This window comes from Luteimonas granuli, assembly GCF_007795095.1.
Taxonomy (GTDB): Bacteria; Pseudomonadota; Gammaproteobacteria; order Xanthomonadales; family Xanthomonadaceae; genus Luteimonas; species Luteimonas granuli.
On the sequence record NZ_CP042218.1, the window covers coordinates 2,137,724 to 2,253,066 of the forward strand.

93 protein-coding genes, 1 tRNA gene and 6 pseudogenes (2 of these 100 running past the window's edge) are annotated in these 115,343 nt (G+C 69.8%); 76 read left to right on the forward strand and 24 right to left on the reverse strand.

What is annotated here, in order from left to right; all coding sequences use genetic code 11:
* The 3 genes and pseudogenes from FPZ22_RS09840 to FPZ22_RS14445 all read left to right on the forward strand — a co-directional run.
* A protein-coding gene (locus FPZ22_RS09840; RefSeq protein WP_144892567.1) for a M23 family metallopeptidase crosses the window boundary here: on the forward strand, window positions 1-210 show its 3' portion. 705 nt of this gene lie to the left of the window's left edge; only the last 210 of its 915 coding nucleotides appear in the window; its start codon lies off the left edge, out of view; the stop codon is at window positions 208-210.
* A gap of 120 nt (window positions 211-330) precedes the next feature.
* A complete protein-coding gene (gene secA, locus FPZ22_RS09845; RefSeq protein WP_144892569.1) occupies window positions 331-3,051 on the forward strand; it encodes a preprotein translocase subunit SecA in 2,721 nt (906 codons plus the stop codon).
* Window positions 3,035-4,155 (forward strand): annotated as a pseudogene (locus FPZ22_RS14445) (thiamine phosphate synthase). Before secA ends, FPZ22_RS14445 begins: the two are co-directional and overlap by 17 nt.
* Window positions 4,156-4,243: 88 nt before the next feature.
* Here the strand turns inward: FPZ22_RS14445 and coaE are convergent.
* The gene (gene coaE, locus FPZ22_RS09860) at window positions 4,244-4,870 is read right to left on the reverse strand and encodes a dephospho-CoA kinase (RefSeq protein WP_144892570.1); all 627 of its coding nucleotides are present in this window, start codon (window positions 4,868-4,870) and stop codon (window positions 4,244-4,246) included.
* 100 nt (window positions 4,871-4,970) lie between these two features.
* Here coaE and FPZ22_RS09865 point away from each other — a divergent pair, with 100 nt between their 5' ends.
* The gene (locus FPZ22_RS09865; RefSeq protein WP_144892572.1) at window positions 4,971-6,437 is read left to right on the forward strand and encodes a Fic family protein; all 1,467 of its coding nucleotides are present in this window, start codon (window positions 4,971-4,973) and stop codon (window positions 6,435-6,437) included.
* 134 nt (window positions 6,438-6,571) lie between these two features.
* Here FPZ22_RS09865 and FPZ22_RS09870 read toward each other — a convergent pair whose 3' ends face one another.
* From FPZ22_RS09870 to FPZ22_RS09900, 7 genes are all read right to left on the reverse strand, one after another.
* Window positions 6,572-7,432 (reverse strand): prepilin peptidase, encoded by an 861-nt coding sequence (locus FPZ22_RS09870; RefSeq protein WP_144892574.1) that lies wholly within the window; start codon window positions 7,430-7,432, stop codon window positions 6,572-6,574.
* A 3-nt stretch (window positions 7,433-7,435) separates the two neighbouring features.
* Window positions 7,436-8,707 carry a type II secretion system F family protein gene (locus FPZ22_RS09875; protein WP_144892576.1) on the reverse strand — a complete coding sequence of 424 codons (1,272 nt, stop codon included), beginning with the start codon at window positions 8,705-8,707 and terminating at the stop codon, window positions 7,436-7,438.
* 155 nt (window positions 8,708-8,862) lie between these two features.
* Window positions 8,863-10,572, reverse strand: a complete 1,710-nt coding sequence (gene pilB, locus FPZ22_RS09880) for a type IV-A pilus assembly ATPase PilB (RefSeq protein WP_246120687.1) — start codon at window positions 10,570-10,572, stop codon at window positions 8,863-8,865.
* Window positions 10,573-10,626: 54 nt separating this feature from the next.
* The gene (locus FPZ22_RS09885; RefSeq protein ID WP_144892580.1) at window positions 10,627-12,129 is read right to left on the reverse strand and encodes a spermidine synthase; all 1,503 of its coding nucleotides are present in this window, start codon (window positions 12,127-12,129) and stop codon (window positions 10,627-10,629) included.
* Window positions 12,126-12,740, reverse strand: coding sequence for a spermidine synthase family protein (locus FPZ22_RS09890; protein ID WP_144892583.1), 615 nt, complete (start codon window positions 12,738-12,740; stop codon window positions 12,126-12,128). The genes FPZ22_RS09885 and FPZ22_RS09890 overlap by 4 nt, the downstream gene beginning before the upstream one ends.
* Before the next feature lie 15 nt (window positions 12,741-12,755).
* On the reverse strand, window positions 12,756-14,516 hold the full coding sequence (locus FPZ22_RS09895) for a phosphoethanolamine transferase family protein (protein ID WP_144892585.1): 1,761 nt from the start codon (window positions 14,514-14,516) through the stop codon (window positions 12,756-12,758).
* 87 nt (window positions 14,517-14,603) lie between these two features.
* Window positions 14,604-15,047 (reverse strand): pilin, encoded by a 444-nt coding sequence (locus FPZ22_RS09900; protein ID WP_144892587.1) that lies wholly within the window; start codon window positions 15,045-15,047, stop codon window positions 14,604-14,606.
* A 455-nt stretch (window positions 15,048-15,502) separates the two neighbouring features.
* On the opposite strand from FPZ22_RS09900, the gene FPZ22_RS09905 reads away from it, so the two are divergent.
* From FPZ22_RS09905 to FPZ22_RS09920, 4 genes are all read left to right on the forward strand, one after another.
* Window positions 15,503-16,165, forward strand: a complete 663-nt coding sequence (locus FPZ22_RS09905) for a class I SAM-dependent methyltransferase (protein WP_168198981.1) — start codon at window positions 15,503-15,505, stop codon at window positions 16,163-16,165.
* Complete coding sequence (locus tag FPZ22_RS09910) at window positions 16,162-16,893, forward strand: class I SAM-dependent methyltransferase (RefSeq protein WP_144892591.1); 732 nt, start codon at window positions 16,162-16,164, stop codon at window positions 16,891-16,893. Before FPZ22_RS09905 ends, FPZ22_RS09910 begins: the two co-directional genes overlap by 4 nt.
* Window positions 16,894-17,054: 161 nt before the next feature.
* Window positions 17,055-18,110, forward strand: a complete 1,056-nt coding sequence (locus tag FPZ22_RS09915) for an ImmA/IrrE family metallo-endopeptidase (RefSeq protein ID WP_246120688.1) — start codon at window positions 17,055-17,057, stop codon at window positions 18,108-18,110.
* Window positions 18,111-18,119: 9 nt separating this feature from the next.
* On the forward strand, window positions 18,120-18,626 hold the full coding sequence (locus tag FPZ22_RS09920; RefSeq protein WP_144892594.1) for a hypothetical protein: 507 nt from the start codon (window positions 18,120-18,122) through the stop codon (window positions 18,624-18,626).
* Here FPZ22_RS09920 and FPZ22_RS09925 read toward each other — a convergent pair whose 3' ends face one another.
* Together FPZ22_RS09925 and FPZ22_RS09930 are read right to left on the reverse strand one after the other, a co-directional pair.
* On the reverse strand, window positions 18,627-20,033 hold the full coding sequence (locus tag FPZ22_RS09925; RefSeq protein ID WP_144892596.1) for a sigma-54-dependent transcriptional regulator: 1,407 nt from the start codon (window positions 20,031-20,033) through the stop codon (window positions 18,627-18,629).
* Between the two features lie 85 nt (window positions 20,034-20,118).
* Window positions 20,119-21,698: pseudogene (locus tag FPZ22_RS09930) on the reverse strand (sensor histidine kinase).
* A gap of 101 nt (window positions 21,699-21,799) precedes the next feature.
* On the opposite strand from FPZ22_RS09930, the gene sucC reads away from it, so the two are divergent.
* From sucC to FPZ22_RS09955, 5 genes are all read left to right on the forward strand, one after another.
* Window positions 21,800-22,966, forward strand: coding sequence for an ADP-forming succinate--CoA ligase subunit beta (sucC, locus tag FPZ22_RS09935; RefSeq protein WP_144892598.1), 1,167 nt, complete (start codon window positions 21,800-21,802; stop codon window positions 22,964-22,966).
* 24 nt (window positions 22,967-22,990) lie between these two features.
* Window positions 22,991-23,869, forward strand: a complete 879-nt coding sequence (gene sucD, locus FPZ22_RS09940; RefSeq protein ID WP_144892600.1) for a succinate--CoA ligase subunit alpha — start codon at window positions 22,991-22,993, stop codon at window positions 23,867-23,869.
* A 123-nt stretch (window positions 23,870-23,992) separates the two neighbouring features.
* The gene (locus FPZ22_RS09945; protein WP_144892602.1) at window positions 23,993-24,259 is read left to right on the forward strand and encodes a type II toxin-antitoxin system CcdA family antitoxin; all 267 of its coding nucleotides are present in this window, start codon (window positions 23,993-23,995) and stop codon (window positions 24,257-24,259) included.
* Window positions 24,256-24,570, forward strand: coding sequence for a CcdB family protein (locus FPZ22_RS09950; protein ID WP_144892603.1), 315 nt, complete (start codon window positions 24,256-24,258; stop codon window positions 24,568-24,570). Before FPZ22_RS09945 ends, FPZ22_RS09950 begins: the two co-directional genes overlap by 4 nt.
* Window position 24,571: 1 nt before the next feature.
* A complete protein-coding gene (locus tag FPZ22_RS09955; RefSeq protein ID WP_144892605.1) occupies window positions 24,572-26,209 on the forward strand; it encodes an NAD+ synthase in 1,638 nt (545 codons plus the stop codon).
* 33 nt (window positions 26,210-26,242) lie between these two features.
* Here FPZ22_RS09955 and FPZ22_RS09960 read toward each other — a convergent pair whose 3' ends face one another.
* Complete coding sequence (locus FPZ22_RS09960) at window positions 26,243-27,097, reverse strand: outer membrane protein assembly factor BamD (RefSeq protein ID WP_144892607.1); 855 nt, start codon at window positions 27,095-27,097, stop codon at window positions 26,243-26,245.
* A 169-nt stretch (window positions 27,098-27,266) separates the two neighbouring features.
* Here FPZ22_RS09960 and rluD point away from each other — a divergent pair, with 169 nt between their 5' ends.
* The 3 genes from rluD (at window position 27,267) to gloA (ending at window position 29,744) form a co-directional block, all read left to right on the forward strand.
* A complete protein-coding gene (gene rluD, locus FPZ22_RS09965) occupies window positions 27,267-28,220 on the forward strand; it encodes a 23S rRNA pseudouridine(1911/1915/1917) synthase RluD (protein ID WP_144892609.1) in 954 nt (317 codons plus the stop codon).
* Window positions 28,217-29,053, forward strand: coding sequence for a peptidoglycan editing factor PgeF (pgeF, locus tag FPZ22_RS09970; protein WP_144892611.1), 837 nt, complete (start codon window positions 28,217-28,219; stop codon window positions 29,051-29,053). Before rluD ends, pgeF begins: the two co-directional genes overlap by 4 nt.
* A gap of 163 nt (window positions 29,054-29,216) precedes the next feature.
* A complete protein-coding gene (gene gloA, locus FPZ22_RS09975) occupies window positions 29,217-29,744 on the forward strand; it encodes a lactoylglutathione lyase (RefSeq protein WP_144892613.1) in 528 nt (175 codons plus the stop codon).
* Here gloA and otsA read toward each other — a convergent pair.
* Genes otsA through otsB form a run of 3 tightly spaced genes read right to left on the reverse strand, consistent with a single transcriptional unit; the run spans window position 29,719 to window position 33,652 of the window.
* Window positions 29,719-31,119 carry an alpha,alpha-trehalose-phosphate synthase (UDP-forming) gene (gene otsA / locus FPZ22_RS09980; RefSeq protein ID WP_144894112.1) on the reverse strand — a complete coding sequence of 467 codons (1,401 nt, stop codon included), beginning with the start codon at window positions 31,117-31,119 and terminating at the stop codon, window positions 29,719-29,721. The two genes, gloA and otsA, sit on opposite strands and share 26 nt — an antisense overlap.
* On the reverse strand, window positions 31,119-32,900 hold the full coding sequence (locus FPZ22_RS09985; RefSeq protein WP_144892615.1) for a glycoside hydrolase family 15 protein: 1,782 nt from the start codon (window positions 32,898-32,900) through the stop codon (window positions 31,119-31,121). The genes otsA and FPZ22_RS09985 overlap by 1 nt, the downstream gene beginning before the upstream one ends.
* Entirely contained in the window at window positions 32,897-33,652 is a 756-nt protein-coding gene (gene otsB / locus FPZ22_RS09990) for a trehalose-phosphatase (RefSeq protein WP_144892617.1), read from the reverse strand. Before otsB ends, FPZ22_RS09985 begins: the two co-directional genes overlap by 4 nt.
* 683 nt (window positions 33,653-34,335) lie before the next feature.
* Here otsB and clpB point away from each other — a divergent pair.
* A pseudogene (gene clpB, locus FPZ22_RS09995) lies at window positions 34,336-36,922 on the forward strand (ATP-dependent chaperone ClpB).
* A gap of 4 nt (window positions 36,923-36,926) precedes the next feature.
* On the opposite strand, the pseudogene ybaL reads toward clpB, so the two are convergent.
* Window positions 36,927-38,633, reverse strand: a pseudogene (ybaL, locus tag FPZ22_RS10000) (YbaL family putative K(+) efflux transporter); the annotation flags it as partial.
* 138 nt (window positions 38,634-38,771) lie between these two features.
* On the opposite strand from ybaL, the gene FPZ22_RS10005 reads away from it, so the two are divergent.
* The 27 genes from FPZ22_RS10005 (at window position 38,772) to queC (ending at window position 62,453) form a co-directional block, all read left to right on the forward strand.
* Window positions 38,772-40,757: an ABC-F family ATP-binding cassette domain-containing protein gene (locus FPZ22_RS10005; protein ID WP_144894114.1), complete on the forward strand. Its 1,986-nt coding sequence runs from the start codon at window positions 38,772-38,774 to the stop codon at window positions 40,755-40,757.
* Window positions 40,758-40,844: 87 nt separating this feature from the next.
* Entirely contained in the window at window positions 40,845-41,297 is a 453-nt protein-coding gene (locus FPZ22_RS10010; RefSeq protein WP_144892619.1) for a universal stress protein, read from the forward strand.
* Window positions 41,298-41,338: 41 nt separating this feature from the next.
* Window positions 41,339-42,025 (forward strand): hypothetical protein, encoded by a 687-nt coding sequence (locus tag FPZ22_RS10015; RefSeq protein WP_144892621.1) that lies wholly within the window; start codon window positions 41,339-41,341, stop codon window positions 42,023-42,025.
* A gap of 79 nt (window positions 42,026-42,104) precedes the next feature.
* Window positions 42,105-42,461 (forward strand): FmdB family zinc ribbon protein, encoded by a 357-nt coding sequence (locus FPZ22_RS10020; RefSeq protein WP_144892623.1) that lies wholly within the window; start codon window positions 42,105-42,107, stop codon window positions 42,459-42,461.
* Window positions 42,462-42,545: 84 nt separating this feature from the next.
* Complete coding sequence (gene aspS, locus FPZ22_RS10025; protein ID WP_144892625.1) at window positions 42,546-44,309, forward strand: aspartate--tRNA ligase; 1,764 nt, start codon at window positions 42,546-42,548, stop codon at window positions 44,307-44,309.
* A gap of 24 nt (window positions 44,310-44,333) precedes the next feature.
* The gene (locus FPZ22_RS10030) at window positions 44,334-44,870 is read left to right on the forward strand and encodes a GNAT family N-acetyltransferase (protein ID WP_168198983.1); all 537 of its coding nucleotides are present in this window, start codon (window positions 44,334-44,336) and stop codon (window positions 44,868-44,870) included.
* Window positions 44,867-45,499: an esterase/lipase family protein gene (locus tag FPZ22_RS10035; RefSeq protein ID WP_144892629.1), complete on the forward strand. Its 633-nt coding sequence runs from the start codon at window positions 44,867-44,869 to the stop codon at window positions 45,497-45,499. Before FPZ22_RS10030 ends, FPZ22_RS10035 begins: the two co-directional genes overlap by 4 nt.
* A 67-nt stretch (window positions 45,500-45,566) precedes the next feature.
* Window positions 45,567-46,307 carry a YebC/PmpR family DNA-binding transcriptional regulator gene (locus tag FPZ22_RS10040; RefSeq protein ID WP_144892630.1) on the forward strand — a complete coding sequence of 247 codons (741 nt, stop codon included), beginning with the start codon at window positions 45,567-45,569 and terminating at the stop codon, window positions 46,305-46,307.
* Between the two features lie 20 nt (window positions 46,308-46,327).
* A complete protein-coding gene (ruvC, locus tag FPZ22_RS10045) occupies window positions 46,328-46,864 on the forward strand; it encodes a crossover junction endodeoxyribonuclease RuvC (RefSeq protein WP_144892632.1) in 537 nt (178 codons plus the stop codon).
* Window positions 46,861-47,451, forward strand: coding sequence for a Holliday junction branch migration protein RuvA (gene ruvA / locus FPZ22_RS10050; RefSeq protein ID WP_144892634.1), 591 nt, complete (start codon window positions 46,861-46,863; stop codon window positions 47,449-47,451). Before ruvC ends, ruvA begins: the two co-directional genes overlap by 4 nt.
* Window positions 47,452-47,473: 22 nt before the next feature.
* A complete protein-coding gene (locus FPZ22_RS10055; RefSeq protein WP_144892636.1) occupies window positions 47,474-49,453 on the forward strand; it encodes a potassium transporter Kup in 1,980 nt (659 codons plus the stop codon).
* Between the two features lie 66 nt (window positions 49,454-49,519).
* Window positions 49,520-49,681: a periplasmic nitrate reductase, NapE protein gene (locus FPZ22_RS10060; RefSeq protein WP_342779176.1), complete on the forward strand. Its 162-nt coding sequence runs from the start codon at window positions 49,520-49,522 to the stop codon at window positions 49,679-49,681.
* A gap of 2 nt (window positions 49,682-49,683) precedes the next feature.
* On the forward strand, window positions 49,684-50,220 hold the full coding sequence (gene napF / locus FPZ22_RS10065; RefSeq protein ID WP_144892638.1) for a ferredoxin-type protein NapF: 537 nt from the start codon (window positions 49,684-49,686) through the stop codon (window positions 50,218-50,220).
* Window positions 50,210-50,479 (forward strand): chaperone NapD, encoded by a 270-nt coding sequence (locus tag FPZ22_RS10070; protein WP_144892639.1) that lies wholly within the window; start codon window positions 50,210-50,212, stop codon window positions 50,477-50,479. Before napF ends, FPZ22_RS10070 begins: the two co-directional genes overlap by 11 nt.
* On the forward strand, window positions 50,476-52,974 hold the full coding sequence (gene napA, locus FPZ22_RS10075) for a periplasmic nitrate reductase subunit alpha (protein ID WP_144892641.1): 2,499 nt from the start codon (window positions 50,476-50,478) through the stop codon (window positions 52,972-52,974). Before FPZ22_RS10070 ends, napA begins: the two co-directional genes overlap by 4 nt.
* A 1-nt stretch (window position 52,975) precedes the next feature.
* Window positions 52,976-53,512: a nitrate reductase cytochrome c-type subunit gene (locus FPZ22_RS10080; protein ID WP_144892643.1), complete on the forward strand. Its 537-nt coding sequence runs from the start codon at window positions 52,976-52,978 to the stop codon at window positions 53,510-53,512.
* Window positions 53,509-54,162, forward strand: coding sequence for a cytochrome c3 family protein (locus tag FPZ22_RS10085; protein ID WP_144892645.1), 654 nt, complete (start codon window positions 53,509-53,511; stop codon window positions 54,160-54,162). Before FPZ22_RS10080 ends, FPZ22_RS10085 begins: the two co-directional genes overlap by 4 nt.
* Window positions 54,163-54,325: 163 nt before the next feature.
* A complete protein-coding gene (gene ruvB, locus FPZ22_RS10090) occupies window positions 54,326-55,348 on the forward strand; it encodes a Holliday junction branch migration DNA helicase RuvB (protein ID WP_144892647.1) in 1,023 nt (340 codons plus the stop codon).
* Window positions 55,339-55,785: a tol-pal system-associated acyl-CoA thioesterase gene (gene ybgC / locus FPZ22_RS10095; RefSeq protein WP_144892649.1), complete on the forward strand. Its 447-nt coding sequence runs from the start codon at window positions 55,339-55,341 to the stop codon at window positions 55,783-55,785. Before ruvB ends, ybgC begins: the two co-directional genes overlap by 10 nt.
* Window positions 55,782-56,585: a protein TolQ gene (gene tolQ / locus FPZ22_RS10100; protein WP_144892651.1), complete on the forward strand. Its 804-nt coding sequence runs from the start codon at window positions 55,782-55,784 to the stop codon at window positions 56,583-56,585. The genes ybgC and tolQ overlap by 4 nt, the downstream gene beginning before the upstream one ends.
* Before the next feature lie 4 nt (window positions 56,586-56,589).
* Window positions 56,590-57,030: a protein TolR gene (tolR, locus tag FPZ22_RS10105; protein ID WP_144892653.1), complete on the forward strand. Its 441-nt coding sequence runs from the start codon at window positions 56,590-56,592 to the stop codon at window positions 57,028-57,030.
* Window positions 57,030-57,980, forward strand: a complete 951-nt coding sequence (locus FPZ22_RS10110) for a TonB C-terminal domain-containing protein (protein WP_144892655.1) — start codon at window positions 57,030-57,032, stop codon at window positions 57,978-57,980. The genes tolR and FPZ22_RS10110 overlap by 1 nt, the downstream gene beginning before the upstream one ends.
* Before the next feature lie 109 nt (window positions 57,981-58,089).
* The gene (gene tolB / locus FPZ22_RS10115) at window positions 58,090-59,433 is read left to right on the forward strand and encodes a Tol-Pal system beta propeller repeat protein TolB (RefSeq protein WP_144892657.1); all 1,344 of its coding nucleotides are present in this window, start codon (window positions 58,090-58,092) and stop codon (window positions 59,431-59,433) included.
* A 65-nt stretch (window positions 59,434-59,498) separates the two neighbouring features.
* Window positions 59,499-60,008 (forward strand): peptidoglycan-associated lipoprotein Pal, encoded by a 510-nt coding sequence (gene pal / locus FPZ22_RS10120; protein ID WP_144892659.1) that lies wholly within the window; start codon window positions 59,499-59,501, stop codon window positions 60,006-60,008.
* A gap of 95 nt (window positions 60,009-60,103) precedes the next feature.
* Complete coding sequence (ybgF, locus tag FPZ22_RS10125) at window positions 60,104-60,964, forward strand: tol-pal system protein YbgF (protein WP_144892661.1); 861 nt, start codon at window positions 60,104-60,106, stop codon at window positions 60,962-60,964.
* 102 nt (window positions 60,965-61,066) lie between these two features.
* Window positions 61,067-61,753, forward strand: a complete 687-nt coding sequence (queE, locus tag FPZ22_RS10130) for a 7-carboxy-7-deazaguanine synthase QueE (protein WP_144892663.1) — start codon at window positions 61,067-61,069, stop codon at window positions 61,751-61,753.
* Between the two features lie 31 nt (window positions 61,754-61,784).
* Complete coding sequence (gene queC / locus FPZ22_RS10135) at window positions 61,785-62,453, forward strand: 7-cyano-7-deazaguanine synthase QueC (RefSeq protein WP_144892664.1); 669 nt, start codon at window positions 61,785-61,787, stop codon at window positions 62,451-62,453.
* 61 nt (window positions 62,454-62,514) lie between these two features.
* Here the strand turns inward: queC and FPZ22_RS10140 are convergent, their stop codons facing one another.
* On the reverse strand, window positions 62,515-63,018 hold the full coding sequence (locus FPZ22_RS10140; protein WP_246120689.1) for a group III truncated hemoglobin: 504 nt from the start codon (window positions 63,016-63,018) through the stop codon (window positions 62,515-62,517).
* Window positions 63,019-63,064: 46 nt separating this feature from the next.
* Between FPZ22_RS10140 and FPZ22_RS10145 the strand changes: the two genes are divergently transcribed.
* The 9 genes from FPZ22_RS10145 (at window position 63,065) to darG (ending at window position 72,901) form a co-directional block, all read left to right on the forward strand.
* Window positions 63,065-63,140: transfer RNA gene (locus FPZ22_RS10145), tRNA-Lys, on the forward strand.
* Between the two features lie 68 nt (window positions 63,141-63,208).
* Window positions 63,209-63,457 (forward strand): type II toxin -antitoxin system TacA 1-like antitoxin, encoded by a 249-nt coding sequence (locus tag FPZ22_RS10150; RefSeq protein ID WP_144892666.1) that lies wholly within the window; start codon window positions 63,209-63,211, stop codon window positions 63,455-63,457.
* Window positions 63,447-63,887, forward strand: coding sequence for a type II toxin-antitoxin system VapC family toxin (locus FPZ22_RS10155; protein ID WP_144892668.1), 441 nt, complete (start codon window positions 63,447-63,449; stop codon window positions 63,885-63,887). Before FPZ22_RS10150 ends, FPZ22_RS10155 begins: the two co-directional genes overlap by 11 nt.
* 28 nt (window positions 63,888-63,915) lie before the next feature.
* Complete coding sequence (locus FPZ22_RS10160; protein WP_144892670.1) at window positions 63,916-65,955, forward strand: type I restriction-modification system subunit M; 2,040 nt, start codon at window positions 63,916-63,918, stop codon at window positions 65,953-65,955.
* On the forward strand, window positions 65,945-67,231 hold the full coding sequence (locus FPZ22_RS10165; protein WP_144892673.1) for a restriction endonuclease subunit S: 1,287 nt from the start codon (window positions 65,945-65,947) through the stop codon (window positions 67,229-67,231). The genes FPZ22_RS10160 and FPZ22_RS10165 overlap by 11 nt, the downstream gene beginning before the upstream one ends.
* On the forward strand, window positions 67,228-70,380 hold the full coding sequence (locus tag FPZ22_RS10170) for a type I restriction endonuclease subunit R (RefSeq protein WP_144892675.1): 3,153 nt from the start codon (window positions 67,228-67,230) through the stop codon (window positions 70,378-70,380). The genes FPZ22_RS10165 and FPZ22_RS10170 overlap by 4 nt, the downstream gene beginning before the upstream one ends.
* Window positions 70,367-71,134, forward strand: a complete 768-nt coding sequence (locus FPZ22_RS10175) for a M48 family metallopeptidase (protein WP_144892677.1) — start codon at window positions 70,367-70,369, stop codon at window positions 71,132-71,134. The genes FPZ22_RS10170 and FPZ22_RS10175 overlap by 14 nt, the downstream gene beginning before the upstream one ends.
* Entirely contained in the window at window positions 71,127-71,780 is a 654-nt protein-coding gene (gene darT, locus FPZ22_RS10180) for a type II toxin-antitoxin system toxin DNA ADP-ribosyl transferase DarT (protein WP_144892679.1), read from the forward strand. The genes FPZ22_RS10175 and darT overlap by 8 nt, the downstream gene beginning before the upstream one ends.
* The gene (gene darG, locus FPZ22_RS10185; RefSeq protein ID WP_144892681.1) at window positions 71,777-72,901 is read left to right on the forward strand and encodes a type II toxin-antitoxin system antitoxin DNA ADP-ribosyl glycohydrolase DarG; all 1,125 of its coding nucleotides are present in this window, start codon (window positions 71,777-71,779) and stop codon (window positions 72,899-72,901) included. The genes darT and darG overlap by 4 nt, the downstream gene beginning before the upstream one ends.
* Here darG and recQ read toward each other — a convergent pair.
* Window positions 72,847-74,688 (reverse strand): DNA helicase RecQ, encoded by a 1,842-nt coding sequence (recQ, locus tag FPZ22_RS10190; protein ID WP_144892683.1) that lies wholly within the window; start codon window positions 74,686-74,688, stop codon window positions 72,847-72,849. The genes darG and recQ overlap by 55 nt on opposite strands.
* 177 nt (window positions 74,689-74,865) lie before the next feature.
* The gene (locus FPZ22_RS10195; RefSeq protein WP_144892685.1) at window positions 74,866-75,477 is read right to left on the reverse strand and encodes a Dps family protein; all 612 of its coding nucleotides are present in this window, start codon (window positions 75,475-75,477) and stop codon (window positions 74,866-74,868) included.
* A 79-nt stretch (window positions 75,478-75,556) separates the two neighbouring features.
* Between FPZ22_RS10195 and hrpA the strand changes: the two genes are divergently transcribed.
* A complete protein-coding gene (gene hrpA, locus FPZ22_RS10200) occupies window positions 75,557-79,654 on the forward strand; it encodes an ATP-dependent RNA helicase HrpA (RefSeq protein WP_144892687.1) in 4,098 nt (1,365 codons plus the stop codon).
* On the opposite strand, the gene FPZ22_RS10205 is transcribed toward hrpA, so the two are convergent.
* A complete protein-coding gene (locus FPZ22_RS10205) occupies window positions 79,647-80,126 on the reverse strand; it encodes a hypothetical protein (RefSeq protein ID WP_144892689.1) in 480 nt (159 codons plus the stop codon). The two genes, hrpA and FPZ22_RS10205, sit on opposite strands and share 8 nt — an antisense overlap.
* A 68-nt stretch (window positions 80,127-80,194) precedes the next feature.
* Between FPZ22_RS10205 and FPZ22_RS10210 the strand changes: the two genes are divergently transcribed.
* Together FPZ22_RS10210 and FPZ22_RS10215 are read left to right on the forward strand one after the other, a co-directional pair.
* Window positions 80,195-82,354, forward strand: a complete 2,160-nt coding sequence (locus tag FPZ22_RS10210) for a RelA/SpoT family protein (RefSeq protein WP_144892691.1) — start codon at window positions 80,195-80,197, stop codon at window positions 82,352-82,354.
* A gap of 39 nt (window positions 82,355-82,393) precedes the next feature.
* Window positions 82,394-83,614, forward strand: a complete 1,221-nt coding sequence (locus tag FPZ22_RS10215) for a hypothetical protein (protein WP_246120690.1) — start codon at window positions 82,394-82,396, stop codon at window positions 83,612-83,614.
* On the opposite strand, the gene FPZ22_RS10220 is transcribed toward FPZ22_RS10215, so the two are convergent.
* Window positions 83,601-85,715 (reverse strand): glycosyltransferase, encoded by a 2,115-nt coding sequence (locus FPZ22_RS10220; protein ID WP_144892693.1) that lies wholly within the window; start codon window positions 85,713-85,715, stop codon window positions 83,601-83,603. The two genes, FPZ22_RS10215 and FPZ22_RS10220, sit on opposite strands and share 14 nt — an antisense overlap.
* A gap of 186 nt (window positions 85,716-85,901) precedes the next feature.
* Between FPZ22_RS10220 and mrcB the strand changes: the two are divergent.
* From mrcB to tsaB, 4 genes and pseudogenes are all read left to right on the forward strand, one after another.
* A pseudogene (gene mrcB, locus FPZ22_RS10225) lies at window positions 85,902-88,287 on the forward strand (penicillin-binding protein 1B).
* A 54-nt stretch (window positions 88,288-88,341) separates the two neighbouring features.
* Window positions 88,342-88,830 carry a tetratricopeptide repeat protein gene (locus FPZ22_RS10230; RefSeq protein ID WP_144892695.1) on the forward strand — a complete coding sequence of 163 codons (489 nt, stop codon included), beginning with the start codon at window positions 88,342-88,344 and terminating at the stop codon, window positions 88,828-88,830.
* Window positions 88,831-88,859: 29 nt separating this feature from the next.
* Window positions 88,860-90,855: pseudogene (gene yoaA, locus FPZ22_RS10235) on the forward strand (DNA repair helicase YoaA).
* A gap of 51 nt (window positions 90,856-90,906) precedes the next feature.
* Window positions 90,907-91,617 carry a tRNA (adenosine(37)-N6)-threonylcarbamoyltransferase complex dimerization subunit type 1 TsaB gene (gene tsaB / locus FPZ22_RS10240; protein WP_144894120.1) on the forward strand — a complete coding sequence of 237 codons (711 nt, stop codon included), beginning with the start codon at window positions 90,907-90,909 and terminating at the stop codon, window positions 91,615-91,617.
* Window positions 91,618-91,620: 3 nt separating this feature from the next.
* Here tsaB and FPZ22_RS10245 read toward each other — a convergent pair whose 3' ends face one another.
* Entirely contained in the window at window positions 91,621-92,493 is an 873-nt protein-coding gene (locus tag FPZ22_RS10245) for an energy transducer TonB (protein WP_425463001.1), read from the reverse strand.
* Between the two features lie 25 nt (window positions 92,494-92,518).
* Window positions 92,519-93,478, reverse strand: coding sequence for a glutathione synthase (gshB, locus tag FPZ22_RS10250; protein ID WP_144892699.1), 960 nt, complete (start codon window positions 93,476-93,478; stop codon window positions 92,519-92,521).
* Between the two features lie 179 nt (window positions 93,479-93,657).
* Here gshB and pilG point away from each other — a divergent pair, with 179 nt between their 5' ends.
* Genes pilG through FPZ22_RS10295 form a run of 7 tightly spaced genes read left to right on the forward strand, consistent with a single transcriptional unit; the run spans window position 93,658 to window position 105,442 of the window.
* A complete protein-coding gene (pilG, locus tag FPZ22_RS10255) occupies window positions 93,658-94,059 on the forward strand; it encodes a twitching motility response regulator PilG (RefSeq protein ID WP_144892701.1) in 402 nt (133 codons plus the stop codon).
* Window positions 94,060-94,077: 18 nt separating this feature from the next.
* A complete protein-coding gene (locus FPZ22_RS10260) occupies window positions 94,078-94,443 on the forward strand; it encodes a response regulator (RefSeq protein ID WP_144892703.1) in 366 nt (121 codons plus the stop codon).
* 1 nt (window position 94,444) lies between these two features.
* Entirely contained in the window at window positions 94,445-95,002 is a 558-nt protein-coding gene (locus FPZ22_RS10265; RefSeq protein WP_246121074.1) for a chemotaxis protein CheW, read from the forward strand.
* 30 nt (window positions 95,003-95,032) lie between these two features.
* Complete coding sequence (locus tag FPZ22_RS10270; protein WP_144892705.1) at window positions 95,033-97,054, forward strand: methyl-accepting chemotaxis protein; 2,022 nt, start codon at window positions 95,033-95,035, stop codon at window positions 97,052-97,054.
* Between the two features lie 10 nt (window positions 97,055-97,064).
* A complete protein-coding gene (locus tag FPZ22_RS14105) occupies window positions 97,065-103,487 on the forward strand; it encodes an Hpt domain-containing protein (RefSeq protein ID WP_246120691.1) in 6,423 nt (2,140 codons plus the stop codon).
* Entirely contained in the window at window positions 103,477-104,943 is a 1,467-nt protein-coding gene (locus FPZ22_RS10290; protein WP_144892707.1) for a chemotaxis protein CheB, read from the forward strand. Before FPZ22_RS14105 ends, FPZ22_RS10290 begins: the two co-directional genes overlap by 11 nt.
* A 10-nt stretch (window positions 104,944-104,953) precedes the next feature.
* Window positions 104,954-105,442: a chemotaxis protein CheW gene (locus FPZ22_RS10295; RefSeq protein ID WP_144892709.1), complete on the forward strand. Its 489-nt coding sequence runs from the start codon at window positions 104,954-104,956 to the stop codon at window positions 105,440-105,442.
* Window positions 105,443-105,457: 15 nt separating this feature from the next.
* On the opposite strand, the gene FPZ22_RS10300 is transcribed toward FPZ22_RS10295, so the two are convergent.
* Window positions 105,458-106,195, reverse strand: a complete 738-nt coding sequence (locus FPZ22_RS10300) for a 16S rRNA (uracil(1498)-N(3))-methyltransferase (protein ID WP_144892711.1) — start codon at window positions 106,193-106,195, stop codon at window positions 105,458-105,460.
* A gap of 37 nt (window positions 106,196-106,232) precedes the next feature.
* Entirely contained in the window at window positions 106,233-107,639 is a 1,407-nt protein-coding gene (gene bioA, locus FPZ22_RS10305; RefSeq protein WP_144892712.1) for an adenosylmethionine--8-amino-7-oxononanoate transaminase, read from the reverse strand.
* A 38-nt stretch (window positions 107,640-107,677) separates the two neighbouring features.
* Between bioA and nudE the strand changes: the two genes are divergently transcribed.
* From nudE to FPZ22_RS10350, 9 genes are all read left to right on the forward strand, one after another.
* Window positions 107,678-108,232: an ADP compounds hydrolase NudE gene (gene nudE, locus FPZ22_RS10310; protein WP_144892714.1), complete on the forward strand. Its 555-nt coding sequence runs from the start codon at window positions 107,678-107,680 to the stop codon at window positions 108,230-108,232.
* Window positions 108,219-109,025, forward strand: a complete 807-nt coding sequence (gene cysQ / locus FPZ22_RS10315) for a 3'(2'),5'-bisphosphate nucleotidase CysQ (RefSeq protein WP_144892716.1) — start codon at window positions 108,219-108,221, stop codon at window positions 109,023-109,025. Before nudE ends, cysQ begins: the two co-directional genes overlap by 14 nt.
* A 47-nt stretch (window positions 109,026-109,072) precedes the next feature.
* Window positions 109,073-109,864, forward strand: coding sequence for a nucleoside triphosphate pyrophosphohydrolase (gene mazG / locus FPZ22_RS10320; protein ID WP_144894126.1), 792 nt, complete (start codon window positions 109,073-109,075; stop codon window positions 109,862-109,864).
* Between the two features lie 37 nt (window positions 109,865-109,901).
* Window positions 109,902-110,204, forward strand: a complete 303-nt coding sequence (locus FPZ22_RS10325) for an Mpo1-like protein (RefSeq protein ID WP_144892718.1) — start codon at window positions 109,902-109,904, stop codon at window positions 110,202-110,204.
* 72 nt (window positions 110,205-110,276) lie between these two features.
* Entirely contained in the window at window positions 110,277-110,990 is a 714-nt protein-coding gene (locus FPZ22_RS10330; RefSeq protein ID WP_144892720.1) for a response regulator transcription factor, read from the forward strand.
* Between the two features lie 57 nt (window positions 110,991-111,047).
* Window positions 111,048-112,331 (forward strand): sensor histidine kinase, encoded by a 1,284-nt coding sequence (locus FPZ22_RS10335; RefSeq protein WP_210412663.1) that lies wholly within the window; start codon window positions 111,048-111,050, stop codon window positions 112,329-112,331.
* Between the two features lie 45 nt (window positions 112,332-112,376).
* Entirely contained in the window at window positions 112,377-113,873 is a 1,497-nt protein-coding gene (locus FPZ22_RS10340) for an efflux RND transporter periplasmic adaptor subunit (protein WP_144892725.1), read from the forward strand.
* Window positions 113,870-114,574 (forward strand): ABC transporter ATP-binding protein, encoded by a 705-nt coding sequence (locus tag FPZ22_RS10345; protein ID WP_144892727.1) that lies wholly within the window; start codon window positions 113,870-113,872, stop codon window positions 114,572-114,574. Before FPZ22_RS10340 ends, FPZ22_RS10345 begins: the two co-directional genes overlap by 4 nt.
* Window positions 114,571-115,343 carry the 5' portion of an ABC transporter permease gene (locus tag FPZ22_RS10350; RefSeq protein ID WP_144892729.1) on the forward strand. Its footprint extends 463 nt past the window's final position, so only the first 773 of its 1,236 coding nucleotides appear in the window; the start codon lies at window positions 114,571-114,573; its stop codon lies off the right edge, out of view. Before FPZ22_RS10345 ends, FPZ22_RS10350 begins: the two co-directional genes overlap by 4 nt.

Consider the following 115,343-nt stretch of genomic DNA (forward strand, 5'->3'; position numbering starts at 1 on the left):
GTCGAGGTCGACCATGGCAACGGCTACGTGACGCGCTATGCGCACAACTCGCGCAACGTGGTCCAGGTCGGAGACCTGGTGCGCGTCGGCCAGGAGGTCGCCAAGGCCGGCTCCACCGGCCGCAGCACCGGTGCCCATGTGCATCTCGAGGTGTGGCAGAACGGCCGCGTCGTGAACCCGCGCAAGCTCCTCGCCGAGCAGAAGGGCTGAGCCGCCCGGCTTGATAGGCGGCGTCCGAGGCCCCACGGTACAATGCCGCGGCCAACGAAAAAGGGCGCCTCGCGCCCTTTTCCCGTTTCAGGGCCATCCACTCATCCAACCGGTCACCCAATGCTCAATCGCCTGCTCACCAGCGTCTTCGGCAGCCGCAACGAACGCATCGTCGGTCAGTTCAACAAGGTCGTCGCCAGGGTCAACGCGCTCGAGCCGCAGATGCAGGCGCTCTCCGATGCCGAGCTCCAGGGCAAGACATCCGAGTTCCGCGAGCGCGTCGCCAACGGCGAGTCGCTCGACAAGCTGCTGCCCGAGGCCTTCGCCGTCTGCCGCGAAGCCTCGGTGCGCGTGCTGGGCATGCGCCACTACGACGTGCAGCTGGTCGGCGGCATGGTGCTGCATACCGGCAAGATCGCCGAGATGCGGACCGGCGAGGGCAAGACCCTGGTCGCCACGCTCGCGGTCTACCTCAACGCGCTCGAGGGCAAGGGCGTGCACGTGGTCACCGTCAACGACTACCTGGCCCGCCGCGACGCCGCGCAGATGGGCAAGCTGTACAACTGGCTCGGCCTGTCGGTGGGCGTGGTCTACCCGGGCATGCCGCACGGCGAGAAGAACGCCGCCTACAACGCCGACATCACCTACGGCACCAACAACGAGTTCGGCTTCGACTACCTGCGCGACAACATGGCGCTGTCGAAGGAGCAGCGCTACCAGCGCGGCCTGCACTACGCGATCATCGACGAGGTCGACTCGATCCTGATCGACGAGGCGCGCACGCCGCTGATCATCTCCGGCCCCGCCGACGAGACCCCCGACCTCTACATCAAGGTCAACCGCATCGTCCCCGAGTTCACGCGCCAGGCCGACGAGCAGTCCGAAGGCGACTTCTGGGTCGACGAGAAGGGCAAGCAGGTGCACCTGTCCGAGGCCGGCCAGGAACTGGCCGAGAACCTGCTGCGCCGCGCCGGCATCCTCGGCGAGGACGACGGCCTGTACGACCCGCACAACATCCACGTCGTGCACCATCTCAACGCGGCGATGCGCGCGCACGCGATCTACCAGCGCGACGTCGACTACATCGTGCGCGACGGCGAGGTGATCATCGTCGACGAGTTCACCGGCCGCACCCTGCCGGGGCGCCGCTGGTCCGACGGCCTGCACCAGGCGGTCGAGGCCAAGGAAGGCGTGCCGGTCCAGCGCGAGAACCAGACGCTGGCCAGCATCACCTTCCAGAACCTGTTCCGCATGTACGGCAAGCTCTCGGGCATGACCGGCACCGCGGACACGGAAGCCTTCGAGTTCAACAGCATCTACAACCTCGAGGTGGTGGTGATCCCGACCCACCGCCCGATGATCCGCGTCGACCACTCCGACGCCGTGTTCCTCAACCGCAACGGCAAGTACCGCGCGGTGTGCAACGAGATCAAGGACTGCCACGAGCGGGGCCAGCCGGTGCTGGTCGGCACCACCTCGATCGAGGTGTCCGAACTGCTGTCCGACTTCCTGCGCGGCGAGAACATCCCGCACGAGGTGCTCAACGCCAAGCAGCACGAGCGCGAGGCCCAGATCATCGCCAACGCCGGCCGCCCGAAGGCCGTGACCATCGCCACCAACATGGCCGGCCGCGGCACCGACATCGTGCTCGGCGGGTCGCTCGAGTCCGAACTGCTGGCGCTCGGCGAAGAGGCCACCGACGCCGACCGCGCCCGTGTGCGCGCCGAGTGGCAGCAGCGCCACGACGAGGTGGTCGCCCTGGGCGGCCTGCACATCCTCGGCACCGAGCGCCACGAGAGCCGCCGCATCGACAACCAGCTCCGCGGCCGCTCCGGTCGCCAGGGCGACCCGGGTTCCAGCCGCTTCTACCTGTCGCTGGAAGACAACCTGATGCGCATCTTCGCCGCCGACTGGGTGCAGAAGGTCATGGCGCGCATGGGCCTGAAGGAAGACGACATCATCGAGAGCCCGCTGGTGTCGAAGCAGATCGCCAACGCCCAGCGCAAGGTCGAATCCCACAACTTCGACATCCGCAAGAACCTGCTCGACTTCGACGACGTCAACAACGACCAGCGCAAGGTGATCTACGGCCAGCGCAACGAACTGCTCGACGCCGAGGACATCGCCGGGAACATCGCCGGCATCCGCGACGACGTGGTGATCGGCGTGGTCGAGGGCTTCGTGCCCCCGGGCTCCATCGACGACCAGTGGGACCTGCCCGGGCTGCAGGCCACGCTCGAGGCCGACTTCGGCCTGGGCACCGACCTGGTGGACTGGGCGGCGGGGCAGCAGGAGCTCGACGCCGAACGCATCCTCGAACACGTGCGGAGCCTGGTCGACCGCGCGGTGGCCGAGAAGGAGGCCGGGATCGGCGCCGAGACCATGCGCATGCTCGAGCGCCACATCATGCTCAGCGTGCTCGACGACAACTGGAAGCAGCACCTCGCGCGCATGGACTACCTGCGCCAGGGCATCCACCTGCGCGGCTACGCGCAGAAGCAGCCCAAGCAGGAATACAAGAAGGAAGCCTTCGAGCTGTTCTCCGAGATGCTGGAGAAGGTCAAGCGCGAGGTGGTGATGCTGCTGGCCCGCGTGCGCGTGCGCACCGAGGAGGAAGTGGCGGCGCTGGAGGCGCAGGAGCGCGCCGCGGCCGCGGCCAAGGCCGGGCAGCTGCAGTTCCAGCACGCCGACAGCGGCGGCTACGGCGCCGACGAGGAGGCCGCGCAGCCCGACTACCAGCACGGCGACCCCGCGGACCGGATGCCCAAGGTCGGCCGCAACGATCCGTGCCCCTGCGGCAGCGGCCGGAAGTACAAGCACTGCCATGGGCAGCTCGCCTGACCTGGAAGTCGTCGCCGCCGTCCTCACCGACTCCCTGGGCCGCGTCCTCCTGGCGCGGCGCACGGCCGACCGGGACCTCGCGGGGCTGTGGGAATTCCCGGGCGGCAAGCGCGAGCCGGGCGAGACGCCCGAAGCCGCGCTCGCCCGCGAGCTGCACGAAGAACTCGGCATCGATGCCCGCATCGGCGGGCACCTGATCACAGTCCCGTACGCCGGCGCGGGCAGGCGCCTGCGCCTGGACGTGCGCCGCGTGCCGCGCTGGAGCGGCGTTCCCCGCGGTCGCGAGGGCCAGGCCGTGGCCTGGGTGCCACCGCACAGGCTGCGGAGCTACGCCATGCCGCCGGCTGACCTCCCCGTGGTCGCCGCCCTGCTGCAGCCGGACCGCTATGCCATCAGCCCGGGGCTGGACACCGCCGCCGCCCGATCATCCCCCCCTTCCTGCCGTAGGAGCAGCTACAGCTGCGACCCGGACTCTCGGCAAGCACAGGTCGCAGCTGTAGCTGCTCCTCGGCAAGGACAGGTCGCAGCTGTAGCTGCTCCTACAGGTGCGGGGGGGTGGGGGGCGATGAAGGCGCGTGGCTTGCGGGGCTGGATGCTGCGCTGGCCTCGGGAGTGCGGCGCGTGCAGATCCGGCTGCCGGGCGCGGATGCGGCACGACGCCGGGAACTCATCGCCGCGGCCGCAGCGCGCTGTCGCGCCGTCGGCGCCGACGTGCTGGTCAACGGCGATCCGGAGCTGGCGCGGGAACTCGGCGTCGGCCTGCACCTGCGCGCCGCGCAGCTGGCGGCGCTGGCCGCGCCCGGCGCCCCCGCGGATCGTCCCGCGCTGGCGGACGGCGCCCTGCTGGCGGCCTCTTGCCACGACTCGCGCGAACTCGCGCTCGCCGAGCGGCTGGGCTGCGATTTCGCCGTGTTCGGGCCGGTCAAGCCGACCGCCAGCCATCCCGGCCAGCCCGGCATCGGCTGGGAAGCGTTCGCCGCGGCGCGCGAGTGCGTCAGCCTTCCGGTCTACGGGCTGGGTGGCCTCATGCCGGCCGACCTGGAGGAGGCGCGGCGCCACGGCGCCCAGGGCATCGCCGCCATCCGGGGCCTCTGGCCAGCCTGACCTTCGATCCCCCCTTTCGTAGGAGCAGCTACAGCTGCGACCCAGCCCGGCCTTCTCCGCGAAGCGTGGGTCGCAGCTGTAGCTGCTCCTACAGGGCGGCGGCGGGGGGGGCGGCGAGGAGGAGGTAGCGGGCGTGCAGGGCGGCGACGGCTGCGTCGAGGGCCTCCAGCGGGCCGTCGTTGCGGATGACGTCGTCGGCGATCGCCAGGCGCTGCTCGCGGCGGGCCTGGGCGCGGATCATGCGCCAGGCCAGGGCCTCGTCGATGCCGTCGCGGCGCAGCAGGCGCGCCAGCTGCACCTCGACCGGCACGTCCACCACCAGCACGCGGTCCACCCAGGCGGCGTAGGCGTCGCGGCCGGCTTCGGCGAAGAGGGGAATGGCGGCGATGGCGTAGGGGCCAGGCGCGGCGGCGCAGTCGGCGCGGAGGGCGGCGCGCACGCGGGGGTGGATGATGGCTTCGAGGCGGCGGCGCGCGCCGTCGTCGGCGAATACCCGCCGGCGCATGGCGGCACGGTCCATGGCGCTGTCCGCACCCAGCACGCCTGGGCCAAAGGCCGCCACGACCTCGGCCAGCCCCGGCGTGCCGGGCTCCACCACCTCGCGCGCCGCCACGTCGGCATCGGCCACGTGGACGCCGAGGGCGCGGAAGCGGCGTTCGACCTCGGATTTTCCCGACGCGATGCCGCCGGTGAGGGCGATGACGTAATGGGCCATGCGCGAAGTCTCGCAGAGGGGCGGGGGGGAGGGGTGGAAGTAAAGAAAAATGAGGAAATCGGCTAGTCTGTAAAAAAAACATGGACGGCGTAAAAAAATCATGGCCGCGATCGGATATGAACATCTTCGCCGAACCCTGGGGCTGCATGCCTTCGCCCCGGCGCGCCCGGCCCGCGTCGGCCCGGTCACCCGCCTGGAGCGCAGGGACGGCGAACTCATGGTCCCGGCGGGCGTCGCCCCGGCCGCGGATACACCGCTCGACCACATCCTGTTCGCGCTCAAGCATGAAGGCACCAACCTCCAGATCCTGGCGGAAGCCATGCCCCATGTGGCGGCCGATGCACTTCTGGACGCCCTGCGGGCCACTCCCAACGGCCGCTACCTCCGCCTTGCGGGCTACCTGCGCGAGCTGTTCACGGGCGAGGTTCTGGACGGCATGCCCGCAATCGGCGGGGCAAGCGTCGATCTCTTCGACTCCGCGCGCTACGTCACCGGTCCCGCGAGAAGGGACGGTAAATGGCGGGTCAATTTCAACGGATTGGGCACGCCGGGATGGTGCGCCACCGTGGAGCGCACAGCGGCCGTCCAGGCGGCGCTGGACTCGCGCCTTCCGGAGCGGATCCGCAGCTTCACCGGAGCATTGGACGACAGGCTGCTCGAACGTACGCTGGCCTGGGCATATCTGCACGAAACCCGGGACTCCTTCGCCATCGAGCGCGAATCCCCCAGCGCCGACAAGGCCCGCGCGTTCGTGGAACTGCTGCGTCAGGCGCACGAACGACATCCATTGACCGAGGACTATCTCGCGGGCTTGCAGTCGGCCACGGTCTCGAACCCGGTCGACCGCGCCGTTGCTTTCCGCCACGAACAGAACTGGCTCGAGGGACCCGGGCGTGGCGCCCTGGCGGTGTCGTACATCCCGCCACCACCCGAACTCGCCCGGGACCTCATGGACGAGCTGATGACCTTCGCCAACACCGGCGGCGAAGGCGTGGACCCCATCGTCATGGCTTCGGTGGTGTCGTTCGGCTTCGTTTACGTGCATCCATTCATGGACGGCAACGGCCGTCTGTCACGCTTTCTTTACCATCACGCGCTCTGCCGGGCCGGGGCGCTCGACCACGGCCTGATCCTGCCGGTGTCGGTGGCCATGAAGAAGAACGAGGCCGACTACCTGCGCGTGCTGCAGGCATATTCGGTGCCTGTCCGCGAGCGGTGGCAGGTCGAATGGTTCGATGCCGGGCAATACGCATTCCGCTTCACCGGTCACCCCGCCATGTACCGGTACTGGGATGCCACCGAGCAGGTCGCTTTCGGTTCGTCCATGGCCGAAGAGGCGCTGGAAGTCGAGCTGCGGCAGGAAGCGGATTTCCTCGAGGCCTACGACGCCATCGTCGCCCGGGTCAACGCGGATTTCGACGTCCGCGGGAGCGACCTGTCTACCCTGGTGGTGTCCTGCCTGGACAACAAGGGCGTGGTTTCCCAGCGTCGCCGCGACCAGTTCCGGCACCGCGTCCCCGACGCAGTGTTCGATCTCGTGGAGCGCCTCGCGAAATCCCATCTGTAATCCGTAGGAGCAGCTACAGCTGCGACCTGGAGCTGGTCCAGACCGACCCTGCCCGGCCCGGTGAATCAGCAAAGTCGGGTCGCAGCTGTAGCTGCTCCTACAGGGGGGCGACGCGGGTGCGGGGGCTGCGGGGGTCAGAAGCCGGCGTAGGCGCGGTAGGCGCCGACCATCTGCTCGCCCCACATGAAGACGATCCAGCCGGCGGCGGCGAGGAAGGGGCCGAAGGGGATCGGGGTGGCGCGGTCGCGGCCCTTGATGCCCAGCCAGGCGCCGCCCACCAGTGCGCCGACCAGCGACGACACCAGGATGATCGGCAGGATGCCCGCCAGGCCGCACCAGGCGCCCAGCGCGGCCAGCAGCTTGAAGTCGCCGTGGCCCATGCCTTCCTTGCCGGTGATCTGCTTGAACAGCCACCAGACGCTCCACAGGCTCACGTAGCCGGCGATGGCGCCCAGCAGCGCCTCCTTCGGGCCGATGTAGAGGTTCTCGACGGCCGCGATCAGCCCCAGCCACATCAGGGGAAGGGTCAGCGAATCCGGCAGCAGCTGGGTGCGCAGGTCGATGCCCGACAGCGCGATCAGGAAGCAGGTCAGCAGGCCGGCGCCGAAGCCCTGCCAGCCGAAGCCGAAGCGCCAGACGCAGGCCAGCACCAGCAGCATGGTCAGCAGTTCTATCGCCGGATACTGGATCGAGATCGGCGCCTTGCAGCTGCGGCACTTCCCGCGCAGCGCCAGCCAGCTCAGCACCGGGATGTTCTCGTACCAGCTCAGCTGGTGGCCGCAGTGCGGACAGTGCGAGCGCTCGACCACGATGCCGGGCGGCGGCGGGTCGTACAGCTCGGGCTCGCCCAGCATCTCGCGGCTGTCACGTTTCCACTGCCACTCCATGCGCCGGGGCAGGCGCAGGATGACCACGTTCAGGAAGCTGCCGACGAGCAGGCCGAGGCCTGCGACCAGCGGATAGCCGATCTCGGGGTTCTGGTCGAGGAAGGCCATCCGTCAGACGACAGCCGCGAGCTTGAAGATCGGCAGGTACATGCCCACCACCATGCTGCCGACCACGATGCCGATGAAGATCATGATCAGGGGCTCGAGCAGGCTGGAGAGCGCGTCCACCGCGTTGTTGACCTCTTCCTCGTAGAACTCGGCCACCTTGAACAGCATGGTGTCGAGCGCGCCGGCCTCCTCGCCGATGGCGGTCATCTGCGTGACCATGTGCGGGAAGAGGTTGACCTGCCTCATGGCCATGTTCAGCTGGAAGCCGACGGCCACGTCGTCCTTGATCTCGTGCGTCGCCTTTTCATACACCGAGTTGCCGGTGGCGCCGGCGACGATGGCGAGTGCTTCCACCAGCGGGACGCCCGCCTTGAAGGTGGTCGCCAGGGTGCGCGCGAAGCGGGCGATGGACGAGTTGTGCATGACCTGGCCGATCACCGGGACTTTCAGGATGGCCCGGTCGCAGAAATGCTGGAACGCCGGCGAGCGCTTGAACATGAAGATCGCCGCGAAGATCGATCCGCCCACGATCAGCAGGATCAGCCACCACCAGGCCACCATGAAGTCCGACGCCGCCACGATCAGCTTGGTGAACGCGGGCAGGTCCGCGCCGAAGTTCGCGAAGACCGACTCGAACTGGGGCACCACGAACACCAGCAGGATGGAGCTCACGATGAGCGCTACGGCAACGACGGTCGCCGGGTAGAACAGCGCCTTCTTGATCTTGCCCTTCAGGCTTTCGATGTTTTCCTTGTAGGTCGCGATGGTCTCGAGCACCGTCTCCAGCACGCCCGCGCCCTCGCCGGCCTTCACGAGGTTGCGGTACAGCTCGTCGAACTGCACCGGATGCTTGCTCATGGCCTCGAAGATCGAGGAGCCGCCCTCGATGTCCAGCCGCAGGCTGTCCACCAGCGTCTTCATCCGCGGATTCTTGTTGCCCCCCGCGATGATCTCCAGCGACTGCACGATCGGCACGCCGGACTTGATCATGGTCGCCAGCTGGCGACTGAAGACCGCGATTTCCTTGGCCGAGATCTTGCGTCCGGCGCCGCCGAACAGGGGCTTGGGCTTGGGCTTGACCACGGTGGGCGTGATGCCCTGGCGGCGCAGCTCGGCGCGCAGCAGGTTGGCGTTCTTGGCCGACTGCTCGCCCTTCATCTTCTTGCCGCGCTTGTCGGTGCCTTCCCAGAGGAAGGGCGCCAGTTCCACGCCCGTCCTGACGGGCGCGGCAGGCTTCTTCGCGGCGGAGCGTGCGGCGCTACGGGTCACAGCCATGGTCAACTCCCCCAGAAGGCCCGGAACCCCGGCCGGGCCGCAAGCCTGCATCCTAAACCCTCGACGGCGCAAATGTGTCGCGGTGCGCCCGCATCCGCCCCTTCGGGGCAGCCCCACCCGCTTTGCAGGTGAAGGCCGTCCCACTTCCGGGCCCGTCAATCCACGGTGATGCGGTTGATCTCGGCCAGGCTGGTCAGCCCGTTCTTCACCTTCAGCAGGGCGGACATGCGCAGATCCCGGACCCCCGATGCCCGCGCCGCCTCGGCGATGTCCAGGGCGTTGCCGCCCTTGAGCACGATCTCCTGGATGGCCTCGCTCATCGGCATCACCTGGTACACGCCCAGTCGGCCCTTGTAGCCGCCGGTGCACTCGTCGCAGCCCACGGCCTCGTAGATGGTCAGCCCGGCATGGACCTCGTCGCTGGTGAAGCCCTCGGCGAGCAGGGCGTTGTCCGGGAGTTCCTGCGGCTGCTTGCAGCGGCTGCACAGGCGCCGCGCCAGGCGCTGGGCGATCACCAGGGTCACCGAGCTGGTGATGTTGTAGGGCGCGATGCCCATGTTCATCAGGCGGGCGATGGTCTGCGGGGCGTCGTTGGTATGCAGGGTCGAGAGGACCATGTGACCGGTCTGGGCCGCCTTGATGGCGATCTCGGCGGTCTCCAGGTCGCGGATCTCGCCGACCATGATGATGTCCGGGTCCTGGCGCAGGAAGCTGCGCAGCGCGGCCGCGAAGGTCATGCCGCGCTTCACGTTCTGCTGCACCTGGTTCACGCCCGGCAGGCGGATTTCCACCGGGTCCTCGGCGGTCGAGATGTTGCGGGTCTCGTCGTTGAGGATGCCCAGCGCCGTGTACAGGCTCACCGTCTTGCCCGAGCCGGTCGGGCCGGTCACCAGCACCATGCCGTAGGGCTTGTGGATGGCGTCCAGGAACAGGTCCTGCTGGTCCGGCTCGTAGCCCAGCTTGTCGATGCCCAGCTTGGCCGCGCTGCCGTCCAGGATGCGCAGCACCACCTTCTCGCCGAACAGCGTGGGCAGGGTGCTGACGCGGAAGTCGATCTGCCTGGTCCGGCTGAGGTTGAGCTTGATGCGGCCGTCCTGGGGCACGCGCTTCTCGGCGATGTCCAGCTGGGCCATGACCTTGAGGCGGGCGGTGATGCGCTGGTTGAGCTTGACCGGCATCTTCGCCGACTGCTTCAGGATGCCGTCGATGCGCAGGCGGACCCGGTAGTCGTTCTCGTAGGGTTCGAAGTGGATGTCGGACGCGCCCCGCTTGATGGCGTCGATCAGCACCTTGTTGACGAACTTGACCACCGGGGTGTCGTCGCCCTTGGCGTCGACCCCCGAGTCGGCGCCGTCCTCGTCGCCGCCGGAGATGTCGAGGGTGTCCAGGCCCTCGCTGTCGCCCAGCTCCTCGCCGAAGGAGTCGCCTGCGTCCTGCCAGAGCTCCATGCAGCGGCGGATCCTGTCCTCGTCCACCAGGATCGGCTCGACCGCGAGGTTGGTGTGGAACTTGATCTCGTCCAGGGCATGGGTGTTGGTCGGATCGGCGATGCCGACGAACAGCCGGCCGCCGCGCTTGAACAGCGGCAGGACGGCGTGCTTGCCCAGCAGCTCGTCGCTGACCAGCTTGATGGCGCTCTGCGAGGCGTCCATCGTCTGCGGGTCGAACACCGGCATGCCGAACTCGATCGAGTTGGCGGCCGTCAGCTGGGCCGAGGTGATCAGCTTGTATTCGCGCAGATACGACGCGACGGGCTTGCGTTCGGCCGTAGCTTTATCAAGTGCTTCGCGGGCAGTGGCCTCGTCGAGGACCCCGTCCATGACCAAGCGGCGCGCGATACCGGTGATGCCGGCAAGACTGCTCATGGGTGCTGCACTCATAGGATTAGTCGCTCGTGGTTACGTTACGCGCTTCGGGCATCAGAAGAAGCCAGCGCCAAACTTGTACTCTGTAATCATATTATCGTCACGTACGATTTCGAAATCGCGCGATGACTCGCGTCGTACGTCGTGGACCGTAAGGAATGGAATGCTGTAAATTTTTTCCAATAGACGGCCTTGTTCACCAGCGTTGACCCCGGGCGAGCCGGGTCCGAAAATCTCGGAAGTTCGGCTTTTGTTTAGACTCATTCTCTCCAGAAAATCGACGCCGCTCGCGGCAACAAAATTGTCATAGCGATACGCATGCTTGAACACCTCCGAGGCTGTAAAGAGCACATCAGGAGAGCTCGTCGAGTTCACGTAGAAAATTCCTTGCCATTCCAGGTGATCGCGAACAAGCTCCATGAACTCTGCCGAAAGCAAATTGGTGGCGTTTGCCCGCCAATGGTGGATGCTATTCAAGACTATGAGGTCATAGCGTTTGTCTGGATTCAAGCGAAGCCAACGCCGTCCATCATCTATATGGAAACGAATTCTTGGGTCCTCAAGGATCGAGGAGACCTCTGGGTACTTCGCAATCAATTCAAGATAAGCGGGATTTATCTCTACAACGTCTATCCGCTCCACTGTGGGGAAATTTGAGACTACCTTCGTCCATGCGCCCCCGCTCAGTCCTATGATCAATACGTCACGAGCCTGGTCATGCATTTCCGCGAGGGCATAGGCCCGGTGAATTCCATTCTTGTTCTTCAGGATGTCGGTGCTGATTCTTCCGTCGTAGACATTGTTTCCAAACACGATGTCGCCATCAGAGCCTCCATCTACGGTATGAACTATCCCGTTCCTGTTCTCGATCAAGGTTACTATTTCACGGCCACCTTCCTTCCCTGCGGCCAACGCGGGGACGAGCATGTTTGGGGCAGCTAGGCCGATCGCTATCAGTGCGCATAGCGCACCACCGATTGCAGCGTCTCTGTTCTTCGATGCTTGCCAAAGCGCGAAGCAGCCAAGCGCGGTCGTCAACGCTGAGATGGCTATGAACGATTCTTGTAACGTCGCCAATTGCAGCAAGACTAGGCCGCCGGCCAGCGGTCCTAGTGATGATCCGAAAACGTTGGAGACGTACACGCGCGAAAACGAGACGCCTTTCCCGGAAACCACATCATCAGATCCTAGGTGATGGACGAGAGGAAATAGGGCGCTCTTCAGCGCTGCTGTCGTTATGATGGCAATCGAGAGAGTTGGAAGAGAAAAAGCTCCGTTGGCCGCGGAGCCGTAAAGAACCAGTGCAGCGATATCCACTACGCCAGCAATGATAAGAATCACCCCCCCGGTAGCGAGCACGTCACGTGAGTGTCGGCATGCAACGCGTCCCAAGGCTGCTCCCATCGCGATTCCAAGAAGATAAAGTGCAAGAACAAGTGCGAAAGCTTGGGGCTTCGTGAGGTAGGAAAACGATACAACTCGCGTCCAAAGGATCTCCTGACTCAGGCTGAGGAAACCAACCCAGAATGCGATAATCCGCGGAGTGAAGAGCTTCACTGCGAGCGTCCTCTGAGTAGCATGCGCGCGGCAAACGCAATGAAGAAGTTAATGCCGGCAGCAGCGTATGTGACCTGCGTAAGTGTCAGCGAGTCGAGGAGTACAAAGCCGGTTGCGATCGCACCGAGCGCGCCTCCCATTGTATTTGAGAAGTACAGGGACCCCGTTGATTCCCCGATGCTGCCGACCGTGCGATCGACATGAATCACAAGAATCGGAAGAGTCGCGCCCATCAGGGTCGTGGGGACGAGTAATACTGCTAAAGAGAACGCAGAGACCGACAGGAGACTGGCCGTGGGAAGCCAGGTCGAAAGCCACCCGATCAAGAACGTGCTCGTCAGGCCGAAAGCTCCGATTCCAAGTTCAATGCCCGAGAACCAGTTAATCAGACTCGCCTTCCGGTCAGCTATCACTCCCCCTGCAATCCCGCCCACACCTAGGCCCAGCATGAAGGTTGAGACGATGATCGAGACAGATAGGACGTCCACTCCTATCACTGCGAAAAGTTTTCGTTGCCACGCAACCTGGTACGCGAGCGCGGCCACTCCCGAAAGGAAAAAGAGCAAGGAAAGCTGTCTGTTCACTCTCCTGCCGTCGACGATGTTTAGCATTTGGTCTTCCGCACTTTAGGGAATGAATGGTTCGCTTTCTTCTAAAGCCAGGCAGGCCTGCGCGTCCAGCCGCTCGACGTCGGCGATCTCTGTTGGTACACGAAGGGTCGCATTAGTCAGGTCGTTGTCCGCGCGCGGGTTCGGTATTTTGAGCCCACCCAGGCTGGCGAGGGTTTCAAAAATCATCGATGTGGAAGCCAGTCGGCCGCGATTGAGGGTCAAGTTGGCAACAAGGTGCGGATTCTCCAGCGCGAAGCTTCGGGATGGCCAGAAAAGCGCCGCTACCGACTGCGTCGCCTTTGATGCCTGCCCATGCCCACTGTTCTGTCGGCAATCATCAAACAAAGCTTCCCCGTGGTCGGACACATAGAAAATCCAACTTTCGATCTCGGGGAGTTTATGAAGTAGATCAATAGTCTCGCTCAGTACGTGATCCGTGAACAGGATGCTGTTGTCATAGGAGTTGACCAGGTATTCCTTGTCCGCAGCTTCGAATAGGCGAAGGGGGCGGGTAGTGCGATCGGGAATGAATTTTGCGAAATCCCGGGGGTATCGATCGCTATAACGGAAATGGCTTCCGAGTGTATGGACAACGATGAACAAATCGGAGTTCGAATCCTGATTGATCAGGTCTTCCAGTACGGGCAGGGCTGCGTCGTCATGGCTGCCTTGACTGCGGTAATCGACCGGGTTGAGAAAAAAGGTTCTGTCGGCCTCCTTCGCATGAACTGAAGTTGGCGATTCGTGATAGCCGACTGGTGCTTGCAGAGAGATCCAGTAAGTGCGGAATCCAGCCTCCTTGAAAGCTGTGACGATGGACGCCTCATGGAATGTGGCCTGCGTGCTTTCGGGTGGCTTTCTGCTCACGATCACTGGCACCGAGAGTCGCGTGAAAGTCCAGCGGGAATACAGGCGGGTGAATGATATGACATCGTTCTTGAGGGCCAGTTTGGGCGTCGTTTCACGGGGATATCCGTTGATCCCAAAGTGGTCGGCACGGGCAGTCTCGCCGATGACGACGACATAGATTCGGCGCTTGTTGCGCGCTCGGGAGGGAGTGGCGCCGAACCTGTAGTCACTAGCCAGTTGGGCCGCATGGTGAAGGGCGCGTCTCTCCGCGGCGTAGTCCCAAGCGAGTATGGGAAGGCTGGCGGGATACGCGGCCCGCAATGCCAGTGCCTGTCCTGTTGGCGGTGGTGGGAAGGTTGGATCAGGAACGGGTGGGCTTCCGAGCGTTCCGGACCATGTTGCGCTGGCCGCGGTACTGATGAGGCCGATCGCACTCAGCGCGACGATTCGGCGAGTCGGCTTGCTGGGGGGCGGTTTCGTCCCTGGCCTAGGAGGCCAAGCAAGGACTGCGAGAAGTATCGGAACCAGCAGAATGAGGAAGGTCGAACTCGATATCGATCCCACGAGATCCGATGCTTCCGCAATATTGGTCTCGGCTATCAGAGACAGGGCGTTGGGGTCCAAGGGCCATCCATAACGGCTGGTGAACCATACTTGAGGGATTGCCAGTACGGTGATGGCCAGGAGTGTCAGTAGGGCAATCCGGGGAAAATGGACGAATAACGCTGCATGAAATGCGAGCGCAAAGCTACTGGCGGCAACGACCACCAGGATCTGGTCGCTCGAGAGGTCACGCTGGTTGAGGATAGCAACTAGTAGTGCGGGGGAGGCAGCGATTGCGAACAGAAGGAGGATGCAGCTGCGTCGAACCTGAAGACGTAAACCTGGACTGGCTGCTGCTTGCTCGATGCGCTGCAGAAACGTCATTGTGTTCCGACCTCTTTAGTGTCTCTGCTGCAAGAAAAAAGCCCCGGCCTTAAGCCGGGGCTTGTTCACAGCAATATTTCGAGAACGTTAGGGGCTACCGCTACCAGCGGCGGCTTGGCAGGTGGCGGGGCGATACTTCGCATCAATTGAGCCGCTGCAGGTCCAGTCGACCTGGCCATTGGCAGCCTTGGTGCCAGTAAGGACGATGTTGCCGGCCGCAGTTCCGCCCAGATTTTGGGCAGTGGCGGTGATGGTGCCGGTGGTGCCGGAACCAGCATAGACCACGCCAGAAACATACTTCGAGGACTGATTCTCGATCGGGACGGTGGTGGGCATGTTGTTGGTAGTATCAGCGGCGGCCGCTTCGGAGACGCTGGTGCGTGCCGAAGAAGCCGCGATCATTACTTCCGACACGCGGCTCTTGATCAGGTAGTCCTGGTACGCCGGCAGCGCGATCGCCGCCAGGATGGCGATGATCGCGACCACGATCATCAGTTCGATCAGGGTGAAGCCCTGCTGCATCTTCTTCATGGTGTACCCCTAGGAGTGGATTGAGACTTCACGTGCCGCGGGCCGGCATGGGTTCCGGAACCGTTGGCTGCCGTGCGCTTCGCTGCACGTGCGATGAATGATACGCACAAGCCGTGCCAACGGAGGTTTCAGGGTCGCGAAGTTCCCGATGTGCAATCGGAATCACGGTTGCACCGCGCATGCAGGGTCAAGAAGTGACAGAAACAGTCTCTTTTGGCGCTTGTGGTGACATTTTAGGTCGCTTTAAATAGGCAATCCGTCACAGGTTGAATCCGGGCTGTCGGTGGATCCCTGTCGGGGAGGCGGGAGAATCCCGGTGTCTCGACCTGCCCGTCGGGGGCATTCGGGCGTCACCCCTGCGCCGGGCAAGGGCACCTATGCTTTTCCGGGCATGCCCGTCATGCTGCGGAGGCGATGCACCCGCTGGCGGCCGCCAGCGCCCTGAGGGAAGGACGATGAAGATCGGACCTGCAGTGCGCCGACTGATGCCCCCGGGTTTCGAGCGCCGGGCCGCGGCCGTCTACCGTCGGGTGTTCGTGGACCTGCGCAAGATCGCCGCGGTCCTTGCCAGGGCGTTGCCTACCGATGCGCACCTGCTCGACGTCGGCGGGGGTGACGGCGAGCTGCTCAACCACCTGCTGGCCGCGCGACCGGACCTGCGGGTGACGATGGTCGACGTGGCGGGCAGCGTGGGCAAGTTCGTCGAGCCGGCCCCCGGCGCCCGCGTGCGCCGGCTGCCGTGCACGACCATCGAAACGCATCTGGAGCGCCTGGAGGCGCCCTATGACGCGGCGCTGGTCAGCGACGTGATGCACCACCTGCCGGGCGGGTACCGGCCGCAGTTCCTGCGCTCGATCCGCGGCGCGCTGGCGCCGGGCGGCTCGATCTTCGTCAAGGACATCGAGCCCGGGCATCCGATCGCCTGGCTGAGCCTGGTCTGCGACAGGTATGTGAGCGGCGATCGGGGCGTGGCGCTGGTCTCGCTGGCGGAGCTGGTCGCGCTGGCCGAGGCCGAACTGGCGCCGCTGGCCGCGGCCGCGGAGATCGGCCTGCACCGGGTGGATGCGCCCAACTATCTGGTGCGCCTGGACCTGGCGGCGCCGGGCAGCGCCGCGTGAGCGGGGCCGGCCTGCTGCAGCCCCTGCGCTACACGGCGCTGGAGCGTGTGCGGGTGCCACGACCCGTCGACCGGCTGGACGCGCTGGCGGCGATGGTCCGCGGCAAGGGCGTGTTCGATCTCGGTGCGCTGGACGAGACCGCCATCGACGCCAAGCGCGGCGACGACAACTGGCTGCATGCCCGGCTGTGCCGCGAGGCGGCCTGGGTGGTGGGGATCGACAATTCGAAGCGGCTCCCGGCCGAAGGCATGGAGACGGCCGCCAACGGGCGGATCATCCACGCCGACATCTTCGACCTGGGGCCGGTGGTGGAGCGGCATGGGCGGCCCGACGTGATCGTGGCCGGAGAGCTGATCGAGCACCTGCCCGACACCGAGGGCTTCCTGCGCAGCCTGCGCGCGAACGCGGCGCTGCGCGGCTGCACCTTCGTGTTCTCCACGCCCAACGCCTGCTGCTGGCACAACGGCCTGGTGGGCCTGGCCGGGTGCGAGTCGATGCACGAGGACCATCTGCAGATCTATTCGTACAAGACGCTGCGGACGCTGTTCGCGCGCGCCGGCATCGAGCTGGAGTCGCTGACCCCCTGCCACGCGCGGTTCCAGGAAATGATCGGGGGCAGCCGGGGGCTGGCGAGGCTGGGGGTTCGCGGCTTCCAGGGCCTGGTGAACGGGCTGGAATACGCGTGCCCGATGCTGGCCGGCGGCTGGGTCGGCGTCGCGCGGCTATAGGGGGCTGTCGCCGTTGCGGCCGGCATCACGCGATGCAGGGTTGAGCCATTTCAATCTTGCATTTCAAGTCTTTGCAAGCTAGGATTGCCTCTCTTGGAGGTGCCGCAATGGATCAGGCAACCATCCGCCACCGACTGCATGCGCTCCGCGAGCGTCGGGGCATGACCCAGACCGATCTTTCCAGTGCTCTCGGCTTCAACGATCGGCAGACCCTGTCCGATATCGAGCTCGGCAAGCGAAGCGTGTCACCTGCCGAACTGGTCAAGGCGGCCGGCCTGCTGGGCGTGGACGTGGGATATTTCACCGACCCTCTGGAACTTGCCGGAGAAGCCCGGTTTTCCTGGAGGCAGTCGGCAGATAGCGCCGACTGCCTGGAGGCATTCGAGGCGACGGCGGGGAGGTGGATCGCGACGTACCGCCATCTGGGCAGGATGCGCGGGACCCCGGTCAATTCTTCGCTCACACGCGTCGGCCTCACGATCAAGAGCTCGTTCGAGGATGCCGGCGCGGAAGGCGACGCAATCGCGCGAGCGCTGGGGCTGGGCGACGTTCCCGCGCTGACGCTTGCTTCCGTTCTGGAGGAGAAGCACGACACGCTGGTGCTGTTCGCGGATACGGTCGCTGGCGTGTCAGGCGCGGCCTGTCAGTTCGGGCCGCTCAACGCGATCATCATCAACCGTGGGGAAGCGGAAGGGCGCCGATCGTTCGACATGGCGCACGAGGTGTTCCATCTGGCGACGTGGCACGAGATGCCGCCGCGGCATATCGAAGGCGACACCCGCGTATCCGGAAACTACCGTCGCGTCGAACAGCTCGCCGACAACTTCGCATCGGGCCTGCTGATGCCCCGGCAGGCGGTCCTCGACTGGATTGCCGGGCATCCTGTCCCGAACGACCAGGCCGAACTTCCGGTCTGGATAAAGCATGCCGCTTCGCACTTCCATGTGAGCGGACAGGCCTTCAAGTGGCGCCTGGTCGGCCTGGGTGTGCTGGGCAAGGCGGCGGCCGGGCGCGTGGATGATGGCCTTATCCGGATGGAGTGCGGAAACGCGCCACTGCCACCGCTATTCAGTCGCCGGTTCATGGAAACACTGGGCTGGGGCATCCAGGAGGGGCAACTTTCCGTCAGGAGAGCCGCAGAGGTCGTGGGAACTACGCTGGATGAGCTGGGGGATATTTTCGCCGCACACGGTTTGAAGACGCCGTTCGATCTGTAGGGCCGCGGCGTGACCTTCAGGCCCGGGCAGATCGTGCTGGTCGACACCAACGTGGTGCTGGAAGCCCACCGGACAGGCTGCTGGAGCACGCTCGCGCAGTACTTCGCCCTGCATACCGTCGGCAAGGTCGTCGAGGAAACGCAGACGGGTTACCAGAACAGGAAACCCGAGGAGTGGATCGACGAAGGTGCGCTGCGCGCGTCCTTTGCGCACATCGCTCACGTGGATGACGAGGCCCGTGCGGAGTTCAACATGCGTCATGGGCATCCCGCGCTGGATGCAGGCGAGCGGGATTTGCTGATCTACGGGGGTGCGCTCGGCGCTCCGGCATGGTGGCTCAACAGCCCCGACATGGCCGCGGTGCGATTCGCGCATGCGATCGGGTGGACCGATCGGCTGGTTTCGCTCGAGGCCATGGTGTCGCATCTCCGGGCACGGCTGCGCGAGGACCTGCGAGGCAATTACACGGAACGCTGGCTTTCGGTGAAAAAGACGGATCTGCTGCTCAATCGTTGATCAGTCGATGCCGAGCTTCTTCAGCTTGTACCGCAGCGCCCGGAACGTGATGCCCAGCGCCGCCGCGGCGCGGGTCTTGTTGTACTTGTTCTCCTGCAGCGCCTGCTGGATGGCCGCGCGTTCGATCTCCTCGATGTAGGAGGGCAGGGCGCTGGAGGCGGTGTCGCGGGGGCCGATGGCGGCGGGCGAGGCCGGCAGCGCGACGGCGCCCGGCAGCGCCGGGACGCGGCCCGGGGCGGCACCGTGGCCGCCGATCGTGCTGCCGCCGGGCAGGCGCAGGTCGGCGGCGGTGATGGTGTCGTCGTCCGCCAGCGCCATGGCGCGCTCGAGGATGTTCTCCAGTTCGCGCACGTTGCCGGGGAAGGAGTAGGCCGCCAGCGCGGTCAGGGCGCCGGGCCCGAACTGCGGCGCCTGGCGGTGCATGGCCTGCGCCAGGCGGGCGAAGATCGCTTCGGCCAGCAGGGGCAGGTCGCCCTCGCGCTCGCGCAGGGCGGGCACGTGCAGCTCGATCACGTTGATGCGGTAGTACAGGTCGTGGCGGAAGCTGCCCAGGTTGACCAGCGCGCCGAGGTCCTTGTGCGTGGCCGAGAGGATGCGCACGTCCACGTCCACCTCCGCCGGCGCGCCCACCGGCCGCACCTTCTTCTCCTGGATCGCGCGCAGCAGCTTGACCTGCATCGCCAGCGGCAGCTCGGCCACCTCGTCCAGGAACAGGGTGCCGCCGTCGGCGCTCTGGAACAGGCCGGGCTTGTCGGCGTGGGCGCCGGTGAAGCTGCCCTTCCTGTGGCCGAAGAACTCGCTCTCCATCAGCTCCGTGGGGATGGCGCCGCAGTTCACCGGCACGAAGGGGCCGTCGGCGCGCACGCCCTGGGCGTGGATGGTCCGCGCGACCAGTTCCTTGCCGGTGCCGGACTCGCCGCTGATGTGCACCGGGGCCTGGCTGCGCGACACCTTGGCGATGGTCTCCCGCAGCGCGACCATGGCCGGCGAACCGCCGAGCAGGCGTCCGGTTCCGTCGGGCTGGGCCTGTCGGCGGGAGTGCAGCTCCAGCGCCTGGCGCACCAGGCCGCGCAGCACGTTGATGTCCACCGGCTTGCTGACGAAATCGAAGGCGCCGGCCTTCAAGGCTTCCACCGCGGCCTCGACGTTGCCGTAGGCGGTGATCATCGCCACCGGCGTTTCCGGGAAGCGGGTGGAGATGTCGCTCACCAGTTCCAGGCCGGAGCCGTCTGGCAGGCGCATGTCGGTGAGGCAGAGGTCGAAGCTGCTGCGTCCGAGCATTTCCCGCGCCGCGGCCAGGCTGGCGGCGGTGGCCGTGCGCAGACCCATGCGTCCGAGGGTCAGCACGAGCAGCTCGCGGATGTCGTGCTCGTCGTCGACGATGAGGGCGCTGCGGGCTTCGGTCATGGGAAAGGCTGGAGGTGAAGGTCAGGTGACCAATTTTGGCACTGTCACCCGGAATGTGATGCCTGTCAAAAGGCGCGGCGGCGCTTCAGCCCAGCAGGGCCCTGCCGCCACGCAGCGTGATGCGGAAGCAGGCCCCCCCGCCGGGAAGGGAGACGTGCTCGAGGCGGGCATCGTTGGCGCGGCAGAGTTCGTGGGCGATATAGAGGCCCAGCCCGGTGCCGTGCTCGGAGGTGGTGAAGAAGGGCCGGAACAGCTGGGCCTGGACCGCGTCGGGAATGCCGGGGCCCCGATCGCCGATCTCGATCACCGGGCTGCCGTCGTGCACGGCGACGTGGATCGTGATGCGCGAGGCCTCGCCGGGCTGGTGGCCGTGGCGCACGGCGTTGTTGGCCAGGGCGGTCAGGACCTGCTGCAGGTGCCGCGGGTCGACCATCGCCGGCACGTCGGGCAGCCGGCCCGCCTGGCGCAGGCTGGCGTTCTCCTCCGGGCAGGTCTGGCGGTAGTCCTCGATGAAGGCGCGCACCAGACCGACCAGGTCGACGCTCTCCGGCTGCGCGCGCTCGCGGCGGGCGAGGCTGAGCACGCTTTCGACGATGGCGTTGGTGCGCAGGCACTGCTGGTGGACGATCTGCAGCAGGCGGCGGTCGCTGTCGCCGATGGCATGCGATTCCTCCAGCAGCTGGGTGGCGTAGCTGATGGCGGCCAGCGGGTTGCGGATCTCGTGCGCCAGGCTGGCGGAGAAGCGGCCCATGGCGGCGAGCGTCAGCGATTCCGCGCGGCGCGAGACCAGGGCGGTGTCGTCCAGGAAGATCAGGGTGGTGTCGTCGGTGGCGAGCAGGCGGGTGAAGCGCGGCAGCACCTCGTTGCCGTCGTCGCCGATGGTCAGGGGGTGTCGTCGCTCTTGCCGCTGCGGCGCCATTCGGCCACGCGCATGGCCAGGGCCGGCGAGATCATCGGCAGGGTGCGCGGCGGGACGTCCGGCGATTCGGGATCGGCCTCGCCGAGCAGGATACGCGCCGCCTCGTTGGCCATGCGGATGCGTCCGCTGCCGTCCACCATCAGCACGCCCACGCGCATGCGGCGGATGATCAGCTCGTTGATCTCGGCCAGGTTGGCGGCCTCGGCGCCGCGCCGGTCGGCCAGGCTGCGGGTCTCGCGCATGTCGCGGCCGAGGAGGTTGGTGAGCGTGGCCATGGCCAGGTAGCTCACCGAGAACATCAGCACTTCGGCCAGCGGGCGCTCGCGGATGGCGCTGCCCTCCATCGCCACGAGCAGGTACTGCGCCACCAGGGCGGCCGAGGCCAGGGCCGCGGTCGCCAGGCCCAGGTGCAAGGGCAGGAGCAGCGCCGCGGCGCCGACGTTGAACAGCAGCATCAGGGCGATGCCGGGCCCGGCAAAGGGCAGGGCGTGGGTGGCCAGCGCGGACACGGCGATGTCGATGGAGACGCCGAACAGCACCTGTGCCGGCAGCGGGATCGAAGGGCGCCCCGAGAAGCCCAGCAGCAGCGCGGCCGCCAGCAGGTAGGTCGAGGCCACGGCCGTCGCCAGCGCCGGGTCGCGGGCCACGCCGCCGAAAGTGCCCTGCAGCGGCCCGAACACGGCCAGTGCCAGCAGTGCCGCCTCCAGCGTGCGGTACAGGGCGAGCAGGTAGAGCTCCCGCCTCATGGCGCTGTCGGATGACGCATTCGGCACGGGGGCGGGCTCCGGTGGCGTTGGCGCACTATAATGGCTGGCGCTGTGTCCCACTTTCCCACGACGGACTCCACATGAACTTCCACGAGTACCAGGCGAAGCAGCTGTTCGCCGACTACGGCATTGCCGTTCCCGCCGGGCGCGTCGCCCGCACCCCCGAGGAGGCGGTCGATGCCGCCAAGGCCATCGGCGGCGACTTCTGGGTGGTCAAGGCCCAGATCCATGCCGGCGGCCGCGGCAAGGCCGGCGGCGTGAAGCTGGCCAAGACGCTCGATTCGGTGCGCGAGTACGCCCAGGGCATGCTCGGCCAGAAGATGGCCACCTACCAGACCGCCGGCGTCGAGCTGCCGATCGACTCGGTGCTGGTGACCCAGGCCACCGACATCGCCAAGGAACTCTATCTTTCGGTGCTGGTGGACCGTTCGACGCAGTCGATCACCTTCATCGCCTCCAGCGAAGGCGGCATGGACATCGAGCAGGTGGCCGCCGAGACCCCCGAGAAGATCCAGACGCTCAACGTCAACTACATCCAGGGCCTGCAGGCCTACCAGTGCCGCGACCTGGGCTTCGCCCTGGGCCTGACCGCGAAGCAGGTCAACCAGCTCACGAAGATCATGCTGGGCCTGTTCAAGCTGTTCAACGAGAAGGACCTGGCGCTGGTCGAGCTCAACCCGCTGGCCATCCTCACCGACGGCAACCTGGCGGTGCTCGACGGCAAGGTCGACTCCGACGACAACGCCGCCTTCCGCCACCCGGACCTGGTCGCCATGCGCGACATCCGCCAGGAGGACGAGACCGAGGTCAAGGCCAGCCAGCACGACCTGAACTACGTGACCATGGACGGCAACATCGGCTGCATGGTCAACGGCGCCGGCCTGGCGATGGCGACGATGGACGTGATCCAGCTGGAAGGCGGCTCGCCGGCCAACTTCCTCGACGTCGGCGGCGGCGCCACCAGGGAGCGCGTGACCGAGGCGTTCAAGCTGATCCTCTCGTCCGACGACGTGAAGGCGATCTTCGTCAACATCTTCGGCGGCATCGTCCGCTGCGACATGATCGCGGAAGGCATCATCGCCGCGGTGAAGGAAGTCGACGTCAAGGTCCCGGTGGTGGTGCGCCTCGAGGGCACGAACGTGGACGCGGGCAAGGAGCTGCTGAAGAACTCCGGCCTGGCGATCACTCCCGCCGACGACATCAACGACGGCGCCCGCAAGGCCGTCGCCGCGGCCAAGGCCGCCTGACCGACACCAAGGAATCGGAAACACATGAGCGTTCTCGTCAACAAAGACACCAAGGTGATCGTGCAGGGCTTCACCGGCCAGCAGGGCACCTTCCACGCCGAGCAGATGCTGGAATACGGCACGAAGGTCGTCGGCGGCGTGACCCCCGGCAAGGGCGGCACCGAGCACCTGGGCCTGCCGGTGTTCAACACCGTGGCCGATGCCGTCGCCGACACCGGCGCCAACGCGTCGGTGATCTACGTGCCGCCGCCGTTCGCGGCCGACGCGATCCTCGAAGCCGCCGACGCCGGCATCAAGGTCATCGTGTGCATCACCGAGGGCATCCCTGTGCTGGACATGCTGCGGGTCAAGAAGACCCTGGTCAGCACCTATCCGGACACCGTGCTGGTGGGCCCGAACTGCCCCGGCATCATCACCCCGGGCGAGTGCAAGATCGGCATCATGCCGGGCCACATCCACAAGCCGGGCAAGATCGCGATCGTGTCGCGCTCGGGCACCCTGACCTATGAAGCGGTCAAGCAGACCACCGACGCGGGCCTGGGCCAGTCGACGGTGATCGGCATCGGCGGCGACCCGATCAACGGCCTGAACTTCATCGACTGCCTGAAGCTGTTCCAGGACGATGCCCAGACCGAGGGCATCATCATGGTCGGCGAGATCGGTGGTTCGGCCGAGGAAGAGGCGGCCGAGTTCATCGCCCAGTACGTGACCAAGCCGGTGGTGGGCTTCATCGCCGGCGCGTCGGCCCCGAAGGGCAAGCGCATGGGCCACGCCGGCGCGATCGCGTCGGGCGGCTCGGGCACGGCCGAGGGCAAGTTCGCCGCGATGGAGAAGGCCGGCGTCACCACCGTGCGCTCCCCGGGCGACCTGGGTGCCGCGATCGCCAGGCGCCTGAACGGCTGAGCCGGGCCGGTCCCCGCGAGACCCACGCAAAAGGCCGCCGCGAGGCGGCCTTTGCATGCCCGCGCGGATTTGACATTGCGCCCGCGATGCGCAGAATGGATGCGCATCCAATGGAGGCATGCCATGCGCATCCGCGATGATTACGCCGGCTACGGCAAGCGCGCCACCAACGTCAGCATCAACCAGGGCCTGCTGGAAGACGCTCGGGCGCTGGACATCAACCTGTCGGCCACGCTCGAGCGAGCGCTGGAAGCCGAAATCCGCGCGCGCAGGCGCGAGAAGTGGCTGGAGGAAAACCGCGAGGCGATCGAGGCGTACAACCGGCGCATCGAGCGCGATGGCATGTTGAGCGACCACGTGCGTGCGTACCTGGCCGGGACCGGCGGATGAGCCAGTTCGTCGCCTACGCCAACGCCGACGCCGTGTCCAGGAAGCGGATTCCGTGCTTTCTGGATGTGCAGAGCGACCTGATCGAGACCCTGGGTTCGCGCGTGGTCGTGCCGCTGGTGGCGTTGGAGCGCCATGGCGGGGTGATCGAAGGCCTGATGCCGCGCCTGCTGGTGGACGAAACGCCGCTGGTGATGGATACGGCGCAGGTCATGGGCGTCCCGTTGCGCATGCTGGGCAGGCAGGTTGCCGACCTGTCCCATGAACGGCATGCCATTCTGGCGGCCATCGACATGCTGACGCATGGAATCTGACATGGCCGACCCACTCCGCATCGCGCTCGCCCAGTTCGACTTTCCGGTCGGCGACGTCGCCGGGAATGCCACGCGCATCGCCGCCATGATCGGCGAGGCCCGCGACGAGTACGGCGCCGACATCGTGGTGTTCCCCGAGCTCGCGGTCAGCGGCTACCCGCCGGAGGACCTGTTGATGCGGCCCCGGTTCCTGGCCGACTGCGAGCAGGCGCTGCGCACCATCGCCGAAGCGGCCACCGGCATCGTCGCCATCGTCGGCTGGCCCGAGTCCGCCGGCAGCGTGCTCTACAACTCCGCCAGCGTCCTGGGCGACGGCCGCATCGAGCGCACATGCCGCAAGCGCGAGCTGCCCAACTACAACGTCTTCGACGAGCGCCGCTATTTCCACGTCGATCCCGACGGCGGCAGCTGCGTGTTCGAGGTCAAGGACGTGCCGGTGGGGCTGCTGGTCTGCGAGGATCTGTGGTTCCCCAAGCCGATCGCCGACACCGTGGCGCAGGGCGCGCAGCTGGTACTGGTGCCGAACGCCTCGCCGTTCGAGCGCGGCAAGCATGCGCAGCGCGATGCGATGATCGCCGCGCACACGCGCGCCACCGGCGCGGCGCTGGCCTACCTCAACCTGGTCGGCGGTCAGGACGCGCTGGTGTTCGACGGGTCGTCGGTCGTGGCCGACGGCGACGGCACGGTGCATCCGGCCGCGGCCGCCTTCACCGACCAGTGGCTGGTGGTCGAGTACGAGCCGGAAAGCCGCGCGTTCACGCCGATGGTGTGGATGGACGACGGCGACGAGAGCATGGATGCGCTGGCCTGGCGCGCGGTGGTGCGCGGCATCCGCGACTACTTCGGCAAGAACGGGTTCCGCCGTGCCTGGCTGGGTCTGTCGGGCGGCATCGATTCGTCGATCGTGCTGGCGATGGCGGTCGAGGCGCTGGGCGCGGAGAACGTGACCGCGGTGCGCATGCCCTCGCGCTACACCGCCAGCCTCAGCAACGACCTGGCCGCCGAACAGTGCCGCGAGCTGGGGGTGGAGATGATGACGGTGCCGGTCGAGCCGGCGTTCGAGGGCCTGCTGGCGAGCCTGGGCGAGGCCTTCGCGGGCCGCGAGGCCGACGTCACCGAGGAGAACCTGCAGTCGCGCGCGCGCGGCATGATCCTGATGGCGCTGTCGAACAAGTTCGGCGGCCTGGTGCTGACCACCGGCAACAAGAGCGAGTACGCGGTCGGTTACGCCACGATCTACGGCGACATGGCGGGGGCCTACGCGCCGATCAAGGACCTGTACAAGACCGAGGTCTACGGCCTGGCGAAGTGGCGCAACACCGTGGGCGGGGCGCCGGTCATCCCGCCGGCGGTGATCGCGCGGCCGCCGACGGCGGAGCTGCGCGCCAACCAGCTCGACCAGGACTCGCTTCCGCCCTATGACGTGCTGGACGCGATCCTGCTGCGCTTCGTGGACCAGGAGCAGTCGCGCGACGAAGTCTGCGCGGCGGGCTTCGACGCCGCCGTGGTGGACAGGGTGGTGCAGCTGGTGCGCCGCAGCGAATGGAAGCGCCAGCAGGCGGCCCCCGGCCCCAAGGTCTCGCGGCGCGCCTTCGGCCGCGAGCGCCGCTACCCCATCACCAACGGCTATCCCCGGTGACCCCCGTGCCGGAGCGCCCTTCCGGCCGTGCCGCTAGTGGACCGCGGAGCGTTCTTTCGCGAAGGGGTTGAGCTTGCGGATGGTCCGGGGATACCTGGGCCATTCGCCGGCCAGATAGGGGTGGTCGGGCTCGTTGAGTTCGAGCACGCGACGGGCATCCGCGGCCAGGGTGTCGTTCCCGAGCCTGGTGTAGGCGGCGGCCAGCACGGCCACGGCGTCGTTCTGGTATTCGCTCTGCGGATAGGTCTCGATCAGGAAGCTGGCGCGCTCGGTGGCGCCCACCCAGGCCCCGCGGCGCAGGTAGTACAGCGCGGTTTCGAGCTCGTGGCGCGCGAAGACGTTGCGCAGCAGGGCCATCCGGTTGGCGGCGTCGGCGGCGTAGCGGCTGTTCGGGTAGCGCTCGGTGACCGTGCGCAGGTCGTTGTAGCCCTGGAGGGGCGTGGACAGGTCGCGCCGGCTGGTGTCCAGGTTCCAGGCGCGCTGCAGGAACACCGTGTCGCGGGTGGAGTTCACCAGGCCGCGCAGGTAGTACATGTAGGGCACGTGGCGGTGCGTGGGATAGGTGCGGAGGAAGCGGTCGATGGACGAGACCGCGTCGTCGTGGCGACCCATCTTGAACTGGGCGTATGCGGTCTCGATCAACGCCTGTTCGGTGTGGGGCCCGTACGGGTACTGCGCCACCAGCCGGCGGAAGGTGGTGGTGGCCACGTTCCAGTTGCCGCTGCGCATCTGGCGGTGGCCCTTGTCGTAGAGCGTCTCGACGGCCACGCCCTCGTTGGCGTCCTCGTCCTTGAACATGCCCTTCATCCGCGCGCAGCCGGAGGTGACGAGCGCCGCCAGCAGCGCAAGCAGCAGGGCGCGGCGGAACAGGGTGGTGCGTCGGGTCATGGGACGTCCGGGACGGAGGAGGCGTGGACCGGGGATAATAGCAGCCACGATCCGCACGCCAGCGGCCGCGACTGAATCCGGCCCGACCCCATGACCGACCACGACCCAGACCCCGACCACGACTCCGACGAAGCCCCCGCCGCCGCGGCCCCCCCCGCGCTCCGCCCGCGTGCCCGACGCCCTGTCCGGGCGGCGCTTCGACGCGGTGCTGGCCGAGCTGTTCCCCGAGTTCTCGCGTTCGCGCCTGGCGGCCTGGGTGAAATCGGGCGACGTGCTGCTCGACGGCGCCAGCGTGCGTCCGCGCGAACCCGTGCGCGGCGGGCAGGAGGTGCTGCTCACCGCGACCCTGGAGGCGCAGGTCAGCGCCGGGCCGGAGGACATCCCGCTGTCGGTGCTGTACGAGGACGCCGAGGTCCTGGTGATCGACAAGCCCGCCGGCCTGGTGGTGCACCCCGGTGCGGGCAACCACAGCGGCACCCTGGTCAATGCCCTGCTGTTCCGGGACCCGGCGCTGGCCATGGTGCCGCGGGCCGGCATCGTCCACCGCCTGGACAAGGACACCTCCGGCGTGATGGTGGTGGCCCGCACCCTGCAGGCCCAGGCCGCGCTGGTGGCCCAGCTGTCCGCGCGCGAGGTGCACCGGCAGTACCTGGCGGTGGTGGTCGGCGCCCTGGTGTCGGGCGGCACCGTGTCCGCACCGATCGACCGCCACCCGCGCGACCGCCTGCGCATGGCGGTGCGCGAGGACGGCCGCGAGGCCACCACGCATTACCGCCTGCACGAGCGCTTCCGCGCCCACACCGCGCTGGAGTGCAGGCTGGAAACCGGTCGCACGCACCAGATCCGCGTGCACATGGCGCACCTGAAGCATCCGATCGTGGGCGACCCGCTGTACGGCGGGCCGCTGAAGCTGCCGCGGGGCGCCTCCGAGGGGCTGGTGGAGGCGCTGCGCGGGTTCCGTCGCCAGGCCCTGCATGCGCAGGCGCTCGAGTTCGTGCATCCCGCCACCGGCGAGACGGTGCGCTGCGAGGCGCCGCTGCCCGAGGACATGCAGGCGCTGCTGCGCGAGCTGCGAGCGGATGCCGCCGCGCATGCGGTGACCGGCGCGGGGGTGCGGCGATGAGCGCGGGCGGCCTCGGACGCGGCCCCGGAGGGATCGGCCCGGCATCGCGGCGCACGGCCTGGCTCGAGGCCGACTGGCCCGCGCCGCCCGGCGTGAAGGCGCTGGTGACGCTGCGCCACGGCGCGGGCGCCTCGATGGTGCCCTTCGATCGCTTCAACCTGGGCAATGCGCGCGGCGAGGCCGGCGACGACCCCATCGTCGTGGCGGCCAACCGTGCGGAACTGGTCGATCGCGCCGAGCTGCCGTCGGCGCCGCACTGGCTGCGCCAGGTGCACGGCACCGGCGTGCTGCGCGTGGATGCGCCCCTTCCGCCGGGCAATGCGACCGCGGAGCGCACGCGCATGGCGGCGGAGCCGGAGGCCGATGCCGCGGTCACCGGGGTGCCCGGCGTCGTGCTGGCCGTGCTTGTCGCCGACTGCCTGCCCGTGGTGCTGGCCGCCCGCGACGGCAGCGAGGTCGCCGTCGCCCACGCCGGCTGGCGCGGGCTGGCGGCGGGCGTGCTGGAGCGCACGCTGGAGGCGCTGCGTGCCGCGCCCGCCGACGTCGTGGCCTGGCTTGGCCCCGCAGCGGGTCCCGCGGCCTACGAAGTCGGGGCCGAGGTGCGCGATGCCTTCGTCGCCGCCGATCCCGATGCGGACGCGGCCTTCCGGGGCACGCGTCCCGGACACTGGCACATGGACCTGTACGCGCTGGCCCGGCGCCGACTCGGCGCGGCGGGCATGGCCGCCGCCGACATCCATGGCGGCGGCGAGTGCACGATCTCCGACCGCCGCTTCTTCTCGCATCGCCGCGATGCCCGCACCGGGCGCATGGCGATCCTGGCCTGGCTGTAGGAGCCGCTACCCCGCCCCCTGCAGGAACAGCCGCGATCGCCCCTCCCTTCAGGAGCGGCTATAGCCGCTCCCACAGGGGGGCCGGGTCGCTGTAGCCGCTTCTGCAAAAGCGGCCGCTGGCCAGGGGAGATAATGGAGCCCCTCCCCCCCAAGGATGCAGACCATGACCGACACCGCCGCCACCCTCGCCAGCGTCCCGGGCGTCGCCGCGCGCGACGCCGCCACCCAGGGCTTCGTCTTCAACCACACCATGCTGCGGATCAAGGATCCGCGCGCCTCCCTCGACTTCTACACCCGCGTGCTGGGCTTCAGCCTGGTGCGCCGCAACGACTTCCCCGAGGCGGCGTTCTCGCTCTACTTCCTCGCCCTGGTCGATCCGGCGCGGATCCCGGACGACGAGGCGGAGCGCAAGGCCTGGGTCGCCCGCCTGCAGGGCGTGCTGGAGCTGACCCACAACCACGGCACGGAAGCGCAGGACGGCCCCGTGTACCACGACGGCAACAGCGAGCCGCGCGGCTTCGGCCACATCTGCGTCAGCGTGCCGGACGTGCGCGCGGCCTGTGCGCGCTTCGAGCAGCTGGGCGTGCCGTTCCAGAAGCGCCTGACCGACGGACGCATGAAGGAGATCGCCTTCATCAAGGACCCCGACGGCTACTGGGTGGAGATCATCCAGCCGACGCCGCTGGACTGACCGTGGCGGGAGTCGCCTGCAGGGTCCGGAGGAAGTCGCGCCGCCAGGCGTGGATGTCGTAGGCCTCGATGCGGTCCATCATCCCGCGCCAGCGCGCGTAGCGTTCGGCCAGCGGCATGGCGTGCGCCCGAGCGATGGCGTCGGCCACGCCGTCGAGGTCGTAGGGATTGACCTGCAGCGCGCCGTGCAGCTCCTGCGCGGCGCCGGCGAAGCGCGACAGCACCAGCACGCCCGGGTTCTCCGGGTCCTGCGCGGCAACGTACTCCTTCGCCACCAGGTTCATGCCGTCGCGCATGGGCGTGACCAGGGCGATGCGCGCGATCCGGTAGAAACCGGTGAGGACGTCGTGCGGAAAGTCGCGGTTGACGTAGCGCACCGGCGTCCAGTCAGGGACGGCATGGCCGCTGTTGATGTGGCCGCTGAGCGTCTCGAGTTCGCGGCGCAGCTTGCGGTATTCGGGCACGTCGCTGCGCGAGGGAGGCGCGATCTGCAGGAAGGTGATGCGGCCGCCCTGGTTGGGGTGGCGTTCGAGGTGCCGCTCGAACGCGCGGAAGCGTTCGGGCAGGCCCTTGGAGTAGTCCAGGCGGTCGACGCCGATGGCGAGCGCGCGGCCGCCCAGGCTTTCCTGCAGCCGACGCACCGGAAGCCGGTTCATGGCCTTGACCGCCTGGTCGGCGATGGTCGGCACGTCGATGCCGATCGGAAACGCGCCGCCGCGGAAGCGCCGGCCGTCGGCGGTTTCCATCAGGCCGTCGCCGATCACCCGCCCGCCCCCGAACAGGCGCACGTAGTCCTGGAAGCGCTCCAGGTCGCGCGGCGTCTGGAAGCCGACCAGGTCGTACGAGGACAGCGCCGCGAACAGTTCGCGGTGGTGCGGCAGCGCCGCCAGCAGGTCCGACGACGGCATCGGCACGTGCAGGAAGAAGCCGATGCGGTTGCCCACGCCGCGCTCGCGCAGGCGCTGGGCCAGCGGGATCAGGTGGTAGTCGTGGACCCACACCAGGTCGTCGGGACGCAGCTCCGACGCCAGGCGGTCGGCGAACAGCGCGTTGACGCGCAGGTAGCCGGCGTAGGTCTTGCGCGTGTAGTCCACCAGGTCCATGCGGAAATGCAGCAGCGGCCACAGCGTGCGGTTGGCGAAACCGTTGTAGTAGTCGTCGAAGTCCTGGCGCGACAGGTCCATCACCGCATAGCGGATGTCGCCGTCCACGTACTCGTGCATCGCGCCGGAGGCCTGGCGCACGCACGTCCCGCTCCAGCCGAACCAGAGCCCTCCGCGCTCGGCCAGGGCGGCGCGCAGCGCGATCGCCAACCCGCCGGCCCGGCTCTCGTCGGGCAGGGTCACCCGGTTGGAGACGACGACCAGCCGGCCCATCAGGTCGCCGCCGACCACGGCCGCGACAGGCGCATCGCCGCCATCACCACGCCCACGTGCGAATACGTCTGCGGGAAGTTGCCCCAGGCTTCGCCGTCGTCGAAGGCCATGTCCTCCGACAGCAGGCCCAGCGGATTGCGCCGCGCCAGCAGGCTCTCGAACTGCTGCCGCGCCTCGTCCACGCGGCCGATCGAGGCCAGCGCGTCGATGTACCAGAAGCTGCAGATCGTGAAGCTGGTCTCGGGATGCCCGAAGTCGTCCGGTGCGATGTAGCGGAACAGGGACGTCCCGCGCCGCAGCTGCGTTCCGATCGCTTCGACGGTGGCGACGAAGCGCGGGTCCTGGGCATCGATGAAGCCGAGGTCGGCGAGCAGCAGCAGGCTGGCGTCCAGGCGCCGGCCTTCGGTCGACTCGACGAAATGGCCGAGATCCGCGTCCCAGGCGCGCTCGAGGATGTCCGCGCGCATGGCGTCCGCGCGCTGCCGCCAGTGCACCGCGCGCGGCGCCAGGCCCAGGTGCGCGGCGATGCGCGCCAGGCGGTCGCAGGCGGCCCAGCACATCACGCTGGAATAGGTGTGCACTTCCTCGCGGCCGCGAAACTCCCAGATGCCGGCGTCGGGCTGGTCGTGCAGCACCCAGGCCCGTTCGCCCAGCGGCTCCAGCCGATGGAAGGCGTCGATGTCGCCGGGGCGCTCCAGACGCTGGTCGAAGAACAGCTGGGTGGCGGCCAGCACGACGCTGCCGTAGACGTCGTGCTGCTTCTGCACCCAGGCCAGGTTGCCGCGGCGCACCGGCCCCATGCCGCGGTAGCCGGCGAGTGCGGGCACCGCGTGTTCCTCCAGCCGCGAGGCGAAGTCGATGCCGTACAGCGGCTGCAGGCCGCCGTCCTCGCCGGTGGCGAGGTTGAGCACGTAGCGCAGGTAGCCCTCCATGGTGCGGGTCGCGCCCAGCCGGTTGAGTGCGCGCACCACGAAGGCGGAGTCGCGCAGCCAGCAGTAGCGGTAGTCCCAGTTGCGCTCGCTGTGCGGAGCCTCGGGAATGGAGGTGGTGATGGCGGCGACGATCGCCCCGGTTTCCTCGTACTGGCAGAGCTTGAGGGTGATGGCGCTGCGGATGACCGCGTCCTGCCATTCCAGCGGGACGGAGAGGTAGCGCACCCATTCCCGCCAGTATTCCAGGGTCAGGCGTTCGGCCTTCTGCACGAAGCCTTCCAGCGACTCGGTCAGGGTCTCGTCGGGGCCCAGCACCAGGTGTCGCGAGCCGTCGAGCTCGAACGGCAGCGACTCGCGCACCAGGCGCACGGGCACGTCGCTGGTCAGGCGCAGCGTGAAACCCGGCACCAGGTAGCGGATGTGGTTGCTGCCCCAGGTCCGGGCCGGCATCTCGGCGCCGTAGTCGCACAGCGGGCGCAGCACGATGCGGATGCGCGGGCGCCCGGCCAGTGGCCGCAGGCGGCGCACCAGCATCACCGGGCGGTAGAAGCGGCCGTGCTGGCGCCAGCGCGGCATGAAGTCGGTGACCTCGACCTCGCCGCCATGGCGGTCGCGCAGCACGGTCCGCAGCAGGGCGCTGTTCTTGACGTACTCCTGGCGGGCGGACTCGAAGTCCTCCAGTTCGATGGCCCACTCGCCGCCGTCGGCGTGGGGCGACAGCAGGCTGCAGAAGGTCGGGTCGCCGTCGAATGCGGGGACGCAGCACCAGCACACCCGTGCCCGCGCATCGATCAGGGCGGCGACGCTGCCGTTGCCGATCAGGCCCAGGTCCAGGCTGGCAGGCATCATCGGCCGACTCCGATCCAGGCATGCACCTGGCCGGTTCCCGCGAGCCCGAAGTGCGCGGCGCTGGTGCGCGGCGGCCCCACCAGCACGCTCACGCCGTCGCGGGCATTGACGGCGGCGAAACCGGCCTCGTCGGTGATGTCGTCGCCGGCGAACACCGGGCGCCGGCCGGCGAAGGGCGGTTCGTCCATGAAGGCCAGGATCGCGGCGCCCTTGTCGGCGCGCCGGCCCTGGTAGGCCGCGGGGCGCAGTTCGACCACGTCGTTTCCGGGCTGCAGCCGGTAGCCGGGCAGCCGCGGCAGCGCGGCGTGGGCGAAGGCCCGCAGCTCGTCGCTGGCGTTGGGCGCCGCGCGCCAGTGCAGGGCGATCGCCGAACCCTTGTCCTCGACCACCGCGCCGGGATGGCGGGCGGCGACGTTCATGGCCTCGGCCAGCACCAGGGACAGCGACCGCGGCGGCTGCGGCGCACGGTGGCCGAAGCGGCCATGCCTGCGCTCGAGCCCGTGCAGGCCGGAGGCCGGCAGGACCGGCATCGCCAGCAGGGTGTCCAGGGTCCGCAGCGATCGGCCGCTGATCAGGGCGAGCGCGCCGCCGAGGCGCTGGTGCAGGGCTTCGAGCGCGGGCCCCAGGGGCTCGGGAACGTCGACTGCGTCGGGGCGGAGCGCGAAGTCGAGCAGGGTCCCGTCGACGTCGAGGAACAGGGCGCAGCTGTCGTCGATGGGCGGCGGAGGCGGCAGCACTGGGGTCTCGGCCATGGTCCGAGTGTGGGCGAGACGGTGTGAGGATTTCGCTATCGGCGTGTCCCGACCGCGCCCGTGTCGCGTCCCTGGGTCGCTCCGCTGTGACTCCGCGCTGCCCGTCCCGCGCACAGGGGGTGTGCTCCCCGGCAGTCTCCGCGTCCTGCTGCCACTGCCGGCCGCCGGCCATCCATGGCCGGCTGTCCGCACACCCCCTGCACGCGGGACGGGCTCCAGCGCTCTCGGGCTTCGGAACGGAGATCAAGAGCAAGAGCAAGAGCGGTCACGCGCTCGCCGAGCGGCTCCTGCCATGGCGACCGAACCGCCTTCGGCATCGACCTCGACATCGGCCTTGTCTCGACGTCGCGTCGCCGTCGCCGTTGCTGTTGCCCTTGCTCTCCTCCAGACCGCGACCAGAGATCGGGCCCGCCGCGGAGGCAGGGGGGATGCCCAGAGCCGGCCATGGATGGCCGGCGGCCGGATTCGGTAGCAGGACGCGCACGCTTCCGGCTGGGCATCCCCCCTGCCTCCGCGGCGGGCTGCGGCCAACTCACCGGAGCGGCGGCCCCGGCCTCCGCGGCGGGCGGCGCGAACCTCGACGGAGCGTCCCTCACTTGGGAGATGAACCTTGAACTGGCCGGCTTGGGACCGCATCTGCGGAGTATTGCCGGCCGTCGCCGGCCCACATCCGAGGCAACCCGATGCGAATGGACAGACTCACCTCGCGCTTCCAGCAGGCGCTGGCCGACGCGCAGTCGTTGGCCGTGGGCCGCGACCACAACCTGATCGAACCGGCCCACGTGCTCACGGCCCTGCTGGACGAACAGGGCGGCGGCAGCGGGCCGCTGCTGGCGCAGGCCGGCGTCAACGTGCCCCTGCTGCGCGAGCGCCTGGGCGAGATCCTGGAGAAGCTGCCGAAGGTCTCCGGCCAGGCTGGACAAGTGTCGCTGGGCAACGACCTCGGGAGGCTGCTCAACGTCACCGACAGGCTGGCGCAGCAGCGCGGCGACTCGTTCATCGCCTCCGAGCTGTTCCTGCTCGCGGCGCTGGACGACGGCGGCGACGCCGGGCGCGCGCTGAAGGCCGCGGGCGGCGACAGGGCGCGCCTGGAGGTCGCGATCGAGGCCATGCGCGGCGGCGAGAAGGTCCAGGACGCCAGCGCCGAGGAGGCCCGCCAGGCGCTGGAGAAGTACACCATCGACCTGACCGCGCGCAGCGAGAAGGGCAAGCTCGACCCGGTGATCGGCCGCGACGAGGAGATCCGACGCACCATCCAGGTGCTGCAGCGGCGGACCAAGAACAACCCGGTGCTGATCGGCGAGCCGGGCGTGGGCAAGACCGCGATCGTCGAAGGCCTGGCGCAGCGCATCGTCAACAACGAGGTGCCCGAGGGCCTGCGCGGCAAGCGCGTGCTGTCGCTCGACATGGGCGCGCTGATCGCCGGCGCCAAGTACCGCGGCGAATTCGAGGAGCGGCTGAAGGCGGTGCTCAACGACCTGGCCAAGAACGAGGGCCAGATCATCCTCTTCATCGACGAGCTGCACACCATGGTCGGCGCCGGCAAGGCCGAGGGCGCGATGGACGCCGGCAACATGCTGAAGCCGGCGCTGGCCCGCGGCGAGCTGCACTGCATCGGCGCGACCACGCTCGACGAGTACCGCAAGTACATCGAGAAGGACGCGGCGCTGGAGCGGCGCTTCCCAGAAGGTGTTCGTGGGCGAGCCCTCGGTCGAGGACACGATCGCGATCCTGCGCGGGCTGAAGGAGAAGTACGCGGTCCACCACGGCGTCGAGATCACCGACCCGGCGATCGTGGCCGCGGCGACGCTGTCGCACCGCTACATCGCCGACCGCCAGCTGCCGGACAAGGCCATCGATCTGATGGACGAGGCCGCCAGCCGCATCCGCATGGAGATCGACTCCAAGCCCGAGGAGCTCGACCGGCGCGAGCGCCGCCTGATCCAGCTCAAGATCCAGCGCGAGGCCCTGAAGAAGGAGAAGGACGAGGCCTCGAAGCAGCGCCTGGCCGATCTCGAGAGCGAGATCGAGGTGATGGAGCGCGAGTACAACGACCTCGAGGAAGTCTGGAAGGCCGAGAAGGCCACGCTGCAGGGTGCGACGAAGATCAAGGAGCAGATCGAGGCCGCCAAGCTCGAACTCGAGGCCGCGCAGCGCCGGCAGGACTTCGCGAAGATGAGCGAGATCCAGTACGGCCGGCTGCCCGAGCTGGAAAAACAGGCGCACGCCGCGCAGGAGGCCGAAACCCGCGGCTTCACCCTGCTGCAGGACAAGGTGACCGAAGACGAGATCGCCGAGGTGGTCAGCCGCTGGACCGGCATCCCGGTAGCGAAGATGCTGGAAGGCGAGCGCGACAAGCTGCTGCGCATGGAGCAGGTGCTGCACGCGCGCGTGGTCGGCCAGGACGAGGCGGTCAAGGTGGTGTCCGACGCGGTGCGCCGCGCGCGCGCCGGCCTGGCCGATCCCGCCCGGCCGGATGGTTCGTTCCTGTTCCTGGGCCCCACCGGCGTCGGCAAGACCGAGCTGTGCAAGGCGCTGGCCGAGTTCCTGTTCGATTCCAGCGACGCCATGGTGCGCATCGACATGAGCGAGTTCATGGAGAAGCACTCGGTGTCGCGGCTCGTCGGTGCCCCCCCGGGCTACGTGGGCTATGAGGAAGGCGGCTATCTCACCGAGGCGGTCCGCCGCCGTCCCTACAGCGTGATCCTGCTCGACGAGGTCGAGAAGGCGCACCCGGACGTGTTCAACATCCTGCTCCAGGTGCTCGACGACGGTCGCCTGACCGACGGCCAGGGGCGCACGGTGGACTTCCGCAACACCGTGATCGTGATGACGTCGAACCTGGGCAGCCAGATGATCCAGGAGCTCGGCGGCGACGATTCGCCCGAGGCCTACACGCAGATGAAGGCCTCGGTGATGGCCGTGGTCCAGGCACACTTCCGGCCGGAGTTCATCAACCGCCTCGACGACATCGTCGTCTTCCACGCGCTGGACAAGGCGCAGATCCGGGAGATCGCTCGGATCCAGATGCGCGGGCTGGAGAAGCGGCTGGGCGAGCGCGGGATCCGCATCGAGGTGTCCGAGGCGGCGTTCGAGCTGCTGGGCAACGTGGGCTTCGACCCGGTGTACGGCGCGCGGCCGCTGAAGCGCGCGATCCAGCAGCAGCTGGAGAACCCGCTGGCGCAGAAGATCCTGGCCGGGGAGTTCGGCAGCGGCGACACCGTCCGCGTCGACGCCGAGGCCGGCAGGCTCGCCTTTGCGAGGGGCTAGGAGGCGGCAGCGCGGGGGAGCGGTAGGGCGGGGTGGCCATCACCATCTCCGCCAGGGAGTAGGCGAGCTCGCGTTCGGCGAGGACCGCGCCGTCGGCGCCGTGCGCCAGCAGGTGCTTCACCTCGGCGTCGCTGTGGGCGCGGGCGAGGACGGTGATCGCGGGGTTCAGGGCCTTCAGGCGGGCGATCGTCTCGCCGGCCTCGAGCGCGTTGGGGATCGCGAACACCGCCATCGCCGCGCGGTCCGGCGCGGTCTCCAGCATCACCGGCTCCGACGCCACGTTGCCGCGCACGGCATGCAGGCCGGCCTCGCGCGCGACGGCCACCAGTTCGGCATCGTCCTCGACCACCACCAGCGGTACGCCGCGGCCGTGGAGCAGGCTGGCCAGCTGCCGGCCGACGCGCCCGTAGCCGACTACGATGGCATGTCCCGAGATCGAGTCCGGCAGGTGGTGGCTGGCGGCGTCCTCCGCCACTTCGCGCGCGGCGGCGCGGGCGGCCTCGGCGTCCGCCCTGGACTGCTGCCGCGCCAGCCAGCGGTCGACCACGCCGAAGGCCAGGGGGTTGAGCATGATCGAGACCAGGGCACCGGCCAGCACCAGGTCCTGGCCCTCGGGCGGCAGGATGCCCAGGCCCACGCCCAGCGCCGCGATGATGAAGGCGAACTCGCCGATCTGCGCCAGGCTGGCCGAGATCGTCAGTGCGGTCGACTTCGGATGCCCGAAGGCGCGGACGATGAGGTATGCCGCCGCCGACTTGCCGAACATGACGATGAGGGTGGTGGCCAGCACCAGCAGCGGCGCCTCGACCAGGATCGCGGGATCGAACAGCATCCCCACCGAGACGAAGAACAGCACCGCGAAGGCGTCGCGCATCGGCAGCGAATCCTGGGCCGCCTTGTGGCTGAGCTCGGACTCGTTGAGCAGCATGCCGGCGAAGAAGGCGCCGAGCGCGAACGAGACCCCGAACAGCTCGGCCGAGCCCAGTGCGATGCCGAGCGCGATCGACAGCACCGCCAGCGTGAACAGCTCGCGCGAGCCGGTGCCCGCGGTGCGCTCGAGCATCCACGGGATCACCCGCCGCCCGACGACCAGCATCACCGCCACGAACAGCCCCACCTGAACCAGGGTCTTGCCGATGGCGAGCAGCACTTCGCCCATCCGCACCGGTGCCTCGCCGGCGCCGCCGTAGACGCTGGCCACCGCGGGCATCAGCACCAGCGCGACCACGCAGGCCAGGTCCTCGACGATCAGCCAGCCGACCGCGATCCGCCCGCGGGTGGTGTCCAGCAGCCGCCGCTGCTCCATCGCCCGCAGCAGCACCACGGTGCTGGCCGTGGCCAGAGAGAAGCCGAAGACGATGCCCTGCAGCGTCGGCCAGCCGAGCATCGACGCCAGGCCCCAGCCCAGCAGCGTGGCCACGGTGATCTGCACCACCGCGCCGGGAATGGCGATGTGCCGCACCGCCATCAGGTCGCGGATGGAGAAGTGCAGGCCGACGCCGAACATCAGCAGGATGACGCCGAGCTCGGCCAGCTGCGGCGCCAGCGCCTGGTCGCCCACGAAGCCCGGGGTGAAGGGTCCGGCGATGATGCCCGCGACCAGGTAGCCCACCAGCGGCGACAGCTTCAGCCGGTGCGCGGCCAGGCCCAGGACGTAGGCCAGCACGAATCCGACCGTCAGGATCGCGAGGAGCTCGGTGTGGTGCGGCATCCGGGGGTCCGGTCGGGAATCCCGGAAGCATAATCGACGCCGGGTGACGCCGAGCGTCCATGGGCCGCCCCGCCGATACACTAGTGCGCCCCCGCACCGCCCCGGATCCCCCGCGTGATCTCCTTCCGCAACTTCGCCCTGCGCCGCGGCGAGCGCCTGCTGCTCTCCGACGTCGACCTGTCCCTGCACGCCGGCTGGCGGGTGGGCGTGGTCGGCCGCAACGGCACCGGCAAGTCCTCGCTGTTCGCCGCGGTGCGCGGCGAGGTCGAGCCCGACCGCGGCGACCTCGACCTGCCCTCGCGGTTGCGCATCGCTTCGATCGCGCAGGAGATGCCTTCGCTGCCGGATGCGGCGATCGACTTCGTGCTGGCCGGCGACGCCGCCGTGCACGCCGCGCTGCAGTCCGAGGCCAACGCCTTCGCCGCCGAGGACTGGGAGGCGGTGGCCGAGGCGCACCAGAGGCTGGAGGAGGTCGGCGGCTACGACGGCGCCGCGCGCGCCGGCAAGCTGCTGCACGGCCTGGGCTTCCCCGGCGAGGCGCAGCAGCGGCCGGTGTCGAGCTTCTCCGGCGGCTGGCGCGTGCGCCTGAACCTGGCGCGCGCGCTGATGACGCCCTCGGACGTGCTGCTGCTCGACGAGCCCACCAACCACCTCGACCTCGACGCCGTGCTCTGGCTCGAACAGTGGCTGATGAAGTACCAGGGCACGCTGCTGCTGATCTCGCACGACCGCGAGTTCCTCGACAACGTCAACACCCACACCATGCACCTGCACGGCGGCCGGGCGAAGCTCTACATCGGCAACTACACCAGCTTCGAGCGCCAGCGCGCCGAACAGCTGCGCCAGCAGCAGATCCAGCACGACAAGGTGCAGGCCGAGCGCGCCCACCTGCAGAGCTTCATCGACCGCTTCAAGGCCAGCGCCGCCAAGGCCGCGCAGGCGCAGTCGCGGGTCAAGCGCCTGGCCAAGCTGGCCGACACCGAGGCCGTGCGCGCCGAGCGCGAGGTGCGGATCGACTTCCCCGCGCCGGCGAAGCTGCCGCACGCGCTGCTGCGCCTGAACCATGCCGACTGCGGCTACGCCCCCGCTGAGCCGCCCCCCGTAGGAGCAGCTGCAGCTGCGACGGGAATCCCTGTGCCTGGCGTAGCAGCGGTCGCAGCTATAGCTGCTCCTGCAGGGGACGCGGGTACAGGGGGTGCGGGCGGTGCAGCGACGGTGATCCTGCGCGACGCCAACTTCGGCCTCGAGGCCGGCGACCGCATCGGCCTGCTCGGCCCCAACGGCGCCGGCAAGTCGACCCTGGTGAAGTCGCTGGTGGGCGATCTGCCGCTGCTCGCCGGCGAGCGCTACGCCCATCCGGACCTGCGCATCGGCTACTTCGCGCAGCACACCGTGGAGGCGCTGGTGGCCGGCACCTCGCCCATCGATCACCTGCGCGGGATCACGCCCGAGGCGTCGACCCAGGACTTCCGCAATTTCCTCGGCAAGTGGAGCTTCCCCGGCGACCGCGCGTTCGAGTCCATCGACGGCTTCAGCGGCGGCGAGCGCGCGCGGCTGGCGCTGGCGATGATCGCCTGGCGCCAGCCCAACGTGCTGCTGCTCGACGAGCCCACCAACCACCTCGACCTGGAAATGCGCGAGGCGCTGGCCGAGGCGCTCTCGGATTTCCCCGGCGCGATCGTGCTGGTCTCGCACGACCGGCACCTGATCGGCCTGGTCAGCGACACCTACTGGCGGGTGGCCGACGGCATGGTCCAGCCCTTCGACGGCGACCTCGACGACTACGCGGCGTGGCTCCGCTCGCGGCCGCAGGACGCGAAGGCGGCGGGGGCGGCAGGCGGGGCGAAGGCCGCGGCGGCGCCGCCGCCTCCACCAGCGCCTCCGCCCGCGCCCGGACCGACGAAGTCGAAGGTCAACCCGCACCGGCTGGCGCAGGCGGAAGCGCGCGTGGCGGCCCTGGAAGCAGCGATCGCCGGCATCGATGCCGATCTCGCCGCCCCCGCCTTCCACGAGGGCCCGGACGCGTCCGCGCGCGCCGCCGGGGCCGCCCGGCGACGCGCGGCCCTGGCCGCCGAGCTCGCCGAGGCCGAAACCGAACTGCTGGCCCTGTACGAGGCGGCCTGACCCTCGCGCCGACCCCGTTGACCTGGATCAACGCCCGGCCCGCGCGGCCTGGTGCATCCTGAGGGCGATCACAGGAGGAGTGCAGTCATGTACAAGCAGATCCTGATCCCCACCGACGGCTCCGAGCTTTCCCTCGGGGCGATCGAACAGGGGCTCGCCTTCGCCAGGGAAGTCGGCGCATCGGTGGTCTTTTTCACCGCCACCATGCCCATCCGCGTCTACGGCGTCACCGGCGAGCAGCTCGCCGGCGGCTACGAGGCCTATACGAAGATCGCGCGCGAGGAAGGCGCGCGTCGCCTGGCGCAGGCGGAGGAGCGCGCGAAAGCGGTGGGCGTGCCCTGCCAGTCGCGGATGGTCGAGAGCGAGCATCCCTGGGAGGCGATCATCGCGACCGCCGACGAGGCCGGCTGCGACCTGATCGCGATGGCCTCGCACGGCCGTCGCGGCCTCAGCGGCCTGGTGCTGGGCAGCGAAACGCTGAAGGTGCTGACGCACTCCACCATCCCGGTGCTGGTCTACAGGCAGGCGAAGACGGGCTGACGCGCGTTGCCCGCGGCGGGCGCGGAGGTTAGGGTGTCCGGATGGACATCTTCCGACTCTCCGCGCTTTCCGCCGCGCTGGTGGCCCTTGCCGCCTGCGCCCCGTCCAACGATCCGGCCGCGCCCGCCGCGGGCGACCCGCGCGCGGAAGCGCTCGACGCGGCGGTGCCCGACGCCGCGCCCGCCGATGCCTTCATGGCCGCGCTCGCCTCGCACTGCGGCCAGGCCTTCGCCGGCCGCATCGTCGCCAACGAGCCCGCCTCGCCCACGCCCGACGCCTTCGAGGGCAAGGAGCTGGTGATGCATGTGCGCGGCTGCGACGACCCGACGCGCGAACTGCGCGTGCCCTTCCACGTCGGCGACGACCATTCGCGCACGTGGGTGCTGACCCGCACCGACGCCGGCCTGCGCCTTAAGCACGACCACCGCCACCAGGACGGCAGTCCGGACGTGCAGACCATGTATGGCGGCGAGACCACCACGGGGGGCACGGCCGCGCGCCAGGAGTTCCCGGTGGACCAGGAGTCGATCGAGCTGTTCGGCCGCACCGGCGCGGACGTGTCCACCACCAACACCTGGGCGATGGAGATCGAGCCCGGCAGCCGCTTCCTGTACGAACTCTCGCGCCCGGAAGGCGGGCTGAACCCCACGGGGCGCCTGTTCCAGGTCGAGTTCGACCTGACGACGCCGGTGGCCGAGCCGCCCGCGCCCTGGGGCAGCACGGACTGACCCGGGCCGCCGCGGCTTGATTTGCGCGGGCGGGACCCCAGAATGCGGGCAGTTTCCGCTGTCTTCATTCTTCCCGCCCATGCCTATCTACGCCTACCGCTGCGCCGCCTGCGACCATGACTTCGACCGTCTGCAGAAGCTTTCCGACCCGGATCCGGACAGCTGCCCGGCCTGCGGCGTGAGCGGCGGCGTGGCGCGCCAGCTGACGGCGCCTTCGTTCCGGCTGGCCGGCAGCGGCTGGTACGAGACCGACTTCAAGAAGGACGGCGACCGCAAGCGCAACCTGGCCGAAGGCGGCGAGGGCGCCGGCAGGGCCGACGCCGGCGCGAAGCCGTCGGGCGATGCAGCGCCCAAGGGCGACGGGAGCCCCGGCACCGTCACGCCGAAGGCCGGCGCCGCTGCGGCAAAGGCCGACCCCGCGCCCGCCGCACCCTGACGCGGGAGCCGCCAGCGCGGTCCCCACCGTTAAACTATGCGGCTCCGCCTGACCGGCGGCCCGTTTTCCGCGTCCGGAGCCCCCATGCGTACCCACTTCTGCGGCCTGATCGACGAGTCGCTGATCGGCCAGACCGTCACCCTCTGCGGCTGGGCCGACGTCGCCCGCGACCTCGGCGGCCTGTGCTTCATCGACCTGCGCGACCATGAGGGCATCGTCCAGGTGGTGGCCGAGCCGTCGGACGCCGAGGGCAATGCGGCCGTGGTCGCCACGGCCGCGAAGGTGGGCTACGAGGACTGCCTGCGCGTGACCGGCAGCGTGCGCCGCCGCGAGTCTGTGAATCCGAAGATCCCGACCGGGCAGGTGGAGGTGGTCGCGACCGCGATCGAGGTGCTGAACAAGGCCGAGCCGCTGCCCTTCCACCACCATGAGAACCCGGGCGAGGACATCCGCCTGAAGTACCGCTACCTCGACCTGCGCAGCCCGGAAATGCAGCGCCGCATGCGCACGCGCACGAAGCTGGTCGCGGCGCTGCGTCGCTGGCTGGACGCGCGCGGCTTCCAGGACATCGAGACCCCGATCCTGACCAAGGCCACGCCCGAGGGCGCGCGCGACTTCCTGGTGCCCGCTCGCATGCACTCCGGCGAGTTCTACGCCCTGCCGCAGAGCCCGCAGCTGTTCAAGCAGATCCTGATGGTCGCCGGCTTCGACCGCTACTACCAGATCGCGCGCTGCTTCCGCGACGAGGCCCTGCGTGCCGACCGCCAGCTGGAGTTCACCCAGCTCGACATGGAGTTCGCCTGGGTCGACGAGAAAACCGTGCAGGACACGGTCGAAGGGATGGTGCGCGACGTGTTCCGCGAGGTGGCCGGCGTCGAACTCGACGCCTTCCCGCGCATGACCTGGGCCGAGGCCATGCGCCGCTACGGTTCCGACAAGCCGGACCTGCGCATCGCGCTGGAGCTGGTGGATGTGGACGCGCTGGTCAAGGACTCGCAGTTCAAGGTCTTCACCGATGCCGCCGGCGTGGACGGCATGCGCGTGTGCGCGCTGCGCATTCCCGGCGGCGCGGCGCTTTCGCGCAAACAGATCGACGAGTACGCCGCGCACGCGGCGAAGTACGGCGCGAAGGGCCTGGCCTACGCGAAGCTCGGCGAGGACGGTGCGGTGAACTCGCCGGTGGCCAAGTTCTTCGACGAGGCCGCGTTCGCGGCGCTGCTGGCGCACGTGGGCGCGGACAAGGGCGACATCGTGTTCTTCGGCGCCGGCGCCTTCAACACCGTCAGCGATTTCATGGGTGCGGTGCGCCTCAAGGCCGGCAGGGATTTCAAGCTGGTCGAGGACAGCTGGAAGCCGCTCTGGGTCACCGACTTCCCGATGTTCGAATGGGACGACGAGGCGCAGCGCTTCGTGGCCCTGCACCACCCCTTCACCGCGCCGGCCGTGGACGACGTCGACGAGTTGCGCGCCAACGCGCGTACCGCGACCAGCCGCGGCTACGACATGGTGCTCAACGGCAACGAGATCGGCGGCGGCTCGATCCGCATCCACCGCCCGGCGATGCAGTCGGCGGTGTTCGAGCTGCTGGGCATCGGCGCGGAGGAGCAGCAGGCCAAGTTCGGCTTCCTGCTCGACGCGCTGAAGTACGGCGCGCCGCCGCACGGTGGCATCGCCTTCGGTATCGACCGCATCGCCGCGCTCATGGCGGGCACCGAATCCATCCGTGACGTCATCGCCTTCCCCAAGACCACCACCGCGCAGTGCCTGATGACCGGCGCACCGTCGCCGATCGAGGACGCGCAGCTGGCGGAGGTGCACGTCGCGGTGCGGGCGAAGGACGGCGCTTAGGCGGGGATGGCGGCAGGGTCCCCCATGTCCATGACCATCCGCCGCGCCACCCCCGAAGACGCCGGGACCCTGTCCCGGCTCTCGGCGCGCACGTTCACCGAAACCTTCGGTCACCTCTATCCGCCGGAGGACCTTGCCGCCTTCATCGCCGAGGCCTACGCCGAAGACCGGCAGCGGGTGATCCTGTCGCATCCCGATTACGCGGTCTGGCTGCTGGAGGACGACGGCGAGGCCGTCGGCCATGCCGCAGCGGGCCCCTGCGGCCTGCCGCACCCGGAGGTCGCGCCCGGCGACGGCGAGCTCAAGCGCCTGTACCTGCTGGCCCCGTACCAGTCCGGCGGCTGGGGCGGGAAGATGTTCGACGCGGTGATGGAATGGCTGCAGCGCAACGGCCCCTGCGGCCTGTGGATCGGCGTCTGGTCCGGGAACCATGGCGCCCAGCGCTTCTACGCGCGCCGGGGCTTCGAGCCCGTGGGCGAATACCTGTTTCCGGTAGGCCGGGTCCGCGACCGTGAATTCATCCTGCGCCGCACGAAGCCGTACCCGGTGCACCGGGAATGAGTGTGCGATCGTCCGTCGCGGGTCGGGTCCTGCTGCTCCACGGCCTGTGGATGCCGCCGCTGGCGATGCGCCGCTTCGCGGCCGGGCTGCGCGCGCGGGGCTGGTCGACCGGCATCGTCGGCTACCGCAGCATCGTCGGCAGCACGGACGCGGCCGTGCGCGGCATCCGCGACCGACTGCGGAACGGCCCGCCGACGCACCTCGTCGGCCACAGTCTCGGCGGGCTGATGGCGCTCGAGGCACTGCGCGCCGAACCCTCCCTGCCGGTTGCGCGCGTCGCCTGCCTGGGCACGCCGCTGTGCGGGAGCGGCGTGGCGAAGGTGATGTCGCGCCGCGCGCTGACCACGCTGTACCTCGGCCGCAGCGCGGCGCTGCTGCGCGCCGGCTGCGTGGTGATGCCGCCCGGCGTCGACGTCGGCATGGTCGCCGGCCGCCGGCCGCGCGGACTGGGTGCCCTGGTGGCACGCTTCGAGGGCCCGCACGACGGCACGGTGGAGGTGGAGGAGACGCGGGCGCCGGGACTTGCCGACCACATCGTGATCGACGCCTCGCACAGCGGACTGCTGTTCTCGGACGAGGCGGTGCGGCAGGTGGCCGGGTTTCTGGCGCAGGGACGGTTCCCGCGGTGACCGCCGGCGCCTGCGGAGGGGCCGGCCTATAATCGCAGCCCTTCCATCAGGGTTCGCAGGCAGTTCCATGGCAGGTCATTCCAAGTGGGCGAACATCCAGCACCGCAAGAACGCGCAGGACGCGAAGCGGGGCAAGATCTTCACCAAGATCATCCGTGAGATCTCGGTCGCCGCGCGTGCCGGTGGCGGGGACCCCGCGGGGAATCCCCGCCTGCGCACCGCCATGGACAAGGCACTGGGCGCGAACATGACCAAGGACGTCATCGAGCGCGCCATCAAGAAGGCCACCGGCGAACTGGAAGGCGTCAGCTACGAAGAGATCCGCTACGAGGGCTATGCGCCCGGCGGCGTGGCGGTGATCGTCGACTGCCTGACCGACAACAAGGTGCGGACCGTGGCCGACGTGCGCCACGCCTTCGGCAAGTTCGGCGGCAATCTCGGCACCGACGGCTCGGTCGCCTTCATGTTCCGCAAGCTCGGCGTGCTCAGCTTCGCGCCGGGAGCGGACGAGGAGACGATCACCAACGCCGCGATCGAGGCGGGTGCCGAGGACATCGTCGTCTACCCGGAAGACGGCTCCATCGACGTGCTGGCCTCGCAGGAGGACTTCATCGCGGTGCGCGACGCGATGGCCGCCGCCGGCGTGGTCCCCGACCAGGCCGAGGTCACCATGCGCGCCGACAACGACGTCGCCGTGGAAGGCGAGACCGCGCAGCAGGTGGTCAAGCTGCTCGAATGGCTCGAGGACATCGACGACGTCCAGGCGGTCTACTCCAACGCCGACCTGGGCGAGGACGCCTACGCCTGATCCGGCGTAAGCTCGGCCACGTGACCAGGATCCTCGGCATCGACCCGGGCTCGCAGCGCACCGGCATCGGCATCATCGACGTCGACGCCGCCGGCCGCGCCACGCACGTCTTCCATGCCCCGCTGGACCTCCTGGCCGGCGCCGCCGCCGCGCGCGGCGACCTGCCCCAGCGCCTGCGCCGCCTGGTCGACGGCCTGCGCGCGATCGTCGAAGAGCACCGGCCGGACGAGGTCGCGATCGAGCAGGTGTTCGTGTCGAAGAACGCGGACTCCGCGCTCAAGCTCGGCCAGGCGCGCGGCGCCGCGATCTGCGCCGTGGTCATGCACGACCTGCCGGTGAGCGAGTACGGCGCGCGCCAGGTGAAGCTGGCCCTGGTCGGCAGCGGCGCCGCCGACAAGGCCCAGGTGCAACACATGGTCGGCGCCGTGCTGGGGCTCAAGGGCCGCCTGCAGGCCGACGCCGCCGACGCCCTGGCGATCGCCATCACCCACGCCCATACCCGCGCCAGCGCGCTGCGCCTGGGTATCGATGCACGACTGGCCTGGAGCCGCCGATGATCGGACGCCTGCGGGGCGTGCTCGCCCACAAGTCCCCGCCCTGGCTGGTGGTCGACGTCAACGGCGTCGGCTACGAGCTGGAGGCGCCCATGAGCACCTTCTACGAGCTGCCGGTGCTCGGGAAAGAGGTCTCGCTGTTCACGCACTACGCCCAGCGCGACGACTCGGTGTCGCTGTACGGCTTCGCGTCCGAGGCCGAGCGCCGCCTGTTCCGCGACGTGCAGCGGGTCAGCGGCATCGGCGCGAAGATCGCGCTGGCGATCCTGTCCGGCGCCAGCGTGGAGGAATTCGCGCGCCTGGTACAGGCCGGCGACGTGACCGCGCTGACCCGGATCCCGGGGATCGGCAAGAAGACAGCGGAGCGCATCGTGGTCGAGCTGCGCGACCGCGCCGAGGCGATCGTGGGCGGGGGGGCGGCGCTGCCCGCGGCCGGCGTGCCCGCCGATCCGCTGTCCGAGGCCACCGTGGCCCTGCAGCAGCTGGGCTACAAGCCGGCCGAGGCCCAGCGCATGGCGCGTGCCGCGCACACCGACGGCGACGCGGCGGAAACCATCATCCGAAAGGCGCTACAGTCCGCGCTTCGCTGAGTCGACCCGCCCCGGAATCCCCATGTCAGCAGGTACCCCGAAGCCGGCCGTCCCGATCCAGGGCGCACGAGGCCGCGCACAAGGAAACGGTGCCGCGCGCGCGGACGGCCGCGAGCGGCGCGCGGATGGCGGCCACGGCAAGATCGGCCTCACGGGTCTCGTCGTCGGCGCGATCGGCGTGGTCTTCGGCGACATCGGCACCAGCCCGCTGTACACCCTGCGCGAGGCCTTCAACCCGCACTACGGCCTGACCGCCGACCACGACACCGTGCTCGGCATCCTCTCGCTCGTCTTCTGGGCGCTCACGGTCGTGGTGACCTTCAAGTACGTCACCATCATCATGCGCGCCGACAACGAGGGCGAGGGCGGCATCATGGCGCTGATGGCGCTGGCCCAGCGCAGCCTGAAGCCCGGATCGAAGTCGGTGTACCTGGTCGGCCTGCTGGGTGTGTTCGGCGCCTCGCTGTTCTTCGGCGACGGCGTGATCACGCCGGCGATCTCGGTGCTGTCGGCGGTCGAGGGCCTGGAGGTCGTGGCACCCCGGCTCGGGAACTGGATCATCCCGATCACGGTGGTGGTGCTGGGCGTGCTGTTCGGGACCCAGCGTTTCGGCACCCACAGGGTCGGCCGGATCTTCGGCCCGGTGATGATCCTCTGGTTCCTGAGCCTGGCGGTGCTGGGGGTCGTCAACATCGTCCACGACCCGGAAGTGCTGAAGGCCATCAACCCGCTGTGGGGGGCGCGCTTCTTCGTCGAGCACAGCTGGGGCGGGGTGTTCATCCTCGGCGCGGTGGTGCTGGCGGTCACCGGCGGCGAGGCGATCTACACCGACATGGGCCACTTCGGCGCCCGGCCCATCCGGCTCGGCTGGTACTGGTTCGTCCTGCCCTCGCTGATGCTCAACTACCTGGGCCAGGGCGCGCTGGTGCTCGAGGATCCCGAGGCGATCCGCAACCCGTTCTTCATCGGAGTGCCGGAGTGGGGCCGCTGGCCGATGATCGTGCTCGCCACCGCGGCGACGGTGATCGCCTCGCAGGCGGTGATCACCGGCGGCTTCTCGGTGGCGCGCCAGGCCATGCAGTTGGGCTACATCCCGCGCATGCGCATCCAGCACACCTCCAGCGAGACCATCGGCCAGATCTACATTCCTGCCATCAACTGGTCGATGGCGGTGATCGTGATCCTGCTGGTGCTGAGCTTCCGGACCTCGTCGGCGCTGGCCACCGCCTATGGCATCTCGGTATCGATGACGATGCTGATCGACACCCTGCTGCTGGCGATCGTCGCGCGCGCGCTGTGGCCGAAGGCGCGGCGCTGGGTGCTGCCATCCTGCGTCGGATTCTTCTTCTTCGACGTCGCCTTCGTGGTCGCCAACGGCGCCAAGATCCCGCAGGGCGGCTGGTTCCCGGTGGTGCTGGGCATCGTGCTGTTCACCCTGCTGCGGACCTGGCGCCGGGGCCGCCAGATCCTGCGCGAGGCCGTGCAGGCGGACGGCCTGCGCCTGGACACCTTCATCAGCGGCCTGATGCTGGCGCCGCCGGTGCGGGTGCCGGGCACGGCCATCTTCATGACCAGCGATCCGGGCGTGGTGCCGCACGCCTTGATGCACAACCTCAAGCACAACAAGGTGCTGCACGAGCGCAACCTGTTCCTGACGGTGGAAACGCTGACCGTGCCGTATGCGCCCCGCGAGCGCCGGATCGAACTGCACGGCATCGGCGACGATTTCTACCGGGTGGCGGTGCGCTTCGGCTTCATGGAGATGCCGGACGTGCCGCTGGCGCTGATGAGCGGGTGCGACATCGAAGGCCTGGACGTGGACCCGATGGAAACCACGTACTTCACGAGCCGCGAATCCATCGTGGCATCCCGCCACGTGGGGATGCCGCTGTGGCGGGCGCGGGTCTTCGCGGTGATGCACCGCAATGCCGCACCGGCCAACGCATACTTCCGCATTCCCGGCAACCGCCTCGTGGAGCTTGGATCCCAGGTGGAAATCTGAGCTGGTCACTGCGCGGCATAGACGCTAGGCTTTGCGTCCATCAAGCCAATGCCAGCGGAGCGCGCCTTGGACGCGGAAACCGGCCAGCCGACCCAGCGAAGGGAGCTGATCCTCTTCCTTTTCATCACCGTGGTGCTGTTCCCGATCCTCTCGGTGATGATCGTCGGCGGCTACGGCTTCGCCGTCTGGTTCTGGCAGATGTTCGTCGCCGGGCCACCGACCGGTTGAGCATGGGACGTGCTGTTGCCAGCCCCGTCGCGACCAGCCTCCCGGACCCCGGGCGCCGGGCCCTGCTGCGCGGCCGCCTGCACGGGCCGCCGCCGCTGCGCCCGCCCTGGGCGCTGGACGAACCGCGTTTCGTCGATGCCTGCACCGGCTGCGGCGATTGCGTGACCGCCTGTCCCGAGAATGTGCTGCACCTTGGCGGCGGCCGGCTGCCGGAATTCGATCCCGGTCGCGGCGAATGCACCTTCTGCGGCGACTGCGCGTCGGCCTGCGCCGCGCCGGCGTTCAACTCCGTTTCCGCGCTTCCCTGGACGCTGCGCGCGCGGGTGGGCGAGGCCTGCCTGACCGCTCGCGGCATCGTCTGCTCCAGCTGCCGCGACGCCTGTGGCGAAGCCGCGATCCGCTTTCCGCCCACACGCGCCGTCCCGGTGCCGCGCATCGACGCCGACCGCTGCACCGGCTGCGGTGCCTGCGTCGCCGGCTGTCCGAGCGCCGCCATCAGCCTCGCCCATGCGCCGCGGGAGGTGGCCGATGAAGCCTGATGCCGCCCGCCGCGAGTGGCACCTCGCCAGCCTGGTGGTCCGCCACCATCCCGAAGCCCTGCCGGCGCTGGCCGAGGCGGTCGACGCCGCCGAAGGCCTGGAGATCGCGCTGCAGGACGAGACCCGCAGCGTGCTGGTCCAGGAAAGCGACGGCACCGCCGGCCTGATGGCCAACATCGACATGCTGCACGCCCTGCCGGGCGTCGTGACCGTCAACCTCGTCTACCACCACATCGAGCCACAGGAGCCGACTGGATGACCACCAGCCGCCGCGAATTCATCCGCAACACCGCCGTCGCCAGCGCCGCCGCCGCCGCGGGCCTGCCGCTGCCGGCGAAGCTCGCCGAAGCGGTGGTTGAGGGCAACCGCGAACTGAAATGGAGCAAGGCGCCGTGCCGCTACTGCGGCACCGGCTGCGGCATCAACGTCGCGGTGCGCAACGGCCGCGTGGTCGCCACCCACGGCGACGTGCTGGCCGAAGTGAACAAGGGCCTGAACTGCGTCAAGGGCTATTTCCTCTCCAAGGTGATGTACGGCGCCGACCGCCTGACCACGCCACTGCTGCGCAAGCGCGACGGCGTCTTCCACAAGGAGGGCGAGTTCACCCCGGTGAGCTGGGACGAGGCCTTCGACGTGATGGAGGAGAAGTTCCGCGCGGTGCTGAAGGCCAAGGGCGGCGACGGCATCGGCATGTTCGGCTCCGGCCAGTGGACGGTGTGGGAGGGCTACGCGGCCAACAAGCTGATGAAGGCCGGCTTCCGCAGCAACCACATCGATCCCAACGCGCGCCACTGCATGGCGTCCGCGGTCACCGGCTTCATGCGCACCTTCGGCATGGACGAGCCGATGGGCTGCTACGACGACATCGAGGCCGCGGACGCCTTCGTGCTCTGGGGCTCGAACATGGCCGAGATGCACCCGATCCTCTGGACCCGGGTGACCGACCGCCGGCTGTCTAACCCGCACGTCAAGGTCGCGGTGCTGTCGACATTCGAGCACCGCAGCTTCGACCTCGCCGACATCCCGATGGTGTTCAAGCCCCAGACCGACCTGGTGATCCTGAACTACATCGCCAACCACATCATCCGGTCGGGCAAGGTCAACCGCGACTTCGTCGACAGGCACACCACCTTCAAGCGCGGCAACGACGACATCGGCTACGGCCTGCGCCCCGAGCATCCGCTGCAGGTGGCGGCGAAGAACGCCGACGACGCCAACGGCGGCACGCCGATCGGCTTCGACGAGTTCGCGGCCTTCGTCGCGCCGTACACGCTGGAGAAGGCGGTCGAGATGACCGGCGTCGAGCGCGGCTGGCTGGAGCAGCTGGCCGAGCTGTACGCGAACCCCGACATCAAGGTGATGTCGTTCTGGACCATGGGCTTCAACCAGCACACGCGCGGCACGTGGGCCAACAACATGGTCTACAACATCCACCTGCTGACCGGGAAGATCGCGACCCCGGGCAACAGCCCGTTCTCGCTGACCGGGCAGCCTTCCGCCTGCGGCACCGCGCGCGAGGTCGGAACCTTCAGCCACCGCCTGCCCGCGGACATGGTGGTGACCAACCCCGAGCACCGGGCGATGGCCGAGGACATCTGGAAGGTCCCGCGCGGGATCATCAAGGAGAAGGTCGGCTACCACGCGGTCGAGCAGAACCGCGCGCTGAAGGACGGCAAGCTCAACGCCTACTGGGTGCAGGTCAACAACAACATGCAGGCTTCGGCCAACATCCTCGAAGAGGGCTACCCGGGCTATCGCAACCCGGACAACTTCATCGTGGTGTCCGATGCCTATCCCACCGTCACCTGCCAGGCGGCGGACCTGATCCTGCCCACGGCGATGTGGGTGGAGAAGGAGGGCGCCTACGGCAACGCGGAGCGCCGCACGCACTTCTGGCACCAGCTGGTCGACGCGCCGGGCGAGGCGAGGTCGGACCTCTGGCAGCTGATGGAGTTCTCCAAGCGCTTCACCACCGACGAGTGCTGGCCGGAGGAGGTCCTGGCCGCCAATCCGGAGTTCCGCGGCAAGACCCTGTTCGAGGTGCTGTTCCGCAACGGCAAGGTCGACGCCTTCGGCGTGGACGAGATCGAAGCGGGCTACGCCAACCACGAGGCCGAGGCCTTCGGCTTCTACCCGCAGAAGGGCCTGTTCGAGGAATACGCCGAATTCGGCCGCGGCCACGCCCACGACCTCGCGCCCTTCGACACCTACCATCAGGTCCGCGGCCTGCGCTGGCCGGTGGTCGACGGCAAGGAGACCCGCTGGCGCTACCGCGAGGGCGAGGATCCGTACGTCAAGCCCGGTGCAGGCTTCGAGTTCTATGGCAACCCCGACGGCAAGGCGGTGATCTGGGCGCTGCCCTACGAGCCGCCGGCCGAGTCCCCGGACGACGAGTACGACCTGTGGCTGGTCACCGGGCGCGTGCTGGAACACTGGCACTCTGGCTCGATGACCATGCGCATCCCGGAGCTGTACCGGGCGGTGCCCTCGGCGGTGGTGTTCATGCACCCCGACGACGCGAAGGCGCGCGGGCTCAAGCGCGGCGACGAGGTCGAAGTGGCCTCGCGCCGCGGCGCCATGCGCACCCGCGTCGAGACCCGCGGCCGCAACCGCATGCCGCGCGGCGTGGTCTTCGTGCCCTGGTTCGACGCCGCCCAGCTGATCAACAAGGTCACGCTGGACGCGACCGACCCGATCTCCAAGCAGACCGACTTCAAGAAGTGCGCGGCCAAGGTCGTCGCGGTGGGAGCCTGACATGCGCCTGATATCGACGACCCGTGCCCTGGCCGCCCTGCTGGCGGTCGCCGTGCTGCCGCTGCTGCTCGCCGCCTGCGGCGAGCGCGATGCCGGCCCCGAGATCCGCCCGCCCGCGCCGCCGGTCAGCGCACGCGGCAACCCCGCCCATGACATCGACCCGTTGCGCCGGAACGTGCCCATCACCACCGAGGTCACGCCGCTGCCGCTGGCCAACGTCGAGAACTTCGACATGACGCGCCAGCGCGCCTACCCCATGCAGCCGCCGACCATCCCGCACAGCATCGACGGCTACCAGGTGGACCTGAACTCCAACCGCTGCATGCTCTGCCACGCGCGCAGCACCGCCGCGGATTTCCAGGCGCCCCCGGTCAGCGTGACCCACTACATGGACCGGGACGACCAGTTCCTGGCCGAGGTGTCGCCGCGGCGCTACTTCTGCGTGCAGTGCCATGTGACCCAGACCGACGCGCAACCGCTGGTGGCCAACGGCTTCAGGGACATCGACGAGGTCCTGCGTTCGGAGCGCATGCAATGAGGCTGGTGCGGCGCACCCGCGAGGGGCTGGTCTCGTTCTGGGGGCAGTTCAACCGGCCGGCCCGCACGCTGAGCCTGGGCTTCCTGACCCTGGGCGGCTTCATCGCGGGCATCGTGTTCTGGGGCGGCTTCAACACCGCGCTGGAGGCGACCAACACGGAAGCCTTCTGCACCAGCTGTCACGAGATGGAGGCCAACGTCTTCGAGGAGCTGAAGCCCACCATCCACTACAGCAACCGCTCCGGCGTGCGGGCCAGCTGTCCCGACTGCCACGTGCCGCATGACTGGACCGACAAGATGGCGCGCAAGATGCAGGCTTCGAAGGAGGTCTGGGGCAAGGTCTTCGGCACCATCAACACCCGCGAGAAGTTCCTCGACAACCGTCTGAAGCTGGCCCAGCACGAGTGGGACCGGCTCAAGGCCAATGACTCGCTGGAATGCCGCAACTGCCACGACTACAACTCGATGGACCTGACCCGCCAGGCCACCCGTGCCGCCTTCATCCACCGCAGCTACCTGGCCACGGGGCAGGCGACCTGCATCGACTGCCACAAGGGCATCGCCCACAGGCTGCCCGACATGACCGGCATTCCGCAGGGGATCCAGGCGGGGTCGGCCGCGACGACGACCGGCCTGCCGTCACCGCACTGACCGCGTCCTGCTCCTGTAGGAGCGGCTACAGCCGCGAAGCTTTCTGTAGGGGCGGCTGGGCTACAGCCGCGACGGCGAGGAGTCCCGTTCGCGGCTATAGCCGCTCCTGCAGTCCGTGGAAACGGAGGTGCCCGCGCGCCGGCCGGCGTGAGAACATGGCGCCATGAGCGAAGAGCGGATCATCGGCGGCGGGGCCACCCGCGAGGACGCCGCCATCGAGGCCTCGATCCGCCCCCAGCGGCTGGATGACTACCTCGGGCAGAAGCCCGTGCGCGAGCAGATGTCGATCTACATCGAGGCCGCGAAGCGCCGGGGCGAGGCCATGGACCATGTCCTGATCTTCGGCCCGCCGGGGCTGGGCAAGACCACCCTCAGCCACGTGATCGCCAACGAGCTCGGCGTCGGCCTGCGGGTCACTTCCGGCCCGGTGATCGAGAAGGCCGGGGACCTGGCGGCGCTGCTGACCAACCTGCAGCCACACGACGTGCTCTTCATCGACGAGATCCACCGGCTCTCGCCCGTGGTCGAGGAGGTGCTGTACCCGGCGATGGAGGACTTCCAGATCGACATCATGATCGGCGAGGGTCCCGCGGCGCGCTCGATCAAGCTCGACCTGCCACCGTTCACCCTGATCGGCGCCACCACCCGCGCGGGGCTGCTGACCGCGCCCCTGCGCGACCGCTTCGGCATCGTCCAGCGGCTGGAGTTCTACAGCGCCGAGGAGCTGACGCGGATCGTGCGCCGCTCGGCGCAGATCCTGGGCATCGACTGCGAGGCCGAAGGGGCCGCCGAGATCGCACGCCGTTCGCGCGGCACGCCGCGCATCGCCAACCGCCTGCTGCGGCGGGTGCGCGACTTCGCGCAGGTCCGCGCCGGCGGGCGCATCGACACGCCGGTGGCCGCGGCCGCCATGCAGATGCTCAAGGTCGACCCGGAAGGCTTCGACGACCTCGACCGGCGCCTGCTCAACCTCATCATCGAGAACTTCGACGGCGGCCCGGTGGGCGTGGAGTCGCTCGCCGCGGCGCTGAGCGAGGAGCGCGGCACGCTCGAGGACGTGATCGAACCCTACCTGATCCAGCAGGGCTTCCTGGTGCGCACCGCGCGCGGGCGCATGGCCACGCAGAAGGCGTGGCGCCACCTGGGGCTGCAGCCGCGTGACCAGGCTGCGGAGGGATTGTTCTGAACGCCTCCGGTTCGCCTCTGTTCATCCTCCCTGCCAGGGTCTACTGGGAAGATACCGACGCCGGCGGCGTGGTGTACCACGCCCGGTACGTGGCCTTCCTCGAACGCGCGCGCAGCGAATGGATGCGCAGCCTCGGCTACGGGCAGCAGGCCCTGATCGACGGGCTCGACCTGGTGTTCGCCGTGCGCGACATGCAGCTCGACTTCCGCCGGCCCGCTCGCCTGGACGACGCGCTCGGGGTCACCGTGGCGCTGGCGCGGGTGCGCCGGGCCAGCGTCGAGTTCGCACAGGAAGTGCGGTGCGAGGGCGAGGTGCTGGCCACGGCGCAGGTGCGGGTTGCGGCGATCGACGCGCGCAGCTTCCGGCCACGGGCGCTGCCGGACGAGCTGTACGGACAATTCAAATCCCTGGAATCGAACGCGGAGCAAGATCGATGAGTGCAACGGCCATCCTGATGCAGGCGAGCAGCGTGGAACCCCTGCCCGAGGAGGCCCCGGCCGACAGCGTGGCGCTGGCGGCCGACGCCGTGAACCAGGCCGCGGCCGTTCCGGCCGCCGGCGGCGAACTCGACCTCGTCCAGCTGATCCTGCACGCCTCGCTGCCGGTGCAGCTGGTGATGCTGCTCCTGCTGTTTGCGTCGATCGCCTCGTGGGTGATCATCTTCCGCAAGAAGCGGATGCTCGACCGCGCCGAGAAGGAAGCCGACCGCTTCGAGGAGCGCTTCTGGTCCGGCGCCGACCTCGGCAAGCTCTACAGCGCCGCCAGCGAGCGCAACCGCGAGGTCGAGGGCCTGGAGTCGATCTTCGAGGCCGGCTTCCGCGAGTACAGCCGCAGCGGCCAGCGTCGCGGCGCCGACAGCCGGGTGAAGCTGGAAGGCGCCCAGCGCGGCATGCGCGTGGCCAGCTCGCGCGAACTGGACGACCTCGAGCACAACCTCGAGTTCCTCGCCAACGTCGGCTCGATCGCGCCCTATGTCGGCCTTCTGGGAACGGTCTGGGGCATCATGATCGCCTTCCAGGGCCTGGCCAACGTCAAGGAAGCGACCATCGCCAGCGTGGCGCCGGGCATTTCCGAGGCGCTGATCGCGACCGCCATGGGCCTGTTCGCGGCGATCCCGGCGGTCTGGGCCTACAACCGCTTCGCGACCAAGGTCGAGCGCATCGCCGGGCGCTACGACGCCTTCTCCGATGAGTTCTCCTCGATCCTGGAGCGCCAGTCCTCGGCCGGCGAGGCCTGATCCGATGAGCGTCCGTGCCCGCCGCGGCAAGCGCCGCAAACTCAAGAACGAGATCAACGTCGTGCCCTACATCGACGTGATGCTCGTGCTGCTGATCATCTTCATGGTCACCGCGCCGCTGATGAACCTGGGCGTGGACGTGCAGCTGCCCGAGTCAAACGCCAAGTCGATCACCGAGCAGAAGGATCCGGTGGTGGTGAGCGTGGATCGCGACGGCAACTATTTCCTGGCCATCGAGACCGGGAACAACCAGGCCGTCGACGTGGACACCCTGGGCGCCCGGGTCCGCGCGCTCGTGGCGAACAATCCGGACGTGGCGGTCTACGTCGCCGCCGACGGCGCCGGCAGCTACCAGAACGTGATGGACGCGATGGTGCTGCTGCAGAACGCCGGCGTCGAGCGCGTCGGCCTGATGAGCCAGCCCAGGCAGGACGGCACCCGCTGATGCGAGAGCAACGCGCCGATACCACGCGCGCGGTGGTGCTGGCCCTGCTGCTCCACGTCGCGCTGTTCGCGCTGATGTTCGCCGGCCTGTGGTGGACGCGCAGCGCGGCGCCGCTGTCCGCGGCCGGGTCGCCGATCAGCGCCGAGCTGATCGACGTCAGCGACCTGTCGCCGGCGATGCAGCGCACGCTGCAGCGGCGGCCCGAACCGGTTCCGCCCGAGCCCTTGCCCGTCCCGGAACCGGAGCCGGTCGTGGTCGAGGACGCGACGCCCGAGCCGCAGCCGATCCCGGTGCCGCTGCCCGAGGACGCCCCGGTCGAGCCGCAGCCGACGCCCCAGGTGCAGGTGCCCGAGCCCTCGCCCGTGGACCAGGAGGCGGTGCGCCGCGATGCCATCGCACGCGAGACCGCCGAGCGCGAGCAGGAAGCGAAGCGCCGCCAGGAGCAGATCGACCTGACCGAGCGCAAGCGCCAGGAGGAGGCCGAGCAGAAGCGCCGGCTTGCCGAGCAGAAGCTCGCCGAGATCCGCCGGCAGCGCGAGCAGGCACAGCGCGAGCAACGAGAGGCGGAGCGGCGGCTGGAGCGGATCGCGCAGAGCCGGGCCGAGCAGGCCCCGGACCCGGCCCCCGCGGCCGGCACGCCGCCACCCGGCAACCAGGGCGTGGACCCGGGCCTCTCCGCCCGCTATGCGGCCGCGATCCAGGAAGCCATCCTGCGCAACTGGACGCGGCCGGAGAACGTTCCGCTCGGGCAGAAGTGCCGCATCGTCATCACCCAGGTGCGTGGCGGCACGGTGGTCCGGGTCGAGGTCTCGCCGACCTGTCCGTTCGACGACCTCGGCCGGCGCTCGGTGGAAGCGGCGGTCCTCAAGGCGCAGCCGCTGCCCTATGCCGGCTTCGAGTCCGTTTTCAACCGGACCCTCAATCTCAACTTCGAGGCGCAGGACCGGTAGCCGGGGGACGCGGCGTCTCCGCATGCCCGCGCGTCCCGGATCCATTCATCCTTGTGAGCGCCTTCACGGCCATGCTGTCACCCTTTGCCGCCATTTCCCGGAGCCCGGTATGACCCCATTCCAACGCCGGACGAGCACGACCACGCGCGCGTGGTTCGCCGCCTGCCTCGCACTCCTCCTGCCGTTCGCCGCCGCGGCGCAACAGGGCGGCCTCGAGATCGACATCGTCGGCGGCAACCCGCAGGCGCTGCCGATCGCGGTGGTGCCCATGCCCTACCAGGGCGCCGGCACGCCGCCGGATACCGATGTCGCCCGCGTGGTCCGCGAGGACCTGGCGCGCTCCGGCCAGTTCCGCGGCCTGCCCGAGCAGGACATGATCGACCGGCCCACGCGTGGCAGCGAAGTCGACTACGCGACCTGGCGCATGCTGCAGCAGGATTTCCTGGTGGTCGGCCGCGTGGTCGACGCCGGCGGCGGCGCCTACCGCGTCGAGTACGAGCTGTTCGACGTGGCGAAGCAGGAGCGCCTGCTGGGCATCGCCATGACCGGCCGCGCCAACGCGATGCGCGACGTCGCCCACCAGATGGCCGATGCCATCTACGAGAAGATCCTCGGGGTGCGCGGCGCGTTCTGGACCCGGATCGCCTACGTGACCTCCACCGGCACCGGCGAGAACATCAACTATGCGCTGATGGTCGCCGACGCCGACGGCCACAACCCGCAGGTGGTGGTGCGTTCGACCGAGCCGCTGATGTCGCCGGACTGGAGCCCGGACGGCCGCCGGCTGGCCTATGTCTCCTTCGAGCACAACCAGAACTCGGCCATCTACATCCAGGACCTCGCCACCGGCGCCCGCGAGCGGGTGGCCAGCTTCCGCGGCATCAACAGCTCGCCGGCGTTCTCCCCCGACGGCAGCAGGCTGGCGCTGACCCTGTCGCGCAGCGGCAGCCCCGAGATCTACGTCATGGACCTGGCGAGCAGGGCCCTGACCCAGCTGACCAACGAGATGGGCATCGACACCGAGCCCACCTGGAGCGCCGACGGCGCCAGCATCTACTTCACTTCCGACCGCGGCGGACGGCCGCAGGTCTACCAGGTTCCGGCCGGCGGCGGCAGCGCCAGCCGGGTGACCTTCCAGGGCAGCTACAACGCCAGCCCCACCGTGTCCTTCGACGGCGCGAAGATCGCCGTGGCGCAGGGTTCAGGGAACGTATATCGTATTGCGTTGCTGGACCGCAGCCTCGGCACGCCGCGCTGGTCCACGCTGTCGCCGGGGTCGCTCGATGAATCGCCGAGCTTCGCACCGAACGCCAGCATGGTCCTGTATGCGGGAAGGGAGGGCACCAGGGGAGTCCTGTATGCCGTTTCCGCCGACGGACGCGTCCGCCAGCGGCTTGTGCTTGCCGACGGGAACGTCCGCGAGCCGGCGTGGGGGCCGTACCGCGAACGTTAATATTCCGTGCACGGCCGATACAGCAATATGAATGCACTGCCCATCCGCAGAAGGATCGACGACAGATGAATACCCCAACCCGCGTACTGCTCATGGCTCTGCTCTGCACGGCCGCCGTTGCATGCTCCAAGAAGGTCAAGGAAGAGCCGCCGGTCGCTACCCCGACCGCCCCCGCCACCACCCAGCCGGCCGCCACCACGGGCGTCTACGGTCCCGAGGACCTGGATACCGATGCCTGCCTGCGCCAGCGCACGATCTATTTCGATTTCGACCAGGATGCCCTGCGCCCCGAGTTCCAGGCGGCCATGGCTTGCCACGCCAAGTACCTGCGTGACCGTCCCTCGGCCCGCATCACCCTCGAAGGCCATGCCGACGAGCGCGGCAGCCGCGACTACAACCTCGGTCTGGGCGAGCGCCGCGGCAATGCCGTGTCGTCCGCGCTGCAGGCCAACGGTGGTTCGGCCGGCCAGCAGACGGTGACCAGCTACGGCGAGGAGCGCCCGACCTGCACCGCCTCGAACGAGGACTGCTGGGCCCAGAACCGCCGCGTCGAGATCACCTATACCGCCCGCTGAACCGGCGGTACAGGCAAGCAGCACGTCGGCAGCTGGCGGGAACCCCGCCAGCTGCCGATTGTCTTTCCAGAGTCCGTGAAACAGGCGTCCCTGCCATGACCCGCAGTCATCCCACCGCCCGCATCGTCCTCGCCCTTGCCGCGTCCGCCGCCTTCATGGCGCCGCCGGCCGCCGCCCAGCGCGCCAGCCTCGGCGAGCGCGTGGCCGCGCTCGAGGCGCAGGCCGCGGGCAACCAGGGCAATATCGAACTCCTCAACCAGATCACCGCGCTGCGCGACGAAGTGCGCTCGCTGCGTGGCCAGGTCGAGGAGCTGCAGCAGCAGAACCGCACGCTGGAAACCAGCGTCCGCAACCAGTACCTGGACGTCGACGACCGCCTGAACCGCCTGGAGGGCGGGGTGCCGGCGGACGCCGGCGCGCAGGCCGCGGCCAATGGCGCCCCGGCCGCGCGGCTGCCGGCGGAGGGCGGGTCCGCACAGGCTCGGGGTGCGGCCGCGGCGCCGGCGCCGACACCTGCCGACAGTGCGCCGATCGTGGCCGGCGACGCCGGCCTGCTGGCCAACGCCGCCGATGAGCGCAGTGCCTACGAGACCGCCTTCGCCGCCCTGCGCGGCGGGGATTACGAGGCCTCGGCCCGGCTGTTCAGCGAGTTCCTGCGGCTGTATCCGACCGGCATCTACGCCCCCAACGCCCTGTACTGGCTGGGCGAGAGCTACTACGTCACCCAGGACTACGCGAGCGCCCAGGCACAGTTCGAAGCGATCCTGCAGCGCTACCCGACCCACGACAAGGCGCCGGGATCCCTGCTCAAGGTCGGTCTCTCGCAGTACGGGCGCCGTGACCTGGCGGCCGCGGAAGCCACCCTCGCGCGCGTCACCGAGAAGTATCCCGGCACCGACGCCGCGCGCACCGCCGAAGACCGCCTGCGCTCGATCCGGCTGAACAGCCTGCGCTGAGCTTCGACGACGTGGCGCGGCCGTACGGCGCGCCGTTCCTGCGGGCCCGCGCGCGCAGGCCAGCGGCCGGACACGCGCCGGCGACGCGTTACAATCCAGGCCATGGATACCCCTTCCGCCGAGTCCGGCGCGGCTCTGGCCGCGGTCCCGGACCGGCTCCGCATCACCGAGATCTTCCTGTCGCTCCAGGGCGAGGCGCGCGACGCCGGCTGGCCGACCGTGTTCGTGCGCCTGACCGGCTGCCCGTTGCGCTGCACCTATTGCGATACCGCCTACGCCTTCCACGGCGGCGAATGGCGCGAGATCGACGCGATCCTGGCCGAAGTGGAGAGCCACGGCGTGCGCCACGTCTGCGTGACCGGCGGCGAGCCGCTGGCGCAGAAACGATGCATCGGGCTGCTGCAGCGGCTGTGCGACGCCGGGTACGTGGTCTCGCTGGAAACCTCCGGCGCGATCGACATCGGCGACGTCGACCCACGCGTCTCGCGGGTGCTCGACATCAAGACGCCGGGTTCGGGAGAAGAGGGCCGCAACCTCTGGTCCAACCTCGGACTGCTCACGCCGAATGACCAGGTCAAGTTCGTGATCTGCAACCGCGCGGACTACGAGTGGGCGCGCGGGATGGTGGCCGAGCATGCGATCCACCAGCGCTGCGACGTGCTGTTTTCGCCCAGCAAGTCGGAGCTGGATGCGCGCGAGCTCGCGGACTGGATCGTGGCCGACCGGCTGCCGGTGCGGTTCCAGGTGCAGCTGCACAAGATCCTCTGGAACGACGAACCCGGACGCTGAGGCCGTCCCGCATCCCCCCTGGAGCACCCCGTTGAAGAAGGCAGTCGTACTGGTGTCGGGCGGCATGGATTCCGCCGTGGTCCTGGCCATCGCGCGCGAGCAGGGTTTCGCCGTGCACGCGCTGAGCGTCGCCTACGGACAGCGTCATACGTCCGAGCTCGACGCCGCCGCCGCCCTGGCGGCCGCACAGGGTGCGGCCGCCCACAAGGTGGTCGCCGTGGACCTGCGCGCGATCGGCGGCTCGGCGCTGACCGCCGACATCGACGTGCCCGAGGCCGGCAGCGCCGGCATTCCGGTGACCTACGTGCCGGCGCGCAACACCATCATGCTGTCGATCGCGCTCGGCTGGGCCGAAGTGCTCGGCGCGGCGGACATCTTCTGCGGCGTCAACGCGGTCGACTATTCCGGCTATCCCGACTGCCGGCCGGAGTTCATCGACGCCTTCGAGCGGCTGGCGAACCTGGCCACCAAGGCCGGCGTGGACGGTGCCGGGATCCGCGTGCATGCGCCGCTGCAGCACCTGTCGAAGGCCGACATCGTGCGCGAAGGCTTGCGCCTCGGCGTGGATTTCTCGAAGACCGTGTCCTGCTACAGCGCCGACGCCGAAGGCCGCGCCTGCGGCCACTGCGACGCCTGCGTGCTGCGCGCCGAGGGCTTCGCCGCCGCGGGGGCGGAGGACACGACGCGCTACGCGGGCTGACCGCGCCCGGCGGCAGCGGCGCGCGATCCTTGTCGCCGGCACCTCGCCTGGCCGCGCCCGGTCACGCGCCGCCGCGTCGGTGGTCGCAGTCGGTATCCCCGGCGCGGCGCAGGCGTCGCAGCGGATCGATTTCCAGACCGATGCGAAGCGAGCGGCCGATGCGCTCCGCGGTCTCGAAGACATGCCGCGCCTGCTCCCGCGGCAGCACCTCGCGCGCGGTGCGGTCCCACAGCGCCAGCCAGCGCGCGAAGTGCTGGTCGTCCAGCCCCAGCGGCCGGTGCGCCGACATCGGGTTGCCGCGATAGCTTCCGGCACGCAGCAGCACCGACGCCCAGAAACGCACCAGCGTGTCCAGGTGCTCGTCCCAGTCCTCGACGGCGGCCTCGAACACCGGACCCAGCAGCCAGTCCACCCGCGCCCGGGCGTAGAAGGCGTGCACGAGACGGGTGATGCCGGCCACGTCGGGAAGGTGGAGCGGCTGGCCGTCCGGCCCTGGCGTCGGAGCGTCGCGGAGCATGCCGGCAGTATCCGGCATCGCCGCCGCACCGGCCTTGACCCGGGTCACCCGCGGCAGCTCCGACCATGGCGTGACATAATTCGCGGTCTGCGTGGGGCCGTTAGCTCAGTCGGTAGAGCATCGGACTTTTAATCCGCTGGTCGCTGGTTCGAATCCAGCACGGCCCACCAGTCGCTGGATCCGCAACGTGGCTCTCCAAGGCGTCCGTACGGTACGATGCCGTACAAGGAGGCCCGCCATGACCGCAACCGCTGATCGTCTCGACCTGCGCCTGAGCGTCGAGGACAAGAACCGCCTGCGCCGCGCCGCCGAACTGCACGGCCTGCCGGTGGCCACCTTCGTGCGCGAAGCCGCACTGCGCGAGGCCGAGACCACCATCGCCCATCCGCCGAAGGCCCGCCGCGGCAGTCTGGCCGCCCGCCTGCGCGGCCGCGCGACGGCGCGGATGGGCACCGACGAGATCATGAAGCTGACCCGTGGCGCCTGATGCGCCCGAAGCGGCGCCGGGCGCGGGCCGGCGCGTGCTGGTGGACGCCAACGTCCTGCTGGACGTGCTGACGGACGATCCGGACTGGTACGGATGGTCGGCGGCGCAGCTCGATGCCTGCGCCACCGGTGCCGAGCTGTGCATCAACCCCATCATCTATGCCGAGGTCTCGGTGGGCTTCGAGCGTATCGAGGAACTGGACGAGGCGCTGTCGCCCGATGCCTTCACCCGGCTGGAGCTGCCGTGGGAGGCGGGCTTCCTGGCCGGCAAGGCCTTCCTGCAGTACCGCCGCGCCAAGGGCGCACGGAGCTCGCCGCTGCCTGACTTCCACATCGGTGCGCATGCCGCCATCGAGGGCATGGCGCTGCTGACGCGGGATGCGAAGCGTTATCGCACTTGTTATCCGAAGCTTGAACTGATCTGCCCGTGATCATGGGCAACCTGCAGAAGACCCCGGAATGAAACTGACCCAGCAACAACTCGAAACCCACCTATGGGGCGCCGCTAACATCCTGCGCGGCAAGACCGCCGGCCAGGACTACAAGAACTACATCCTGTCGCTGATGTTCTACAAGCGGCTGTGCGACCAGTGGGAGAACGAGGCCGACGACGCCATCGCCGAGCAGGAACGCCAGCAGCGACGCAGCTTCACCGAGGAGCAGAAGGCGGTCTATCGCGCCCGCGGCGAGCACCGCTACGCCATCCCCGAAGGCTGCCGCTGGGGCGACGTGCTGGCCGCGTCCACCCAGCTCGGCGAAACGCTGACCCGGGCCATGCGCGGCGTGGCCAACGCCAACGATGAGCTCAAGGGCGTGTTCACCGTGGACTGGGCCCAGCCTGCGCCCGACGGCTCCGGCAAGCCGCTGATCCCCAACGAGGTGGTGCACGCGCTGATCCAGCACTTCGACGCCCACGACCTGTCCAACGCCAGCGTGCCGGCGGACGTGCTCGGCCACGCCTACGAATACCTGATCAAGCAGTTCGCCGACGACGCCGGCGCCAAGGCCGGCGAGTTCTTCACCCCGCCGGAAGTGGTGGACACGCTGGTGCGCATCCTGGAGCCGCAGCCCGGCGACACTATTTATGACCCCACCTGCGGCAGCGGCGGCATGCTTGTGCATTCGGCCGGCTTCCTGCGCGAGGCCGGCCATCACGCCACCAGCGCCCAGTACTTCGGACAGGAGATGAACTGGGGCAATGCCGCCATCGGCAAGATCAACTCCGTGCTGCACGGCTTGGAGGCCGAGATCAAGGCCGGCGTCTCCACCATCACCGACCCGGCGTTCAAGGAGGGCGACGGCAAGCTGCGCCAGTTCTCGCTGGTGCTGGCCAATTTTCCGTTCTCCGACGAGTTCTGGTGGCTCAAGCCCGAGCAGCAGACGGACGACAAGAAGAAGAAAGACAAGCTCAAGAAGGAAATCTTCGGCAAGGAAGGTTTCAAGGACGCCTACGGACGCTTCGGCCGAGGCACCCCGTTCAAGGCCCCGCCCGCCGGCTATGGCGACTACGCCTTCATCCTGCACATCCTGGCCTCGCTCAACGCCAGGGGCCGCGCCGGCATCGTCTGCCCGCAGGGCGTGCTGTTCCGCGGCCAGCCGGAGGTGGAGGAGGAGACCGGCGAGTTCGACGCCAAGGGCGAGCCGAAGATCAAGCGCCGCAAGGCCGACGACGAGCACCTGATCCGCCGCACCCTGCTGGAGTCGGGCCTGATCGACGCGGTGATCTCGCTGCCGCTCAACGTGTTCTACGGCGCCGGCGTGCCCGCCTGCCTGCTGATTCTCAACCGACACCGCCCCAGGGCGCGCCGCGACAAGGTGCTGCTAGTCTATGCCGCGCGCCACTACCGCGAGCTGTCCAACCAGAACGAACTGCGCCCGCAGGACGTGATGCGCATCCTGGTGCACATGCAGGCCTATGGCGATGCGGCGAAGGTGCCGAAGCTGGTGGCAAAGCACAGCAAGCGCATCCGCGAACAGATCAACATGCGCGAGCATGAAGAGGTGGAGCGGCTGGAAGTCTGGTACGCCGACGCTGCGGCGCGCCTGGCCAGGCTGGAAGCCGAGCTGGCCACAAAGCAAGCGGAATTTTCGAAGATCAAGGCCAAAACGGAGAAGACAAAGGCCAAGGCTGCGGTCGAGAAGCTCCGGGGCCAGCGCGACAAGGCGGCGGCGAAGATCGCCGAGCGCGACGAGAAGATCGCCGAGGCCCGCCGCCGTGCAGAAGATGACCGCCGCGACGTGGACGCGACCGGGCAGGAACTGGGCGCGCTCTACGGCGATCCGGACGAGCTGCTCAAGCACGCACGCGTGGTCGGTCTCGACGAGATCGGGGAGAACGAATTCAACCTCAATATCCCGCGCTATGTGGATACCTTTGAGCCGGAACCGCGGGTAGAAGTTAAGGATGCGCTGAAGGCGCTGCGGGATGCGCAAGGCGATCTCGCCGACGCAGAAGCGCGACTTGGCGATTTGCTGAAGGCGATTGGCTATGCAGCATGACTGTTTTCCGGATGCCGTTGGCGAATGGCCGAAAACCCCGATCAGTGCGTTGGCAGAACAAAATCCACGCTATCCGGTCAAGAAAGGTATCGAATACCCGTTCCTTGAAATGGCTGCTGTCGGCGAGAACTTCGGAGGAATCCTGAAGTGGGATTCGCGGCGTCTGGAAGGCTCTGGCCTTGCCCGTTTCAAGCTCGACGACACGCTTTTCGCCAAGATCACGCCTTGTCCAGAGAACGGCAAGATTGCAATGGTTTCGGGTATGCCGGGCGAGACAGGACTGGGTTCTACCGAGTTCATCGTCCTGTCACCGCGTGAGGAAGCTGATCCGCGTTTTCTTTTTCACCTTCTCTGTTCGCATGACGTGCGAGGCCGCGCAACGGCAAGAATGGAGGGATCGACTGGAAGACAGCGCATTCCCGAAGATGTTTTCGATCGGCGATTGCTTGTTCCGAAGCCAAACGTGGATGAGCAATCCGCCATCGCCCGCGTGCTGGATGCGGTGGATGCGGCGGTTGATCGGGCGCGAGAAGCTGCCTCGCAGGCGAGCGAGCTCAAGCGTGCGATTGCGCAGAAGCTGTTCAGTACCGGCACTCGCGGCGAGCCGCAGAGAAAGACACCGGTTGGCTATATCCCGAAGTCATGGGAAGTAAGGCCGGTGAGTGGCGTCGTCACAAATTTCGAGTACGGCTTGTCCTTGCCGATGCACCTCAAGGGGCACACGCCCATTCTTCGCATGGGCAACATCCAGCGTGGTGATGTGGTGATGGATGGACTGAAGTACGTCACCTTGCCGCAAGCTCTACTGGATCGCTATCTTTTGAAGCGTGGCGACGTGCTTTTCAATCGCACCAATTCGCAGGAATGGGTCGGAAAGGTGGGCATCTATCGCACGGATGATCCCGCCGTATTCGCGTCGTATCTGATTCGTCTGCACGCAGACACGGAACTGGTCGACAACTACTACTTGGGCCAGTTGCTCAGCTCCCATGATGCGCAGTGCCGAATCAAGCGGTTTGCGACACCGGGCGTTCAGCAGGTCAACATCAACGCCAAGAACCTCGGCAAAGTGTTGATTCCCATCCCGGTTGGCAAGACGGGGCTTGACGAGCAGCGCGAGATCGCTGCGCTCCTGGAGGCTGCCGATGAACGTGTCCGCTCCCATGCGCCGGTTATCGCTGCTCTCGAAGAGCTCAAGAAGTCCCTGACGCACGACCTCCTCACCGGCCGCGTCCGCGTCGATCCCACACTGTTCAAGCAAGAGGTCGCTGCATGAGCGAACTCGGCTACGTCGAGCTGCCCATCCTGCAGTGGCTGTCCGGCCTCGGCAGCGCCACGTCGGGCGATGCGGGCCTGGGCTGGACCTACCGCGACGAGGTGGCCATGGCGGCCTTCGAGCGGCCGTTGCCCGATCCGCTGGTGGAGGAGTTGCTGGTCGCGGCGATCCTGCGGATCAATCCGCACGTCACCACCCCGGATCAGGCGCGGCGGGCGATCAAGGCCCTGCGCACCACCATGGACGCGCCCGACCGGCTCACCGCCAATCGCGAGACGCTCAATCGCCTGCGCGACGGCGTGCAGGTCGCGCTGGTGCCGGGCGAGGACGCGCGCACGGTGCACTTCATCGCCTTCGAGCCCGAACGCCAGCATCTCAACGACTTCACCGCCACCAACCAGTACCGCGTGCAGGGCGTCAGGCAGTGCCGCGACGACACCGTGCTGCTGGTCAACGGCATTCCCCTGGTGATCGCCGAGTACAAGAGCTATCTCAGCAGCGGCAAGGACTGGACCGAGGCCGTGCACCAGTTGCACCGCTACCAGCGCCAGGCGCCGCTGATGCTCGCGCCCAACCTGTTCTGCGTGGCGGCCGACGAGGACGCCTTCCGCTACGGCACGGTGCTGTTCCACGACGCCGGCAAGGACGACATCGAGCGCCATCTGGACACCTGGGGGCCGTGGCTGTCGCGCTACCCGGAGGTGAAGGGCTGGTGGAACGAACCGGAAGCCGACACGCCGGACGACCCGCTGGAGTTCCCGGTCAAGGGCCTGCTGCGCCTGCAGCCGGCGCAGGTACTGGATTTCCTGCAGCACTTCACCGTGTTCGAGACCAAGCAGGGGCGCACGGTCAAGAAGGTGGCGCGCTACCAGCAGTTCGAGGCGGTCAACGACATCGTCGATCGTTGCCTGGGCCTGATCGACACGCCAGCGAGCGCGCAGGACCGCACCGGCCTGATCTGGCATACGCAGGGCTCGGGCAAGTCGCTGACCATGGTGTTCGCAGCGTACAAGCTGCGGCGGCAGACGGACATGAAGAATCCCACGGTGCTGATCGTGGTCGACCGGCGCGATCTGAAGACCCAGATCTCGGACGACTTCGACGCCTGCGATTTCCCCAACGTGCGCAAGGCGATGGGCGTGCAGGACCTGAAAAGCATTCTCAAGCGCCGCGAGCGCGGCACCTTCGTGACCACGCTGCAGTCGTTCCAGCAGATGGGCGACCTGGCGCCGCTCCTTGATGACAACATCATCACCCTGGTGGACGAGGCGCACCGCTCGCAGAAGGGCGACACCGCCGCAAGCTACGCGATGACCATGCGGGTGAAGCTGCCCAACGCCTTCCGCTTCGGCCTGACCGGCACGCCCATCGACCGCACCATGACCAATACCCACCGCGATTTCGGCCCGATGGTGGATGGCCAGCAGGAGCGCTACCTCAGCTACTACGGCATCAAGCGCGCGATCAAGGATGGTGCGACCTTGGAAGTGCACTACCAGCGCGACCGCGTGCCTTTCATCGTCGATGAAAAAGCGCTCAACCTCGGCTTCGAGCAGATGTGCGAGGAGATGGAAGTCGAGGACGAGGAGGCCAAGGACCTGATCCAGCGCCAGCGCTCGGAGTGGAAGGAGCTGGCCCGCCATCCGGACCGGGTGGAGATCGTGGTCGGAAAGATGCTGGAGCATTTCCTCGCATACCCCGATCCGGGCGGCTTCAAGGCGCAGCTGGTCGGCGTGGACCGTACCGCCTGCGCCCGCTTCAAGGATGCGCTGGACGCGAAGCTGAAGGAAAAGGACCTGCCGCCGCAGTGGTGCGAGGTGATCATCTCCGAAGGGCAGAACGACGATCCGGACCTCGCGCGCTTCCATTACGGCAAGCAGAAACAAGACGAGCTGATCGAATACTTCAAGCTGACGCCGACGCAGTGGGAGGCGTACAACCGCGAGGCCTTCGGCGAGGACCGCAGTCGATGGCGGCCACCGCTGAAGATCCTGATCGTCTGCGACCGCCTGCTGACCGGGTTCGATGCGCCCATCGAACAGGTCATGTACCTCGACAAGCCGTTGCGCGACCACAACCTGCTGCAGGCCATCGCCCGCACCAACCGACCGCTGCCGGCGCTGAACAAGCGCACCGGCGTGGTGGTGGACTACTTCGGCGTGTTCAGCAACCTGGCCAAGGCGCTGAACTTCGACGAGAACATCCGCGAGGAGGCGCTGATCGACTGGGACAAGCTCCGGGCCACGGTGCCGGGCGAAGTCGCGCGCTGCATGGAAAGCTTCAAGGGCATCACCATTGCCGATACCCGCGATTGCCTGCTGGCCGCCCTGCGGGCGATCAAGGATCCGGATGCGGCCAAGATGTTCGAGCACAACTTCAAGAGCCTGGAGCGGCTGTGGGAAGCGGTGTCGCCGGATCCGGTGCTGTACGAGCACCGCTACGTCTACAGCTGGCTGTGCAGCGTCTACATTGCCCATCGCCGCCGCCAGCGTGGCGCGTCCGCGCGCGGCACCTACGGCGAGCTTTCTGCCAAGACACGGGAACTGATCGAACAGAACACCACGTTCATGGACCTGGCCGAATCGCTGCCGGTGTTCCGGATCGACAAGGACTACATCACCAAACTGGAGGAACTGCCCAGCCCGGCGGACAAGGCGGCGGCGCTGGAGGCCATCCTGACTGCGGAGCTGGCCGAAGACGACGGCAATGGCTTCACCTACCGGCACTTGGGCGAGCGGCTGGCGCGGCTGAAGGCGCAGAAGGATGCCGCCGACAAGGCCGCCGAGAAGCGGCTTAAGGAGCTGCAGGACATCGCGGATGAAGCGGTCAAACGGATCGAGGAGCCGAAGGAGCTCTACCTGACCAAGCCGGGGGAGTACGCGCTGTTTACCGTGCTCCGTGGACGCGTCGCCAACGACGATGTGGCCTATCTGGCGGAATGCGCAAGAAGTCTGGTCGAGCATCTGCGCGGCAACCAGCTTCTCTCATCAGGGTGGAGCAACTGGAAGGGCGGCAGGATGCGGGTGGAGCAGTCGCTGATCTCCGAACTCTGGAATCCGCAGTACGCCGAACTTGGACTCGATACCAATGGCGAGCCCTTTGTTTCCGCGGCCGTGTCGGAGTTGGTGAACACCGATGCGCCGGGCTGAAGCCGACGACGCCGGTGTTCGGTGCGTCACCCTGCTGGATGGCCGGGTTGTGCAATGGCGACTGGTCCGCTCGCACGTTGCGACCAAGCTGCGGATCAAGGTGGGTCCCGATGGCGTCAAGGTCGTCCTGCCGGAGGGGCGCGACGCGTGCGAGGCGGACGATTTCGTCGCTAACAACCGCGCGTGGGTGGCGGACCAACTGGAGCGTACGCGCAAGCTGCTGGCGACGCGCCGATCCGGCAGGCGTGCCGATGGCCGCATCGCATTCCGCGGCAGCGAAGTGGCCGTACGCGTGGTTCGCGTCGAAGGTTGGCGCGCGCCGAACAGGGTTGCCCTGGAGGACGGCGCAATCACCATCACGTGCGCGCCGCACAGCGAGACGCCGGTTGGCCGTTCGCTGGAAAACTGGCTGCGCAGACAGGCGCGTGAGCATATCGAGGCGCATGTGGCGGCCACGGGCGGGCGCCTGAAGCGCACGCCCAACCGCATCTACGTGATGGGCCAGCGCACCAAGTGGGGCAATTGCTCGACGCTGGGCAACCTGTCGTTTAACTGGCGCCTGGTCATGGCTCCGGATGCCGTCCTGCGCTACATCGTCACCCACGAAATGGTGCATTTGGCCGTCCCTGACCATTCGCGAAAGTTCTGGCTGACCGTGCAGAGCCTGTGCCCCGAGGCGGATCGCGCGCGCCAGTGGCTGGTGGCAAATGGCGAGCGGCTGCAGCTAGCCGGGGTGGAGGTCGACGGTGGCTGAGCGCTATCCCAATCTCAATCCGGACAAAGCGCTGATCTGGCGCATCGTCCATCGTGACAACCTGCCGTGGATTCTGGACAACGGCCTTCACTGCGGTAACGGCGGCGTGCGGGCTCCGGGCTGGATCAGCATCGGGAGTCCGGAGCTGATCGAGAAGCGCGCCAGCCATCCAGTACCACTGCCGCCGGGCGGGACCTTGAACGACTACGTGCCGTTCTACTTCACCCCGTTCTCGCCGATGTTGCGCAATATCCATACGGGCTGGGGTGGCGTGCGGCGGCGGCCCAACGATGAGATCGTGATTCTCGTCTCCAGCCTGCATCATGTCGCCGCGCAGGGCCGGCCTTTCCTGTTCACCGACAGTCACGCCTACTACCAGTGGGCAAACTTTTACGCCGACCTGGCTGACCTCGGCAAGATCGACTGGCCCTTGCTTCAGGCGAGGGATTTTCGCCGCGACCCGGACGACCCGGCCAAGTTCGAGCGTTACCAGGCTGAGGCGCTGGTCCACCGGCACTTGCCGATCGACGGCTTGCGCGGCATCGTGTGCTACACGGACCATTTGAAGCAGGTCCTCGAGCGTCAACTCCAGGCCCGCAACCTGGACCTGCCGGTCTTCGCCCGTACCGGGTGGTATTTCCGATGATCACGTTCACTCAAGGCAATCTGCTGGAGGCCCGCGCCGAGGCGCTGGTTAATACCGTCAACACCGTGGGTGTGATGGGGAAGGGCATCGCGCTGATGTTCAAAGAGCGCTTCCCCGAGAACTTCCGTCGCTATGCCGCTGCGTGCAAGGCCAAGGAGGTGCGGGTGGGTAGGATGTTCATCACCGAGGTCAACGAGCTGGGCGGTCCGCGCTGGATCATCAATTTTCCAACCAAGCAGCATTGGCGCGGAAATTCGCGTATGGAGTGGATCACGGAGGGCCTGCAGGACCTGCGGCGGTTCCTGGTCGAGAATCAGGTCAAGTCAGTCGCTATCCCGCCACTTGGGGCCGGTAACGGCGGCTTGGAATGGGTGCAGGTACGACCACACGTCGAAACAATGCTGGCTGGCCTGGAGACCGAGATCCTCGTGTTCGAGCCCACCGGCAATTACCAGAATGTGGCCAAGCGTACCGGGGTCGAGAAGCTCACGCCGGCCCGCGCGCTGATCGCGGAGCTGGTGCGCCGCTATTGGGTGCTGGGCATGGAATGCAGCCTGCTGGAGATCCAGAAGCTGGCCTGGTTCCTCGAACGCAATATCGAGCAGGCGGGCCTGACGCCCCTGGAGCTGCGCTTTGTACCGCACAAGTACGGTCCTTACGCCGACCGTCTGCGACATCTGCTGGATGGCCTGGATGGCAGCTATCTGCACAGTGTCAAGCGCATCGGTGATGCCGATCCACTGGACGTGATCTGGTTCGATGATAGACGCACAAGCTTCGTCCAGGCCTACCTGAAGAGTGAGGCCAAGGATTACGCGCCGGCACTGGAAGCCACGGTGGCCTTGATCGACGGCTTCGAGTCGCCTTTCGGCATGGAGCTTCTGGCGTCTGTGGACTGGCTGCTGGTGAAAGACCGCGTTACCCCGACCGTGCCTGCCGTACGCGAAGGCCTACGTCACTGGCATGGCGGTCCCGGTGCGGCGGAGCGGAAGGGCAGGTTGTTCGATGATCGTGCCCTGGGTATTGCGCTGGAACGGTTGGGCCCTCAGCCGCGCCGGCGCTCGACTCAGGCGGCGTCCGTTGCCGCTTCCGCAACCACGTCCAGCACCTCGTCCCCGTAACGCTCGATCTTCCCCGCGCCGATGCCGCCGATCAGCGCCAGGTCGCCGGGCGTGCGCGGCCGCAGCCGGGCGATCTCGCGCAGGGTGGCGTCGTGGAAGATCACGTAGGGCGGCACGCCCTGTTCGCGCGCCAGCCGCGTGCGCATCGCGCGCAGTGACTCGAACAGTGGCTGGTCGGCGCGGGCCACTTCGACCACGTTGCGCGCCGCGCGCGCCTCGCCGTCGCGCCCGCGCCCGCGCGACGCGCGCGGCGCTTCCTTGCGCAGCAGCACCTCGCGGCGGCCCTGCAGCACGTCGCGGCTGTCCACGGTCAGGCGCAGGCCGCCATAGCCCTCGGTATCGACTTCGAGCAGTCCCGCGGCCACCAGCTGGCGGAACACGCCGCGCCAGGCGCGTGAATCGAGTTCGGTGCCGATGCCCCAGGTGCTGATGCCGTCGTGCCCGAACTGCCGGATCCGCTCGGACTCCGAGCCGCGCAGCACGTCGATCAGATGCGCGGCGCCGAAGCGCTGCCCGGTGCGGTAGACGCAGGACAGTGCCTTCTGCGCCGCCACCGTGGCGTCCCAGGTCTCCGGCGGCGACAGGCAGTTGTCGCAGTTGCCGCAGGGCTCGCCGGCGCCCTTGCCGCTGTACTCCTCGCCGAAGTTCGCCAGCAGCACCTGGCGCCGGCAGCGCGTGGTCTCGCAGTAGCCGACCAGGGCGTCGAGCTTGCGGTGCTCCAGACGCTTGCGCTCATCGCCGGCCTCGGACTGGTCGATCATCTGCCGCAGCAGGACCACGTCGCCCAGGCCGTGGCACATCCAGGCCTCGGCGGGATCGCCATCGCGGCCGGCGCGGCCGGTCTCCTGGTAGTAGCCCTCGATCGACTTCGGCAGGTCCATGTGCGCGACGAAGCGCACGTCGGGCTTGTCGATGCCCATGCCGAAGGCGATCGTCGCCACCACCACCACGCCGTCCTCGAGCAGGAAGCGGCGCTGGTTGGCGGCGCGCACGACGGCGTCCAGGCCGGCGTGGTAGGGCAGGGCGTCGATGCCGGCCTCGACCAGCATGGCCGCGGTCTTCTCGACCTTGTTCCGCGACAGGCAGTAGACGATGCCGGCCTCGCCGCGGTGGCCGGCGATGAAGTCCAGGAGCTGGCGGTTGCCGTTGTCCTTGTGGACCACGGTGTAGCGGATGTTGGGGCGGTCGAAGGAGCTGGTGAAGCGGCGTGCGTCCTCGAGCTGGAGGCGCTCGGCGATCTCGCGCTGGGTCGGCGGGTCGGCGGTGGCGGTGAGCGCGATCCGCGGCACCTGCGGCCAGCGCTCGTGGAGCACGGTCAGTTCGCGGTACTCGCGGCGGAAATCGTGGCCCCACTGCGAGACGCAGTGCGCCTCGTCGATGGCGAACAGGGCGATGCGGCTGGAATCCAGCAGCGACATGAAGCGCGGGGTCAGCAGGCGCTCGGGGGCGACGTAGAGCAGGTCCAGCGTGCCCTCGCGCAGTCCGCGCTCGACCGCCGCGGCTTCGGCGCCGTCGAGGGTTGAGTTGAGGAAGGCCGCGCGCACGCCGAGCTGGCGCAGGGCCTCGACCTGGTCCTGCATCAGCGCGATCAGCGGCGAGACCACGATCGCGCAGCCCTCGCGGAGCAGGGCCGGGACCTGGTAGCACAGCGACTTGCCGCCGCCGGTGGGCATCAGCACCAGGGCGTCGCCGCCGGCGGACACGTGTTCGATGATGTCGGCCTGGCGGCCACGGAAGGCCTCGTGGCCGAAGACCTGGTGCAGGATGCGCAGTGCGGCGTCGCTCATGCGACAAGGATACCGGCGATACCACCGCGGGCGGTTCGGAAGCTTGCCCGGCAGTGACTGGGAGAAGCCCCCTTGGCAAGGGGGCGCGCCAACGGCGCGGGGATCGGGAGCGCACTGTGCAGTGCACGGGTTTCGCATCGCGGAACCGTGGTCGTCGGACGCGCAGCGTGTGCGACGTCACTGCAGCAGCGAGCGCAGCATCCAGGCGTTCTTCTCGTGCACCTGCAGGCGCTGGGTCAGCAGGTCGACCGTGGGATCGTCGCCGGCGTCGTCGGCGTGCGTGAGCGCCGCCCGCGCGGTGCGGCACACGGCCTCGTTGCCGGCCACCAGCTGCTGCACCATTTCGCGCCAGTCCGGTGCTTCGGCCAGGCCCGGCTCCTCCGGGATCGACGACAGCCGGATGAACTCGGCGTACGAGCCCGGTGCGTTGTAGCCCAGGGCGCGGATGCGCTCGGCGGTCTCGTCCAGCGCGTTCCACTGCTCTGTGTACTGGTCCATGAACATCGCATGCAGCGAGTTGAACATCGGCCCGGTCACGTTCCAGTGGAAGTTGTGGGTCTTGAGATAGAGGGTGAAGCTGTCCGAGAGGAACTGCGAGAGGTTCGCCGCGATCTCCCGGCGGTCGCGCTCGGAGATGCCGATGTCCACCGGCGCCACCGCTCCCGGCTCCGGGGAGGCGAAGGGCGTCGCCGCGCGGGCGGCCGCGGCGGCGCCGGCCTTGGCGGTCTTGCGCGCCCCGTCGGTCTTTCCGGTCTTTCCGGCCTTGCCGGACTTCTTCGTCCTGGGCATCACTGTGTCCTTTTTCGCGGGCGCGCGACAATGTGCGCACCATCGGTGGAAGAAGCGGCCCGAGGCGGCCGCGGACTGCATGAACGAGCTGGAGTCTAGGAGCCCGGATGCGAGCCGGGCGTCAAGGCGCGCGTGGCGCGCGGCGGTCGACGGCGCGCTGAGCCGGGATCGCGGCCGCCTGCTCGGGCTGCTGCGGCGCCTGGAGCAGGCGCCCGCGGACGCGGAGCGGCGCCGTGCGTTCGAGGATGCCGTCGCGCGCTCGGTGGCCCGGCGCGAGGCGCGGGCGGCGGCGCTGCCCGCGGCCGAGGTCGACCCGACGCTGCCGATCGCGGCCGAGGCCGGTCGCATCGTCGAACTGCTGCGCGCCCACCAGGTGGTCGTGATCGCCGGCGAGACCGGTTCCGGCAAGACCACCCAGCTGCCCAAGCTCTGCCTGGCCGCCGGCCGCGGCGCCGCGGGCATGATCGGCTGCACCCAGCCGCGGCGCATCGCCGCGCGCGCGGTGGCGCGGCGCGTGGCCGAGGAGCTGCAGGTGCCGCTGGGCGGCGCGGTCGGCTACCAGGTGCGCTTCACCGAGAACGTGGGCGAGCAGACCGCCATCAAGTTCATGACCGACGGCATCCTGCTGGCCGAGATCCAGTCCGACCGCTGGCTGTCGCGCTACGACACCCTGATCATCGACGAGGCCCACGAGCGCAGCCTCAACATCGACTTCCTGCTCGGCTACCTGAAACAGCTGCTGGCGCGCAGGCCGGACCTGAAGCTGGTGGTGACCTCGGCCACGATCGACACCGCGCGCTTCTCGGCGCACTTCGACGATGCGCCGGTGGTCTCGGTCGAGGGTCGCGGCCATCCGGTCGAACTCCGCTACCGTCCACTGGAGGGGGCAGCCACCGCAGCGGACGGCGACGGCGGCGGGATGTCGGTGACCGAAGGCATCGTCGCGGCCTGCGACGAGATCCTCCGCGGGGGCGGCAGCGGCATGGGGGGTGACGTGCTGGTCTTCCTGCCCGGCGAACGCGAGATCCGCGATGCCCATCGGGCGCTGGAAGGCCGCACGTACCGCCACACCGAAGTGGTGCCGCTGTACGCCCGGCTCTCGGCGCGCGACCAGGACCGGGTGTTCAATCCGGGGGCGCAGCGTCGCATCGTGCTCGCGACCAACGTCGCCGAGACCTCGCTGACCGTCCCGCGGATCCACTACGTGGTGGACCCGGGCCTTGCGCGCGTGAAGCGCTACAGCCCGCGGCAGAAGCTGGACCGCCTGCACATCGAACCGGTCAGCCAGGCCAGCGCCAACCAGCGCGCCGGCCGCTGTGGCCGCGTGGCGCCGGGCACCTGCTATCGCCTGTACGACGAAGCGGACTTCGCCGCGCGCCCGGAGTTCACCGACCCGGAGATCCGCCGCGCCGCGCTCGCCGGCGTGATCCTGCGCATGCTGTCGCTGGGCCTGGGCGCGATCGAGGATTTCCCCTTCCTGGAACCGCCCGATGCGCGCGCCATCGCCGACGGCTGGCAGCAGCTGGCCGAGCTGGGCGCGGTGGATGGCGCGCGCAGGCTCACCGCCACCGGGCGCCTGATGGCGAAGCTGCCCGTGGACGTGAAGCTGGCGCGCATGCTGGTCGCCGCGAGCGAACAGCGCTGCCTGCGGGAGACCCTGGTGATCGCCGCCTTCCTCGGCATCCAGGATCCGCGCGAGCGGCCGGCCGACCAGCGCGCCGCCGCCGATGCGGCGCACGCGGCCTTCAGCGATCCGAAGTCGGAGTTCGTCGCCATCCTGCGGCTGTGGGAGGCCTACCGGGCTGCGCACGAGGAGCTGACCCAGTCGCAGCTGCGCAAGTGGTGCGACCGCAGCTTCCTCGGCTTCCTGCGCATGCGCGAATGGCGCGAGCTGCACCGGCAGCTGAAGCTGCAGTGCGCGGAACTGGGCTGGGAGGAGGAAGAGCGCGGTGGTGATGCGCTGTTTGCTCTCGATGCGGAGGTCGTGCCCCCGGAGGAGGCGCGGGTACCCGGCCCGCGGGGGCGCGGCCGTGGCGCCGACAGGCAGCGCGGCGTGCCCGACGCCGGCAATGGCGTCGCGTCCGCGCGCGACCTGTACCAGCGCCTGCACGGCGCGCTCCTCGTCGGCCTGCCCGCCCAGGTCGGGCACGCGCTGCCGGAGCGCGACAAGCGTCGCCAGGCCACCTACGAAGGCCCGCGCGGCCGCCGTTTCCAGCTGTTCCCGGGCTCGACCCTGGCTTCGAAGCCGCCGCCGTGGCTGCTTTCCGCCACCCTGCTCGACACCGAGAAGGTCTGGGCGCTGACCAATGCCGCGATCGAGCCCGAGTGGATCGAAGCCGGACTGTCCCACCTGCTGTCGCGCCGCCACTTCGACCCGCGCTGGTCGCGGAAGCAGGGCCGGGTGATCGGCAGCGAGCAGGTCGCGCTGTTCGGCCTGGTCCTGGCCGCGGCGCGACCTTTCCACTACGGCGCGCAGTATCCGGAGGAATCGCGCGAACTGTTCCTGCGCGACGGCCTGGTCGCCGGCGAGATCAACCTGCGCGCCGACTTCGTCGCCCGCAACCGTCGCACCCTGGCTTCCGCCGAAGAGGAAGAGGCCAAGCAGCGCCGCACCGGCCTGGTGGTCGACGAGGACTGGATGCTGCGCTGGTACCGGGACCGGATCCCGTCGGAGATCATCAGCGCCCAGGCGCTCGACGCCTGGTTCGCGAAGCTGCCGAAGGAGCAGCGCCGCGGGCTGCAGTGGACCCGCGACGACCTGCTGGTCGCCGACGGCAGCGATGCCGACCGCTTCCCCGCGTACTTCCCGCTGGGCGATGCGCGCCTGGCCGTGCACTACCGCTTCGAACCCGGTGCACCCGACGACGGCATGACCGTCGTCGTGCCGCTGCACCTGCTCAACGCCCTGGACGCGCCGCGCCTGGGCTGGCTGGCGCCGGGCTTCGTGGAGGAGAAGGCCACGGCGCTGCTGCGCGGCCTGCCCAAGGCGCTGCGCCGCAACTTCGTGCCGGCGCCGGATTTCGCCCGCGCCTTCGCCGAGGCCCATGGCGCGGCCGACGCGGCCACCGACAGCATCACCGGCGCGCTGGCGCGCTTCCTGAAGCGCCTGACCGGGGTCGAGGTTTCCGCGACCGGGTTCGACGAGACGGCGCTGGAGCCGCACCTGCGCGCCAACCTGCGATTGCTCGATGCCGACGGCCGCCAGGTGCTGGCCGAATCCCGCGACCTCGACGAACTGCGGGCACGCTTCGGCGCGGGTGCGGCCGAGGCCTTCGCCGCGCACGCCGCCGCCGGGCTGGCCCGCGAGGCCCTGACGACGTTCCCGGACGCCCCGATCCCGCTCTCGGTGCCGGGCGCCGGCGGCGTGCCGGCCTTTCCCGCGCTCCACGACGAGGGCGACAGCGTCTCGCTGCAGGTCCACGCCGACCGCGCGGAGGCCGAACGCCAGCACCCGGACGGGGTGCGCCGGCTGCTCGCCATCGCCCTGGCCGACCGCATGCGCCAGGCGCGGAAACAGCTGCCGGTGCAGCCCAGGATCGCGCTGCTGTACGCGGCCATCGAATCCGCGGCGCCGCGTGCGACGGCCGGCGGCCGGTCTGCGGATGTCCTGCGCGAGGACCTGGTGGATGGCGCCTTCGTCGCACTCACCGCCGACGGTCCCGGCGCCATCCGCGACCCGGACGCCTTCGCCGCGCAGGTCGATGCGGTCGGCAGGGCCCTGTTCCCCGAGGCCATGCGGCGCCTGCAGCAGGCCGAGAAGATCCTGGCCCTGGTGGCCGAGGTCCGCGCTGCGCTCGAGGGCCGGTTGATGGGTTGGGCCCGCGGCAACCTCGACGACATGCAGGCGCAGCTCGCGGCGCTGGTGCCGCCGGGCTTCCTGCGCGAGGTGCCGGCCGACGCCCTGGCCGAGTATCCGCGCTATCTGAAGGCGCTCGCGATCCGCGCGGGCCGCGCGCTCAACGATCCCTCGCGCGACCAGCAGCGCATGCTCGAGCTCAAGCCTTTCGCCGATGCGCTGGACGACGCGCGCGCGGCGGGCGAGGCCGGCGGGGCCGGCTGGCAGGCCCTGCGCTGGGATCTCGAGGAGCTGCGCGTGCAGCTTTTCGCGCAGGAACTCGGCGCGAAGGGCGGGGTGTCGCCGAAAAAACTGGCCGCGCGGCTGGCGGCGCTTACCTGACGCGGACCACCTTGGCGCGGGTGTTGTAGCCCTCGATCGTCAGGAACCACGCCTTGCCGATCACGCTCGGGGTGATCCGCACGGAGGGACTGTCCCGGCGGACGCCGGCGAGCGTGGCGGCGTCGATCTGGCGCCACACCTGGCCGTTGTCCAGGGTGTACTCGCGATTGCGGGCGAAGCCGTCGAATCCGCCGCTGATGCGGGCTTCGATCGGCTCGCTGGGGCCCAGGGCGGAGAAGCCGCGGTTCTCTTCCGCCACCTTCGCCCGGGTCTCGGTGGTGGCCCTGGTGGTCTCGCCCTCGATGGTGCGGTTGAGCCAGGCATTGAGACGGGCGAGCTCCCCGGCGCTGAGCTTGTCCAGGCCGGCGGCGGCGAACTCCTCGGGCGTCATCTGCGCCTCGATCGGCTGCTGCGCGAAGGCCGGCATGGCGAAGAGGAGCGATGCGGCGAGGAGGATGCTGCGGACCGGCATGGCGACTGTTCCCGATGGCGTGGTCGGGCTAGTGTAGACCGTCCTTCCTCTCGTGGATCGAGCCTGACGTGGCCCAGACCGTGGACATCGACGCCCTGCTGGCGCTGCCGGCGCTCGGCGCGCTGCCCGGGCCGGTTGCCGCGCTGCTGCGTGCCGCCGCCGACGGAGGCCCGGCGCCATGCAGCGATCCCGCGGGCGTGCTCGAGGACACGCTGGACGCGCTGGCGCTGCTCGATGCCGACGGCGAGGTCATGGCCGCGGCCATCCTCCACGTCGTGCCGGACTGGGCCGCGCGGCACGCCGCCACCGGGCGCGACCCGGCCTCCGCGATCCCCGCCCTGCTCGAAGGCCAGGCTGCCGCGAACCAGGTCTGGGCGCTGCACGCCGAACAGGTCCCCGGCCGCGGCCACGAAGGCCTGCGTCGGCTGCTGCTGGCGATCGTGCGCGACCTGCGCGTGGTTCCGATCCTGCTCGCGCGGCAGCTGGCAAGGATGCGCGCGGCTCCCGTGCTGCCCGACGACGAGCGCCTGGCGCTGGCGCGGCTGACCCGCGACATCCACGCGCCGCTGGCGAACCGCCTGGGCATCTGGCAGCTGAAGTGGGAGCTCGAGGACCTGGCCTTCCGCCACCTCGAGCCGGAGACCTACCGCCGCATCGCCAAGCTGCTCGACGACACCCGTGCCGGGCGCGAGCGCTATATCGCCCAGGTCACGCGCCTGCTCGGCGACGCGCTGGCCGACGCCGGGATCCGCGGCGACATCGCCGGCCGCCCCAAGCACATCCACAGCATCTGGAAGAAGATGCAGAAGAAGGACGTGCCGATCGGCGAGCTCTACGACCTGCGCGCGGTGCGCGTGCTGGTCGACGACGTGCAGGCCTGCTACGCCGCCCTGGGCGTGGTGCACGCACTGTGGACACCGGTGCCCGGGGAGTTCGACGACTACATCGCACGGCCCAAGAACAACGACTATCGGTCGCTGCACACCGCCGTGGTCGGGCCGGAGGGCAAGACGCTCGAGGTGCAGATCCGCACCCGCGAGATGCACGAGCAGGCCGAGCGCGGCGTGGCCGCGCACTGGCGCTACAAGGAGAGCGGGGGCTCGAAGCGCTCGGCCGCGGGCGAAGCCGCGGTCAACCGCAAGATCGAATGGATGCGCAGCCTGCTCGAGGCCACCGCGGAGAGCGGCGACGGCGCTTTGGCCGGCGCCTTCGACACCGAGCTGGTCGAGGACCGGATCTACGCGCTGACTCCCCGGGGCGAGGTGGTGGACCTGCCGCGCGGCGCCACGCCGCTGGATTTCGCCTACCGCGTGCACACCGAGGTCGGGCACCGCTGCCGCGGCGCCAAGGTCGACGGCCGCATCGTGCCGCTCGATCACGTCCTGCGGAGTGGCGACCGGGTCGAGATCCTCACCGGCAAGGTCGCGGAGCCGCGGCGCGACTGGCTGCTGTCGACCAGTGGCTATCTCGCCAGCGCGCGCTCGCGGGAGAAAGTGCGGGCCTGGTTCCACAAGCTGGACCGCGCGCGCAACCTGCAGGACGGCCGCGAACTGCTCGAGCGCGAGCTCAAGCGCGTCGGCATGGGCCAGGCCGACCTGAACCCGGTGCTCAAGCGTTTCAACGTCGATACCGTGGACGAACTGCAGGTCCATGTCGCGCTGGGCGACATCGGGCCGCACCAGGTCGCGCGCGCGCTGGGCGAACACGAGCGCGCGCAGCACGAGGCGGAAGACGACAACGCCGTGATCGCCGTGCGTGCGCCGCGCCGCGTGCGTCCCGGCGGCAGCCGGGATTTCACGGTGGTCGGCGTGGACAACCTGCTGGTGCAGATCGCGCGCTGCTGCCAGCCGCTCCCGGGCGAGGCCATCAGCGGCTACCTGACGCGGGCGCGCGGGGTCAGCGTGCACCGCGCCGATTGCGCGGCGTTGGCGCGGCTGGCGGCGAAGCAGCCGCAGCGCGTGCTGCCGGTGGAGTGGGGCGGCGCCTCCGGCGGCCACGAAGCCTCGGTCGCCCTCGACGCCATCGACCGCAAGTACCTGCTCAAGGACGTCACCAACCTGATCGCGCAGGAGGATGCGCACGTGCTGTCCATCGACGGGGGTGCATCGCGCGGGCAAGGGCGGGTCCAGCTGCGGCTGGCACTGCGGGTGGCGGATGTCGGCCAGCTCTCGCGCCTGCTGGGACGGCTCGAAGCCCTGCCCGGGGTCGAACGCGCGCGGCGTGCCTGAGGACTGCGCGTTCATCGCCGGCCGTCTATGCTCCGGCGCGTGAACTCGCGCAGGCACGTCGATCCCTTTCCCGAACCGCCCGGCGATGCCGCCATCGCACGCTGGGTTGCCGCCCTGCCCGCGCGCCTGGGGATGGTGCGGCATTGGCGCTGGTGGCTGATCGGCTCGATGCTGGTGGTGGTTGCGCTGGCCGTCCTGCGCGCCCCGCTTGGCGCATGGCTGTGGCCGGAGACTCGGGCGCAGGCGCTGCACGGCGAGGCCGAGCAGGCGCTGGCGGAGGGCCGTCTGAGTGCGGCCGACGGCAGCGGTGCGCGCGAACTGTTCGAAGCCGCCCTCGCCATGGATCCCGATCGCGCCGAGGCCCGCGCCGGCCTGGCGCGGGTGGCGCTGGCCGCGCTGGAGCAGGCGCGCGCGGCCGTGGCCGAGGGCCGTTTCGACGATGCCCGCCGGCAGCTGGCGCTGGCGCGCGCGCTGTCGGTTCCGCGCGCGCAGGCGGACGCCGTGGCCGTCGAGCTCCGCCGACGCGAGGCCGGCGGGGACGACCTTGAAGCTGTGTATGCGCGCGCGGAGCAGGCCCATGCGCAGGGGCGGCTGGACGGCGGCGCCAAGGACGCGCTGCCGCTGTACATGCGCGTCCTGGCGCTGGATCCCGCGCACGCCGGCGCCCTGCGCGGTCGCGAGGACGCGCTTGCCGAAGTCCTGGCGCAGGCGCGTGAATCGCTGCGCGCCGGAGACGTCGGGGAGGCCGCGCGCCTGGTCGCACGGGCCCGTGCCTACGATCCCGGCCACGTCGACTTGCCCGATACCCTGGCGCGACTCACGGAGGAAGGCGGCGCCGAGGGTGACCGGATCGCCCGCCTGCTCAAGGGCGAAGCGTCACCACCCGGGAATCCGCAGGACGTTGCGGGCACCGGCGGCGTCGCGACGGCGGCGATTCCCGACGCGAAGGAACGCGGGCGCCGGCTGGCGGCCGCACGCGAGTGCCATGAGCGCGCACTGCGTGACAACCAGCTGCGCCGCGCCGGCGACTGCCTGGAGGCCCGCGCGGCCCTGGGCGACGACGCCGGCGAGCTGGCCGCGGCACAGCGCCAGCTGGCCGAGCGCTGGCTTGCAGTCGGTGACGAACGCCTGGGCGCGGGCGAGATCGACAACGCGCGCAGCGCCCTGGCCGCCGCGCGCAAGGCCGATCCCGCGGCACCGGGACTGGCCGACTTCGAGCGGCGCGTGCGCGCGGCCGCGGCCGCACTCAGGCTCGAGTGAGTCCGGCCCGGTCGAAGAACACGCGCCGCACGACGTCCCGCGCGGCGTCGGCGGAGAAGTGCCGGGCGACGTTGTCCAGGCCGTTCGCGGCGAGCCGCTCCCACAGCGCACGATCGCCGTAGGCACGGACCACGGCGTCGGCGAAGGCGTCGGCGGTGTCGGCCAGCAGCACGTCATGGCCGTCGACCAGATGCATGCCCTCGGCGGCGCAGCGGGTCGCGACCACCGGTTGGCCGTGCGCCATGCTCAGGTTGACCTTGCCCTTGACGCCGGCCCCGAAGCGCAGCGGTGCCAGCGCCAGCCGGCAGCCGTCCATGTACGGGCCGATGTCGGGCACGTAGCCGTGCAGGGTGACGCCGGGGGCCTTGGCCAGCGCCGCGATCTCCGGGGGCGGGTCGGCGCCGATGCAGTGGAAGCGGAGCGCAGGCAGCCGTTGGCGCACCAGCGGCAGCACCTCGGCCACGAACCAGCGCACGGCGTCGACGTTGGGCGGGTGGCGGAAGCCGCCGACGAAGACCAGGTCGTGGCGCTCCTCGAAGGGCCGCCCCGGGCCGGCGACGCTGTGCAGGTTGGACAGCACCTCCACGCGCGCGCCCGGCGCGTCGGCCGCCAGTACCTCGCGCTCGGCGACGCTGACCACCAGGGTGGTGTCGGCGGCCGCGACCACCGCCAGTTCACGGCGTCGCGTGCGCGCGGCGACGCGGGCCAGACGCGCGTCGCCTGTGACCTCGGCGGTGCGCGCCTCGCGCAGGTAGTGCAGGTCGATGCTGTCGAACACCAGGCGTGCGCCTGGCGCATGCCGGCGCAGCAGCGGCACGAAGACGCTGGCGACGTAGTGGCGGCAGACCATGGCCACGTCGAAGCGCGACCCGTGCGCAGCCAGCCAGGCCGGGATGCCGCCGAGGTGCGGCGCGCACCAGGTTTCGACGCCGAGCTGGCGCAGGGCCTCGGTGCAGGCGCCCTGGTCGCGGCCGTCGGCAGGCAGGAACACCACATGCGCGCCTTCCTCGCGCAGCAGGCGCATCAGGTTGACCAGCCGCAGCGAGCCTGAATCGCGGTCCGGCTGCGGCGTCAGCGCGTCGATCACCAGCACCTGGCGCCGACCGCGGTGCAGGTCGGCGGGGGTAGGCTCGCGGCGCGGCCCATGCGCCGCCAGCTCGGCGCGACGGTGTGCCAGGAACACCGCCTGGTTGCGCAGTTGCGCCGCCTTCGGGCCTCCGGAGGTGTCGGTGCCCGACGTCCCGCCTTCGTCGTGGACCACGCGCGCGGCGGGCTGGTACAGCACGCGACGGCCGGCGGCGCGCACGGCGAAGGCGAGGTCGGTGTCCTCGTAATAGGCCGGCGCATAGCGGCCATCGAAGCCGCCGACGGTCAGGAACAGGTCGCGGGGAATGGCCATCGCGGCGCCGCTGACGTAGTCGGCATCCCGGACATGGGCATGGCGCGGGTCGGCCGGATCGCCGAAGCGGCCGTGGTTCCAGGCGCTGCCGTCGGCGAAGACCACGCCGCCCGCCTCCTGCAGGCGGCCGTCCGGGTACAGCAGCTGCGCGCCCACCAGGCCCGCGTCGGGGTGGGTGTGGAAGGTCGCCAGCAGTGCGTCCAGCCAGCCCGGCTGCGGCACCGTGTCGTTGTTGAGGAACACGAGGAATCCGCCGCGCGCGAGCGCAGCACCGTCGTTGCAGGCGGCGATGAAGCCGCCGTTCGCGGCCCGGCGGTGATGGCGCAGGCCCTCGATCAGGGACAGCAGCTGCGGCGTGTCGTCGGTCGAGCCGTCGTCGACCACGATCACCTCGAACGGCGCCTCGGGCGGATGGTCGGCCAGCGCGCGCAGGCACGCCAGGGTGCGTGCGGACTGGCCGTAGACCGGAATCACGATGCTCGCGCGCGGCCGGTCGCTGGAGGCCAGCGCGAAGGGCGCGAACGGCGCCGCGGCCGGCAGGTACAGCGCCTCGCGCAGCGCGCGTGGCGGGGGCATCAGCTGTGCCCTCGCGCGCCGCCAGCTGGCGCGCAGGCCGCGGGTGCGCACACTGAGCAGGCCGCGGTGGAAGAAGCCTGCGGCGCGTGCAAGCAGGAAGCGCGCGTCGGCGAGCGTGTAGGGCATCCGGCGACAACTCCGGCTGAAGGATGGACGTGGGCGGTCGGGGCGGCGACGGGCGCTGGGCTAGACTCGGCACGGAAGGGCGCATTCTCGCATTCCGGCGCCGCATCGCGGCCGGAACGGCCACCGATGGCCGCCGAGGGAGCGTCCACTTCCCCCATTCCCGCAGAACTTCCAGCCCGAGATCAGATGGCACGCATCGAATACGACGAAGACGACCACGACGACCGTCCGCGTCTCGACTGGCGCCGCACATTGTTGACGTGGACGCTCGCGGCGATCGGCCTCGCCCTCGGCTTCCTCGTGCCCTATGTGCTGTACCTGGACCAGCAGGTCGCCGAGCGCTTCGGCCAGCTGCAGTGGCAGGAGCCGACCCGGGTCTACGCCCGGCCGCTGGTGCTGTCCGCGGGCACGGCGATGGATGCGAAGACGCTCGAGCTCGAGCTCGCCGCCGCCGGCTATCGCAAGGGGGCGGGCGACCGGCCGGGGACCTGGTCCGCCGCCGACGGGCGCTGGACCATCGCCAGTCGCGGATTCACCGACGTCGATGGCGCGGTGGCGCCGAGCCGGGTCGAGGTGCGCATCGCCCGGGGCGAGGTGGCGCGGATCCGCGATCTGGCCGGCCGCCGTGACGCCGAGGCAGTGCGCCTCGATCCGGCGCGCATCGCCACCCTCTACGGCAAGCAGCAGGTCGAACGTCGCCTCATGCGCCTGGAGGACGTACCGCAGCAGTTCACCGACACCCTGCAGGCGGTCGAGGACCGTGACTTCGCCCAGCATCGCGGCATCGACCTGCGGGGCATCCTGCGCGCGGCCTGGATCAACCTGAAGGCCGGCGAGGCCAGGCAGGGGGCGAGCACCCTCACCCAGCAGCTCGCGCGCAGCGGCCTGCTCGGCATCGGCCGGGAACAGACCTGGAGCCGCAAGTTCAACGAGGTCCTGTACGCGCTGATCATCGAGGCGCGCCACGACAAGGGCCGGATCCTCGAGGCCTACCTCAACCAGGTCTACCTGGGGCAGCGAGGCAACCAGGCCATCCGTGGCGCGGCCGCGGGCGCCGAGTACTGGTTCGGGCGCCGGATCGACGACCTTGCGACCGAGCACGTGGCGCTGCTGGTCGGCATCATCCGCGGCCCGTCGTACTACGACCCGCGGCGGTATCCGGAGCGGGCGCGGGCGCGCCGCGACTTCGTGCTCGGCGAAATGCTCGAGACCGGGCTGATCGACCGGGTCGAGCACGACCGCGCCGTGGCCGCTCCGCTCGGCGTGACCACGGCTCCGGGCAGTATCGCCGCCAACCGTTTCCCGGCCTACGTCGACGTCGTCCGTCGCCATCTCGCCGCCGACTATTCCGCCGACGAATTGCAGGGCGCCGGCCTGACGGTGATGACCGGCATGTCGCCGTCGGCCCAGGCCTACGCCGAAGCCGCGGTCACCGGCACGCTCAAGGCCCTGGCGGCCAAGGGCCGGCCCGCGCTCGAGGCCGGCGTCGTGGTCACCGACGTCCACGGGGGCGGCGTGCTCGCCGTGGTCGGCGGCCGCGACGTCGCGACGCCCGGCTTCAACCGGGCCATCGAAGCGCAGCGGCCGGTGGGCTCGCTGCTCAAGCCCTTCGTCTACCTGCTGGCGCTGGCGCTGCCCGACCGCTGGTCGCTGGCCGCCTGGGTGGACGATTCGCCGGTGGCGGTCACGTTGCAGAACGGCAAACGCTGGACCCCGGGCAACTCGGACGGCAAGAGCCACGGCAGCGTGCGCCTGATCGATGCCCTGGCGCATTCCTACAACCAGGCCACGGTGCGCGTGGGCATGGCGGTGCGCCCCGAGCGCCTGGCCCATCTGCTGCGCCAGCTGGCCGGCATCGAGGCCGCTCCCAACCCTGCGCTCATCCTGGGTTCGGTGGACCAGAGCCCGTATGCGATGGCCCAGCTGTACCAGTTCCTCGCCTCCGACGGCGAGATCCAGCCGCTGTACGCGGTCCGCGGGGTGCTCGATCCCGATGGTCGCCTGCTCAAGCGCTACGACAAGGCGCCGCCGCAGCCGGACGAAGGCGACCGCACGGCGGCGCGGCTGGTGACCGTCGCCCTGCAGCAGGCGGTGGCCTCGGGCACCGGGCGGCGCCTGGTCAACGACGGCCTCGGGCGCCTCGACGCCGCCGGCAAGACCGGTACCAGCAACGATGGGCGCGACAGCTGGTTCGCGGGCTGGACCGGCGACCACCTGGCGGTGGTCTGGGTCGGCAACGACCAGAACGAGCAGACCGGGCTGTACGGGGCGACTGGAGCGATGCGGGTGTGGTCGGCGATGTTCTCGCGACTGCCGAGTGCCGCGCTGAAAGTGGGGGGGGCAGGGTCTGGACTGGAACTGGGTGGTGGACGCGCACAGCACCGACGCCGACTGCGAAGGTGCGCGGCGCTTCGCCTTCGCCACGGGCCATGCACCGCCCTGGCAGCCCTGCGTGCCCGAGATCTTCGAGGAGCCGTCCCGCAGCTGGCGCGACTGGTTCGGACTCGGCCGCGAAGGCGATCCCGCCGGCGACCCTTCCAGCGTTCCACAGGCATCCGGACCGACCCCATGAATCCGCACTCTTCCGTGACCGCCCGCGGGCCGCGCGTGCTGTCCTCCGCCTTCCCTGCTGCTGGCGCTGGCCGCCTGTGCCTCGGCGCCGCCCGCGCCGAGGGTGCAGACGCTGACCTCGGCCACGCCAGCGCAGATGGTGGTCTATATCCATGAGGCCGCGGGCGACGGTGCCGGCGAACTCGAGGTGCAGCCGCTGCGCGATCCAGGCGTGGAGGATCTGCGCCAGCGCGCCGAGCGCCTGCAGCGCCAGGGCCACCATCGCGATGCCGCCGAGGCGCTCGACCACGCCCTGGCCCTGGTGCCGGGCGATCCCGCCCTGCTGCAGGAACGCGCCGAAGCCGCACTGCTGCTGTCCGACTTCACCCGTGCCGGCGAGCTCGCGGTGCAGGCGCATGCGATCGGCCCGGGCGTGGGGCCGCTCTGCCGCCGGCACTGGGCCACGATCGAGCAGGTGCGACTGGTGCAGGGCGACGCCGAGGGTGCAGCCAGCGCGAAGGCGGCGATCGCCGCCTGCCGGGTGGCCCGCCCGCCGCGCTGGTGAGCGGCGTGGAAGTCATCGCCACCGCCGGTATCGACACCGCGCCGGAGGAGTCCGCGCTGGTCCGCGACAGTCGCGATGCCCTGTCCACCGATGGCCGGCTGGCCGCCGTGCTGCCCGGCTTCCATCCGCGCCGAGCGCAGCAGGACCTCGCCGCGGCGGTGGCCGCGGCCTTCGAGGATCGGGCCGTGCTGCTGGCCGAGGCCGGCACCGGCACCGGCAAGACCTTCGCCTACCTGGTGCCGGCGCTGCTGTCGGGACGCAGGACCATCATCTCCACCGGCACCCGCGCGCTGCAGGACCAGCTCTATCACCGCGACCTGCCGCGGGTCCGCGACGCCCTCGGCACCGGCCTGCGCGCCGCCCTGCTCAAGGGTCGCGCCAACTACCTCTGCCGCCAGCGCCTGGAGCGCACCCGCGGCGAGAACCGTTTCCAGAGTCCGGCGCAGGCGGCCGACTTCCAGCGCATCGCCGCCTGGAGCGCGCGCACGCGCATGGGCGACCTGGCCGAGATGGAGTCGCTGCCCGAGGACTCGCCGCTGCTGCCACTGGTCACCTCGACCGCCGACAACTGCCTGGGCAGCGAATGCCCGTTCTGGGGCGAGTGCTTCGTGGTCCAGGCCAGGCAGCGCGCCCAGGAGGCCGACATCGTGGTGGTCAACCATCACCTGCTGCTGGCCGATCTCGCGCTGAAGCAGGAGGGCTTCGGCGAGATCCTGCCCGGCGCCGAGGCCTTCGTGGTCGACGAGGCGCACCAGCTGCCGGAGCTCGCGGCGCAGTTCTTCGGCGAGGGCCTGTCGGCGCGGCCGCTGGTGGAGCTGGCGCGCGACGCCGTCGCCGAATGCCGTGGTGTGGACGGGGCGCTGGCCGCGCTTCAGGAGCCGGCGCGGGCCCTGGAACAGGCCACGCGCCTGCTGCGCGCGGCGATGGACGTGCTGCCGGCGCGCGGGACGCGGCCGCAGCTGCTCACGGTGCCTGAGGCGGTCGAGGCGCTGGAGGCGCTCGATTCCGCGCTGATGGCGCTGACCGACGCGCTGGCGCCGCTGGCCGACGCCGCCCCGGGGCTGGAGGCCTGCCAGCTGCGTGCCCGCGACCATCGAGACCGGCTGGCGCGCTGGCGCGACCTGGACGATGGCGGACACGACGACGAGTCTGCAGGCCAATCCGGGCCGGCCGTTGTGCCCTCCAGCGACGACGACGTGCGCTGGTACGAGCTTTCGCCGCGCGGCTTCCGCCTGCAGCGCACGCCGCTGGACGTCTCCGGCCCGCTGCGCGCCCACCGCGAGCGTTCGCGCGCGGCCTGGGTGTTCACCTCGGCGACGCTGGCGGTCGAGGGCCGCTTCTGAGCACCTGTCACGCCGCCTGGGCCTGGACGAGCCGCGCACGCTGCTGGTCCCAAGCCCGTTCGACTGGGCCAGCCAGGCGCTGTGCTACCTGCCGCCAGGCCTGCCCGAACCGTCCTCGCGCGACTACACCGCTGCGATCACCGAGGCCGTGCGCCCGGTGCTGGAAGCCTCGGGCGGGCGCGCCTTCCTGCTGTTCGCATCCCACCGTGCACTGCGCGAGGCGGCAGAGGCCCTGCGCGGGGGGCCGTGGCCGCTGTTCGTCCAGGGCGAGGCGCCCCGGCACCTGCTGCTGCAGCGTTTCCGCGAGTCCGGCAACGGTGTGCTGCTTGGCGCCGCCAGCTTCCGCGAGGGCGTGGACGTCGCCGGCGGCGCGTTGAGCGTGGTCGTGATCGACAAGCTGCCGTTCGCGGCGCCGGACGACCCCGTGTTCGAAGCCCGGTTGGAGGCGATCCGGCGCTCCGGGGGCAATCCCTTCCGGGACGAGCAGGTGCCGCAGGCGGTGATCGCGCTCAAACAGGGCGTGGGTCGCCTGATCCGCACCGAGACCGACCGCGGCGTGCTGGTGCTCTGCGATCCGCGGCTGCTCGGCAAGGGCTACGGAAAGCGCTTCCTCGACTCGCTGCCGCCGCTGCCGCGCACCCGGGACGCCGCCGACGCGGCGGCGTTCTTCGCCGCAGGCTGAGCCGTCGGCCGGCAGGCGTTACCCTGTCGCCCCCTCCGACCCGTGCCCCACATGCGCCTGCTCGCCATCGAGACCTCCACCGAAGCCTGCTCCGTCGCCGTGCTGGTCGACGGTGCGCTCAGCGAGCGCTTCGAGGTCGCGCCCCGGCGGCATGCGGAGCTGGTGCTGCCCTGGGCCGAGGCGCTGCTGTCCGAAGCGGGGCTGCGCCGCGCCGACCTGGATGCGATCGCCGTCACTCGGGGCCCCGGCGCGTTCACCGGCGTGCGCCTGGGCATCTCCATCGCCCAGGGGATCGCGCTCGCGCTCGACCGCCCCCTGCTGCCGGTATCGACGCTGGCGGTGCTGGCGATGGGCGGGCTGCGCGGCGCGCCCGCGGGCGAGTTCGTGCTTGCCGCGATCGACGCGCGCATGGGCGAGGTGTATGCCGGTGCCTTTGCCCGTGATGGCGAAGCGCTGCGTGCGGTGGCACCGGAAGCGGTGGCGGCCCCTGACGCAGTCGCGCTGCCGCACACCGGATCCTGGCTGGGCGTGGGTACCGGCTTCGCCGCCGAGGACGGGGCGCTCGTCCGCCGCTTCGGCGACCGCCTGGCGACGGTCGACGCCGCGGCACTGCCGCGCGCCGCGGACCTCGCGCGCCTGGCCGCGCGGTCGCTGGCCGAAGGCGGCGGAATGGCCCCCGAGCGGGTCGAGCCGGCGTATCTGCGCGACCACGTCGCGCTCACCCTGGCCGAGCAGGCGGCGGCGCGCGAGCGCCGCGGCTGAGCCTCAGTCGTCCACCAGCGCACCGCCCGGGAGGAAGTTCCAGGTGCGGGTGACGTGGAGGACGTCGATCGACTCCTCGGTCTGCGGCAGCGGCGGATAGGGTTCGGCCAGGCGGGCGATGCGCAACGCGGCGTCGTCGAGCAGCCGGATGCCGCTGGACTGGATCACCTCCGCCTGCTCGACCGAGCCGTCGCGGCGGATCGCGACGCTGATCACCAGGGTGCCGGCGAGCTGTCTCCGCCGCGCTTCATCGGGATAGTTCAGGTTGCCGACGCGCTCGACCCGGTCCACCCAGGCGCGCAGATAGGTCGCGTAGGCCCATTCCCGGGTCGAAGCGGAGACGAACTTGCGCTTGGGCCGCCTGGCATAGCGTTCGGACTGGAGATGGATCTCGGCCGCCAGGCGCGCCATGGCGAGGTCGCGGTCGATCTTCTCGGGGCCGGCCGGCAGCAGCTGTTCGTCGACCTGAGGCCGCGCTTCGGGCGCGGGGACCGTGTCTTCGCCGCGGCGGCTGGCGATGACGCGCGCCTCGGGCGGTGGCGCCACGTCCGGCGACTGCGCGCGCGCGGCGCGCTGCGCGACGCCGGCGTCCTCGTGCGGCAGCTGGCCGGCCTGGGCGTCCCGCGGCCGCCGGCTGGCCTCGTCCTCGCCGCCGCCCTGGTTGCTGGCCTGGGCGAGGAAGTCGGCCTGGGCCCGGGTCAGCGGGCTGGTGGTGCGGGTCAGGATGACGTCGAGGGTGGGCAGCACCGGCGCCGCATCCTCGAGCGCGAAGCCGACGCCCAGCACCAGCATGCCGTGCACCAGCAGCGACAGCACCAGGGTCGCGCCGAGGCGGTCGCGCTCGCCGATGCCCTCCGGCGCCGCCGTCGTCCTCACGGCCTCCGACCGTCCGCGTCCTGCATCAGGCGTCGGTACGCGGAGCGCCGCGCTCGATGGCATCGAACAGCATGCCGGCGATGTTGAGGCCGAATTCGGCGTCGAGCTCGCGGATGCAGGTCGGGCTGGTGACGTTGACCTCGGTGAGCCAGTCGCCGATCACATCGAGGCCGACGAAGCGCATGCCGCGCCGGACCATCTCCGGGCCCACCTGCGCGGCGATCCAGCGGTCGCGCTCGCTCAGCGGGCGCCCCTCGCCGCGGCCGCCGGCGGCGAGGTTGCCGCGGAACTCGTCGCCCTGCGGGATCCGCGCGAGGGAGTAGTCCACCGGCACGCCGTCGATCAGCAGGATGCGCTTGTCGCCCTCGGAAATCTCCGGCAGCCAGCGCTGGGCCATGGCCAGCTGGCGGCCGCTGGCGGTCAGGGTTTCCAGGATCACGTTGAGATTGGGGTCGCCTGCGGTGGCGCGGAAGATCGAGCGCCCGCCCATTCCGTCGAGCGGCTTGAGCACTGCCTGGCCGTGCTCGGCCACGAAGGCCTTCAGCGCCGCGGCCCGGCGGCTGACCAGGGTCGGCGGACAGCACTGCGGGAACAGCAGCGCGGCGAGCTTCTCGTTCAGGTCGCGCAGCCCGCGCGGGTCGTTGACCACGTTGGCCCCGGCCAGGCGCGCGATGTCGAGGATGTGGGTGTCGTTGATGTAGTCGGCGTCGACCGGCGGATCGGTGCGCATCAGGACCACGTCGCCGGCGCCGAATTCGCGCTGCGAGGCCGTTCCCAGCTCGAACCAGCCGGAAGGATCGTCGCGGACCGTGAGCGGCGCCGCCAGCGCACCGGCCCGCCCGGCATCCAGCGACAGTCCCCCGGGCATGACGTAGTGCAGGCGGTGTCCGCGCCGCTGCGCCTCGAGCAGCATGGCGAAGGTGGAATCCTTGGCGATCCTGATCGACCCGATCGGGTCCATCACCACAACGACATCGAGAGGCATGGGGGCCATCCGCCGCAACCAGCGGCAAATGTTATCAGCTGGGGGACGGATGGCTGCCGGCGGGATTCCGACGCCCGGCGCAGTCCGGGCACGCCAAGCTTGACAGTGCAGCACCGTGCTGGAAGATTGGCCGCTCGCAATGGCCCCGGCAATCGGGGGCCATGCACCGGGGAGACACGATGACGCAGGAGCAAACCCACGCCGGCAGCCTCGACGGCCTGCGCGTGATGGTGATCGATGACTCGAAGACCATCCGCCGCACCGCAGAAACCCTCCTGCGCCGCGAAGGCGCGGACGTGGTGACCGCGACCGACGGTTTCGAGGCGCTGGCGAAGATCGCCGACCAGCGGCCCCAGATCATCTTCGTCGACATCATGATGCCGCGGCTGGACGGTTACCAGACCTGCGCGCTGATCAAGAACAACCAGCTCTTCAAACAGACGCCGGTGATCATGCTCTCCTCCAAGGACGGACTGTTCGACAAGGCGCGCGGCCGCATCGTCGGCTCCGAGCAGTACGTCACCAAGCCTTTCACGCGCGAGGAACTCCTCGACGCGATCCGCAAGCACGTCAATACCTGACCGGGGGGGGCAGGCAACATGGCAAAGATCCTGCTGATCGAGGATTCGCCGACCGACACCGCGGTGCTGACCCAGCTGCTCGAGCGCAACGGGCATCTGGTGCTCGCCTGCATCAGTGCGGAGGATGGCATCGAGACCGCGCGCCGGGAACGTCCGGACCTGGTGCTGATGGACGTGGTGCTGCCCGGCATGAACGGGTTCCAGGCAACGCGCGCGCTTTCCCGTGACGAGGCCACGTCCGCCATCCCGGTGCTGATCGTCAGCACCAAGGGCATGGAGACCGACAAGGCCTGGGGCATGCGCCAGGGCGCCAGGGGCTACATCGTCAAGCCGCCGGTGGAGAGCGAACTGGTCGAGAACATCAACGCCCTGCTGGGTGGCTGAAGTGGTCCGGCGCGACGCCCATCCGCGGCCCGAAGGACCTTTCGAGGTGCTTGCCGGCTTCGAGCGGCGCAGCCTCGCGCACGTGGTCGGCCTGCCCGAGCAGCTCGATGCGCCGGGCATGTGGCGCGGCGTGGGCTATCGCGTCGGTCAGCGCCTGCTGGCCTCGGAGTTCGACGAGGTGGTGGAGATCCTTCCGCTGCCGCAGCTCACCGCGGTGCCGGGTGCGCAACCGTGGATGCTCGGCGTGGCCAACATCCGCGGCAACCTGCTGCCGGTGGTCGACCTGCGCCTGTTCCTCGAGGGCGAGCGCACGGTGCTGCACGAGGGCCAGCGCGTGCTGGTGATGCGCCAGCCCGGCGGCAACGTGGCGCTGACCATCGACGAGCTGTTCGGCCAGCGCAGCTTCCTCGAGGAGCAGCAGTCCAGCCACGAGGCCCTCTCCGGCGGGCGATACTCCGGCTTCATCGAACGCGTCTACAAGGTGGGCGGGCACGCATGGGGAGTGTTCAGCCTGGACCGGCTGTCGCGGACGCCCGAATTCAGACAAGCAGCGGCCTGACGCCGCATCAGACAGGCCAGGGATAATCGCATGAGCAACGTCATCGACAACGGAACCGGCAAGAGTCGCACCATCGGCGCCAGGGTCTGGATCTGGCTGCTGGTGGCCTCGCTCCTGGTGTTCGCCGGCAACACCATCTACGCGATGACCAAGGCCTCGCGCCTGGGTGGCGCCAGCACCGCGGCCTCCAGCCTGCAGGTGAACTCGCAGAGGCTGGCGATCCAGGGCCGCGAGGCGGTCGACGGCGATACCGACGCCTACGCCGCGTTCAAGACCACGAGGGACGCGATCGATGCCGACATCGACCTGCTGATCCGCAACTTCGGCGGCACTCCGGACGTCGCCGGCGAGATCCGCGCGGTGGCCGCGACCTGGGAGCCGCTGTCGGCCAGCGCCGGCCAGGTGCTCGCCAGCGAGGCCGCGGTGGTCGCCTTCACCGGCAACGCCGGCCGTTTCACCGAAGCCGTGCCGCAGCTCCAGGCGCAGCTCGACGAGGTGGTGCGCGCGATGTCGGCCAGCGGGTCGCCCTCGTCGCAGATCTACATCGCGCTGCGCGAGGTGGTGCTGGCCTCGACGATGGCCCGGCGCGTGACCGAGATCCAGGCGGGCGGTCCCGGTGCCGCGGTGGCCGGCGATGCGCTGGCCCGCGACGCCGGCGTGTTCGAGCAGGTGCTCGCCGGCCTGCGCTCGGGCGACGATGCGATGAACGTCCAGCCGCTCTCCAACTCCGCTGCGCTGGCCGCGCTCGACCAGGCCGGCGCGCAGTGGGAGGAGATGAAGAAGGACCTCGACGCCATCCTCTCCAGCTCGCAGAACCTGTTCGCCGCGCAATCGGCCGCGGCCTCGCTGACCACGGGCTCCGACCAGCTGCTGGCGGACAGCGAGACGCTGTTCCAGGCGCTGACCGCGTTCGGCTCCCTGAACGACACGTCGATCCTCGGAAACATCTGGATCTCGATCGCGTTCCTGGTGCTCGCCGCCGTCGCCCTGGCCGGCCTGATGCGCGAGCTGAGCCGCGACCGCCGCGAGCGCTACGAGACCACGATGGAACTCAACAACCGCAACCAGGAGGCGATCATGCGCCTGCTGGACGAGATGGGCTCGCTGGCGGAGGGCGACCTGACGGTGAAGGCCACGGTCACCGAGGACATGACCGGCGCCATCGCCGACTCGATCAACTTCGCCGTCGAGCAGCTGCGCAGCCTGGTGCAGACGATCAACGACACCTCGGTGCAGGTGGCATCCAGCGCCCAGGAGACGCAGGCCACCGCGATGCACCTGGCCGAGGCCGCGGAACACCAGGCGCAGGAGATCAACTCCGCTTCCGACCGCATCAACGAGATCGCCCAAAGCATCAACCAGGTGTCGCGCAACTCCGCGGAGTCGGCGGACGTGGCGCAGCGCTCGGTGCAGATCGCGACCAAGGGCGCGGGCGTGGTCCGCGAGACGATCGCGGGCATGGACTCGATCCGCGACCAGATCCAGGAGACGTCCAAGCGCATCAAGCGCCTGGGCGAGAGCTCGCAGGAAATCGGCTCGATCGTCGAACTCATCAACGACATCTCGGAACAGACCAACATCCTGGCGCTGAACGCGGCCATCCAGGCGGCGTCGGCGGGCGAGGCGGGCCGCGGCTTCGCGGTCGTGGCCGACGAAGTGCAGCGGCTCGCCGAGCGCGCATCCAACGCGACCAAGCGGATCGAAACGCTGGTGGAAACCATCCAGGCCGACACCAACGAAGCCGTCAGCTCGATGGAGCAGACGACGTCCGAGGTGGTCGCCGGTGCGCGCCTGGCCGAGGACGCCGGTACCGCGCTGGGCGAGATCGAGAACGTGTCGACCAGCCTGGCGGCGCTCATCGAAGGCATCTCGAGCGCCTCGCAGCAGCAGTCCGCGGCGGCGAGCAACATCACCGAGACGATGAACACCATCCAGTCGATCACCGCCCAGACCTCGCAGGGCGCCAACCAGACCGCCGCGTCGATCGGAAACCTGGCGCAGCTGGCCGCCGACCTGCGCCGCTCGGTCGCCGACTTCAAGCTGCCGGCCTGATCCCAGACCGATGACCGCTCTGCGCGACGCGATCGACTACACCACGCTCGGCTGGGTCAAGCCGGAGCTCGACGAGACCCTGCGCCAGGCGCGGATCGAGATCGAGGACTTCGCCGCCGACCCCACCGACACCAGCCGCATGGGCTTCTGCGCCGGCTACCTGCACCAGGTGCAGGGCACGCTGCGGATGGTCGAGCTGTACGCGCCGGCGATGGTGGCCGAGGAGATGGAGCGCCTGGCGCAGGCGCTGCAGGAAGGCGCGGTGGCGGACCGGGACGCCGCCTGCGCGATGCTGATGCGCGGCGTGGTGCTGCTGCCCGACTACCTCGAGCGCCTGCAGAGCGGCCACAAGGACATCCCGATCGTGTTGCTGCCGCTGCTCAACGACCTGCGCGCCGCCCGCGGCGAGGCGGGCCTGTCGGAGAGCGTGCTGTTCGCGCCCGACCTGCAGCGTCCGCTGCCGGGCGGACTGGCGCCGGCGGAGGCGGGCAACGATCCCGTACCGGTGCGCAATGCGCGCGCCCAGCCGGCGCTGGCCGCACTGCAGGCGGCGATGGGCGCGTGGCCCGAGGCAGGCAAGCCCGTCGATGCCGCCGCGATCGCCGCATCGCTCGACGCGCTGCTCGCCCACGTCCGGGCGGAACCGGCGCGGCGCATGCTGTGGGTCGCCTCGTCGGTGGCCAGGGCGATGGGCGACGATGCGATCGAGGTGACGCCGGCGCTGCGGCAGGCCTTCGCCAGCGTCGAACGCGAGGCACGGCGCCTGTTCGAGGACGACGGTTTCGGCATGCCGCGCGCGGAAGCCGCGCTCGAGCCGACCCGGCAACTGCTGTACCACGCCGCCCACGCCAGCTCCGATCACTCGGCGCTGCGCGCCTTGAAGGACACCTTCGAGCTGGAGCGTCAGCTTCCGACCGACTCCGAGATCAGCCACGCCCAGGGCAGCATGAGCGGGCGCAACCGCGCCCTGCTCGACACCGTGGCCGCGGCCCTGAAGGAAGACCTCCTGAGGGTCAAGGACGCGCTCGACCTGCATCTGCGGACCGGCGAGAACGACGTCGAGCGCCTCGCGCCCCAGGTCGAGGCACTGGGGCGCGTCGCCGACACGCTGGGCATGCTCGGGCTGGGCGTCGCACGCGGCGTGATCGGGCAGCAGCGCGACGCCATGGCCGGGATCGTCGACGGCAGGAAGGCGGCGGACGAGGGCGCGCTGCTCGACGTCGCCGGTGCGCTGCTCTACGTCGACGCCACCCTCGATGACCAGGTCGCGCGCCTCGGTGCCGGTGACCAGGATGCGCCCGTGCAGGAGGAACTGGGCGCCGGCGAGGCGGAGAAGGTGCTCGACGTGCTCGCGCGGGAGGCCATCGCCAATTTCGCGGACGCCCGCCAGGCCTTCGTGGCCTTCATCGAAACCGGCTGGGACCATGGCGAACTGGCCGAGGTGCCGCGTCTGCTGCGCGAGGTCACCGGCGCGCTGCAGATGCTGGAACTGCCGCAGCCCGCGGCTTACCTGACCGGCGTCCGCCGCTACATCGAGGACGAGCTGATCGGTGGCCGCCACGTGCCCAACGGGCGCCAGCTCGACACCTTCGCGGACGCGCTGGCGAGCCTGGAGTACTACCTCGAGGCCCTGCGCGAGAACCGCTCCAACCGCGACGAGATCCTCGACGTCAGCCGCCAGAGCCTGGAGAGCCTGGGTTACTGGCCGCTGCCGATGGAACGCATGCCGGAGTCCGCCCGGTCGGGTGTCGCCGCGGGGCCCGTGGTCAGCGAGGCCGACGTCGAGCGCACGGTCGCCGCGCTGATCGACCGCGACACGACGGGTGGGCAGTCCGGGGCGCTCGACGCCGCGGTCGTTGAAGCGCAGCGGGTCCAGGCGGAGGCCGTGCCCGTGCCTGCAGTCGCGCCCGCTCCCGCTCCCGCTGCCGCTGCCGCTCCCGCTGCCGCTGCCGCTGCCGCTGCCGCTGCCGCTGCCGCTGCCGCTGCCGCGCCGGCTCGGCCGGGCGGCTTCGAGATCACCGGCGACGAGATCGACGACGACATCCGCGAGGTCTTCCTCGAGGAGTTCGCCGAGGAGATCGACAACCTCGACCAGCTGCTGCCGCTGTGGCGCGCCCAGCCGGACGACCTCGAGCGCCTGCGCCCGATCCGCCGCGTCTTCCATACCTTGAAGGGCAGCGGCCGCCTGGTCGGCGCGCGCACCCTGGGCGAGTTCAGCTGGAAGATCGAAAACATGCTCAACCGCGTGCTCGACGGCACGCGGCCGGCGAGCCCCGCCGTGGTGGCCATGGTCGACCAGGCCTTCTCCACGCTGCCGGAACTGCAGGCGGCGTTGCGCGGCGACGGTGCGGTGCGCGCCGATCTGGAGCGGATGCAGGCGGAGGCCGAACGCATTGCCGGCGGCGACGAGCGCATGCCGGAACTGCCCGCGCCCATGGAGCCCGTCGATGCGCGGATCGACGGTGCGCCTGAAGCAGTGGCGCTGCAGGAAGCCGACGCGGGCGGCGGGGCGGCCGATGCGACCGCGACCGGGACGGCCGAAGCATCGGCGGCGGATGAAGCGCCGCACGCCGGAGAAGCGACCGATGCCATCGGACCCGCCAGGCCAATCGAAGCTGACGGGGCAACCGACGCCACCGGAACGATCGACGCGGTCGACGCGGTCAGCGCGTCCGGAACCGGGGAGGAGACGGACACAACATCCGCGCCGGCGGCGCTGGAGATGGTGGCGGCCTCTGTCGACCCGCTGCTGCTGGAGATCCTTGATGCCGAAGTGAGCGGCCACCTGGCCACAGTCGACGCCTGGGTGGCCGCTGCCTCCCCGGGTGCCACGCAGGCTTCGGAACCGCTGCTGCGCGCGCTGCACACGATGAACGGCGCGTTCGCCATGACCGAGCTGCCGACCGTCGCGCATGCGCTGACTCCTGGCGAAGGCTATGTCCGCCGCATGCTGGCCGCGGGCGCACCCGCGACCGACGAGGGCCTGGCCGCGATCGCCGAACTGGCGACCGTGGCGCGCGCCGCGATCGCCGGCCTGCAGTCGACGCACCCGCAGGTCCCCGTGGCGACGGCGCTGGCCGCCAGGCTCGCGGCGCTGCGCGATGACCTGCCCGCGCCTGCGCCGCTGGGCTTCGAGATCCTGGCGGAGGAGGATGCCGGCTTCGCGCACGGCGACGATGTGGTCACCGCCGAGACGCACGTACCGAGGCTGGTCGACATCGACATGAGTCCGTACGCGGGCTTCGACCGGGAGCCCGAGGTGATCGCCGTGGATCACGCCGCCGGGGCGGACGAGCCCGGGATCCCGGAGCAGGAAACGGCGGAGCCGGGAGCGGAGGCCGCCGAGCTGGACTGGCTCGAGGCGGCGCGTCGCGAAACGGAGCGGCTTGAAGTCGAATGGCTCGAAGCGGAGCGTCTCGAAGCGGAGCGTCTCGAAGCGGAGCGTCTCGAAGCGGAGCGTCTCGAAGCGGAGCGTCTCGAAGCGGAGCGTCGCCAAGCGGAACGTATCGAAGCCGAACGTATCGAAGTCGGACGTATCGAAGCCGAACGCCTCGAAGCCGAACGCCTCGAAGCCGAACGTATCGAAGCCGAACGTATCGAAGCCGAAGACCGCGACCACGTCGAGCGCGAGGCGCAGCTCCTGGAGCAGGAGCGGATCGAAGCGGAACGCCTCGAAGCGGAGCGTCTCGAAGCCGTGGGTGCGGAAGCCGAAGGCTTCGACGCCGAACGCGTGGTCTCCGGGGATGGCGAGCTCGGGCAGCCCGATGCCGAGTCCCTCGAAGCCGAAACTCTCGAGGCAGAGCGGCTCGAGGCAGAGCGGCTCGAGGCAGCGCGGCTCGAGGCAGAGCGGCTCGAGGCAGAGCGGCTCGAGGCAGCGCGACTCGAGGCAGCGCGACTCGAGGCAGAGCGGCTCGAGGCAGAGCGGCTCGAGGCAGCGCGACTCGAGGCAGCGCGGTTCGAGGCAGCGCGACTCGAGGCAGCGCGCCTCGAAGCCGAACGCCTGGAGTCCGAGCGTCTGGCCGCCGACCGCCTCGAGGTGGACCGCGTCGTGGCTGCGGCAAACGCCGAGATGCTGGCCGCGATCCCGACCGATGAGGATCCCGACGCCGCATTCGACTTCACAGGCCTGGATACCGAGCTTGTCGGGATCTTCGTCGAGGAGAGTCGCGACCTGCTGGATCATTCGGACGGGCTGCTCGCCAAGCTGCGCGAATCGGCGAGCGACCGTGAGGCCCTGGTCGGCCTGCAGCGCGACCTGCACACGCTCAAGGGCGGCGCGCGCATGGCCGGGATCTTCGCGATCGGCGAACTCGGGCACTCGATGGAATCGCTGCTCGAGGCCGTGTCCGAGCAGCGCTTCGATCTCGGCCGCGGGGACGTCCCACTGCTCGAGCGCGGCTTCGACCGCCTGCATGCGATGGTCACCCGGGTCGGCGAGGGGCGTGCGATCAGTCCCTCGCAGGGCCTGATCGACGCGCTGGACGCCCGCGCGCGCGGCGAGGAACTCCTGGCCGGCAGCGTCGTGGCGCCTGCCGAGCGCATGCCGGCGCCGAAGGTCGTCATGCCGCCGCTCACTGCGCCGATCGGCGCGGCCGAGGCCGCCGAGGACGACGACATCACGCCCCGGGCCCCGCAGGAGCAGGTGCGGATCCGCGCCGACCTGCTCGACCGTCTGGTCAACTATGCCGGCGAGGTCGCCATCTACCGCGCGCGCCTGGAGCAGCAGCTTGGTGCGTTCCGCGGGGCGATGGGCGAGATGGAGCAGACCAACACGCGCCTGCGCGATCAGCTCCGCCGCCTGGACATCGAGACCGAGGCGCAGATCATCGCCCGCTACCAGCGCGAGCACGACTCGGCCGATGCCACCTTCGATCCGCTGGAACTCGACCGCTTCTCCACCCTGCAGCAGCTGTCGCGCGCGCTCGCGGAGTCCGTGGCCGACCTGACCAGCCTGCAGGGCACGCTGGACGACCTGACCCGCCAGTACGAGACCCTGCTGCTGCAGCAGTCGCGCGTCAGCTCCGACCTGCAGGAAGGCCTCATGCGCACGCGCATGGTGCCGTTCGATTCGCTGGTGCCGCGTCTGCGCCGCGTGGTCCGCCAGGCGGCCACCGAGACCGGCAAGCATGCCCAGCTCAGGCTCGAGGGCGCCCAGGGCGAACTCGACCGCAACGTGCTCGAGCGCATGACCGCGCCGCTGGAGCACATGCTGCGCAACGCGGTGGCCCATGGTCTCGAGACGCCGGGCAAGCGCCGCGAGGCCGGCAAGGCCGACGAGGGCGCGGTGCGGATCTCGGTGCGCCGCGAAGGTTCGGAGGTCGTGCTCGAGGTCGCCGACGACGGTGCCGGCCTCGACCGCGAGGCGATCCGTCGCCGCGGAGTCGAGCGCGGCCTGATCCGCGACGACGCGGTGCTCGCCGAGGGCGACCTCGACAGCCTGATCTTCCAGCCGGGTTTCTCCACCGCCGACGAAGTCAGTCGTCTGTCGGGCCGCGGCGTGGGCATGGACGTTGTTGCGAGCGAGGTCCGCCAGCTCGGCGGCGCACTCGACATCGCCACCGTGCGCGGGCGCGGCACCACCTTCACCATGCGCCTTCCGCAGACGCTGGCGGTCACCCAGGCCGTGTTCGTGAAGATCGGCGAGACCAGCTTCGCGGTGCCGATCGCATCGGTCCGCGGCGTGGGCCGCATCTCGCGCGACGAGTTCGGACGGCCCGATGCCGCCTATGCCTACGGCGGCGAGGACTACGCCGTGCACGACCTCGGCGGTCTGGTCGGCCATGCGCCGGCGCGCGCCGACGGCCACCTGCAGATGCCCCTGCTGCTGGTCCGTTCGGGCGAGCTGCGCGTGGCGGTGGCCGTGGACCAGATCCTCGGCAGCCGCGAGATCGTGGTGAAGCCGGTGGGCCCGCAGGTGGCTTCGGTGCCGGGCATCTTCGGCGCCACCATCATGGGCGACGGCAGCGTGGTGGTGATCCTCGACGTCGCACCGCTGGTGCGTCGCCGGCAGGTGGCGCGGCCGCGCGACCCGGCGGCCGAGGCCGCCCTCCAGCGCCGCGTGCCGCTGGTCATGGTGGTCGACGACTCGATCACCATGCGCAAGGTCACCGCCCGCGTGCTCGAGCGGCACAACTACGAGGTCGTGACCGCGAAGGACGGCGTCGACGCGCTCGAGCGCCTGGCCGAACGCGTCCCCGACCTGATGCTGCTGGACATCGAGATGCCGCGCATGGACGGCTACGAGCTCGCGACCGAGATGAAGGCCGACGCCCGCCTGCGCGAGGTGCCGATCATCATGATCACCTCCCGGACCGGCGAGAAGCACCGCCAGCGCGCGTTCGAGATCGGCGTCGAACGCTATCTCGGCAAGCCGTACCAGGAGAACGAACTCCTGCGCAACGTCCACGACCTGCTCGAGCAGCATGATGGCTGAGCAGGAGGCGGGCGCCGCACGGGTCCTGCTCCTGGCGCGTGCCGGCGTAGCCCGGCAGCGGCTGGAGAGTGCGCTGGAAGAGGCCGGCGCGGAGCTGCTGCGCACCGTGGACCCGAACGAAGGCGATCCGGCTGAAGCCGTCGCCCTGCGCCCCGGCGCCGTGCTGGTGGCGCTGGAGGCCGCGATCGAGGATGCGCTGGAGCGCTACGACGCGCTGCTGTCGGACCCCGGGGTGCTGGTCATGTTCGAGGAGGCGGAAGTCGCCGCGAACCGGGATGGCTGGGACGCCGCGCGCTGGGTCCGCCACCTTGCCGCCAAGCTCCACGGCCACCAGGATGTCCTTCCGCCGGGCGCCGGGGCCGAGGACCTCGCACGCCCCGCGGCGGACGCGCCGCACGGGCCCGACGCCGGCCTTTCCAGCCTTGACGCTTCTTCCGGCGGCAGCGTGGCCGGCTTCGACGGCCTGCTCGCCGCCGAAGACATGGACTGGTCGTCGTCGGGAGACTACGGGGTCACGGCGGAGGCCGATCCGGAGCTGGCGGCCCTGCTGGCGGCCGCCGAAGCTGCGCAGGACGAGGACCCCGCGGACAGCGACTCGGGTTCGCGGGCACCCGCACCGGACTGGACCATTTCGCTGGTCGAGGACGAGATCGAGATCGAGATCGAGGACGAGGACGAGGACGCGAACGCGAACGCGAACGGGGACGCGGGCGGCACCGACAGTGGCGACGACAGCGGCGATGACAGCGACGCCACCGCCGCGGCGAGCGCCACGGCCGACCCTCTGTCGCTCGGCAGCGGACTCTCCCTGGTCGAGGACGATTCTCCGATCATCGCGCGCGTCGCGCAGACTCCGACGGTCGATTTCGACGCCCTTGCAGCCCGTCTTGGGGGCCTGTCGCTGGTCGATCCCGACAGCCCCGGTGACGGCAGGTTGCGCGGTGCGGTGATGATCGAGGCCGGACTCGGTGGCCCCGACGCAGTGCGCCAGCTGCTGGGCGGCCTGGACGATGAACTGCCGCGCGCGGTGCTGGTCCGGCTGCAGCTCGACGGCGGCCGCTATGACCGCCTGGTGCAACAGATGCAGCGTGCCACTTCCGCCCCGGTCGTACTGGCCGAGGCCGGAGCGTCCGCCGACCCGGGCACGGTGTACTTCCTGCCGCCCGGGATCGTGGCCGCCGAGGGCGGGGCGCGACTGGTCTTCGTGGACGCCGACGGCGGAGACGGCTACGGGTCGCTGCCTGCCGGCGACAGCGCCCTGGTCTTCCTGAGCGGTGCCGACGCCGCCCGGGTCGACCGCGCGATGGAGGTGGCCGCAGCCGGCGTACTGGTACTCGCCCAGGCGCCGGACACCTGCTACGACGCCACGGCGGTCGATGCCCTGGTCGCACGCGGCGCCGTGTCGGCCGAGCCCGGCAGCCTGGCACAGGCCCTGCTCGACCATTGGTCTTCATGAGGTCCCGGCGATGAACGCACCCGCTCTCCAGGAAATCCGCGGCGTCCTGATCCAGGTCGAAGGCGCGCGCCTGCTGCTGCCGAACGCGACCATCGCCGAGGTGCTGTCGTTCGCCGATCCGGAGCCGGTGCCCGGCGCGCCCGACTGGATGCTCGGACGCATCCGCTGGCGAGGCTGGCAACTGCCGCTGACCTCGTTCCCGCGCCTGGCCGGCATCGGCGACGAGGCCGGCGGACCGGGCAGCAAGATCGTGGTGCTCAAGGCGCTGGGCGGCGATGCCCGCCTGCCCTATGTGGCGTTGCTGACCAGGGGGTTCCCCCGCCTGGTCACGGTCTCGCGCGACGCGCTGGTCGCCGATGCGGGCGAGGGCGATGCCGGCGGCGATGCGGCCGGGCTGCCACGGTGCGTGCTGATGCGCGTACTGCTCAACGACGAGCGGGCGCTGCTGCCCGACGTGGACGCCATCGAAGCCGCGATCCGCGAGGCGCTGGCGGCCTGAGCCCGGCGGCGCCCGTCAGGCGAGATCCCCGAATGCCGCCTGCAGTGCGCTGATCGCGGCGATGCCCGCGGTCTCGGTGCGCAGGATCCGCGGCCCCAGGCGCAGGCCTTCGAAGCCGGCGTCCGCCAGCACCGAGCGATCGCGCGGCGACCAGCCGCCTTCGGGACCGATGCCGACCACGACGGTCCGGTTCCCGGGCCCGGCCAGTCCGCGCACGCAGGCCGTGGCGGCGGGATCCAGGACCAGCTTCAGCGCATCGGCGGGCAGGTCCGCGACCGCTTCGGCCAGTCCCAGCGGCGCTGCGACCGGAGGCAGCATTGCGCGGCCGCTCTGTCCGCAGGCGGAAGCGACCACGCCGCGCCAGTGTGCCAGGCGCTTCTCCAGGCGCGTGGCGTCCAGCCGTACTTCGCTGCGCTCGCTCGAGACCGGCACAAAGCCGGCGACGCCGAGTTCGGTCGCCTTCTGCAGGATCCAGTCCATCTTCTCGCCGCGGGCCACGCCCTGGAGCAGCACGATCCGCAGCCGCGACTCGTTGTCGACCTTGCGCGCGGACAGCACGTCCACTTCGCCGCCGCGCTTGCCGGCCGCGGTGATCCGGCAGTCGTAGTCGAAACCGTCGCCGTTGAACAGAACGCAGCCATCGCCAACACCGAGCCGGAGCACCCGCAGAAGATGCGCGGCGGCCGGTTCCGGAAGCTCGAGCCTCGCTCCAATGGCGAGCGGGGCGTCGATGTACTCGCGATTCTGGCGCATGGGGAATCCCTCTCCTTTCGCTGCGGACCGGGCGTGGTCAGACGGCCCCGGTCGCAGCCACGATCGCCGCCTCGGTGGCTTCGGCGAGGAGCGCCAGCTGGGCGTCGTCGATGCAGTAGGGCGGCATCCAGTAGAGGATGTCGCCCAGCGGACGCAGCATCACTCCGTGGTCGAGAGCGGCACGGTAGGCACGCAGGCCGACGCGCTCGGCGGGGTCGAAGGGCGAGGCGCGATCGCCGTCGCGGGTGAGCTCGAAGGCAACCACCATGCCGGCCTGCCGCACCTCCGCCACATGCGGCAGCGAGGCCAGCGGCGTGGCCGCCTCGGCCATCCTGGATGCGGTCACGCGGTTGCGGGCGAGCACGTCGTCGGACTCGAAGATGTCCAGTGACGCCAGCGCCGCGGCGCAGGCCAGCGGATTGCCGGTATAGCTGTGCGAATGCAGGAAGGCGCGCTCCCGCGAGTCGTCCAGGAAGCCGTCGTAGATGGACTGCGTCGCCAGCACCGCGGCCAGCGGCAGGAAGCCGCCGGTCAGGCCCTTCGACATGCACATGAGGTCGGGCATCACGCCGGCCTGTTCGAACGCGAACATCGTGCCCGTGCGGCCGAAGCCGGTCGCGATCTCGTCGGCGATGAGGAACACGCCGTGCACGTCGCAGAGTTCGCGCGCGCGCCGGAGGTACACCGGGTGGTGCATGCGCATGCCACCGGCGCACTGCAGGCGCGGCTCCAGGATCAGCGCGCAGACTTCGCCGGGGTGCTCGTCGAGCAGGCGCGCGAGCGCGTCGGCCGCCTCCTCGGCGCAGTCCTCGGCGGACTGTCCCGGGCGCGCATTCCACGCATCGGGCGAGGGCGCGAACATCGCTTCCATCAGCAGCGGTGCATAGATGCGCCGGTACAGCGGGATGTCGCCGACCGAGAGCGCGCCGATGGTCTCGCCGTGGTAACCGTTGGCGAGTGCGACGAACTTCGTGCGCCGCGGCTCGTCGCCGCGGTTGCGGTACCAGTGGAAGGCCATCTTCAGGGCGACCTCGACTCCGGCCGAGCCGTTGTCCGCGTAGAACACCTTCGCCAGAGGCGCACGCCCTGGCTGGCGGGGCGCGATGCGAAGCAGGCGCTCCGCCAGCTCGACCGCCCCTTCATGGGTGGCACCGGCGAGGATCACGTGCTCCAGCCGGCGCGCCTGGCGGGCGATCGCCTCCGCGATGCGCGGTTCGGCGTGCCCATGGATGTTGGTCCACCAGCTGCTGACGGCGTCGAGGGTGCGGCGGCCGTCGTGGCCGACCAGCCAGGCACCCTCGCCGTGCGACACCGTCAGCAGCGGCAGGGTGTCGGGGTGCTCGCGCATCTGCGTGCACGGGTGCCAGAGCACGGCGAGATCGCGGGATCGCCAGTCGCCGCCCTCGGCTAGAATGGCGGCATCGTGGAAAGACCTGTCGGACATCGCGGCATTATCGCCCTTCGGGCACCGCGGGGGTGCCGGTGAGCCGTCCGCTGCCGACGATCCACCGCATCACCGAGTCCGACGCCGGCCCCTACCGCCTTGAGCGGCTGGACCTCGAGTTCGCCAACGGCGAGCGCCGCCGCTATGAACGCCTGCACGGTCGCGGACACGGCGCAGTGGTGGTGGTGCCCCTGATCGACGACGACACCGTGCTCCTGGTGCGCGAGTACGCGGCCGGCGTGCACCGTTACGAGCTGGGCCTGGTGAAGGGCCGCATCGATGCCGGCGAGAGTCCGGCCCAGGCCGCCGACCGCGAGCTGAAGGAAGAGGCCGGCTACGGCGCGCGCCGCCTGGACGTGCTGCGCAGCCTGACCCTGGCGCCGACCTACATGAGCCATTCCACCCACCTGGTCGTGGCGCGCGACCTCTACCCCGAGCGTCTGCCCGGCGACGAGCCGGAAGAGCTCGAGGTCGTGCCCTGGAAGCTCGACGCCCTGCACGAACTGGTGCTGCGCGAGGATTTCTCCGAAGGCCGCTCGATCGCGGCGCTGTTCGTCGCCCGTGACTGGCTGCAGCATCATGCGGGCCGTTGACGAGGGCGTGCGCGAAGGCGTGATCGCCATCGCCCGCGAGGCCGGAGCGGCGATCATGGCCGTGCACGACGACGACCTGGCCGTGCGCGCCAAGGCCGACGCCAGCCCGGTGACCGCAGCGGACCTGGCTGCACACCGCTGCATCGTGGACGCGCTGGCGCGGCTGACGCCCGACATCCCGGTGCTGTCGGAAGAGTCCGCGCATACGGTGTCCCTGCAGGAGCGGTGCGGCTGGACGCGTTTCTGGCTTGTGGATCCGCTCGACGGCACCCGTGAATTCCTGAAGCGCAACGGCGAATTCACGGTCAACATCGCCCTGGTCGACCACGGCGTGGCGGTGTTCGGCGTGATCCAGGCCCCGGTGACGGGCGTGGTCTGGCATGGCGCGCCAGGGCGGGGCGCGTTCCGCCGCGAGGATGGGACCGAGCGCGCCATCGCCAGCCGCCGCCCGGCCACCGCGCCGCTGCGCGTGGCCGCCAGCCGTTCGCACCTGGACGAACGCACCGCGGCCCTGCTCGGCCGCATCGGCGACCATGAGACCGTCGGCCTCGGTTCTTCGCTCAAGTTCTGCCTGCTGGCCGAGGGCGGCATGGACGCCTACCCGCGCCTGGGTCCGACCAGCGAATGGGACACCGCCGCCGGCCAGGCCATCCTGGAGGCCGCGGGCGGCTGCGTGCTGGACCTGCGCGGCCGGCCCTTCCGCTACAACCAGCGTGACACCCTGCTCAACGGCGACTTCATCGCACTGGGCGATCCGGAGTTGCCGTGGAGGGAGTGGATCCAAGGTCCCTGACGAGGAGTACCGAAGTGTCCGGACAACTGCAGCGATTGCTGGGAATCATGGCCAGGCTGCGCGATCCGGCGTCCGGGTGCCCGTGGGACCTGGCGCAGGATTTCGCGACGATCGCCCCGTACACGATCGAGGAGGCCTACGAGGTCGCGGACGCGATCGATCGGGGCGACATGGAAGGGCTGCGCGACGAGCTGGGGGACCTGCTGCTGCAGGTGGTCTTCCATGCGCAGATGGCCCGCGAGGCCGGGCACTTCGGCTTCGAGGACCTGGCGCGCGCGATCGCCGACAAGATGGAGCGCCGGCATCCGCACGTGTTCGGTGATGCCGACCGCGAGGATGCGGACGCCGTGCGCGCCAGCTGGGAAGAGATCAAGCGTGCCGAGCGTGCCGCCGCCGGCGACACGGACACCTCGGCGCTGGCCGGGATCTCGCGCGGGCTGCCGGAATGGCAGCGCGCGGTGAAACTGCAGGACCGGGCCGCCCGCGTGGGCTTCGACTGGCCGGGCCCGGGACCGGTGATGGCCAAGCTCGAGGAGGAACTGGCGGAGGTCGGCGCCGAATTCGCCGCTGTGGCCGCCGCGCCGGAGGACGCCGCCGCGCGCGACCGCCTCGAGGCCGAACTCGGCGACCTGCTGTTCGTCGCCGCCAACCTGGCGCGCCACGCCGGGGTCGACGTCGGTGCCGCGCTGCGCCGCGCCAACCACAAGTTCGAGCGTCGCTTCCGCGGCATGGAAGCGCTGGCCGCAGCCGATGGCACCTGCCTGGCGGGACTGTCCCTGGACACCCAGGATGCGTACTGGGAGCGGGCCAAGGCCGGCGAGCGCGGTGCGTCGGGCTGAGGCATGATGGCGGCAACGGCCTCACCAGGAGCCGACCATGGCCCGTTTCGCCAGCTTCCGGGAGTTCTATCCCTTCTATCTCGGGGAACACAGCAACCGCACTTCGCGCAGACTGCATTTCGTCGGCAGCTGCGGGGCGCTGGCGTTCCTGGCCGTGGCGATCGTCAGCGCGAACCCCTGGTGGGTGCTGGCGGCTCTGGCCTGCGGCTACGGTTTTGCCTGGACCGGCCACTTCTTCTTCGAGAAGAACCGGCCTGCCACCTTCCGCCACCCCTTCTATTCCCTGGCCGGCGACTGGGTGATGTTCAGGGACATCCTGACCGGCAGGATCCCGTTCTGAGCCGTCTTCACACACCGTAGACCCCGGCCCCGGCAGCCTTTCACAAAGCTGAAGACGCCAAGGGAGGACGCGATGCGTGGAACGCAGGAGCCCGGTGGCCTGGTCCTGATCGTCGAGGACAACCGCAATATCTCGGAGATGGTGGGGGAATATCTCGAAGGCCGTGGCTTCGAGGTCGACTATGCCGCCGACGGCCTCGACGGATATCGCCTGGCCAGCGAGAACAACTACGACGTGATCGTGCTCGACCTCATGCTGCCCCGCCTGGACGGCGTGGAGGTCTGCAAGCGCCTGCGCGAGGAGGCGCGCAAATCGACGCCGGTGCTGATGCTGACCGCGCGCGACACGCTGGACGAGAAGCTCACCGGCCTGGGCGCCGGCGCCGACGACTACCTGGTCAAGCCATTCGCCGTGCAGGAGCTGGAGGCGCGGCTGCGCGCGCTGATCCGCCGCGAGCGCCGCCAGGTGGGCTCGGAGGTGCTGAAGGTGGCCGACCTGGTGCTCGATCCCGCCAGCCTGCGCGCCACGCGCTCGGGCACAGAACTGCAGCTCTCGCCGATCGGCCTGAAGCTGCTGACGATCCTGATGCGCGAGTCGCCGCGCGTGGTCAACCGGCAGGAGATCGAGCGCGAGATCTGGGGCAACAGCCTGCCGGATTCCGATACCCTGCGCAGCCACCTCTACAACCTGCGCAAGACCATCGACAAGCCCTTCGACAAGCCCCTGCTGCACACCGTGCAGAGCGCGGGGTACCGCATCGCGGACATCGAACAGCCGCCGGCCTGACGGTCGCGGGACGGACGCATGGCACAGGGGCTGCCGGGCAGGTTGCGTCGGGTCTTCATGCTGCAGACGGTTCTGGCGATCGTGGCGGTACTGGCGTCGCTGTATGTGTCGACGGTGTTCGCCCGCGGCGTGCTGGCCACGCAGTGGGTGCACGCCGAAGCCGCACGCTTCTGGACCCGGGCCGCGGAGGAGCCGGGCCATGCGCCGCCGTGGACCCCGTCGGTGCAGGGATACTTCGTCCCCGACGGCATCGACCCCGAGGCGGCCGGCGTTCCGGCCGACTATGCGGAGGCCGGGCCGGGCCTGCACCGGCTGGGCCCGCCTGGCACCTCGCAGCGGCTGCTCGTGCAGGACGGACCCGGAGGGCGGCTGTACCTGCAGATGCCGTTCCGTCTGCTGGACAGGGTGGCCCTCTGGTCCCTGCTGATCGCATCGGTGCTGGCCACGTTGGCGATCGGGGTCGTGAGCTGGCTCAGCTACCGCACCGCACGGGGGATGGTGTTGCCGGTCCACGCGATGGCGGGGGAGGTCGCGAAATGGGATCCCCAGCGCGTCGATCTGGAAGCCATCGACCTGGTGCGGCTTCCCGGCGAGGTCGGCAGCGAGGTCCATCAGCTGGAGGGGGCGCTGCGTGGCCTCGCGGAGCGCAGCCAGGCGTTCGTCCGCCGGGAGCGCGATTTTACCCGCGAGGCCAGCCACGAGCTGCGCACGCCGCTGACCGTGATCCGCGTGGCCACCGACATGCTGCGGCGCGACCCGGAGCTGCCGCCCCGCCTGCAACGCTCCCTGGACCGGGTGCAGGTGGCCGCGCGCGACATGGAGGCGGTGGTCGACGCCCTGCTGATCCTCGCCCGGGAGGACGTGAAGGCCGATGCGGGCACGATCGACGTGCGGGCGGTGGCGGCCGAGGCCGTCATGGTGGGACAGGCGCTGCTGGACGAGATGGGCACGGCCGCGGCGGTCACCCTCGAACTGGTCGAACGTGGCCGGCCGGAACCGGCCGGCTCGGTGCGCGCGCTGGCGCTGATCCTGGAGCAGCTGGTACGCAACGCCTGCACCTTCACCCGGGAAGGACGCATCGAGGTGCGGGTGGAGCAGCACCGTGTCGAGGTCCGTGACACCGGCGTGGGCATGGAGCGCGACGTGCTCGAGCGTGCCTTCGAGCCGTTCTACCGCGCCGACCAGTACGTGGGCGGCCGCGGCCTGGGTCTCGCCGTCGTGCGGCGGCTGGCCGCCCGCTACGGGTGGGCGGTGCAGATCGACAGCGTGCCGGGCCAGGGCACCACGGTCACCGTCGGCTTCGGGGAGCGGGCCGCGCTCCGGGGCGGTCAACCGCGGTGACGCTGGCGCGTTAGCCTCTGCAGTTCCGTCAGGATCCCGCAGAGAATGAGCCACCGCCCCCGTGCAGCAACCCGCCCCCGCAAGGGCATCGCCGCCATCGTCGTCACCGTCCTGGTCCTTGCCGCCGGCGGCTGGTACTACGCCCAGCGCAACGCCGCCGCGGAGACCGGCACCTGGCGCACGGTGGAGGTGGAGGAGGGGGACATCCGCGTCGCCATCTCGGCCACCGGCACCCTCAGCGCGATCTCGACGGTGGTCGTGGGCAGCCAGATCTCCGGACAGGTGACCGAGGTCCTGGCTGATTTCAACGACAGGGTCGAGCAGGGCCAGGTGATCGCGCGTATCGATCCCAGCACCTACCAGGCACAGATCGAGCAGGGCTCCGCGCAGATCGCCAGCGCCCGTGCGGGCCTCGACCAGGCGCAGGCGAACCTGCGCAACGCCGAGCTGGACCACGCGCGCAAGGCCGAGCTCGGCGAACGCCGGCTGGTGGCGCGCAGCGACGTCGATCTCGCGCGCGCCGCGCTCGACCAGGCACGCGCCCAGGTCGCGTCGGCGGAGGCACAGATCAACCAGCAGTCCGCCTCCACCCGGACCGCGCGCATCAACCTCGAGCGCACCGTGATCCGCTCGCCGGTGGAGGGAGTGGTGCTCACCCGCACCATCGAGCCCGGCCAGACGGTCGCCGCCAGCCTGCAGGCGCCGGAGCTGTTCACCATCGCCGAGGACCTGTCGAAGATGAAGATCGAGCTGGCCGTGGACGAGGCCGACATCGGCCAGGTCCAGTCCGGCCAGGGCGTGAGCTTCACCGCCGACGCCTTCCCCGACCAGCAGTTCCGAGGCGTGGTCGACCAGGTGCGGTTGAGCGCCACCAATACCAGCAACGTGGTGACCTATCCGGTGGTGGTCACGGTGGACAACAGCGAAGGCACGCTGCTGCCGGGGCTGACCGTGAACGCGGAAATCGAGGTCAGTCGCCGGGACGGCGTGCTCAAGGTGTCGAATGCGGCGCTACGCTACAAGCCCACGGCGGCCGAGGGCGCGTCGCCGGCGATGCCCGCGGGCGGCGCGCGTGGCGGCGTCACCGGAGACCTCCGCCGCGAGGCCGCGGTACTGGAACTTTCGCCGGCGCAGCAGGCCGCCTTCGACGAGGCCGTCGCCGCCGTCGAAGCCCGCCAGCAGGCCCGCCGTGCGGCACCGCCCGCCGGCGCCAATGGCGGCCCGGGTCCGGGCGTCACCGTCGTCCGCGGCGGAGGGCCGTCGGGTGCGATGGCTTCGCAACTGCGGCAGCGCATGCTGCAGCGCTACCGTGAGGACTTCGCCACCTTCCGCGCGAGCCTGGACGAGACCCAGGCGCAGCGCTGGGACGCCGCCATCGCCGGCCTGGTCGGCGCCACGCGCGCCGTGGTCTACCGCCTGGCCGACGGCCGTCCGGAGCCGGTACTGGTCCGCATCGGTGCCACCGACGGCACCGCGACCGAAGTCTCGGGCGGTCTGCAGGCCGGCGATCTCCTGATCACCGGGGAGCGCGCAGCACGATGAACGCCGGGGTGCCGATCATCGAGACCCGGGGCCTGGGCAAGGTCTATTCCGCGGGCACCGAGGCCGAGGTGGTGGCCCTGCGCGACGTCGACCTGCGCATCGAGCGTGGCGCCTTCGTCGCCATCATGGGGCCGTCGGGCTCGGGCAAGTCGACGCTGATGAACCTCATCGGTTGCCTGGACACGCCCGGAAGCGGCAGCTACCTCTGCGACGGCGTGGACGTGTCCACGCTCGATGCGGAAGGGCTGGCGGCTTTGCGCCGCGACAGGATCGGATTCGTGTTCCAGGGCTTCCACCTGCTGCCGCGCATGACCGCGCTCGACAACGTGGCGATGCCGCTGGCCTACGCTCGCGTGCCGCCGGCCGAGCGCCAGCGCATGGCGAAGGACGTGCTGGAGGCCGTGGGTCTCGGCGAACGCAGCGGCCATCGTCCGAGCGAGCTTTCGGGCGGCCAGCAGCAGCGCGTGGCGATCGCGCGCGCGCTGGTCAACCGGCCGCCGCTGCTGCTGGCGGACGAACCCACCGGCGCCCTGGATTCGAAGACCGGCGAGGAGATCCTGGCGCTGTTCAAGCGCCTCCGCGACGAGGGCCACACCGTGGTGCTGATCACCCACGACGCCGAGGTGGCCGCGCACGCCGACCGCACCTACATCATCCGCGACGGTGAGCTTCATCCCGAGCGCGCGGAGGTCGCGGCATGAGGTTCAGCGACGTCCTGCGCACCGCCATCCATGCACTGCGCGGCAACTGGATGCGCAGCGTGCTCACCTCGCTGGGCGTGATCATCGGCATCGCCGCGGTGATCGTGATGGTCTCGGTGGGGCAGGGCACGCAGTCGGAGATCGACAAGATGGTTTCGGGCCTGGGCTCGCAGCGCCTGGACATCTCTCCGGGCTCGCGCCGCGGGCCGGGCGGCGTGCGTCTCAGTTCATCGAGCTTCTACACGCTCACCGAGGGTGACGTCGATGCGATCCGCGAGGACATCCCGGAGGTGCAGTACGTCGCCGGCTCGCTGCGTGGCAACACCCAGGTGGTGTTCGCCGAAAGCAACTGGTCCAGCAGCTGGCAGGGCGTGCAGCCCGACTACTTCGACATCAACGGCTGGGTGATCGCCGAGGGCGCGGGCTTCGAGGCGCAGGCCTACAGCGGTGCGGCCAAGGAAGTGATCCTGGGCGAGACCGTGCGCCGCGAACTGTTCGGCGACGAGCCGGCGATCGGGCAGACCGTGCGCCTGGGGCGCGTGCCCTTCGTGGTCGTGGGCACCCTGGAGCCGAAGGGGCAGGGCGGTTGGGGCCAGGACCAGGACGACGTGATGATGGTGCCGATGCAGACCGCGCGGCGCCGGCTGCTTGGCTCGATGGGCCTGCCGCCGGGCGCGGTGATGCAGGTCGCGCTGACCGTCGCCGACGCCGACGACCTCGGCTACGTGCAGGGCGAGGTCGAATCGCTGCTGCGCCAGCGCCACCGTAT

Excerpts from the sequence above, each read along its gene's own strand:
- secA (WP_144892569.1), top strand. The coding sequence starts at position 331 with ATGCTCAATCGCCTGCTCACCAGCGTCTTCGGCAGCCGCAACGAACGC.
- coaE (WP_144892570.1), bottom strand. The coding sequence starts at position 4,870 with ATGGCCCATTACGTCATCGCCCTCACCGGCGGCATCGCGTCGGGAAAA.
- FPZ22_RS09865 (WP_144892572.1), top strand. The coding sequence starts at position 4,971 with ATGGCCGCGATCGGATATGAACATCTTCGCCGAACCCTGGGGCTGCAT.
- FPZ22_RS09870 (WP_144892574.1), bottom strand. The coding sequence starts at position 7,432 with ATGGCCTTCCTCGACCAGAACCCCGAGATCGGCTATCCGCTGGTCGCA.
- FPZ22_RS09875 (WP_144892576.1), bottom strand. The coding sequence starts at position 8,707 with ATGGCTGTGACCCGTAGCGCCGCACGCTCCGCCGCGAAGAAGCCTGCC.
- pilB (WP_246120687.1), bottom strand. The coding sequence starts at position 10,572 with ATGAGCAGTCTTGCCGGCATCACCGGTATCGCGCGCCGCTTGGTCATG.
- FPZ22_RS09890 (WP_144892583.1), bottom strand. The coding sequence starts at position 12,740 with ATGCTAAACATCGTCGACGGCAGGAGAGTGAACAGACAGCTTTCCTTG.
- FPZ22_RS09895 (WP_144892585.1), bottom strand. The coding sequence starts at position 14,516 with ATGACGTTTCTGCAGCGCATCGAGCAAGCAGCAGCCAGTCCAGGTTTA.
- FPZ22_RS09900 (WP_144892587.1), bottom strand. The coding sequence starts at position 15,047 with ATGAAGAAGATGCAGCAGGGCTTCACCCTGATCGAACTGATGATCGTG.
- FPZ22_RS09905 (WP_168198981.1), top strand. The coding sequence starts at position 15,503 with ATGAAGATCGGACCTGCAGTGCGCCGACTGATGCCCCCGGGTTTCGAG.
- FPZ22_RS09915 (WP_246120688.1), top strand. The coding sequence starts at position 17,055 with ATGACCCAGACCGATCTTTCCAGTGCTCTCGGCTTCAACGATCGGCAG.
- FPZ22_RS09925 (WP_144892596.1), bottom strand. The coding sequence starts at position 20,033 with ATGACCGAAGCCCGCAGCGCCCTCATCGTCGACGACGAGCACGACATC.
- sucC (WP_144892598.1), top strand. The coding sequence starts at position 21,800 with ATGAACTTCCACGAGTACCAGGCGAAGCAGCTGTTCGCCGACTACGGC.
- sucD (WP_144892600.1), top strand. The coding sequence starts at position 22,991 with ATGAGCGTTCTCGTCAACAAAGACACCAAGGTGATCGTGCAGGGCTTC.
- FPZ22_RS09945 (WP_144892602.1), top strand. The coding sequence starts at position 23,993 with ATGCGCATCCGCGATGATTACGCCGGCTACGGCAAGCGCGCCACCAAC.
- FPZ22_RS09950 (WP_144892603.1), top strand. The coding sequence starts at position 24,256 with ATGAGCCAGTTCGTCGCCTACGCCAACGCCGACGCCGTGTCCAGGAAG.
- FPZ22_RS09955 (WP_144892605.1), top strand. The coding sequence starts at position 24,572 with ATGGCCGACCCACTCCGCATCGCGCTCGCCCAGTTCGACTTTCCGGTC.
- FPZ22_RS09960 (WP_144892607.1), bottom strand. The coding sequence starts at position 27,097 with ATGACCCGACGCACCACCCTGTTCCGCCGCGCCCTGCTGCTTGCGCTG.
- pgeF (WP_144892611.1), top strand. The coding sequence starts at position 28,217 with ATGAGCGCGGGCGGCCTCGGACGCGGCCCCGGAGGGATCGGCCCGGCA.
- gloA (WP_144892613.1), top strand. The coding sequence starts at position 29,217 with ATGACCGACACCGCCGCCACCCTCGCCAGCGTCCCGGGCGTCGCCGCG.
- otsA (WP_144894112.1), bottom strand. The coding sequence starts at position 31,119 with ATGGGCCGGCTGGTCGTCGTCTCCAACCGGGTGACCCTGCCCGACGAG.
- FPZ22_RS09985 (WP_144892615.1), bottom strand. The coding sequence starts at position 32,900 with ATGATGCCTGCCAGCCTGGACCTGGGCCTGATCGGCAACGGCAGCGTC.
- otsB (WP_144892617.1), bottom strand. The coding sequence starts at position 33,652 with ATGGCCGAGACCCCAGTGCTGCCGCCTCCGCCGCCCATCGACGACAGC.
- FPZ22_RS10010 (WP_144892619.1), top strand. The coding sequence starts at position 40,845 with ATGTACAAGCAGATCCTGATCCCCACCGACGGCTCCGAGCTTTCCCTC.
- FPZ22_RS10015 (WP_144892621.1), top strand. The coding sequence starts at position 41,339 with ATGGACATCTTCCGACTCTCCGCGCTTTCCGCCGCGCTGGTGGCCCTT.
- FPZ22_RS10020 (WP_144892623.1), top strand. The coding sequence starts at position 42,105 with ATGCCTATCTACGCCTACCGCTGCGCCGCCTGCGACCATGACTTCGAC.
- aspS (WP_144892625.1), top strand. The coding sequence starts at position 42,546 with ATGCGTACCCACTTCTGCGGCCTGATCGACGAGTCGCTGATCGGCCAG.
- FPZ22_RS10030 (WP_168198983.1), top strand. The coding sequence starts at position 44,334 with ATGTCCATGACCATCCGCCGCGCCACCCCCGAAGACGCCGGGACCCTG.
- FPZ22_RS10035 (WP_144892629.1), top strand. The coding sequence starts at position 44,867 with ATGAGTGTGCGATCGTCCGTCGCGGGTCGGGTCCTGCTGCTCCACGGC.
- FPZ22_RS10040 (WP_144892630.1), top strand. The coding sequence starts at position 45,567 with ATGGCAGGTCATTCCAAGTGGGCGAACATCCAGCACCGCAAGAACGCG.
- ruvA (WP_144892634.1), top strand. The coding sequence starts at position 46,861 with ATGATCGGACGCCTGCGGGGCGTGCTCGCCCACAAGTCCCCGCCCTGG.
- FPZ22_RS10055 (WP_144892636.1), top strand. The coding sequence starts at position 47,474 with ATGTCAGCAGGTACCCCGAAGCCGGCCGTCCCGATCCAGGGCGCACGA.
- napF (WP_144892638.1), top strand. The coding sequence starts at position 49,684 with ATGGGACGTGCTGTTGCCAGCCCCGTCGCGACCAGCCTCCCGGACCCC.
- FPZ22_RS10070 (WP_144892639.1), top strand. The coding sequence starts at position 50,210 with ATGAAGCCTGATGCCGCCCGCCGCGAGTGGCACCTCGCCAGCCTGGTG.
- napA (WP_144892641.1), top strand. The coding sequence starts at position 50,476 with ATGACCACCAGCCGCCGCGAATTCATCCGCAACACCGCCGTCGCCAGC.
- FPZ22_RS10080 (WP_144892643.1), top strand. The coding sequence starts at position 52,976 with ATGCGCCTGATATCGACGACCCGTGCCCTGGCCGCCCTGCTGGCGGTC.
- FPZ22_RS10085 (WP_144892645.1), top strand. The coding sequence starts at position 53,509 with ATGAGGCTGGTGCGGCGCACCCGCGAGGGGCTGGTCTCGTTCTGGGGG.
- ruvB (WP_144892647.1), top strand. The coding sequence starts at position 54,326 with ATGAGCGAAGAGCGGATCATCGGCGGCGGGGCCACCCGCGAGGACGCC.
- tolQ (WP_144892651.1), top strand. The coding sequence starts at position 55,782 with ATGAGTGCAACGGCCATCCTGATGCAGGCGAGCAGCGTGGAACCCCTG.
- tolR (WP_144892653.1), top strand. The coding sequence starts at position 56,590 with ATGAGCGTCCGTGCCCGCCGCGGCAAGCGCCGCAAACTCAAGAACGAG.
- FPZ22_RS10110 (WP_144892655.1), top strand. The coding sequence starts at position 57,030 with ATGCGAGAGCAACGCGCCGATACCACGCGCGCGGTGGTGCTGGCCCTG.
- tolB (WP_144892657.1), top strand. The coding sequence starts at position 58,090 with ATGACCCCATTCCAACGCCGGACGAGCACGACCACGCGCGCGTGGTTC.
- pal (WP_144892659.1), top strand. The coding sequence starts at position 59,499 with ATGAATACCCCAACCCGCGTACTGCTCATGGCTCTGCTCTGCACGGCC.
- ybgF (WP_144892661.1), top strand. The coding sequence starts at position 60,104 with ATGACCCGCAGTCATCCCACCGCCCGCATCGTCCTCGCCCTTGCCGCG.
- queE (WP_144892663.1), top strand. The coding sequence starts at position 61,067 with ATGGATACCCCTTCCGCCGAGTCCGGCGCGGCTCTGGCCGCGGTCCCG.
- FPZ22_RS10150 (WP_144892666.1), top strand. The coding sequence starts at position 63,209 with ATGACCGCAACCGCTGATCGTCTCGACCTGCGCCTGAGCGTCGAGGAC.
- FPZ22_RS10160 (WP_144892670.1), top strand. The coding sequence starts at position 63,916 with ATGAAACTGACCCAGCAACAACTCGAAACCCACCTATGGGGCGCCGCT.
- FPZ22_RS10165 (WP_144892673.1), top strand. The coding sequence starts at position 65,945 with ATGCAGCATGACTGTTTTCCGGATGCCGTTGGCGAATGGCCGAAAACC.
- FPZ22_RS10170 (WP_144892675.1), top strand. The coding sequence starts at position 67,228 with ATGAGCGAACTCGGCTACGTCGAGCTGCCCATCCTGCAGTGGCTGTCC.
- FPZ22_RS10175 (WP_144892677.1), top strand. The coding sequence starts at position 70,367 with ATGCGCCGGGCTGAAGCCGACGACGCCGGTGTTCGGTGCGTCACCCTG.
- darG (WP_144892681.1), top strand. The coding sequence starts at position 71,777 with ATGATCACGTTCACTCAAGGCAATCTGCTGGAGGCCCGCGCCGAGGCG.
- recQ (WP_144892683.1), bottom strand. The coding sequence starts at position 74,688 with ATGAGCGACGCCGCACTGCGCATCCTGCACCAGGTCTTCGGCCACGAG.
- FPZ22_RS10195 (WP_144892685.1), bottom strand. The coding sequence starts at position 75,477 with ATGCCCAGGACGAAGAAGTCCGGCAAGGCCGGAAAGACCGGAAAGACC.
- hrpA (WP_144892687.1), top strand. The coding sequence starts at position 75,557 with ATGAACGAGCTGGAGTCTAGGAGCCCGGATGCGAGCCGGGCGTCAAGG.
- FPZ22_RS10205 (WP_144892689.1), bottom strand. The coding sequence starts at position 80,126 with ATGCCGGTCCGCAGCATCCTCCTCGCCGCATCGCTCCTCTTCGCCATG.
- FPZ22_RS10220 (WP_144892693.1), bottom strand. The coding sequence starts at position 85,715 with ATGCCCTACACGCTCGCCGACGCGCGCTTCCTGCTTGCACGCGCCGCA.
- tsaB (WP_144894120.1), top strand. The coding sequence starts at position 90,907 with ATGCGCCTGCTCGCCATCGAGACCTCCACCGAAGCCTGCTCCGTCGCC.
- gshB (WP_144892699.1), bottom strand. The coding sequence starts at position 93,478 with ATGCCTCTCGATGTCGTTGTGGTGATGGACCCGATCGGGTCGATCAGG.
- pilG (WP_144892701.1), top strand. The coding sequence starts at position 93,658 with ATGACGCAGGAGCAAACCCACGCCGGCAGCCTCGACGGCCTGCGCGTG.
- FPZ22_RS10260 (WP_144892703.1), top strand. The coding sequence starts at position 94,078 with ATGGCAAAGATCCTGCTGATCGAGGATTCGCCGACCGACACCGCGGTG.
- FPZ22_RS10270 (WP_144892705.1), top strand. The coding sequence starts at position 95,033 with ATGAGCAACGTCATCGACAACGGAACCGGCAAGAGTCGCACCATCGGC.
- FPZ22_RS14105 (WP_246120691.1), top strand. The coding sequence starts at position 97,065 with ATGACCGCTCTGCGCGACGCGATCGACTACACCACGCTCGGCTGGGTC.
- FPZ22_RS10290 (WP_144892707.1), top strand. The coding sequence starts at position 103,477 with ATGATGGCTGAGCAGGAGGCGGGCGCCGCACGGGTCCTGCTCCTGGCG.
- FPZ22_RS10295 (WP_144892709.1), top strand. The coding sequence starts at position 104,954 with ATGAACGCACCCGCTCTCCAGGAAATCCGCGGCGTCCTGATCCAGGTC.
- FPZ22_RS10300 (WP_144892711.1), bottom strand. The coding sequence starts at position 106,195 with ATGCGCCAGAATCGCGAGTACATCGACGCCCCGCTCGCCATTGGAGCG.
- bioA (WP_144892712.1), bottom strand. The coding sequence starts at position 107,639 with ATGTCCGACAGGTCTTTCCACGATGCCGCCATTCTAGCCGAGGGCGGC.
- cysQ (WP_144892716.1), top strand. The coding sequence starts at position 108,219 with ATGCGGGCCGTTGACGAGGGCGTGCGCGAAGGCGTGATCGCCATCGCC.
- mazG (WP_144894126.1), top strand. The coding sequence starts at position 109,073 with ATGGCCAGGCTGCGCGATCCGGCGTCCGGGTGCCCGTGGGACCTGGCG.
- FPZ22_RS10325 (WP_144892718.1), top strand. The coding sequence starts at position 109,902 with ATGGCCCGTTTCGCCAGCTTCCGGGAGTTCTATCCCTTCTATCTCGGG.
- FPZ22_RS10330 (WP_144892720.1), top strand. The coding sequence starts at position 110,277 with ATGCGTGGAACGCAGGAGCCCGGTGGCCTGGTCCTGATCGTCGAGGAC.
- FPZ22_RS10335 (WP_210412663.1), top strand. The coding sequence starts at position 111,048 with ATGCTGCAGACGGTTCTGGCGATCGTGGCGGTACTGGCGTCGCTGTAT.
- FPZ22_RS10340 (WP_144892725.1), top strand. The coding sequence starts at position 112,377 with ATGAGCCACCGCCCCCGTGCAGCAACCCGCCCCCGCAAGGGCATCGCC.
- FPZ22_RS10345 (WP_144892727.1), top strand. The coding sequence starts at position 113,870 with ATGAACGCCGGGGTGCCGATCATCGAGACCCGGGGCCTGGGCAAGGTC.